Source organism: Paraburkholderia sp. GV068 (genome assembly GCF_003058125.1).
In the GTDB taxonomy this organism is placed as follows: Bacteria; Pseudomonadota; Gammaproteobacteria; order Burkholderiales; family Burkholderiaceae; genus Paraburkholderia; species Paraburkholderia graminis.
Genome location: NZ_QBUB01000015.1, coordinates 1 through 112,851, shown reverse-complemented (window position 1 = coordinate 112,851; position 112,851 = coordinate 1). Strand labels below are relative to the sequence as shown.

Here is a 112,851-nt window from a genome sequence, read left to right as displayed (position 1 = left end):
CTTCGAGCTTGTCGTTGCCGGCCAGCTTGTTGCGCAGATCGGCGAGCTTCGAACGCGCTTCGAGCAGACGCCGCAGCGGGTCGATTTGCGCAACCACTTCGTCCGGACTGAAATCGGCCATCGACTTGAAGCGCAAATCGACTGCGAATTTGCCGCCGGCTTCGCTCAGGCGGTTCTCGACCTGAAACGCCGCGCGCGGCTCGATCGCCTTCATCACGTCGTCGAAATTATCGCGGTCGATACTGACGAACTTGCGATCGCGCAGTTTGGGCTGCTCGACTTCGGACTGCCCCGCCAGATCGGCCACCACGCCGACGACGAACGGCAGCTCCTTCACTTCGATCGCATCGCCGCGCTCCACCTCATAGGTGAGCTGCACGCGGGGCGGCCGCACTTTCTGCAAGCGTTTCTGTATGCTTTCTTTCTTCGCCATCGTCGGCTCCCGAATGCTGATGGTGAGGCGTGAAGATCAGCGCAGCGCGCTGAACGGATCTGACGCGCCGCCGCTTTGCGCGGCCTTGGCGGGCGCTGCGGGCGCCGCAGGTGCGGGAGTGGGAGCGGCAGGAGCAGCCGGCGTGGCGGCAGGGGCCGCGGCGCTGGTGGTTGCTTCCGGCGCTTCCACGGCCTTGCTCTTCGTGACGCGGCGAATCACGCGCTTTTTCTTCTGAGCCTGCTTGTCGTTCGGGTCGGGCGGGAACAGCGTTGCCTCGCCGAGCGTGTCGCGCAACTGCTTGGCGAGCGCCTGCGCGTCCGACTTCGCATCGCCTGCGAGCGACGCGTCCTGACGCAACTCGCCCAGCGATTGCGTGGCGACGCGCAGGCCCGCGACGGCCAGCACGCTCTTTGCCTGACGATCCGTCTGGTCGCGCTGCAACGCTTCTTGCGCGGCGACGATAGCCTGCCCGTAATGACCTTGTGCGAACTGGATCTGCGCAATGCGCGACCACGGTTCTTCGCGCGTCGGATCGGATTTTGAAAGCTGCTGATAAAGCGCGATAGCGCGATCCTGATCGCCGCCTTTCGCCACTGTATCCGCGTCCGCGAGTTGCTTATTAAAAGCCTCCGGTGTGGTTGCCGCGTTGTTGCCCTGTGTCGCGCAACCGGCCATCACGCCGCAAGCCAACACTACCCCAGATAGTTTTACTAACAGACGGTCATTCATCGTTTTTCACCGACGTGCGATTTTTTAATTCAAGGGAGAAACCGGAGTTTTGCTTTGCTTCAAGTGCGCGGGTATAGTACAGGCCAAATTTCGATAATTCAACTTTCATGTGAAGAAGCATTGCACGAAAAAAATACGCGTGGATCTTTAAAACCAGGCGAGCAGAAATTGTTTCCTGGCGCAATAGTAGCAGCTTGGGCCTCGGCAAAAATTTCCACTGGCGGACCGAAAGATGCGCTCGGCATGGGCATTACATGCGCGTTGCATCGAGCGGCAGTAGAGCGGCAGTAGAGCGGCAGTAAACGGCAGAAAGCGGCATTAGTTGCTGAAATCGCGCCGGAATGATTTCGTTATTGATGTTTAGACGGGGGACGGCGGCAGCCGGTCGATGTATATGAATTCGCGTCTTGTTCGCCATGCATCGCTATTGATCACTCACGCCGCCTTATGCGCCCTTCTGGGCGGTTGCGCCGCGGGCGTGACGGTGCTCGGAGCCGCTGCCAACGCGGCTTTGCAGGCAAGCGGCCTCGGTAAGCCGGAATTGCCGGACGCGCAGAAACCGCCGCGCAATGTCGCACTCACGTTATATGCGGCGCCCAATCTGAATGCCGCAAATGACAAACGGCCTTTGGCGCTGGTCGTGCGTCTTTACGCTTTGAAAGATCCGACTTCATTCCAGCAGGCGCCATTCGACGCATTTACCGATGTCGGCAAGGAAAAGACCACTCTCGGCGGCGATCTGCTCAGCGTGCGCGAAGTGACGCTAATCCCCGGCCAACGTTACGTTGTTACCGAAAAGGTGTCGCGTGAAGCGCTGGCATTGGGTATCGTCGCGCTATTCCGCGATCCCGCCATGCAGCGTTGGAAATTCGCCTTCGACCCGGCGAAGTCGGAGAAATCCGGCATAATGGTCGGCCTGCATAACTGTGCAATGACCGTGACCAACGGCACAGTGATCCCGCCGGAACAGGGATTGCCCGCACAGCCGCTGAATATGCTTTCTTCGGTTAGCTGCGGTTAAAGATGCCGGACCATTGCGATTTAACATTTTCTAGAGAATTAACAATGCGACGCCCGAATCGGGTTATTCCGGGCGCGCCGCACGCTGAACCCATATAACAGGTTTGACATGAGTTATTCCGCAAAAGTGCTCTGGGGAGAAGGCCTGTTTCTGAGGCCGCAGCATTTTCAGCGTCAGGACGCCTATCACGAGGCGCGCCTCTTCGAGTCGATCCAGGCCATCCAGCCGTACAACTGGGGCGTGCGCTCCGCGCGCTTCGACCGCGACGCGCTCGGCAGCAACGTGCTGCGCGTGAGCGAACTGTCGCTGGTGTTTCCCGACGGCGCGCTCTACTCCGCGCCGCAAGCGGACGACCTGCCGCCGCCCATCGCGCTCGACACGTTGCCCGACGGCATCAACGAATTCACGTTCTATCTCGCGCTGCATCCGCTGCGCGAGACAGGCGCCAACTATTCGCAGGACAGCAGCGCGGGCTTCGTCGCGCGCTACGTGAGCGAGCAGACGCCCGTCGCCGATCATTTCACCGACGCCGCCGAAGCCGACATCACGTTCCTCAAGACGAGCGTCAAGTTGATCGCTCATAGCGAGCCGCGCGATCAGTTGTTGTCGGTGCCGCTCGTGCGCGTGCGCCGCACGGCGACGTCGGGCTTCGAGATCGACGACAGCTTCGTGCCGCCGTGTCTCGCCATCGACGCGTCGCCGGTTCTGCATCAGCGGCTGCGCCAATTGATCGACGCGTTGCAGGCGAAGGTCAACGCGCTCTATGGTTTTCACCGCGAGCCGACCAAGAACATCATCGAGTTCCGTTCGGGCGACATCGCGTCGTTCTGGCTGCTGCACACGGCGAGCGCGGCGTTCGCTTCGCTTGCGCATCTGTATCAGCATTCGGCGCTGCATCCCGAGCGGCTCTTTCAGGAACTGCTGCGCCTGGCCGGCCAGTTGATGACGTTCTCGAAGGGCTATGCGCTATCCGATCTGCCGGCCTATCGTCACGACGATCCGGGCCCCGGCTTCGCGCGGCTCGACACGATCCTGCGCGATCTGCTCGAAACGGTGATCTCCACGCGCTACTTCGCGATCGCGCTCGAAGAAGTGCGTCCGTCGTTTCATGCGGGCCGGCTCGATTCCGGCAAGATCGACGACAAGACGATGTTCTACATTGCCGTGTCCGCCGACATGCCGACGGCCGAGCTCGTCGAAGCGGTGCCGGCACGCTTCAAGGTCGGCGCTCCCGACGACGTGGACAAGCTCGTGCTCTCGGCCATGCCGGGCGTGCGGCTCGTCTACACGCCGCAAGTGCCGCCCGCCATTCCCGTGCGACCCGGCGCGTGCTACTTCTCGTTCGAGCCGCGCGGCGGACTGTACGAACGCATGCTGCAGGCGCAATCGGCAATGATCTATGCGCCGTCGGGCATCAACGATCTTCAACTTGAACTGATCGCGGTCACATCATGAGCTACGCGCCTTCACTCTTTGGCGGCAGCACGCCTGCCGCGACGCCCGCTCCGGCGGCCGAGCCGAGCTATCAGGTCCGCTCGCTGCTCGACCTGCTGTACGACGGCTTCTTCATGCTGTTTCTTTTGAAGAACGGCCGCGAGCCGGGCGACGCGCATGAGTTTAGTCAACGCATTCAGCAGTTTCTCGGCGACTTTGAGCGTGGCGCGAAGAAGCTGAACGCATCGGCGGAAGATGTGTACGCATCGAAGTTTGCGTTCTGTGCGGCGATCGACGAGTCGGTGCTGTCGTCCAGCTTCAGCATCCGCACCGAATGGGAACGGCGGCCGCTGCAACTGGTGCTGTTCGGCGAGCAGCTCGCGGGCGAGAAGTTCTTCCAGTATCTCGAGGAATGCCGGGCGCAAGGCGCAGCGCGGCTGCAATCGCTGGAAGTGTTCCATATGTGCCTGCTGCTCGGTTTCCAGGGCAAGTATCTGCTCGAAGGACCGGAGAAGCTCGCGTATCTGACGGCGCGCATCGGCGATGAAATCGCGCATATGAAGGGCAAGCGCGCACCGTTCGCGCCGCATTGGCCGCTGCCCGATCAGGTCGCGCATCGTCTGAAGCGTGAAGTGCCGTTGTGGTCGATCGGCGCGGTTTTCGCGCTGGTTGGGTTGCTTGCGTATCTCGGCTTGAATACTTACCTGCGGGATCAGACGTTGCGCACGTTGGCGCCGTATTCGCAGGTGGTCAAGCTCGGGCCGCAATCGGCCACGCTGACGATTTCGCTGCCGTAACGCGGCAACGCGATAACGCGACGCGTCGCGTCGCTGGACAAAAAAATGGCCTGCATCGCGCAGGCCATTTTTCATTGCGCTAAAGAAGCCGGCAATGACAATTGCCGGCCGCTCGCATGTGCTTAACTTACTGCGACTCCTCCGCCCAAACAGCATTCTCACGCGCCATGAGCGCCGTCGACGCAGCCGGCCCGAACGTGCCCGCCGTATAGTTGCGCGGCCGCTCGCCGGACTTCGCCCATCCTTCGAGAATCGGCTCGGCCCAGGCCCACGCGGCTTCGAGTTCGTCGCGGCGCATGAAGTGCGTGAGGCGTCCGCGGATCACGTCGATCAGCAAACGCTCGTAGGCTTCCGCGCGACGCTCGCTGAACGCCTGCTGCAAATCGAGGTTCAGATTCACCGGCAGCATATGCATGCCGCTGCCCGGTTCCTTCGCGAGCACCTGAAGCTGAATCGACTCTTCCGGCTGCAACTGGATCACGAGACGGTTGCCGTAGTTGCGCCCGCCGCTCGGAATGATGGAGAACGGCAAGTCGGAGAATTCGATGACGATCTCCGACACCTTCTTCTGCATGCGTTTGCCGGTGCGCAGGAAAAACGGCACGTTGGCCCAGCGCCAGTTGTTGATATGCGCGCGCAACGCGACGAAGGTCTCGGCGCGGCTGCCGGCCGGCACATTCTCTTCCTGGAGGTAGCCCTTCACCGCCTCGCCGTCGACCGCGCCGGCCGTGTACTGGCCGCGCACGGTATCACGGGCGATGTCCTCGGGCGTCATGGGCCGCAGCGAGCGCAACACCTTGAGCTTTTCGTCGCGGACCGCATCGGGATCGAGCGACACGGGCGGCTCCATTGCAACGATGCACAGCAGTTGCAGCAGGTGGTTCTGCACCATGTCGCGCAGCGCGCCGGTCTTGTCGTAGAAGCCGGCGCGGCTGCCCACGCCGACCGTTTCCGCGACCGTGATCTGCACGCGCTTGATGTACGGCGCCTGCCACAGCGGCCCGAAAATCGGATTGCCGAAGCGCAGCACCATCAGGTTCTGCACCGTTTCCTTGCCGAGATAATGGTCGATCCGGTAGATCTGCGCTTCGTTGAAATGCTTGCCGACCGCGGTGTTGATCTCCTGCGCGGACGCGAGATCGTGACCGAGCGGCTTTTCGAGCACGACACGCGACTGGTCGTCCACGAGTTCCGCAGCCGAGAGGTTCTCGCAAATGTTCATGAACAGATCCGGCGACGTCGCCAGATAAAAGACGCGCCGCACGCCGTCGCGCGATGCTTCCCTCAGGCGCAGATAGTCGTCGGCCGAATCGACGTCCATGCGCACGTACTCGAACAGCGCGAGGAATTTGTCCCACGCGGCGGCATCGAACGCTTTCTTTTCGATGAAGGGCTTGGCCTTCTGCTCCATGAACTCGGCGATGTATTCCTCGCGCGACCAGGGTTTGCGCCCGATCGTGAGAATGCGCGTCTCGGGCGGCAAATTGCAATGCAGATGCGCCATGTACAGCGCGGGCAGCAGCTTGCGAAACGACAGGTCGCCGGTGCCGCCGAAGATGATCATGTCGAGCGGAAGCTCGGGAGTCGCAGAAGCGTGTTGAGTCGTCATAGCGCGGTCGCAGCGTGGTGAGAAGGAAGGCGTCGTCGGATGCCGAAGAACCAGCGACAACCGCTGGCCCTGGGCAAAGGCGGAAGAAGCCGATGCTGGGCCTGACGGCACCCATCGGCAGGTTTTTCCGGCAAACGCCTATGGTGCAACGTTTTGCGATTGTTTGCACGGCAACATGCGCCGCACGTTGGCGCAATATGCCAACGCGGGCGGCAAGGCGCTGTTTTTAAGGCGTTTTTCTGGCGCGAGCCTCTCGCTGTCGCTCGCTTATCCGCGCGACCACGCCTCGCGCGCGACGCGGCAGGCCGCCAGATCCCACGCCGCACAGCCGACGCTTTTGAAAACGATCGGTGTTTGGGCAGGCGCCCGAGCAGACGTGTCCAGCACCGAAGCAATGCCGCGCACGCTGGCCCAATCCACGCCGGCCTGGATGAAATCGCCGGCCTCGTGTTTCGCGCCCGCCTCGTCGTCGACGAAAAGCGCGCTGCCCGCAATGGTGCGCGCGCCGATCTCCACCATCTCGGGCGTGAACGCGCCGACGCCGATCACGAGGCGCCCCGCGCGCGCCGCCTCGTCGTAAACCGGCTGACGGCTCGTGGTCAGCGCAATCACCGTGTCGATCGATTCCGGCAGCGGCGCGTCGGGCTGCGCAAGCGGCTGCAACTCCGACACCTTGCCGCGATGCGCGGCGCAAAACGCCTCGGCGCGCGCCGGCGCACTGCCCTTCACCCAGACGCGCGCCTCGGGATAGAGCTCGCCGATCGCTTGCAGATGATTGAGCGCCTGCGTGCCCGTGCCGATCAGCAGAAACTCGCGCGGCCTGGCCGCGGCAAAGGTGGCGACGCCGAGCATCGACATGGCCGCGGTGCGGCGGCCGGTCACCGTCGGGCCGTCGAGGATGAAAAGCGTCTCGCCGGTGTCGGCGTCGAATGCCATCACCTGGCCGTGGATGGTCGGCAAGCCGCGCGGCCCGTTGCGCGGGCACACGTTGACCAGCTTGTGGATCGCGAGGTCCGGCGCGGTCGCGGGCATCGACAGCAGAACGCCGCCTTCATTGAGCGGCACGACGAGGCGCTCGGGACTCGCTATGCGCCGCTGCGCGTAGTCGATGCTGGCGCGCTTTAACGCGTCGACGAGCGCGGCGTACGGTGTGAGCCGCGCGGTCGCGTCGGCGTCGAAAATCTGCGTGGTCGGACGGGTCATGGGCGGGTAGGTGGTCGCAGTCGGAATAGCCGATTCTACGACGCGGGACGGCGTGCGCAGCGCATCACGGCGTGCCGCGCCGATGCGCGACGCGCTTCCCCGCGCGTCGCGCACGCTGTTTCGCTCAAAGCGGATTTATTGCGCCGCGGTCGACTTCCCGTCGCTGTCGCCGGACTTCTTGCCGCCTTTGAACATCGCGCGGCAAGGCGGACTCAGTTCGTCGACGTGCTGCTTCATGCAGGCCGTGATCTTCGCCTTGTTCGGAATCTCGGACGCGCAAAAGTGCATGGCGTCGCCGCGGCAGGCCTTGGCCTGCTCATCGTGGGTGGCGGCATGCGCCGCGCCGACGGTGCTGAGTGCGACAAGGCTCGCGGCGAGCAGGGCGTGAGTTTTCTTCATGTCGGGTCCTGTATCGCAGATGTCGATACGGACGGTCGAGCAGAAAACGGGCCTGATCGGCAGCGGCTAGCCGCCGCTCAGCGCCCCGGCCAACTGAGCGTCATCCCGCGTTCGGCGTAGAACCGCGTCATCGTCGCGAACGGCAGATAGACGTTCGCCTGCTGCGGCCCGATGCCCGAAGGATTGTGAAACCACACGCCGCCGGCATCGCGTCCGTGCAGCAAAACGAGGTGCCCGCCCTGGCGCTGGTTCGGCTCGTCGGGATAGCGGATCTCCGGGCTCACCGACACGATGGCGAGCGTGCGCGCATCGAGACGCGCGGCGATTTCCTCAATGGACGCCTGCGGCAACACGTCGACGCGTACGCCGAACGCCTCCTGCACCCATGCCGCAAACGGACGATAGATCAGGCCGTCGACGCCGCCGTCATCCCGCATGCGATATACGCCGTGCCGCAACGCTTCGTCGAGCAGCGCGGCGCGCGGCGCGTGTTCGATACGCCAATAGTCGAGCGCCGATTCGAGGCACGTCAGCCCGCAAAGGCGTTTCGCCCAGAAACGGTAGCGCTGCGGGTCCGTGAAGCCGCTCGTCTGCCAGCCGGGATCGTCGCAAGGATCGGCTGCCCGCTCGACGATAGCGCGCACCCAGTCGGGGCTGCCCCACTGGGTGTAGTACGGAACTCCGGCGTGACGCAAAGTCGGTTCGTTCATGCTGACGTGATCGGAAGAATGCGGGCGGAGAAAATCGGCAGGCGCGCTCATAGCATGCTGCGAGGCCGCTGCATCGTGCCGTCGAAGAAACGCTGCAAACGGAACGCGGACAGATCGAGCGACGGCTGCCCGCTGTCGTTGATCTCCGCGAGCAGCTTGCCGACGATCGGGCCCATCGCGAAACCGTGCCCGCAAAAGCCGGTGGCAATGGTCAGACCGCTGACTTGCGGCGGCGCGTCGATAACCGGAATGCCGTCGGGCAGCACGTCGATCAGACCGGCCCACGACTCGACCACCTGCGCGTCCTTCAACGCGGGAAAGAGCGCGCGCAGCTTCGCCAGCGCGCGCGGCGCGTGGCTCGTGTTCGGCTGCGGATGCGGATCGCGCGGATGCAGCAGGCGCTCGCCAGGCGGCACGGCGCCCGGCAGTCGCTCACGCAAGTCGCGCAGACACGCGCCGTTCAGATGAAAGCTGAATTTCTCGCGCTGACTCCACAGCTCCGGCACAAACCATTTGAGCGCACGGAAATGCCCGAGCGTCATGTCGACGTCGACCTGCATGTCATCGGCGAGATTGATCGCCCCGTTCGCGCGCTGCCGCACGCCGAGCCCGTGGCCCCAGAAAGTCGATGCGCTCACATGCGGCAACGGATTCGTGCGCATGCAGGTGCCGCGCACCGCCTGCTGCGGCAGTTCGAGGCCCAGCGTCTTCAGCAGACGCCAACTGCTCGCGCCCGCGGCGCAAATGAAACGCGGCGTGCGGACCGTCCCGCGCTCGGTCACCACGCCTGCAATCGCACCGGCCGCGAGTTCCACGCCCAGTACGCCGCAGCCTTCGAAAAAAAGCGCGCCGGCTTGCGCGGCCCGCGCCGCGAAAGCGGCGGCGGCGCGGCGCGGCTCGGCCTGGCCGTCGCTCGGCGTGTAGAGGCCGCCGAGCGCCGGGCCTTGCATGCCGGTCACCACCGCGTCGATCTGCTTGCGATCGAGCGTGCGCGTGTCGAGCCCGTGCTGCCGCGCCACGTCCATCCATTGCTGGAACGAGGTCCAGTCGTCCTCGTCGGTGGCGACATAGAGGCAACCGCCCTGACGCCACTCCAGATCGAAATCCAGTTCGCGCTCGAGGCTGGTCCACAGCGGAATGCCCGCCATCATCAGCGGAACTTCCGCCGATTCGCGGCCCTGCTGGCGCACGAAACCCCACGCTCGCGACGACTGCTGGCCGGCAATGCGCGACTTGTCGAGCACGACCACCGACAACCCGCGCCGCGTCAGATAGTAGGCCGCCGCGCAACCCATGATGCCGGCGCCGGCGATCACCACGTCGGCGTGGTGCGGAAACGGTTGGTCGGCGGAGGTGAAGCCGGCGTGCAGCGGATAGGTTGTCGTCATCGGGCAAGGAGGTTTTAAGCGCGGACATCATCTTCGCAGGACAGGCGGTTGCCTGCAACGCCGACCTGCGCAAAGCGCTGGAAAGCCCGTCCGCATTGAGTTTGGCGGACGGACGACGGAGCGTGAAAATTATCTGCAGGACGAATAAATGGCAAATATCCGTGTGGCAGATATTTTGCACGCGTATTCGTCTCGCGAATATTTGCCAAATATCCGCGAGACGAATAAAATGCATTTATTCGCCAAACGGATATTTGACATGCTGCATCTCATCGCCACCCCGAATCAGATTGCCCAGTTGCTTGCCGCGAGCAGACGGCAGGCAGGTCTCACTCAGGCGGAAGCCGCCGCGCGGGTGGGCGTGAGCCAAAGCCGCATTTCCACCTGGGAAACCGACGCAGCCGCGCTGACCGTGGCTCAACTGCTCGCGCTATGCGGCGCCTACGGGCTGCAGTTACAAATGCGCGACAAGAACAAGCCGGAGTTTGAGCCGGCGCCGTTGATCGAGTGGTGAGCATGACCCGCCCTACACATTCGCGCGCACTTTCCGTTTGGGCAAACGGCGAGCGCGTCGGCGTCTGGCGGATTCCGGCGCGCGGTCCAATGGAATTTTCCTACGACGCAGCGTGGATCGCCTCGCCTGCCGGCAGGCCGTTGTCGCTCTCGCTGCCTTTCGCGCCCGGCAACCTGGCGCACAAAGGGCCGCGCGTCCTCAATTACTTCGACAACCTGCTGCCCGACAGCGAGGTCATCAGAAAGCGCATCGCGCAGCGCTATCAGACCGAGACGCTCGACGCCTTCGATCTGCTGCAAGCCATCGGCCGCGATTGCGTGGGCGCGGTGCAGTTGCTGCCCGAAGACGACGTGCCGGAGCACGTCGACCGGATCGAAGGTACGCCGCTCTCGGAGGCCGAAATCGAGACCATGCTGACGCGCACGGTGAGCACGCCCACGCTCGGCGCAGCGGACCAAAGCGACGACGATTTCCGCATCTCCCTTGCCGGCGCGCAGGAAAAGACCGCGCTACTGTGGCACGAAGGAGAATGGAAACGGCCGCACGGCGCGACGCCCACCACGCATATCTTCAAGCTGCCGCTCGGACTCGTCGGCAACAAGCTGGCCGATCTCAGCACCTCGGTCGAGAACGAATGGCTGTGCCTGCGCATCCTGCGCGCCTACGGTTTGCCGGTCGCGAACACGGAAGTCGTGACGTTCGGCAAACAGCGCGTGCTGAGCGTCGAGCGCTTCGACCGGCAACTGCATTCGAGCGGGCAATGGCTGTTGCGCCTGCCGCAAGAGGATTTTTGCCAGGTGTACGGCGTGCCGTCGCATCGCAAGTATGAAAATGAAGGCGGTCCCGGCGTGCTCGACCTCGCGCGCGTTTTGCAGCAATCGGTGGCGGCCGCGCAGGACATCGAAACGCTGCTCGCCAGCCAGATTCTCTTCTGGATGCTCGCCGCGCCGGACGGCCACGCGAAGAACTTCAGCATTCGCCTGCTCGCGGGCGGCCAATACCGGCTGACGCCGCTTTACGACGTCATGTCGATCTGGCCCGTCGAAGGCAGCGGGCCGAACCAGTGGTCGTGGTTCAAGGCGCGCCTCGCGATGGGCATGTGGTCGCGCAGCAAGCACGACGCGTTTCGCGACGTGCAGCGGCGCCACTTCAACACGATGGCGCTCAAATGCTCGTACGGCGCGAGCGCCGAACCGCTGATCGAGCGCCTCATCGAACAGACGCCGAACGTGATCGACCAGGTCTCGGCGGATTTGCCGGAACGGTTTCCGGCCAGGGTTGCCGAGCGGATCTTCAAAGGACTGAGGAACTCGGCGGCCAAACTCGCCAAGATGCCGGAGAACTGACGCCGTTCGCAAGAGCCCTGGGTGGATATGGCCCGGTTTCATCGGTAAAATGGGGTTATGCAAAACGCATAACACAAAAAGCCGACCGCGATGTTTTTTGCGGTACATTTGCTGTCCCCCGCGTAGCTGCGTCGCGCCGTGTCCATGATGCATGGCCGCGTTACGCCTGCCGTATCGCCCACCACAGCCCTTTAAGACGGCGGATTCTCACGCAGTATGACCAACGAAACACACTCACCTGACTCCATCGCAGTCGCCGAGCGCGTGCGCGAGTTGATGAGCCGGCACGGAATCGGCAAGCGACAGCAAACCACAGAACTTTGCCGCATCCTCGATCTGAGCTTTTCGCAAGGGCACCGCAAGCTGCGCGGCAATAGCCCGTGGACGCTGTCGCAAATCAAGAAGGTCGCCGAGGTGTACGGCGAGCCCGCCGCGCAGCTCTTCGGCGCGCAGTCGCTCGACCCCGGCATGGTCGGCGCGATCGCGCAGGAAGCCGTGTTCTGCATCGGCGCGATCGAATTGCCGTGCACCGCCTGGGTGGGCGCGGCGCTGGAACCCGGCAGCCGCCCGGACTTCGTCGCCTACTCGAAGCTCGGCCAGTGGCGCGTCGCGCGGCACGACGGCGCGCTGTATCAAAGCGCGTACGAAGTCCACAAGATCGAGATCTATCCGCGCCGCGCCGAGACCGACAAGCCGACCATCGCCGTGGTCGACGACGATCACGCGAGCGCCGACAATCTGCGCGATTACCTCGAGCGCAGCGGCTTTGCCGCCGTGGCGATCTACGGACTCGCGGCCTTTGCCGAGCAACTGCAAACGCAGGTGTTCGACGGCATCGTGATCGACTGGCTGTTCGGTTCGCAAACCTCGGCGGCCGCGATTCGCGCGGTGCGGGCGTCGGAAAATCCTGACGCGCCGATCTTCGTTCTGACAGGCGAATTGCTGACCGGCAAGGCGAGCGAGTCGGAGATCAGCCAGGTGATCCGTAATTACGACGTCGCCTGCTATGAAAAGCCCGCGCGGATGGCGATTCTCGTCGCCGATCTGTCGAAACGGCTGAATCGGCCCTGAGGCAGTAGTCCTGCGCCTGGGCTTGTGCCCAGGCTTGTGGGCGCCCTCTCACGCGGTATGCCGCGAAGCCAGCGCGCGCTGCAATGCGTTGCGCAGATCGCCGTAATGTACTGGCTTTAATAACGCTTCAAAAAACGGCTGCGCGCCGCTTCTCTCTTCCTCCTGTTGTTCGCCGGGCTCCGGCGCATAAGCGCTGACCACGATCACCGGCACGCCTGACGACGGCCCGCCGCGCGCGGCCAGATCCGCGAGCAGCGCGTAGCCGTCGCGCCCCGGCATATGCAGATCGAGCAGCACGACATCGCAGCGGCGCGCGTCGAGCCACGCGAGCGCATCGTCGGCGTTGGCGACGGCGTGCGCGTCGTAGCCCATGTGCGCGACCATCTCGCTGAGCGATTCGCGAATCAGCCGGTTGTCGTCGACGATCAGCACGCCTGGCCGCGCGTCGCCCGGCCCGGTTTGCGCCGCGGCGTCACGCGAAGGCGCGGGCGCGACCGGCGTGACTGGAATCGTCACAGTGAAAGTCGTGCCCTCGCCCACCACGCTCGCGACTTCGACGGTGCCGCCAAAGAGCCGTACGAGTCCCTGCACGATAGTCAGGCCCATGCCCGCGCCTTCGAAGCGGCGCGTACGCGAACCGTCCAGTTGCGTGAACTCCTCGAAAATCAGCGGGATTTGCGCCTGGGGAACGCCCGGCCCCGTGTCGCTGACCACGAAGCTCAATAGCGCCGGCCGCTGCATCAGCTTCACGCGCACCGTGCCGGTTTCCGTATAGCGGATCGCGTTGGTCACCAGGTTGTTGACGATCTGGCGAATGCGGTGCGGGTCGGAATCGACGAGACCCGTCACGCCGCTTGCCTCGCTTTCGAGCTTGAGGCCGCGCGAGGCCGCGGACATCGCATGTTCGTCGACGATCGACGCCAGCAACTCGCGCGGCTCGAAGTGCTCGTGACGCAGTTCGAGCTTGCCGGCGCCGAGCCGTGCGTAATCGGTCAGGTCCTTCATCTGCGCTTCGAGATGCCGCGCCGCGGTTTCGAGCCGCTGAATCACCTTGCGGTCGGCTTCGGAGTGATAGTTGAAGCCGAGCAATTCGATCGACGACACGATCGCATGCAACGGCGTGCGCAGCTCGTGACTGATCATGCCGAGAAACGCGTCTTTCGCGAGACTCGCCTCGCGCGCGGCGCGGCTCGCCTGGTGCTCGGCCTGAAGCGCCGCGTGCTGCTGATGCATGAGACGCGTGCGGCGCCGGCCGTTGACCACGAGCAGCAACGTGGCCGCCGCGGACAGCAGCAGCAGGATCATGCCGCCGGCAAACAGCAGCCGGCGCTTGTCGATGAAGTCGCGGTTCATCGCTTCGCGGTCGGCGACATCGGCGAAACGGCGGCTCAGCGCGAGATCGTTGACTTCGTTCCAGTGCTGGCGCAATTGCGCGACGATGCGGTTGACGCCGCCCCGATCGGTCGGCAGCGCGGCGACGTCAGGCGCGAGACCGGCGAGCATGCGGTCGAGCGCGTGGATTTCATCCAGTTGCCGCTGCACCAGCGCGACCTGCGTGGTGAGCCGGCGCGTGGAGCCTTCCATCACATGCAGCTTGGATTGCAGCAACTGATAGCGCAACGTGAGCCGCGGGTAATCGTCGTCGACGCCGGCCTGATACAACAGCAACTGGTTTTCGAAGCGCGCGTAGGCGATCTGCAACTGCGCCGCGTCCCAGTAGAAGCCGTCGTAAGAGCCCGTCAGCGACTCGGTCGTGTCGGGATTGAGCAGGTTCGCGTAGAGCAGATAGCCGATCGCGCCGGCGGGCGCCGCAAGCGCGGTGAGCCAGATCAGCACATAAAAAAACCGGCGCCCAGGACGGCGCTTTATTTGACGATGAGTGCCTTGATCTGCCATACGAATTTCGAATCGCCCGAGGCGCCCGTGAGTTCATCGGGGAACGCATCGCGCGGGTAGATGAGAAACAGCGGACCGAAGTCGCTGATTTTTAGACGCCGGCCGTTGATGCTGTATGCCAATACGACGCCGTAGCGGTCGCAATCGGATACTGGCACCGTGTACGTATAGTCGTCGAGCGTGTGAATCTCGATCTGCGTGCCGTACGCGCCGACCGTCTTCAGAATATCCGCCAGCAGCGGTCCTGTGAAGCTCGAACGCGGTGTCCAGGTGGTCGAGGTGGTGATCGAACGAGCCGGCAGCGCCAGCAATTGCGCCTCGTCGAAGTGATAGGAACGGTGCGCGGCGTCGTTGGTCTTGCCGATTTTTCCCGTGACGTCGAGCGCAAGCGCCGTCGCGTCCGTCTGCGCCTGCACGCTCCACGCGGTCAGCGCGAGGATCAACCCCATTGCCCAGCGCACGCTCGCAGGCGCGCCGAATCCTCGTTGCACTGTTGCTGTCGCTTTGGTCATTTCTTTTTATCCGTAGCTGTTCTTTTGCGGCGCCGCCGCTCTCGCGGAACGCAGCGCCCCGGCTTGCCGTAACGCGCATCACCCCGACGCGCGATTGCCGAACGGCATGCATAATATGTCAAAATTCTTTGCAGGAAAAAACGAAGGCTCGCCAAAGCGCCCTTCGCTAGCGCGTCGCGCCGCTGGGCGGCCGCCTTCTCACTCGCGTTAAGCGACTCAACGAGCGTTATGAACAAGCCGGTTTTGCCCCTCACGTACGAGCAACTCGATCACTGGATTGAATCGCTGCAGCCCGCGTTGCTCGCCGAAGGTTTTGCGATGGCAATCGGCATTCTGCGCGGCGGTGCGCCGCTCGCGCTGATGGTTTCGCATTCGGCCGGCGCGCCGGTTGCGTTTCTGCGCTACGACCGCGCATCGCGCAAGGTCGCGTGGGACTCGACGCTGCCGATTCCGCCCGCCGGCTCGAAGGTGCTGCTGTGCGAGGACATTGCGGGACGCGGTTTTACGCTCGTCGATTGCATCGCGTTCCTCGAGCAGCATGGCCTTGTGGTAAGGACGCTGACCGGCGCGGTCGACGACCTGAGCCGCACGCAGCCCGACTACGCGATCGACGCACGCGGCTACTTCGCGCTATTTCCGTGGGAGCGCCAGGCCTACACGCAGCGTTATCGCGACGACTGGGCGCGCGTTGAAGCCGGCGAAGCGCCCGCGATGGCGGACGACCATCACTACGCAACCTACGCAATCGATCTCGACGGCATTCTGCTTCCCGACGTGCCGCTCGCGCGCTACGACGAAGACCTCGCTGCCGCACTGCTCGAACGCGACGCGCTGCTGCCCTTCGAGGTGCTGCCTGGCATCGACCTGCAACGCGTTCGCACGATCATCACCGGCCGGCCGGAAACGGACCGCGCGCGTACCGAGGCCTGGCTCGAGCGGCATGGCTTCGACCATATGCAACTGGTGATGCGCGTGCCCGGCACGCACGACGAAAGCCCGGCCGGCGCGGCCGCGCATAAGGCGTCGGCGGCGCTTGCGGGCGGCGTCACGCACTTTGTGGAAAGCGATCCGGTGCAGGCCTTGCTGATCGCGCAACAAGCGCCGCTGTTGCGCGTGATCTGGTGGGACGCGCACACGCGCAGCGGCATGCTGGTCGCCGCGCGCGCGTGGCCCGCGCTTGCCCATGAACTCGCGCAATAGCTAGTGCGCGCGTCAGGCTTCGCGCGTCTCCCGTTCCTTGCCGTCCTTCGCGTCACGCAGATGCAGATGCCGCGCGGCACGCTGCGAAGCGACGATGATCAGCTTCATCGTTGCGCGCGTCGCGCCGACGAACAGCTTGCGCGCGATACGCTCGTCGAATGTATCGAAGTCGACCTCAGTAAGGATCACGCACGGCGCCGCCTGGCCCTTGAAGCGATAGATCGACTCGAACAGAACGTCGCCGTCACGATATTCCGGATTCCCAAACAAATCGTACTTGCCCGTGAAGCTGCGCAGCCGATGCGGGCCGAGATGATCCTGCGCGGTCATCGCGGAGCCCTCGCGTCCGCGAAACGACAGCACCGCAATGTCCTGCTTGCGAAAGCCGAGCGACAGCGCCTGCGTGATGGCGCGCTTGGTCGCCTCAATGGCGCCCTCGGCCGCGTTCGCTTCGTCGTAGACGGACAGCGAGATGTCGGAGCCGTCGAACGGACTGCCTGACGCCAGCGCCGCCGCGCTCGACACCGAGCCGCCGACTACCTCGCGCACGTAATCGAGAATGTCGCGCGGGCTGCGGTAGTTGGTGGTTTCCTTCAGCGTCGTCCAGCCGGGCAAGGCGACCGGTTCGCGCATGTACAGGTTCTGCAGCGGATCTTCGAGCCACCACCAGGCGCCGCCGGGGCTCAGCAGACGTTCTAGCGCAGCGACCCACGGCTCCTGAAAGTCCTGCCCTTCGTCGACGATCAGCACGTCGAATTGCCAGCGCGCGTCGATTGGAGTTTCGGCGAACATCGCTTCGAGCTGATCGAACACCTGGCCCGATTGAAAATCGGGCTGGCGGCCCGCATCGCGCGCGATCCAGTCGCACAGTTGATGATAGTTCGCGACCTTCGCCTCGGGCGGCGCGACGCGCGCGATGTGATCGGCGAGCGGTCGGTTGAAGCACACATACAAAGGACGTTGGCCGCGCGCGACGGCGTCTTTCATCACCTGCACCGCGAGTTGCGTCTTGCCTGAGCCGGCCGTGCCGATCACGCGCAGCCGGAACGGCGAGAACTCGAGCCGCCGCGCCCACGTTGCAAGGCCGCCTGCGAGCCGCGTGACGAGCGTGCCGGCCTGACCGACGAGCGCGCTTGCGTCGGGCGTGAGCGCCAGTTCATCGGCGAGAAAGTGATGGATTTTCGACGCGCACGGAAGACGCGGCTCGTCTGCGGGCAGCGCTTCACGAATCACTGCGGCGAGGCGATCGCGCCGGGTTGCGTCGACGATCCGCGCCGGATTCACGCCCGCGATCGCCGCGTCCTTCACGATATGGTCCGGGCAATACAGCAGTTCCTCGATGAAATAGGTGCCCGCGCCGAATGCCGCGGTAAAGCGCCGGTGCAAGCCTTCGATGGTATGCGCGAGCGCGATCGCCACGTTGCGCTCGGTTTGCAGATAGACCTTGACGAGCCCCTTCGGCGTTTCGCGCAGAAAGCCGGTTTTCTGCTCGACGATCATCACGCGTCCGGCGGGACTGACGACCACGAAATCGGCCTCGCCGAACACCGAGAAGTTCTGGTTCAGACGCGTCCAGTGCACGCCGTGATAGACGGTGTAGTTTTCAGGCAGCGCCTTTTCGAGCAGCGCAAGGGTTTCGCGTTCGCGCGCCGCCGCGCCGGTGGCGGCGAGGCTCTTCCAGTCGTCGGGGACAATGCGGGCCATGCGGTGCCTCGTCGTTTTGCGGTGCGCTCATTGTACGCAACGCATCATGCCGTGCGCGGCGCGCTCGCATGCAAAGCATGCGCATCGTGTATCGTTACTGGTTGAACGCCGCGCGAGGCGCGGCTTGCCAACTGTCGACAAAAAAGGATGACCGGATGATTACGATCTGGGGACGCGCGAATTCAGTCAACGTGCAAAAAGTTTTGTGGTGCTGCGATGAACTGGTGCTGCCGTACGAGCGCATCGACGCGGGCCTGCAGTTCGGGCGCAACAACGAACCCGCCTACCTTTCGATGAACCCGACGGGCAAGATTCCCACGCTGGTCGACGACGACTTCGTGCTGTGGGAATCGAACTCGATTCTGCGCTATCTGGTGCTGCAATACGGCGCGGCGAGCCCGCTCTATCCTGACGAGCCGAAATTGCGCGCGAGCATCGACCGCTGGCTGGACTGGTCGCTGTCCACGCTGCAACCGGCGGAGCGGCCGGTATTCTGGGCGCTTGTGCGCACGCCGGCGGAACAGCGCGACGCCGCGAAGCTCGCCGACGACGTGCGCAACGTCACCGCGCTGTGGCACCTGCTGGACACGCATCTGCAAGGACGCTTTTTCCTCGAGAGCGACAAGTTCACGCTCGCCGACATTGTGATCGGCGCGTACGCGAAGCGGTGGTTCGGGCTCGATGGCGTCGAGCGTCCGCCGCTGCCCAATCTCGAGCGGTGGTATTCGCGCATCGCGACGCGTTCGGGCTTCAAGAAATACGTCGACTTTCCGTTGACGTGAGTTTCGAGCGCGTTGCCTCGGCCGGGTGGGAACGTCCAGGGCCGGACGGCGATGCTATTTGCGCCCCGGCAGCAATAGCGCGTTGGCCTTTATAATCGACGCATGAAGAACGCCAAGCCCGCCGCGAACGCCGCCCATTCCGCCAGTCCCGCGAAAACGGAGAAGCCCGCCGCTTCCGCCGACGCGCATGCTCATACGCACGCGCCGGCGCATACGCATGGCGAGTCACCCGAAGCGGCGCTCGCCCTTGCCGAGGAATATTGTCGCGAACGCGGGGAAAAGCTCACGCCGCTTCGCCGCAAAGTGCTCGAATTGCTGCTCAATTCGGGCCGCGCGACTAAAGCGTATTCGCTGCTCGACGAAATGCGCCAGATTCATCCGGGCTCGGCGCCGCCCACGGTTTATCGCGCGCTGGACTTTTTGCTCTCGGCGGGACTCGTGCATCGCATCGAGTCCATCAACGCATTCACGGTCTGCCACGACCTGACGCAATGCCAGCACGGCATTCTTGTGGTCTGCCAGCAATGCGGCAACGTGACGGAACTGCATCAGCCGAAACTGCGCCAGGCGCTCATCGAGCAGATCGAAGACGCGGGTTACCGCGTCGCCAGCGACGAAATCGAATTGAAGGGATTGTGTTCCGCCTGCCAGGCCGCAGAGGCCGCCGCAGCGGTTTCTTCAAAGGCGGGAGCAACGGCGCCCGTCGCCGCGAAATAACGGCGGTTTGACTGTAACGGCGGCGCAAAGCGGTATCGGCTTCGCGCCGCATTTCGCGGCGTTTGGAGCGCCGCCGGCCAGGGCGGCGTACCAGGGCGGCGTGTTAATTCACCTACTCAACGCGCCGCACGCGCGCCAATCGCATCGTGCAGCAGCGTCACCAGATCTTCCGGCAACGCAGGTTTCGTCATGAAATGCTGGAAACCCTCGCCGATACTTCGCAGACGGTAAGCGTCATCCGTATGGCCCGTCAAGGCAACCGCCACCGACGGCGCATGATCTCCGCGAATCTCGTGATCACGCAGACGCTGGATCAGGTAGAAGCCGTCCATGGCGGGAAGTTCGAGGTCGCATACAACCGCGTCGGGCAGCAGCCGGACGGCCGCTTCGACGCCCTCTTCGGCATCCGCCACTGCAACGACGTTTGCCCCTTCCGCTTCGAGTAGCAGGGTCAGCGACTCCCGGCTGTCCGGGTCGTCTTCTACGAGCACGATCGTGGCCTGATCGAGTCTCAATGCTCCGTTCATCTTCTGTTGTTGCTCTAAAAATCCGGTTAGGCCGTCAGGCTTGGCCAACGTGTCGCCCTGCTGACTATGCTGGTTTTGCTGCTTGCCGCCGTTTTGTGCGGCCGCGATGTTGCTGTTCATGGTTCCGACTCGATTTCAGGTGCCGAGTTGCAGGAAAGCGCACGATTGTAAACAAGGGTCCCTGCAACGCGCGCACCATAACGCGCCAAAATTGCACGCCAATGAAAAAACGGCTCCCGGAGTCCTTGCGAGGACAACCGGTGCCGGCACCCGATTCCCGCGACAGCGCGTGCGATGCTCCGCACGTAGCTCGCCGCCGCGGCTTCTTTTCGTCTTTCCGCAGATTTTTGTGCGACGCCCGCAGCCCCGTTGCGCAGCGTTCGCGTTCATCCCATCGGTAGCACGTTATGTGCCGCGCATCGGTGCAACGTAACGTGCGCGAACCGGTTGCGCGTTATGGTTTTTAACCAGCTCACTGAGCTTTCTTCGGACCAATCCCCTGGGTGAGCAGCGCGACCGCGTGGCGCGCGATTTCGTCACCGCCGACCTGGCGGCGCTTCGGATCGTTGCGCCACAGCTTCGACGTGGCGAGCGGCAGGACCGTCAGCCCGAGCAATGTGACGAACATCAACGACGGTTCAAGCGCCGCATTGAGAAGCCCCTCTTTCTGCCATCGTTCGATGGCGGCAAGCGACATCTTCTGGTTCACGTCGCCGAAACGCTCGTGCATGCGCTGCCGCAACAAACCGCTATCGCTGATGACTTCGCGCACCCATAACGACGGAAACCACGGATGCTCCACCGCCCCCCGCACCATCCGCTGCGCAAGCTGCGTGATGGCCGCGACGGGATCGTCGGCATGCTCCTGGAATGGCACGCCGAGACCCGCGCGCAACGGTCCGATACGTTCGTCGATCAACACGTCGAGCAGTTGCTCACGCGTCTTGAAGTAGTAATGCATCATCGCCGGCGTGAAACCGGCCTCGCGGGCAATCTCGCCGAGCGTCGTATCGACGATGCCCTGGCGCGCGAACAGCTCGAGCGCCGCGTCGAGCAGACGGTCGCGCTGCTGTGCTCCGCGCGCCGCGCCCGAAGGCCGGCCGGGCCGTCGCACGGCAACGTCTTGCGGCGCGGCTGCCGACGCCGCCGTCGCTGCCTTTGCCGCAGCACCGCGCGTAGCACCGCCTGCGGGGCCCGCGCCGCGCGTAGCGCTCTTGCGCACTCTGCCCGCTCCCGCGCTACTCGCGCCCGCCTTCCCACTGCTCATCTTCTTGCCCACCGACGAAGTCCTTTTCATTGCTGTCGTGTTTGACGCGCGACCGGATGTCGCATATATTAATTTCTGCACTAATTAATTTCAATACGCCCCCATGCAAGAGTCCACTATCACCCAACCCGAGCGCGTGCTGAACGCTGAGCCGCACGCCGGTTCGCGGCAAGACAGGCAGGCGAAAAATCAGGCGGATGCGCAAGCCGCCGGCCATCCGCCGATTCGCCTGCTGTTCCCCGCGCTGCTGCTCGTCATGCTGCTTGCGGCGCTCGACCAGACCATCGTGTCGACGGCGTTGCCGACCATCGTCGGCGAATTGGGCGGGCTCAATAATCTGTCGTGGGTCGTGACGGCTTATCTGCTCAGCTCGACTATCGTCGTGCCGCTCTACGGCAAGCTCGGCGATCTGTTCGGCCGCAAGATCGTGCTGCAAACCGCCATCGGACTCTTTCTCGTGGGCTCCGCGTTGTGCGGCATCGCTCAGGACATGACGCAGCTCATCGTGTTGCGCGCGTTGCAAGGACTCGGCGGCGGCGGCCTGCTCGTCGTGACGATGGCCGCTATCGCAGATGTGATTCCGCCGGCCGAGCGCGGCCGCTATCAAGGCGTGTTCGGCGGCGTGTTCGGTCTTGCAACCGTGGTCGGGCCGTTGCTCGGCGGCTTTCTCGTCGAACACCTCACATGGCGCTGGATTTTCTACATCAACCTGCCACTCGGCATTGTCGCGCTCGCGGTGATCGGCGCAGTGTTCAAGCCGCACGTGCGCCACGTCAAGCACACCATCGACTACATGGGCGCCGCGTTTCTCGCGGGCGCGCTGACCTGCATCATCCTTTTCACGAGCGAGGGCGGCACGACGTTGCCGTGGTCGTCGCCGGAACTCTGGTTCACGCTCGGGATGGGGCTCGTCGCGATCTGGGGTTTCATCCACGAGGAGCGCACCGCCGTCGAACCGATCATGCCGCTCGAACTGTTCAGGCAGCGCACGTTCGTCGTGAGCAGTCTGATCGGTTTTATCGTCGGCGTGTCGATGTTCGGCGCCGTCACGTTCCTGCCGCTATATCTGCAAGTGGTGAAGAACTCCACGCCGACAGAAGCCGGCATGCAAATGCTGCCAATGATGGGCGGCCTCTTCGTCATGTCGATGGTGACTGGCCGCACGATCAGCAAAATTGGCCGTTATCGCATGTTCCCGATTGCCGGCACGCTGCTGGTCTCAGTCGCGATGTTGCTGCTCGCGCGCCTGCAGACCGACACGCCGATTCATGTGATGTATCTCGACATGGGCATTCTCGGTTGCGGTCTCGGCATGGTGATGCAGGTGCTGATCCTCGCCGTGCAAAACACGGTCGAATTCAGGCATGTGGGCGTGGCCACATCGGGCGCGACGTTGTTTCGTTCGATCGGCGGCTCGGTCGGAGTCGCCGCGTTCGGCGCCGTGTTTTCGAACGGCCTTCCCGCGCGGCTCGAGAAGCTGATCCCACCGGACACCCAATTGCCTCACGCGCTCGGACCCGCGGCGATTCACCAGTTGCCCGACGCATTGCGCGCCGACTATCTGCAGGCATTCGCAGGCGCGCTGCATATGGTGTATCTGTCAGCGGCGTGCGTGGTGCTGCTTGCGTTCGCATGCGCGTGGCTGCTGAAAGATCATCCGCTGCGCAAGCAGTAAGTAATCGCATTGCGCTTCTTCTCTGTCGGTCGCTTAATGCCAACGTTAGTTGCAAGCGCCCGAAATTCATCTTCGAGCGGCGCGCCAATAGCATAAAAAAAGCGGCGCGCGCTCGTCTTCCTCACATGCACGATCATTCGTCCTACCTGGTAATGTGCGGTAGCGCACATAACATAGGGTCGATCGTCCATTGACGCGCGTCTCGAAACGCCACATATTGAAAACGACGGCATGCAACGTTCTCTTCGTGCATGCCCGGACTCTCTGGCGCATGTAGATCGTGGTTTCCGCGGACGCCAACCCCGCCTCAAAGGCGATCGGGAGCATGCCGTAACGGCATTGTTTTCCACAGGTGGAGCCATAGCATGTCCACTCAAACCTTAGCTGGTCATCAATTTCCGACGCCCTGCAACCGATGTGGCGGCGCCCTCTACCGGCAACTCGAACACTGCCCGTATTGCGGCGCTTTTCATCCGCTTGATGACGACGCGTCTACCCGCAACGCATTGCATGAAAGCAGGCCGAAAACGTTGAATACACTGAACATGTCGACGTTGCACGACAGCTTCACCGTGCCGACATTCAGCGAGCCCGACTTCCCTGGCGGCGCACTACATGCCGGATTGAATTTCGCGCCCGTGGCCAGTCTTCAAACGGCGCCTTCACCGCTCGTCGCGCCGGATACTTCGTTGCTGCCCGTCACCGAAACCGGCGAGGTGGTGCAGCGCGCCGGTCTGCGTGTGCGGCACGTGGTGGTGGCGAGCGTGGCCGTTGTCGCCGCGGGCCTGGCGTATGTCGGCTATGCGCTATTGAGCGAGAGCCGCGACCTGCATGGCAACGGCGACCAGGCTTTGGAATCCGCGCAGGATGCGAGGACAGCGACGGGCACCATCGCACGATACTCGCCGGATCAGGCGGCCAACACGGGTGTTGGCGCCGTGCCTGGCAAACCGATCAGCGCCGGCGCCATACGAAGCACCACGCAGGCGTTGCCGGCCGCCGTGCCGATCGCGATACCTTCAACGAAACCGGCCACGCCGCAATTCCGCGATGCCGGCCAGGCGTTGCAGGCAGCGCGGACCGCATTCGCCGCCAACGATCTCAGCGCGGCGCAAGCCGCTCTCGCCGCGGTGCAATTGCTGCAACCGGACAGCAGCGAGGCGCAGACTCTCGCCGCGCGATTGAAGCCGTTGACGGCGCGCCGCGACGCCGCGTTGCTCGCCGCGCAAATGTGCGCCGATCAGCAGTCGTGGCCCTGCGCGCGCGAGCATTCAGACGAGGCGCTCGCGCTGGACAGCGGCAGCGACGCCGCGAAAACGATCCTCGAGCGCGTGATCCGCGAAACGGGCTGGGCGCCGCTCAACTCGCAGACAACGTCCAGTGCAAAAACCGTCCGTCAGACTACCAACTAATCAAACAGATATTTCGGATGCCGAATCGAACGGACGAGGTTGTGCCAACTGACCGATAGGTGCGAACCATGCTACATAAACTTTTGACGGGATGGCTCGGAGCGGCGTTGCTCCTCGCATCTTCGCTGATCAGTGCCGAACCCGCGCACTACAAGATCGTTACCGGCCCGGAACGGGGCACGTATATCCAGATCGGTCAGGACCTGTCCAAATGGGTCGCGCAACCCGTCGGCATCGACCTCGCCGTGGTCGCGTCCAAGGGCTCGGCCGAGAACGTGCAGCGCATGCGCTATGAACCAGGGGTCAAGCTCGCGCTCGTGCAGTCCGACGTGTATCAGGCGTACATCGACATGGCCAACTCCGGCAATCCCGATGCCGGTACCGCGATTCGTCCGCTGCGTCTCATCATGCCGCTTTATGACGAAGAGATAAACGTCGTGGTGCGCGCGGATTCGCCGCTCAAAACGCTAAGCGACATCAAGGACAAAACCATCAGCGTCGGCCTGCTCGGCAGCGGCACCGCGCAGTCGGCGACCACCCTGTATCGCCTGATGTTCGGCCAGGCGATTCCCGAACAGAACGTCCAGCATCTGAGCAACGAGGACGCGCTCGCCGCGTTGATCGTGAAAAAAGTGGACGTCGCCATCATCGTCGTCGGGCAGCCCGCGAAACTGTTCAACGACATGAACCCGGAACTGTTGCAGCAAATCCGTCTGCTAAAGGCCGATTCCGCCGCGCCGGAAACGACCCGCGCGAAGCAGACCTATTTCCCGGCGACGATCCGCGCAACCAGCTATCCGAACTGGCTGAAGGAAGACGTCCCGACGCTGACGGTCAAGGCTTTCCTCGTCACTTACGACTACGGCTTGCGCGATACCGTCGGCAACCTGAATCACTTTGCCGACTCGCTGTGCGCGAACTTCGATAACCTGCAGGAACACGGGCATCCGAAGTGGAAGCAGGTGAAGCTCGAGTTGCCGACGCTCGTACGCGGCTGGAAGTATTACCCGCCGGTCGAGAAGCATCTGCGTGCGTGCCTCGCCAACAGAACCGCGAGCGTCAACGCGGCGGCCGCCGCCGCGCAGGTCGCGCAAAAACCGCGCAGCACGTGTACGAACCAGGAGCGGTTGCTTTTGCTGTGCAAATGAATTGAATGGCGGGCGGGCAAACACGCATCCTCATGCACCGTCACGCCCGCTCGCGCACACCGCGCGTGGCCGCGCTTTCCATCGCCCGCTGCAAGGTTTCATACACTTTCGGCCGATTGCATTGCGATACGTTAAAGCGCAAATAGCCGCCAGCCGACTGCGAGACGCTAAACACATTGCCCGGCGCGAACACGACATTGGCGCCTAACGCATGACGCGCGACGTCGGCGGCGTCGAGCGAATCGGGCAGACGCGCCCACACGAACATGCCCGCGTGCGGTCGCGTCCACACCTCCAGGCCGGCGTAGCCGAGGCGGCGCATGGTCTCGCCCATCGCATCCGCGAGCTTGGCGCGCATCGACTCGAGATGACGCCGGTACGTCCCATCCACCAGCAATCGATGCACGACGCTCGCCGTAAGCTGCCCGTTGCCGAACGTCGTGGCGAGCTTCAGGTCGATCAGCGGCTCGATCCACTCGCCGCGCGCAGCGATATAACCGCAACGCGCCGCCGCCGAAAGCGTTTTCGAAAAGCTGCCGATCGACACCACGCGCGTGAGCCCGTCGAAGGCCGCGAGACGCGGCGCGGCTTCGTCTTCGAAGTCGGCGAAGATATCGTCCTCCACCACGATCAGATCGTGCTCGCCCGCGAGCTTGAGCAGCCGATGCGCGATCGCCGGCGCGAGCGTGGCGCCGGTCGGATTATGAATCGCGGAATTGGTCACATAAAGCCGCGGACGGTGCGTAATCAGCGCCCTCTCGAAGGCCGCGAGATCCGGCCCGGACGGCGTGTAAGGCACGCCGACGATACGCGCGCGATGCGCCCGCAGCAGCGCCTGAAAGTTGAAATAGCACGGGTCGTCGATCAACACTGTGTCGCCCGGTTCGAGCAAAAAGCGGCACACGAGGTCGAGCGCATGCGTGCCGCCGTCGGTCAGCACGATCTGCTCGGGCGGCGCGTCGACGCCGTGCTGCGCGAGCCGCCACGCGAGTTGCTGACGCAACGCGGGCAGACCGTACGGATTCGCGTAATCGGCGAGCGGCGACTGCGGGTCGCGCGCTATCGCTCGCAACGCGCGGCGCACGCCGTCCTCGGGCAGCCACGACGCCGGCATCCAGCCGCAACCGGGCTTGAGCACCTTTGAGTCCGATTGCAACGACTGGCGCGTGAGCCACAGCGGATCGACCTCGCGATCGAGACGCGGCCCGAGATCGGCGAGCGCGAGCGGCGGCGCGTGGCCCGACACGAAAAATCCCGAGCCGCGCCGCGCGACGATCACGCCTTCGGCAACGAGCCGGTCATAGGCCTCGACCACCGTCGACTTCGACACGCCGAGCGCGTCCGTCATCACGCGGATCGACGGCACGCGTGCGCCTGGCATCAGCGAGCGGCTGGCAATGCGTTCACGCAGATTGTCCATGACGATGCCAACCCGCGTGCCTTGCGGCTTTTCGCCGTCGGCGTTCTGTCCACTATCGCCCATCTGTACGGCTCCTTCGTCGGTACAGTTTGCATGAATTGTACTGATCCGTAGCTTAACGTTTTCATGCCGGGAGCGGATGCTATAGGCTTCATTTCATTGCGCATGGACTTTTCGAATGGACAAGACGACGAACGGCTGGCTGAGCGGGTTCATAGGCGTGTTGATCTTCAGCGGCTCGCTGCCGGCCACGCGCATTGCCGTGCAAGGGCTCGACCCTGTGTTTCTGACGGTCGCGCGCGCAACCATTGCAGGCACGCTCGGTCTCGCGCTGCTGCTCCTCTTTCGCGAGGCGCGTCCCGCGCGCCGCGACGTGATTCCGCTCGTGGTGGTCGCGCTCGGCGTCGTGGTCGGCTTTCCGCTCTTGACCGCGCTCGCGCTGCGCCACGTCAGCTCGGCGCATGCAATCGTATTCGTCGGACTGCTGCCGCTTGCCACCGCGATCTTCGGCGTGCTGCGCGGCGGCGAGCGTCCGCAAGCGGCGTTCTGGCTGTTTTCCGCGCTCGGCAGCGGCGCAGTGGTCGCGTTCGCGATGCGCCACGGCATCGACGCGTCTCCGGTAGGCGATGCGCTGATGCTCGCGGCGATCGTCGCGTGCGGGCTCGGTTATGCGGAAGGCGCGCGGCTATCGCGGCACCTCGGCGGCTGGCAGGTCATTTCGTGGGCGCTGGTGCTGTCGCTTCCGCTGATGCTTCCGCTTGCTTGGTGGACCCGGCCCGCGTCGTTCGAGGGCGTCAGCCATGCGGCGCTGTGGGGCCTCGCGTACGTGTCGCTGTTCAGCATGCTGATCGGCTTCGTGTTCTGGTATCGCGGCCTCGCGCTTGGCGGCATCGCGGGAGTCGGCCAACTGCAATTGCTGCAGCCGTTCTTCGGACTGCTGCTCGCGGGGCTTCTGCTGCATGAACAGGTGCCGCCCTCGATGATCGCCGTGACCGTCGCGGTGGTCGCGTGCGTGGCCGGCGCGCGGCGCTTTTCGAAGGCGCCGCCTGCACGGCGCACGGCGTGAGCCGCGCGGTGTTCGCGTACTACGATTTTTGAACGGCTTTGAATTTGGCGGCGCGGCGGGCATAGTAAAACGTATCGTCGGAAGAACCGGCACGACAGGCCGTAAGCGCTATGCAAGGCCGCTCCTGGAATACGTTATGAGTACAACCCTCCCCGCCTCCGCTTCGGCATCGACCGCCGCCTCGAGCGCCCCATTGATCCGCGACGCGACAGAAGCCGATCTGCCCGCGATTCAGGCCATTTACGCGCACCATGTGTTGACCGGCGTCGCGTCGTTCGAGGAAGTCCCGCCTTCCGTCGACGAGTTGCGCGCGCGTCTCGCGTCCGTGCGCAACCACGGCTTGCCGTACATGGTCGCCGAGATCGACGGCGAAGTTGCGGGCTATTGCTACGCGACGCCGTACCGCCCGCGCGCCGCGTATCGCAACACCATCGAAGATTCGATCTACGTGAGCGACGCCTATCGCGGACGCGGCCTCGGCCGCGTTCTGCTGCAGGCGCTGATCGAACGATGCGAAGCCGGACCGTGGCGCCAGATGGTCGCCGTCATCGCGGACGGCGGCAGCGGCGGCTCGCTGTCGCTGCATCAGCAACTGGGTTTTGAGCTGACCGGCACGTTGAAGGCAGTCGGTTTCAAACATGGCCGCTGGCTCGACAGCACGTTGATGCAAAGGACGTTGGGCGCGGGCGCCACGACGCCACCCGATCAGCAAACGTAGCCGGTTCGCCGTCCGCGCAGCGCGGTAAAATCGCGGGCATGCCAAAACCGCCTCCGTCACCCGCGCCCGACGCCCCGCAACAGCCCGCCAACATGCCCGCGAGTGCCGCGCCGCGCAACGAATACACCGTCGACGAACTCGCGCGCGTGAGCGACACGACCGTGCGCAACGTGCGCGCGTATCAGGACCGCGGGCTTCTCGCGCCGCCTGAGAAGCGCGGCCGGGTCGGCGTGTACGACGACACGCATGTGTCGCGTTTGAAGCTCATCAATCATCTGCTCGCGCGCGGCTACACGCTCGCGAACATTCAGGATCTGATCAAGGCCGTCGACGAAGGACACGATCTTCGCTCGATTCTCGGCCTCGAAACCGCGATCGGCGGACGCTGGTCGCGCGAGCATCCGCGGAAATATTCGTTGATCGAGTTGCTGCAGATGTTCGGCGACAAGGCTTCGCCGGCGGCGCTTGCCAAGGCGGTCGATCTCGGCCTGCTGGAACGCGACGGCCTCTCGTTCGTGTCGGCGAGCCCCACTGCGCTCGCAGCCGGGGCGACGCTCGCGAAAGAAGGCATTCCGCTCGCCGATCTGCTCGAGGCCGTCGGCGCCGCGCGTCCGCATTTCAGCGTGGTCGCGAAGGCGCTGGTGGATCTGGTCGTGCGTCAACTCGACCGCTACGATCCCGACGCGCTTCCGCCGCCCGCCGACGTGCCCGCGCTCGTCGACGCCATCTGGCGCGTGCGGCCGCTCGCGATGGTGCTCGTCGAAAGCGAGATGAACCGCGCGCTGGAAGAAGCGTCAGGCGATTATCTCGGCGATCGCGTCGCCGCGATCATGGCGAAGAAACTCGGCGAATCCGGCGCGAAGCCGAGCATCGCGCGCCCGACGGGCACAAAGAAAACGCGCAAACAATAAGTCAGCCGATGCGCGAGCTTTGCGCCGCAACGACCATCGCGTCATTGCGCCACCGCCGTTTCACCACTTCCTAGAGTCGGGCGTCTAGCCGCCCTCTTGCATCGTCCGTCTCCACATCCTATCGTTACATCACTCAATGTAACAGTTATGAGCGTAAAAGGGAGACGACGGGATGAACGCACGAATGCCCCACGACGCCGCGGCGGACCACGCGTCCGCGCCTGCCGAGACCGACATCGCCATTATCGGGACGGGTTTCGCGGGCCTCGGCATGGCGATCCGCTTGCGGCAATCGGGCTTGACCGATTTTCTCGTCGCCGAAAAAGCCAATTCCGTCGGCGGCACATGGCGCGACAACCACTACCCCGGCTGTGCATGCGACGTGCAATCGCACGTGTACTCCTTTTCGTTCGCGCCGAATCCTCGCTGGTCGCGCATGTTCGCGCGGCAACCGGAAATCCGCGCGTACCTGGACGACTGTGTGCGGCGCTTTGGAGTCGAGCGTCATCTGCGTTTCGGCCATGAACTGACGAGCGCCGTCTACGACGACACGCGCCGCCGCTGGCATCTGCGCTTTGCCAACGGACAGCAGTGGTCGGCGCGCGTGCTGATTTCGGCGATGGGCGGACTTTCGCGCGCGGCCATGCCGAACATTCCCGGCATCGAGACGTTCAAGGGCCGCGCGTTTCACTCGCAGCATTGGGACCACGGCTACCCGCTCGAAGGCAAACGCGTCGCCGTGATCGGCACGGGCGCGAGCGCGATCCAGTTCGTGCCGCAAATCGCGCCGCGCGTCGCGCATCTCGATCTGTTTCAGCGCACGCCGCCGTGGATCATGCCGAAGGCCGACCGCGCCGTGCGGCCCATCGAGCAGTGGCTTTTCAAACATCTGCCGTTCACGCAGAAGGTCATGCGCTCGGCGCTGTACTGCATGCTCGAATCGCGTGCGCTGGGGTTCGCGGTTCATCCGTCGCTGATGAAGACCGCGCAGAAAGTCGCCGAGCGGCATTTGCGCCGCCAGGTGCGCGACCCGCAATTACGCGCGACGCTCACGCCGGATTACACGATGGGCTGCAAGCGCATCCTCATTTCGAACGACTACTTCCCCGCCCTGTCGCGAGCAAATGTGTCGGTGACGACGAGCGCGATTGAGCGCATCGACGAAGACGCCGTCATCACGAGCGACGGCGTGCGTCATCCGGCCGACTGCCTGATCTTCGGCACCGGTTTTCAGGTCGCCGATCCGTTTGCCCGAGGCGTGGTGCGCGGACGCGGCGGCGTCGACATCGTCGATACATGGAGAGACGGCGCGCATGCGTACCTGGGTACGACATTGCCTGGCTATCCGAACTTTTTCATGATCGTGGGTCCGAACACCGGCCTCGGTCACAACTCGATGGTGTTCATGATCGAGTCGCAGGTCGAATACATTCTGCGTGCGTTGAAGGCGATGCAGAGCGAAGGCGCAGCCGCGATCGAAGTGCGTCCGCACGTGGAGCGCGCGTACAACGAACAGATTCAGCAGAAGCTCGGCCGCGCGATCTGGTCGACGGGCGGCTGCAAGAGCTGGTATCTGGACCCGAGAACCGGGAAGAACACGACCCTGTGGCCCGGCTTCGCATACAAATTCCGCAAAGCCACCAGCACGTTCAGCATGGCCGATTACTTCGCCTATTCGCCCGCGCCTAAGAGCGTCAACGTGAACGTGAGCGCACATGCCGCTGCAACGCAAAGCGCGCATGTGCAAGGCAAGGCATCGGCATCGGCGGAAGCGACCTGAAAACACGCAATAACGACAACGCACCTTCAGAGAGGACAGGAGATAAAACCAATGAAGCACTTCACCGACAAGGTCGCCGCGATCACCGGCGCGGGTTCGGGCATGGGCCGCTCGCTTGCGATTCGCCTCGCGCGCGAAGGTTGCCATCTCGCCCTCGCCGACCGCAACGCGACGAGCCTCGAGGAGACCGCTCGACTCGCACAGGCCGCAGCACCGCATATCGTGGGCGCGCCGCTTCTCATCACGACGGCCGTATTCGATGTGTCGGATCGCAACGCGATGTTCGCGTGGGCGGCGCAAACGGCTGCTGAGCATGGGCGCGTCAATCTGGTGTTCAACAACGCGGGCGTCGCGTTGTCGAGCACAATTGAAGGGATGGAGTACGCGGATCTCGAATGGATCGTCGGCATCAACTTCTGGGGTGTCGTGCACGGCACGAAGGCGTTTCTGCCTTATTTAAAGACTTCGGGCGAAGGTCACGTCGTCAATACGTCGAGCGTGTTCGGTCTCTTTTCGCAACCCGGCATGAGCGGCTACAACGCGACCAAGTTCGCGGTGCGTGGCTTCACCGAAGCGCTGCGCCAGGAACTCGACCTGATGAAATGCGGCGTGTCGGCGACGTGTGTGCATCCGGGCGGCATCCGCACCGGCATTGCGCAGTCGAGCCGCATTGCGCCGAATATGATCGGCTTCATGGTGGAAAACGAACAGCAAGGCAAGGACGACTTCGAGAAGTTCTTTATCACCACCGCCGACGAAGCCGCGCGCGTGATTCTGGACGGCGTGCGCAGGAACAAGCGGCGTGTGCTGATCGGCCGCGATGCGCGAGCCGCCGACTGGCTCGCGCGCACGCTGCCCGCCGCCTATCAGGCACTCGTCGTGCTGCAAACGCGGCGCATGAAGCGCATCGCGGAGAAACGCGCACGGCGCGCGGCGGAGCTCGCCGGCAGGCGCGCATGATGCAATGCGCCGCTCGGGAATCGCAAAGCGTCATGAGGAATCACGAGGAATCACACGCATTCAAGGAGAAAAGGCCATGATGCCCGTTCGCCGCGACTTACGCTTCAATCTTCCGCCCGAGCGTGCCTGCGATTGGCATGCACAAGGCTCGCACGTCACGCACTTCTTCAACGCCCTTTCGCTGCTGTTCCCGGCTGGCGAGCGTTTTTTCATGGACAGCGTGCGCCACTATCGCGACGACATCGACGACCCCGTGTTGAAAAAGCAGGTGCTCGGCTTTATCGGCCAGGAAGCCATGCATACGCGCGAGCATGTCGAGTACAACGACCTGTTGCAACAGGCCGGCTTGCCCGCGCATAAACTCGACAAGCGACTGTGGGCGATCCTCAACTTCGGCCGCAAGGTGCTGCCGCATTCGTATCAGTTGGCCGTCACCGTTTGCCTCGAGCATTACACGGCGATGCTTGCGGGTTTGCTGCTCGAGGACGCGACGCGCATCGACGGATCGGTTCAAGGCTACGCGCAGATGTGGACGTGGCATGCGCTCGAAGAGACCGAACACAAATCCGTTTCCTACGACGTATGGAACGCAGTGCTGAAGCCCGGCCTCGGCCGCTATCTGTTGCGCACGGGCGTCATGCTCGCCACGACGATCACGTTCTGGCTGATCGTGTTCGACTACCACGTGCGTCTGATCATCGCCGATCGAAAACGCGGCGGTCATGTGAGCGGCATGTGGCGCGTGCTCAAGTATCTTTATGGGCCACGTCATGGCGTTTTTCCGCGGATTGCCGGCGAATGGCTGAGTTTTTTCCGGCCGGGTTTTCATCCGTGGGACCACGATAATCGCGCGCAACTTGCGCGCATCGACGGCCTCGTCGCAGCAGTCGATGCCGCCAACGCAGCCGCGCCGAATACGCGCCGCTCAGCGCGTCGCGGCATGCAGGCGGCCGCGTGATACGCGACACGTTGTCGGTGGATGCCGGCGACGTGCGGCTCGCCGTCTACGTCAGCGGACCGCGAGAGGCGCCGCCCATTGTGTTCGTGCACGGCTATCCCGACTCGGCCGCGGTGTGGGAACCGGTGCGCGCGCAACTCGACGCGCGCTATCGCATCATCAGCTACGACGTGCGCGGCGCAGGCGCGTCCGGCGCACCGGCCACGCGCGGCGGCTATCGTCTCGAACAGCTTGCTGCCGATCTCGCGGCGGTCGTCGATGCGACCTGCGGTGCGCAGCCGTTTCACCTGGTCGGTCACGACTGGGGCTCGATTCAAAGCTGGGAAGCCGTCACCAGTCCGGAATTCAAAGGACGGATTGCGTCGTATACGTCCATCTCGGGGCCGTGCCTTGATCACGCGTCGGTGGACTTGCGCGGCGCGAACGCTGCTGACGAAAAACATAGGATGACAAAACAATTTCCGCGCGGTCGCATCCGGCAAATGATCAGGTCCTGGTACATCTTCTTCTTTCATCTGCCGTGGCTGCCGGAACTCGTATGGCGCCTTGGCGGCGCACGCATGTGGCCGCTGTGGCTGCGCATGACCGAGCGCGTGCGGGCACCGCGCGACCCCGCGCAACTGCGCAACGCGATTAACGGCCTCGGTCTTTACCGCGCGAATTTCATCGACAAGCTGCTGCATCCGCGCGCGCGCCACGCTCACGCGCCGGTGCAGTTCATCGTGCCGCTACGCGACCGTTATGTCGGGCCGGAATTGTCGCTCGGACAGGAAGCGTGGCTTGGTCCCTATGAGCGCATCGAGATTGACGCAGGCCATTGGGTCGTGTTGCGCGAGCCGCAAGTGGTCGCCGCGCACATCGAACGCTTCGTTGCGCGGCACCTGTATCGACCGGGCGGCTCGGGTACATCGTCGTTCAACGCGCCGCTCAACGCGCCCTTCAACGCTCGCGCGGCAGGCGACTGAATAGCGTCGGATAGTCGATCACGAGCCCGTCGTCATCCACTTTCATATTCGCCGTGAAATCGCGGAAAATGCCTTCATAGCGATACTCGCGATTCAGCTCGATACACGAATACGCCTGCTCGACTCGCGTGACCTGAAGATCCGGCGTCGAAATGTAGGCGACCTGCAAAGGCCGGCGCTCGCCTTGCGCGAGTTGCAGCCGGCGAATCGGCAACGTGTTGGTAAACGGCGTGGCTGCGATGTCGATGTCGACGCATCCTTCGATCGCGCTCAGCACAAGGCCGTGACCATCGCGCCAATGGCCCTCGCCGTCGCCGTGCAACTCCAGTTCTCCCGCGCCGACAATCTTCAGCCAAGCATGACGCGTGCGCCATTGCACATCGCAACGCACTGTGTAGTGCAGCCCATAGCTCTTGCCGTAGCGCTGGCCGACGACAACGCTTTCTACTTCGAAGCCGTCGTCGCGCGCGTCGAACGTCAGATGTTCGATACCGTCGCCCTCTTGCGATGCCCACCGAAGTTCACGCATTGGATCGCCTCCTCGCGATGAAAACCGCGGCACGTGCCGCGTTTCGTATCGTAGCGCGAACGTCTTACTTTCGCCGATGCGCGAATCGCCGCATGATGCGAAGCGTTGCAAATAGCGACTATCAACGCGCCCGCATGCACGCAGCGGCAGCACTGCCCTATGCTCGCGTTTCACCTGTGTCCGCGACGTCGCCGCGATTCCAACGCTCATCGATCCACAACTCATGCACGCCGCCGCGACCGAAGCACACTCCGCAGCACTACGCACGCTGCTGCGCAGTCTTGGCCAGATCGTGCTGCAAGCGAACGCTTTTACGGGCGCATGTCTGCTGGCCGCCTGGCTGCTCTGGGACCCGCGTCTCGCGTGCGCGGCGCTGACCGGCGCGGTCGCGGCCAACGTGAGCGCGGTGCTGGCCGGCTATTCCGACGACGACCTGCACGCAGGACTCTACGGTTTCAACGGCGCGTTGGCCGGACTCGCCGCGTTCAGTTTCATCGCCGACAACGCGACCGCTGCCGCCGTCGCGATTTTCGCCGCAACAGGCACGGCCTGGCTGCTCGCACCGTGGTCGCGATGGCTGCGCTTACGTAGCCTCTGCTATTTCTCGAGCCCGTGTTTGATCGTCACCTGGCTTTGGCTGCCGATGACCGCAAGCGCGCCGTCATCGTCGACGCTCGCAACGGCGCACACGCACGCCGACCTCGCCAGCGGCCTGCTCGCTGGTCTCGCGCAAACCGCGTTCGCTGGCGGCGCATCGGCCGGCGTGTTAGTGCTGATCGGCATCGCCGCGGCATCTCCGCGTCACGCGCTCTGCGTGCTGACGGGCGCGGCTCTCGCGAGCGCCGAACATCTGCTGCTGGGCGCGACGGCAAGCTCGTTTAACGCGGGCCTGCTAGGATTCAACGGCGCGCTCACCGCATTGGCGCTGACCGAATGCGGGCTTGTATGGATGCTCGGCGGCGTGACGCTCGCGGCGCTGCTGCAAGCGGGCGCTGCGTGCGTTGGCTTGCCCGTGCTGACCGCGCCGTTCGTCGCCGCAACGTGGGGCGTGCAATGGCTGAAGCAGCGTCGCGCGCTAATGCTCTACTCGTAGGCACTCCGTTACGCACCATCAGGAGAAACATATGTCGTTCGCTCATGTACCGAAGGGCCGCGTCGCGCAATCCGGGCCACGCTCCGAAGCGGAGCAGCAGACTCGCGTCGACCTCGCCGCCGCTTACCGGCTCGTCGCGCTCAACGGCTGGGACGATCTCATCTACACGCACATCTCCGCGAGCGTGCCGAACGAGCCGGGCCACTTCCTGATCAATCCGTTCGGCCTCGCATTCGATGAAGTGCGTGCGTCGAATCTCGTGAAGATCGACGTCGACGGCAATATCGTCGGTGCAAGCGAATACACGGTGAACGTGACGGGCTTCGCGATTCATGCGGCCGTGCATGCCGCGCGCGCCGACGCTTTCTGCGTGATGCATCTGCACAATACGGCCGGCGTGGCCGTCTCCGCGCAGCCTGCGGGACTGCTGCCCGCGTCGCAACACGCGCTGCGTTTTTATCGCCAGCTTGCGTATCACGACTATGAAGGCCTGGCATTCACACCCGCTGAGAGCGAGCGCCTCGTCGAGCATCTCGCGGACAAGCCGGCCATGCTGCTGCGCAATCACGGCACGCTGACGGTCGGCCGCACGGTCGCCGAAGCGTACGTGCTGATGGCGACGTTGCTCAAGGCTTGCGAGATCCAGTTGCAGGCGCAGGCATGCGGCGCGCCGCTCGTCGTGCCCGACGATGCAATCGCCACTCGCACGGCCGAGCAGCTCTACGATGGCGGCGCAATCGAAGGAATACTTGAATGGCCCGCGCTGCTGCGCAAGCTCGACCGGCTCGATCCGAGCTATCGTGATTAGCGCTTAACGGGTACGCGGCGCAGTACGCCGATCGCTTTATCAACGGAGCCATATACATCATGCCCACGTTTCATATCGAACTGTTTGAAGGCCGCTCACTCGAGCAGAAGCGCCAATTCGTCGAAGCAATCACGAAAGCGACATGCGAGTCGCTCGGCGTCGAACCGAATTCGGTGGACATTATTCTCACCGACGTGAAGCGCGAAAATTGGGCGACGGGAGGACGCTTGTGGTCCGACAGCGAGAGTTGAATTGAACCGCTGCGCGCGCGGTGCGCGCAGCGGTTTTATTGCTCAGCGACGCATGAACAAAATGCGCCGCTGTGGCGGCGTAACAACACGCCGCCGCTACTCCAGAGCCATTAGAAGCGGTGGATGATGCCCACGCCGCCTGCAACCTGGCTGCGCGACGAAGACGGCGCGCTGTTCTGACCGTCGCCGATATCGGCCGTCGCGTTGATGATGCTCACGCCGTTGTTGCCGATCGTCTTGCCGTTCGCACGTTGATACGCTTCCACCGCATACAGACCCGTACGCTTGGAGAGGCTGTAGTACTGCGACAGGTTGAACTGGTGATAGCTGGCTGCGCTCGAAATGCCATTCGATTCCGTCGCACGCGTGTAGCTATAGCCGGCTGCCAAGTCGAGTGCGCCGATCGGCTTGAAGTGCACCACTGCGCCACCCGTGTTGAACGTCGCCTGATGACGGAAACCCGAGTTCACACCCGGAATGTATTGCACGTTCGAGTACGAGAACGACACGTCCCATTGCGAGCTGAACGCGTAGCCGCCGGTAACCGCGAAGCGCTGCTGAGCCTGCGCCGTGCGATAGCCGTTCGTGATGCCGGACAGACCCGGGCCGCTCGTCGCACCGTTATTCGACGTAGTCGACTCGGGGCCCCACAGACCACCGCCAGGTGTCGAGTTGTTGATGCGCTGGAAGCCCGCTGCGATACCGAACGGACCGTTCAGGTACTGCACCGCGGCGCTCCACGTCGAGCCGGCGTTGAAGCTGCCCGGCACGCCGCCCAACGAGTACGAACCGCTCACCGTCACACCGTACATCTTCGGCGACGTGTACACGAGGGAGTTATTCGCGCGATAGATCGTATCCAGCGAATCGAGATCGCCCGGGTGTGCGCCGTAAGCGCCCGTCAGCCACGTAGTCGGGCTATACGGCGACAGCAGCGTGTAGTACGACGTGTACTGACGGCCAGCCGTCAGCGTACCGTACGTGGGGTTCGTCACGCCGATCCAGGCCTGGCGGCTGAAGCCGAGGCCGTTCACGCTCTGCGCGCCGGTTGCGCTGTTAAAGCCCTGCTCCAACTGGAAAATGGCCTTCGTGCCGCCGCCAAGATCCTCGCTACCCTTCAGGCCGAAGCGGCTACCCGCCCAGATGCCGTTGTTCATCTTCACAACCGAGCGGCCGCCCGAATTCGAGCCGAGCGCAGCCGAGCTGCTTTGGTAGCCGATCCCTGTATCGACGATACCGTACAACGTCACGCTGCTCTGAGCGTGTGCGCCAAGGGCGAACAGGCCAAGGGCGGAGGTTGCTAGTGCCTTTTTCATTTATGCTCCTCTTTAAAAAATTGTTCTTGACTACCGGTCATTGTCTGAACCGCGCAACCGGTGAATCGGGATGTCCGGTCAGAAAACCGGGTGTCCATTAATCAGGCTCGGCAACCACGTGGAGAACATCGGGACGTACGTCACAATGTTAATGGCGCTGAAGATAGCGAGGTAATAAGGCCACGCCACCTTGGTAGTTTCCCCAATCGACACATTCCCAATCGCGCAGCCGATGAACTGCACTGAGCCGATCGGCGGATGCACGAGACCCAATGCGCAATTCAGCAGGATCATGATGCCGAACTGCACGGGGCCGACGCCGCTATGCATTGCCATCGGCAGGAACAGCGGCGTGGTGATCAGAATGTGCGCCGCCATATCGACAAACGTGCCGAGGAAGATCTGGATGATGTTGATGTACAGCAGCATCAACCAGGGAATGCTCGTTGCGCCGTCGAGCATGTGCTCGATTGCATCGGGGATCTCCAGATAAGCCATCTGGTAGCGCAGCATGTTCGATACGCCAATCAGAAGCAGCACGACGCCCGTCGTTTTCGCGGCTTTCGACAAGGCGAAAGAGAGCTTCTTCAGCGTCATCGTGCGATACACGACGACTGTCAGCACAAGCGAATAAGCGACTGCAATAGCGGCGGCTTCCGTCGCCGTAGCAATACCCTTTGCCACGCAGACCAGAATGATCGCGATGACCATCAGGCCCGGCAATGCGCCGAGGAACGTGCGCGCGACCGCGAGCCAGCCGGGGAAACGCTGCAGTCCGGTGGAACCGTCGGGACGGCGCGGATAGCCGTAGCGCACGGCTTGCCAGTACGCGGCGATCAGCACGAAGCCCATCACCCACAACACCGGCAAGAGACCCGAGAACAGCAGATCGCCGATCGACACGCCGCTCATCGGCACACCGTTCAGCGTTCCTGTAATGCCCTGCGCGGCGAACGCGTAGATGATCATGTTCGTCGACGTCGGCATCAGCGCGCCCGCCAGCGACGAATGCGTCGTGACGTTGACGGCGTATGCGGCGCTGTAGCCTTCGCGCTTCATCAACGGAATGATGACGCCGCCCATTGCCGATGTGTCCGCCGTGGGCGAACCCGAGACGCCGCCGAACAACGTGCACGCGACCACATTGGCCATGCCGAGGCCGCCGCGGAAATGACCGACGGTGGCTTGCGCAAAACGCAGGATGCGATCGGCAATCCCGCCGTGGAGCATCAGCTCGCCGGAGAAGATGAAGAACGGTACGGCGAGGAATGAAAACGCATTCATCCCCGAGACCATCGACTGCATGGCGGTGGCCGCGGGCAGTCCCTCGTACAGATACGTCAGCACGCACGAGAGTCCCAGCGCGAACGAAACAGGAACGCCGAGTACCAGAAAAACGATGAAACTGATAGAAAGGAGGGCAAGTTCCATGATTGTTCTATTTGTGTTTCTTTGCGAAAAGCGCGAGCAGGTTCTCGATTGAGAACGACGCGATGCAGACGCTGGCAATAACCGGGATCAGATAACGAAGCGCTTCCGGCAAACCCAGAATTGGAATGTGGTCATGCCGCGTGGTCTCCGCCATCTCCAGAGAGCCGAAGAAGATCGCCACGGCAAGCGCGATCAGGCACAAGTGCTGGAACACGTGCGCGATCAGTTGGCCTTTCACCGGCAGGCTCTTCACGAGCGAATCGAGCCCGATATGGCCGCCTTCGCGAACTTTGAGCGCGGCGCCGAACATCGCGATCACGATTACGAGCAATAGCGCGATGGGTTCGACGAAATCGGGCGCGTCGCTAAATACATAGCGCATCACGACGCCATAGATCACCAGCAGACTCAGCGCGGCAAGGCTGACGGAGGCGATGACGGTTAGCGTGCGAAAGAGAAAATCGTTTGGGCGTTTCATGAATCTCTTGATCCCATTCTTGCCTGCCGACATCAGCGGCGACGGCATTCAGCATGCGGCATGCAGCGGGAAAGTCCGCAGCTTCCTGCAAGACTTTCCCGCTGCGTAAAACACCATGCGACTCTTACTTGATTGCCTGGATTTCGTCGACGAGCTGCTTCATTTGCGGGGTCTTTTCATACTTCGCCCACACCGGCTGCATCACCTTGACGAATGCCGCGCGATCGATCTGCGACGGTGCGACGATCTGCGCGCCGCCCTTCGTCACGGTCTTGCTCGCGTCGCTTTCGCGTGCTGTCCAGAGCTTCTGGTAGTACGGCACGGAATCGGCCGCGGCCTTCTTGATGATTTCCTGTTCTTGCGGCGAGAGCGTGTCCCAGATCTTCTTCGAGAAGACGAGAACTTCCGGCGTCATCGAGTGCTGCGTTTCCGAATAGACCGGCGCGACTTCGAAGTGCTTGGTCTCTTCGTACGACGGCAGATTGTTTTCCGCTGCATCGACGAGACCCGTCTTCAGGCCCGTATAGACTTCGGCGAACGGCATCGGCGTCGGCGTGCCGCCCATTGCCCTGATTTCGTCGACCATCAGATCGGACGGTTGCACGCGCACTTTCAGGCCCTTCATGTCGGCGGGCGTGCGAATCGGCTTCTTCGTGTAGATGGAGCGCGCGCCGCTTTCATAGAAAGTCAGTGCGATCATGCCCTTCGCTTTGAACGCGTCGAGAATCTTCTGGCCTTCCGGGCCGTACATCACCTTGCGGAAATGGTCGATGTCACGGAACAGGAACGGCAGCGACGGGATCATCGATTCAGGAACGATCTCGTTGAATGCCGCGCCGTTCGCGCGCGCCATGTCGAGCGCGCCGATGCGCACCTGATCGATCGTATCGTTCTCCGAACCAAGTGCGCTGTTGCCGAATACCTTCACCGAGTCCTTGCCGTCGGTTGCCTTCTTGATCTGCTCGCCCATGTACTTGACGGCCATGTTGGTCGGGTACGTGTCGCCATGCACGTCCGACACGCGGAACACGCGCGCCTGCGCCGACATGGCGCCGAAGGCCAGCACGGAGGCGGCGACAATCAACGAAACACGGGAAGAGGCAAACTTCTTATTCATCGTGACATTCCTCAAAATTAGACATCCAATCGATGCAAAGAGCCGCTTGCAACAGCCGCTCGCGGACAGCCGGTAGCGAACTGCCGTAACGACGGCCAGTCTCGGATGTGACATGGTTTTGCTGCGTCTCCCGGCGCGGCGCCCGCGGTCTCCTGCGGTGGCGAACGCCCTGCCGTGCTGTCCGTGCAACGTCCCCGGCACAAAGATCAGCACTCCTGTCAGACAACTCGACTTCTTTTACTTCTGCTGCGTCGGCATGCCTGGGCGTGAACCATCGCGCACGCCAAAGCCGCCACGTACCGTGCAATGCGCTGCTATCTCGAAAAGTACAGAAAGCAATCTGTTTGCGCTTATACGTTGTACGACGACATACGAAGTCTATAAAACGCAGTTTGAGTTGTACAGACGGTATTTACCCGAGGAAACGGGCATCAGGTAGAGATGACCTGGATGCGCTGTCAGCATGGACAAGCGCGGCAGCGGCGGGATTGGGGATCCACGCGAGCGGAGAATGCCGGAACGCCGATTTTTCGTAAAACGATGACGCAAATCGTCGTATCGACGCCACAATGTTGTATGACGAGTGATGAATTAACGAGCGTGAAACAATAAGCGCCGGTCGCGTTGCCCGCGCCGGCGCTCTTTCCGACTGCTCTCTTTCGCTTACAGATCGCCGGCGAATTCCGGCTCGGGCAAGCCGGTGACCCCCGGACGCACCGCGAACAGATGCCCGTCGTGTTCGGTCGCGCCGGCCGCCGGGCGAATCGACGTGACGAAGAGCGTGTCGAGATCGCGGCCACCGAACGCGCACATCGCGGGTTTGATCGCGGGCACCGCAATCTGCCGGTCGAGCTTGCCTTGCGGCGTGAAGCGCAGCAGCGCGCCCGCGTCGTTCGCGCAGATCCAGTAGCAGCCGTCCGCATCCACCGCCGCGCCGTCGGGCCGCCCCACATAGTGGTTCAGGTCCGCGAACACGCGGCGGTTGCGCGGCTCGCCCGTTTCGACGTCGTAGTCGAAAGCCCATATCTGTCTGCGCAGCGGGTGCGAGTCCGACAGATACATCGTGCTGCCATCGGGCGACCAGCCGAGGCCATTCTGCGTAATGAGTCCGTCCACGATCGGCGCCGACAACACGCCGCCCGCGTCGAATCGGTACAGCGCGCCGGCCGGGTTGGCCGCCGCCATATCCTGCACCATCGTGCCGGCCCAGAAACGGCCTTGCCGGTCGCAGCGGCCGTCGTTGAAACGCATGTCGCCGAACGGGAAGACCGGCGCGGCGAGCTTGCGTCCGCTGACTTTCACGGGCTCGGCTTGCGTCGCAAGAGGCGCCGAAGCGTCGCTCAGCGTGACCGCGAAAAGACCGGTCTCACAGCCCGCGAGCACGTTGCCGCGACGATCGAACGCGATGCACGCGACCTTCTCCGGCAACAGCCATTCAGACCGCTCGCCGCTTTCGAGTCGCAAGCGCACGATTTTTTGCGCCGGAATATCGACCCAGTAAAGCGCCTGTTCGGCCGCGCGCCATACCGGACTCTCGCCCACGGCAGCCGGCGCCGGCCCCGCCGCTTCGACGCGTTCGACGCGTTCGACGCGAGGATTGCCCGCCGCGCTCATCGCTTCGGCTCCATTGGCCCGGCCAGCACGAAGGGACCGCCTTGGAAGCGCTGCGTGGGATCGTCCAGATCGGCGGTCGGCGCGGTGACTGGAAACAGATGCTCGAACTGCACGGAACTGTCCTGCGGACGAAAACCGAGAAACGCCGCTTTGGTGTTATCGACCCACTTGGTGCGGTTATCCGACACGCCGTACACGATCGCGTGCCCGACGCGATTCGTGAACAGCGAACAGCGCACGAGTTCGATGAAGTCGCGATAGCTCAGATACGTGACGAGCATGCGCGGGTTCTTCGGCTGCTCGAACGACGAGCCGATCCGCAGACACACCGTCTCGAGCCCGAAGCGGTCGAAGTAATAGCGCGACAGCGATTCGCCGAAGCATTTCGTCACGCCATACAGGCTGTCGGGGCGCAACGGCGCATCCGTATCAAGCACTTCCGTCACAGGATGAAAACCGACCGCGTGATTCGAGCTTGCGTAGACGATGCGCTTCACGCCCTGCTTCTGCGCGGCCGAATACAGGTTGTAGAGACCGCGAATGTTCGCTTCGAGCAGATCCGCGAACGGCGCTTCGACGGAGATGCCGCCGAGGTGAATCACCGCATCCACGCCTTCGAGCAGCGCGAGGACCGCGGCTTCGTCGGCGAGGTCGACGATCGACGCTTCTTCGTGCGCAGCCAGCTCGCCGAGCGGCGCGATGTCGGTCACGCGCACCACGTCGGCCCACGCGGCCAGCGCGCCGCGCAATTGCTTGCCGAGATTGCCTGCCGCGCCGGTGAGCAGCAGGCGTCGAAACGGTTTTTTCGAGGATGGGTGGTCGGAATTCGAATCAGTCATGTCTTTTCGTTTGAGCCGTCTATGAGGCGAATGAAGCGAATAAGGCAAATGAAGCTAACGAAGCAGTGAAGCCACCACGTAAAACGAGCCGCGAATTTCGCGGCTCGCCAGATGCGGCACTCAGGTCACCGGCGCCGGATTGAACAGCGCCAGCGCATTATGCAGCTTCAGCTTCTCGGCGCAGGTCTTCTTGCGGCCGCTCGCGACGTCGAGCATGAAGCGGAACAGTTCCCAGCCCACCTCTTCGATCGTCGCCGTGCCCGTTGCGATGGTGCCCGCGTTGATGTCCATCAGGTCATGCCAGCGGCGCGCCAGATCGGAACGCGTCGCGACCTTGATGACCGGCACTTCGGCGAGACTGTACGGCGTGCCGCGGCCCGTCGTGAAGACGTGCAGATTGATGCCGGCCGCCAGTTGAAGCGTGCCGCAGATGAAGTCGCTTGCCGGCGTGGCCGCATAAATCAGCCCTTTCTGGCGCACTTTCTCGCCCGGCGACAGCACGCCCGAAATCGCCGAGTTGCCCGACTTGATGATCGAGCCCATCGCCTTTTCGACGATGTTCGACAGCCCGCCCTTCTTGTTGCCTGGCGTGGTGTTCGCGCTGCGGTCCGCGCCGCCGCGCTTCAGATAATCGTCGTACCACTGCATCTCGCGGATGATCGCCTGCGCGACGTCCGCGTTCGCCGCGCGCGCCGTCAGTTGATCGACGCCGTCGCGCACTTCGGTCACTTCGGAGAACATCACGGTCGCGCCCGCGCGCACCAGCAGGTCGGTCGCGAAGCCCACGGCCGGATTCGCGGTGAGGCCGGAAAACGCGTCGCTGCCGCCGCATTGCACGCCGACCACGAGATCCGCGGCGGAACACGTCTCGCGACGCCGGTTGTTGAGCCGCTTCAGATGACCTTCCGCGGTCCTCATGATCGAGTCGATCATCGACTGGAAGCCGACGTGCGATTCGTCCTGCAACACGACGACGTCGCCGTTCTCGTCGGCGCCAAGATCGCCGATGTCCGCGATCTCGCTCGGGTTCTGCGCGGCGGCAATCGGAATCGTGCCGGGCGGCATCAGGCGTTCCGGCTGCAATTTCTCGCAACCGAGGCTCACCATCATCACCTCGCCGCCGAAGTTCGGATTCAGCGCGATGTTGCGCACGGTGCGGATCGGCACCATCGCGTCGGGCGCGTCGATCGCCACGCCGCAGCCGTAGGTGTGGCCGAGGCCGACCACGTCGTCGACATTCGGGTACTTCGGCAACAACTCAGACTTGATGCGCACGACCGCGTGTTCGACCACATCCGCCACGCATTGCACTGTCGTGGTGATCGCCAGAATGTTGCGCGAGCCCACCGAGCCGTCCGCGTTGCGATAGCCCTCGAAGGTGTAGCCCTCGAGCGGCGGCATCTCCGGCGCCTTGATCGTCGCAATGGGCAAGTCTTCGAGTCCCGGCGGACTCGGCATGCGGATCACGTGCTCGTTGATCCAGCTTCCCTTGGGCAGCGCCTTCAGCGCATAGCCGATCACCACGTTATAGCGGATGACCTCGTCGCCCTCGGCCAGATCGGCCAGCGCGACTTTGTGGCCCTGCGGCACGCGCTCGCGCAGCACCAGGCCGTCGGGGAATACGGCGCCCTCACCCAGTCCGCCGTCGTTCACGACGATCGCGACATTGTCATTGGGGTGAACGCGAATGTAGAGCGGTGAAAGTTCCATTGCATCGATCCTTATGGCGATTTACGCCTTCTGCGCCAGCTTATTCATACGTCATCCTACAACATGCGAATCGCGTGGGATGTTCCGTATTTACCCTAACAGCACCATTATGCCGCGAAAACACCGTTGAGTTAGCCGAATTGTTGTTGTACGATGACGTATAAGAAATCTTCATTTCTATTGATCCAACCTACACCGACGCCTGGATACAGACATCATGACGACACCGCAGGAACTCAAGCAGATCGTTTCAGAAGGCCTCCTCTCCTTCCCGGTCACCGACTTCGACGCACAAGGCGAATTCCGCGCCGACACCTTCGCCGAGCGCCTCGAATGGCTCGCTCCGTACGGCGCTTCGGCGCTGTTCGTCGCCGGCGGCACGGGCGAGTTCTTCTCGCTGACGCACAACGACTATTCGAACGTCGTGCGCACCGCAGCCGAAGTCTGCAAGGGCAAGGTGCCGATCCTGGCCGGCGCGGGCGGCCCGACGCGCGTCGCCATCGAGTATGCGAAAGAAGCCGAACGCCACGGCGCAAACGGCATTCTGCTGATGCCGCACTATCTGACGGAAGCCTGCCAGGAAGGCATCGCCGCGCACGCCGAAGAAGTCTGCAAGTCGGTGCCGAACATGGGCGTGATCATTTACAACCGCGCCAATTCGAAGCTTAACGCCGACATGCTCGAGGGTCTCGCCGAGCGCTGCCCGAACCTGATCGGCTTCAAGGACGGCGTGGGCGAGATCGAAAACATGGTGACGATCCGCCGCCGTCTGGGCGACCGCTTCTCGTACCTTGGCGGCCTGCCGACCGCGGAAGTCTACGCCGCGGCCTACAAGGCGCTGGGCGTGCCGGTGTACTCGTCGGCGGTGTTCAACTTCATTCCGAAGACCGCGATGGACTTCTACCGCGCAATCGCCGCGGACGACCACGCGACCGTCGGCAAACTGATCGACGAATTCTTCCTGCCGTACCTGAAGATTCGCAACCGCCGCGCGGGTTACGCGGTGAGCATCGTCAAGGCGGGCGCGAAGCTCGTCGGCCACAGCGCCGGCCCGGTGCGTGCGCCGCTGACCGATCTGACCGAAGAAGAAATGGCGCAACTCGACGCGCTCATCAAGACGCTCGGCCCGCAGTAACGCAGCGCGCGTGGCCGGCGGATCGACTGCCGGCCACGCGGACAACTGCCGCAGATGAGAGCCGCATAGACGGCTGCGCAAGGAGCGCCCGGAGACGACCGCGTCGCCGGGCGTTTTTCGCACATGCGGTCGAGGCCACGAGCCCGCTCTCTTGTACAAGAATTAAGGAGATGACCATGGAAATGAGCCGCACGGCGAGTTCCGCCAACGTCGCAAAGCGCACCAAAGTCCGCTACGCGATCCTGCTTCTTATCTTTGTAATCACCACGTTCAATTACGCAGACCGCGCGACGCTGTCGGTCACCGGCTCGGCGATGCGCGCCGAATTCGGCTTCGACGCGATCCGCATGGGCTACATTTTCTCCGCGTTCAGCTGGGCTTACGTGGCCTCGCAACTGCCGGCCGGCTGGCTGCTGGACCGCTTCGGCGCACGGCGCGTGTACGCCGCGAGCATTTTCTTCTGGTCGCTCTTCACGCTGCTGCAAAGCTCGATCGGCTTGCTCGGCAGCGCGGCCGCCGCGGTGACGGGTCTCTTCGTGTTGCGTTTCGCGATGGGCGCGGCGGAATCGCCGGCCTTTCCGGCCAACGCCAAAGTCGTGGCGAGCTGGTTTCCGACCAAGGAGCGCGGCACCGCATCGGCGATCTTCAACTCGGCGCAATACTTCGCGGCAGTGATCTTCACGCCGCTGATGGCCTGGCTCACGCACGCGTTCGGCTGGCACATGGTGTACGTCGTGATGGGCGTGGCCGGCTTGCTGCTCGCGCTCACCTGGCTTAAGGTGATGAAGCATCCCGCCGACCATCCCGGCGTGTCGGCGTCGGAACTCGAGTACATCGAACAGGGCGGCGGCGTGATCAACGGTCACCAGAAAACCGGTCCCGCCGACGTCGAAAAGGCCGGCGGCTGGTCGCTCGTGCGCCAGTTGCTGACGAACCGGATGCTGGTCGGCGTCTATCTCGCGCAGTACTGCATCAACGTGCTGACGTACTTCTTCCTGACCTGGTTTCCGATCTACCTCGTGCAGGCGCGTCACATGACGATTCTGCAGGCGGGCCTCGTCGCGTCGTTGCCGGCGATCTGCGGATTTTCCGGCGGCGTGCTCGGCGGCATTCTGTCGGACTCGCTGATCCGGCGCGGCCATTCGCTGACCGTCGCGCGCAAGGTGCCGATTGTCGGCGGCATGCTGCTGTCGGTGTCGATCATCGGCTGCAACTACGTTTCCACCGACTGGATCGTCGTCGCGCTGATGTCGCTCGCGTTCTTCGGCAAGGGCATCGGCGCGCTCGGCTGGGCGGTGGTCGCCGATACGTCGCCGAAGGAAGCGCTCGGTTTGTCGGGCGGCATCTTCAACATGTTCGGCAACGTGGCCGGCATCGTCACGCCGATCGTGATCGGCTACCTGGTCGCGCAAAGCGGCTCGTTCAACGGCGCGCTGGTGTTCGTCGGCGCGAACGCGCTGCTGACGGTGTTCAGCTACCTCGTGATCGTGAAGGACATCAAGCGCGTGGAGCTGCGCCCGCGCTAAGCGCGGCGCGAATTGCAGCGCCCGGCTTGGGGCCGCGGCCGCGCGCTGCGGCCCGGCCCTCACCTCCCGCTCAAATTGATCCGGCCTTTCTATAATCAGTCGTCAGACGACGGTATAATGGATCGCAGAAAGTATCTGCAACTATCTGATTCAAGGGGCGTTTTCGATGGCTACACCACTGGCATCCGCGGCACCGCCACGACGCGCTCGTAATCTCGCCGAGCTCGTCGTCAATTACGTCACCGAGCAGATCGCGTCCAACGCGCTGAAACCAGGCGACAAGCTGCCGACCGAATCGCAACTCATGGTCACGCTGAGCGTGAGCCGCACGGTCATTCGCGAGGCGATTTCGCGCCTGCAGGCGGGCAAGGTCATCGAGACGCGGCACGGCATCGGCAGCTTCGTGCTCGAGCCGCAGCGCGAAAAGCTCGGTATCGACATGGTGCCGGCCACCACGCTGCGCGACGTGCTGTGCATCCTCGAATTGCGGATCAGCCTCGAAACGGAATGTGCGGGTCTCGCGGCCCAGCGCGCCAAGCCCGAAGACCTCGCGCGCATGCGCGCCGCGCTCGACGCGATCGAAGCGACGCGCCATAACGGACTCGACAGCGTCGAGGCCGACCTGCAGTTTCATATTTCGGTGGCGCGCGCCACGGGCAACCGCTATTTCGTCGACATCCTCACGCAAATGGGCAGCGCGCTGATTCCGCGCAACCGTCTCGATTCCGCGGGCATTGCGCGCGCCGAGCCGGACGCGTACCTGTCGCTCGTCAATCTGGAGCACGAGAGCATTCTCGAAGCGATCAGCCGCCACGACGCCGACGGCGCGCGCGCGGCCATGCGCATGCATCTGTCGAATAGCCGCGAACGGCTGCGTCGCGCGAACGAAACGTCCGAGGCGAATAGCTGAACGCGCCGGTTTTTCAAGCGCATAGACGTACGACTACGCGCCAACGGTAAAAAGAAAATGGCCGGGGAGTTCACCTCCCCGGCCATTTTTCATTCGATGCCGCCAATCAGGCGCGCTTAGCTGCGCGTGATCTCGCCATCGCGGCGACGCCACAGATTCAGCGGATTGCTGTCAGCCAGCGCCTCGGGCAACAGATCCGCCGGGAAGTCCTGATAGCAGACGGGGCGCAGGAAGCGCTCGATCGCCGTCGTGCCGACCGAGGTCGCGCGGCTGTCGGAGGTCGCCGGGAACGGGCCGCCGTGGACCATCGCGTGGCAGACTTCGACGCCGGTCGGAAAGCCGTTGACCAGCAGACGCCCGGCCTTGCGCTCGAGAATCGGCACGAGCTTCTGGGCCGCGGGCACGTCGGCGGCGTCCATCTGGATCGTGGCCGTCAGTTGGCCGGCGAAGTGCTCGGCAACTTGCAGCAGCTCGGCTTCGTCCTTGCAACGCACGATCGTCGATGCCGGACCGAACACCTCGTCCTCCAGCGCCGGCGTGGCGACGAACGTCTGCGCGTCGGTCACGAACAGTGCGGCGCGCGCCTGGTTCGGGCCCGTTACGTCGGCGCCGCGCGCCACCGTTTCGACGCCGGCGGTCTTGGCCAGCTTGCCCTCGCCTTCCGTGTAGGCGGAGTGGATGCCCGAAGTCAGCATGGTCTGCGCCGGCTTGGCGGCCAGGGCTTCAGAGGCGGTGGCGACGAAGATCTTCAGCGCATCGCTGTCGACGGCAATCGCGAGGCCCGGGTTCGTGCAGAACTGGCCGGCGCCGAGTGCGAGCGAATCGACGAAACCGCGCGCGATGTTCTCGGTGCGCTGCTTGAGCGCGTTCGACAGCAGAAACACCGGGTTGATGCTGCTCATTTCCGCGTAGACCGGAATCGGCTCGGGGCGCGCCGCCGCGACGCGCATCAGCGACAAGCCGCCCGCGCGCGAACCGGTGAAGCCGACTGCCTTGATCGCCGGATGCGCGACGAGCGCCTCGCCGACCGAATTGCCTGCGCCGACGATCAGCGAGAACACGCCTTCCGGCAGGTCCATTTCCGCTGCGACGCGCTGGATCACACGGCCGACCATCTCCGAGGTCCCGAGGTGCGCGCGATGCGCCTTCACCACGACCGGACAGCCGGCTGCGAGCGCCGCGGCCGTGTCGCCGCCGGCCACCGAGAACGCGAGCGGGAAATTGCTGGCGCCGAACACGGCGACCGGTCCCACCGGAATCCTTTGCATGCGCAGATCGGAACGCGGCAGCGGCTTGCGGTCCGGCAGCGGCGAATCGAGCGTCGCGGTAAGCCACTGGCCCGAGCGCACTACTTGCGCAAACAGCTTGAGCTGGCCGGTCGTGCGGCCGCGCTCGCCTTCCAGACGCGCCTTCGGCAAGCCGGATTCCTGCTGCGCGCGCTCGACGAGCGCATCGCCCAACGCCGTGATGCCGTCCGCGATACGTTCGAGGAACTCGGCGCGCACGCTGAGCGGCAGTTGCCGGTACGGATCGAATGCCTTGCCCGCCAGTTCGCAGGCGAGGTTGACGTCGCTAGCCGTGCCGCTGCCGAAAACCGGCTCGGCGATGTCCGTGCCGGTGGTGGGATTGAACGCGTGCAGCGCCTGTTCGGCGCCGCGCACGGCCTTGCGGCCGATCAGCATTTCGCCGGTGATCTGACCGGTGACTTCGCTGGAATGGGACATGTCTCTTTTCCTTGTATTAGAGCGCTAGATATAAGTCATCCTACAACATACGGGTGTGCCGATGCAACCGGAACCGCCTACTCGCACATGGGCTTTCAGCGTCATTCCGGGTTAACGTGACCGTTACAACGGCCGAATCGGGTGCTAATCTGGATAAGATATACGACGACCTATAACGTGCGGTTCAGCCATCGTCGGAACTTAACCCGATCCATTTGCCGTTCGAGGAATACGTTCATGCCAGCCGCGCCCTGCCAGCCTTATCAGTCTCTTCCCAACAGCTTCCGCCACGCCGTGCGCAGCGGTGAAACGCTGGTCGGCTGCTGGGCCTCGCTCGCGAGCCCGATTGTCGCCGAACTGCTCGGCGTGATCGGCTTCGACTGGCTGCTGCTGGACGCCGAACACGCGCCCAACGACGTCCTCACGCTGATCCCGCAACTGATGGCGCTCAAGGACAGCCGCAGCGCGCCGGTCGTGCGCCCGCCGGCCAACGAGAGCGTCGTCATCAAGCGGCTGCTGGACAGCGGCTTTTCCAACTTCCTCGTGCCGTTCGTCGATAACGCCGACGACGCGGCGCGCGCGGTCGCCGCCACGCGCTATCCGCCGCAAGGCGTTCGCGGCGTCTCGGTGGGCCACCGCGGCAACCGCTACGCGACGGTACCCGACTATTTTGACATTGCCAACGACAACGTCTGCGTCATCGTGCAGATAGAGAGCCGTCAGGCCGTGAACTCGATCGACGCGATTCTTGCCGTCGACGGCGTCGATGCGGTATTCGTCGGCCCATCCGACCTCGCGGCCGCGTACGGACATCTCGGCAACGCCGCGCATCCCGACGTGCAGCAGGCGATCGCCCATGTGTTCGAACGCGCGCAGGCCGCGGGCAAACCGAGCGGCATTCTTGCGCCGGTGCAAGCCGACGCCGAACGCTATCTGGCGATGGGCTGCCGCGTCATCGCCGTGTGCGCCGACCTCGGGCTGTTGCGAAACGCCGCGCAGGCCGTCCATCAACACTTCATCAAGAAACCGGCTGGCCAGAGCTAAGCCACGCGCAGCGCAGGCACAAACCAGGCCGCCATGACATCTCTGGAGCATTCCATGCAAAAAGCAGGCTTTATCGGACTCGGCATCATGGGCAAGCCCATGGCCGCGAATCTTCTCAAGAACGGCGTCACGCTCGCCGCCTTCACGCGCAGCGGCGTGCCCGACGATCTCACCAAGGCCGGCGCACAGGCATGCGACAGCCCCGCCGCCGTCGCGGCGCAGGCCGACATCATCTTCATCATGGTGCCGGACACACCGGACGTCGAGCGCGTGCTGTTCGGCGAGAACGGACTGGCGAGCGCGTTGCATGCGGGTCAAACGGTGGTCGACATGAGTTCGATCTCGCCGATGGCCACGCGCGAGTTCGCCGCTCGCGTGCGCGAAACGGGCGCGGATTATCTCGATGCGCCGGTATCGGGCGGCGAAGTCGGCGCGAAGGCCGGGTCGCTCACCATCATGGTCGGCGGCGAGCAGGCCACCTTCGACAGCGTGAAGCCGCTGTTCGACATGATGGGCAAGAACGTCACGCTGATCGGCGCGGTCGGCGCGGGCCAGGTGTGCAAGGTCGCCAATCAGGTGATCGTCGCGGCCACGATCGAGGCGGTCGGCGAAGCGCTGCTGCTCGCGTCGAAAGCGGGCGTGGACCCGGCGCGCGTGCGCGAAGCGTTGATGGGCGGCTTCGCGTCGTCGCGCGTTCTCGAAGTGCACGGCGAACGGATGACGAAGCGCACGTTCGACCCGGGCTTTCGCATCGAACTGCATCAGAAGGATTTGAATCTCGCGCTGTCGACCGCGCAGACGCTCGGCGTTTCGTTGCCGAATACCGCCACCTGTCAGGCACTGTTCAATGCGTGCGTCGCGCACGGCGGCAAGGCATGGGATCACTCGGCGATGGTGCGTGCGCTCGAAGTGCTCGCCAATCACGAGATCGGCCAGCAAACAACCTGATCCATCACGCGCGTTCCGCCGCGCCGCTTCGCCCGTTCGACGTCGATGAATGGGTAAAGCGGCGCGTGTTGCGTTCTGGGCGCGCGCAAACCGACAAATTCCCTTCGTTTCTTTCAATTATTAAGGATGACTGACTTAACAAAAGCAATCGCAATGAACGCCGTACTTTCGAGCATCGACGATTATTTACAACGCCCTGAAGGGCAAGGAGACATTCGTGGCGAGTCACTATAAAAACAGCGGCAAGCGGGCAGCATCGGCGAACGCGGCTCATGCCGAACCTTATTCACCTGGACGCCGGGCGTTCATGGTGTTCGCCGGCACCTCCGCGGGCGCGACGCTGCTCGGCGGTCTGTCCGCGTGCGGCGGCTCGGGCAGTTCGGGCCTCACACCCGAAGATCCGATCTGGGGCAGCTACGGCGCCGCGACGCAGATCGTCGCTTCGCTCGCCGGCATCAAACAGTCGATGTTCCCGTCGCGCGACTTCGTCGTTACGCAATACGGCGCGCAGCCGTGCGCGGTGGTCGCGGCAACCAATCCGTACACAGGCTTGTCGTCGCCCGCGAGCCCCGGCTCCAACCAGACCAACGCGGCGTCTTCATTCGACTCGCGCCCGGCGTTCCTCGCCGCGATTCAGGCAGCCAACGCGGCGGGCGGCGGCCGCGTCGTGGTGCCGTCCGGCAACTGGTATTGCGCGGGTCCGATCGTGCTGCTCAGCAACGTCAATTTTCATTTGAGCGCCAATTGCACGATCTATTTCAGCCCGAATCCCGCCGACTACGCGAAGGACGGACCGGTCAACTGCGGCGCGAATGGCAACCTCTTTTACAGCCGCTGGCAGGCGAATGATTGCCTGAACTTCGGCTCGCCCGTCTACGCGCGCAATCAGTCGAACATCGCGCTGACCGGCGAAGACGCGACCTCGGTGCTGAACGGTCAGGCGATGACGCCGTTCGCCGGCTCGGGCAACACCGCGACGTGCTGGTGGACCTTCAAGGGATCGAATGGGGCCTACGGTTGCGTGAGTTCGTCGACGCCCTCGCAGGTCTACAAGAATCCGAGCAACGTGGATCTGCGAACTGTTGCGCCCGGCATTTCCGACGCGCTCTACACACAGTTGACGAGTCCGACGACGCCCTGGCAAGAGGACCAGAACTACTTGCCCGCGCTCTCGGAAGCGGGCGTGCCGATTGCGAAGCGCATCTTCGGCCTCGGTCACTATCTGCGCCCATGCATGGTCGAGTTCATCGGCTGCACGAATGTGCTGATGGAAAACTACGCCACGAACAACACGCCGTTCTGGCAGCATCATCCGACCGATTGCAAGAACGTCGTGATTCGCGGCGTGACGACCAACAGCATCGGTCCGAATAACGACGGCTTCGATCCCGACGCGTGCGACAACGTGCTGTGCGACGGCGTGACCTTCAACACGGGCGACGACTGCATCGCGATCAAGTCGGGCAAGGATCTCGATACGCAATACGGTCCCGCGCAAAATCACGTGATCCAGAACTGCACGATGAATAGCGGCCACGGCGGCATTACGCTCGGCAGCGAAATGGGCGGCGGCGTGCAGAACATTTACGCGCGCAATCTCCAGATGCTGAATCAGAACTGGGCGACCAATCCGCTCAATATCGCGATCCGCATCAAGACCAATATGAATCGCGGCGGCTTCGTGAAGAACTTCTACGTGGACAAGGTCACGTTGCCGAATGGCGTCGCGCTGAAAGGCGGCGGCTACGGCAGCGCGCTGCTCGCCGGCAGCCCGATCAACGGCACGGTGCCGCTTGGCGTGGTGACTGCGACTGCGGCCAATCCGTCCGCGGCTCAGGGCGGCCTGATTACATTCGACTGCGATTATCAGCCGGCCAACGACGCAATCAGAACGCGGCCGGCAGTGGTGCAGAACGTCAACATCTCGAACGTGCAGGCGAGCAACGTCACGCTCAACGGCGTCACGGCTTCGTGTTTTCAGGCGATCGTCGCGCAAGGCCCCGTCGCATTCGACTACAACGGACCGACGCCCGCGCCGACCGTTCCGCCGATCACCGGCGTGACGATCTCGAACTGCAATCTCGGCACTGCCGTTTGCGCGGGACCGGCCAACGCCACCACGCCGGGGCCGATCTATGCGTACAACGTCAACGGCATTGCGTTGAAGAACGTCGTGATCGGAGGGACGACGTACAACACGAACGTGGTCGATCAGCGGTAAGCAGCGAACACGGCGGAGTTGCTGCTGCGCCGCGTTGTGAAAAAAAACCGCTCGGGAGAGCGGTTTTTCTACGGTTTTTATTGCTAACAGCGCATGACGCGCTGAGCAAAAATCAATCTTCCAGCAACGACAGATCGCGCACCGCGCCCTTGTCGGCCGACATCACCAGCTTCGCGTAAGCCTTGAGCGCCGCCGACACCCGGCGCGGACGCGCCTTCGCCGGCTTCCATCCCTTCGCGTTCTGCTCCTCGCGGCGGCTTGCCAGCTCCGCGTCGGACAGCAGCACGTCGATCGTGCGGTTCGGAATGTCGATGCGGATCTTGTCGCCGTCGCGCACGAGGCCGATCGCGCCGCCCGCCGCCGCTTCCGGCGAACAGTGGCCGATCGACAGCCCCGACGTGCCGCCCGAGAAGCGGCCGTCCGTCAGCAGCGCGCAGGCTTTGCCGAGACCTTGCGACTTGATGTAGCTCGTCGGGTAAAGCATTTCCTGCATGCCCGGCCCGCCCTTCGGACCTTCGTAACGGACGATCACCACGTCGCCCGCCTTCACCTTGCCCGCGAGAATGTTCTCGACCGCTTCGTCCTGCGATTCGGTGACGTGCGCGGTGCCTTCGAACACCAGAATGCTTTCGTCGACGCCGGCGGTTTTCACCACGCAGCCGTCGAGCGCGATGTTGCCGGTCAGCACCGCAAGGCCGCCTTCCTTCGAGAACGCGTGCTCGTACGAACGGATGCAGCCTTCGGCGCGATCCAGATCGAGACTCGGCCAGCGGGTGTTCTGGCTGAACGCCACCTGCGTCGGCACGCCTGCGGGACCGGCCATGTAGAAAGTCCGGACCGCTTCGTCGTCAGTGCGAACGATGTCCCACTGATCGAGCGCGTCTTTCAGCGTCGGCGCGTGGACCGTGGGCACGTCGGTGTGCAGCTTGCCCGCGCGATCCAGCTCGCCGAGGATCGCCATGATGCCGCCCGCGCGATGCACGTCTTCGATGTGGTACTTGTTGGTGTTGGGCGCCACCTTGCACAGTTGCGGAACGACGCGCGACAGGCGGTCGATGTCGGTCATCGTGAAGTCGATCTCGGCTTCACGCGCGATGGCCAGCAAATGCAGAATCGTGTTGGTCGAGCCGCCCATCGCGATGTCGAGCGTCATCGCGTTTTCGAACGCCTTGAAGCCGACCGCGCGCGGCAGCACGCTCGCCTTTTCCTCTTCGTAATACTCGCGGGCCAGTCCGACGATGCGACGGCCCGCGCGCTTGAAGAGCTGCTCGCGGTCCGCGTGCGTGGCGACCACCGTGCCGTTGCCCGGCAGGGAAAGACCGAGCGCCTCGGTGAGGCAGTTCATCGAATTGGCCGTGAACATGCCCGAGCACGAGCCGCACGTCGGACATGCGGAACGCTCGACTTCGGCGACGTCGGCGTCGGAATACGCCTTGTCGGCGGCGATCACCATTGCATCCACGAGATCGAGCTTCTTGAATTCGATGGTGCCGGTCTTCGGATTGGCGAGGCGCGTCTTGCCCGCTTCCATCGGGCCGCCCGACACGAAGATCACCGGAATGTTCAGGCGCATCGCGGCCATCAGCATGCCAGGCGTGATCTTGTCGCAGTTGGAGATGCACACCATCGCGTCGGCGCAGTGCGCGTTGACCATGTATTCCACCGAATCCGCGATGATGTCGCGGCTCGGCAGCGAATACAGCATGCCGTCGTGGCCCATCGCGATGCCGTCGTCGACGGCGATGGTGTTGAATTCCTTGGCGACGCCGCCGGCGGCCTCGATCTCGCGCGCGACGAGCTGACCGAGATCTTTCAGGTGCACATGGCCGGGCACGAACTGCGTGAACGAATTGACGACCGCGATGATCGGCTTCGAGAAGTCTTCGTCTTTCATGCCGGTGGCGCGCCACAGCGAGCGCGCGCCCGCCATGTTGCGGCCGGCGGTGGATGTTTTGGAACGGTATGCGGGCATCGTGGTTGTTGAATGAATATCGCTTGAAAGAAGCGGGCCAAGGGAGTGACGGCCCCTCGAGCGCCCGTGCGAACAACCTCGTGAGCCGCGCCGCGGGCAAAACGCGCAATTATCCCACAGGGTCCGGCGGTGTGCGGGTCGCAAGTGCGGCTGGGCGGCGTTCGCGGCGAGGCTTGCGGCGGTGTGCAACGGACTGACCCGTGAACGAAAACGGCGCCCGCAGGCGCCGCTTTCGCTGGACGTCAGCGCCGCGTGATGCCGGCGCGCACGCTTCGTCGAATGTGTTCGTCGAATCTTCGTCGAATATCTGCGTCGATTACTTGGCCGGCACCGCGCCATTCGCCTGCGACCAGCGCGGCTCAGGCGTCTTGTCCGCGCTCTTCGCGAGCAGGCACACCACGCCGGCCGCGATGATGTCGAACACCGCGAGCACCACGAAGAGCGGGCTGTAGCCGACCTGCGTCACGAGCACGCCGAACAGCGCCGTGAAAGCCGCCGCGCCGAGATAGCCGGCCATGCCGCCCATGCCGGTGGCCGTCGCGACTTCGTTCTTGCCGAACATATCCGACGTGATCGCGTACAACGCGCCCGACAGCGTCTGGTGCGCAAAGCCGCCCACGCACAACAGCGCAACGGCCACATACGGACTCGCAACGAGGCCCACGCACGCCGGCCCGATCATGCACAGCGCGCCGACCACGAACACCATCTTGCGCGACGTGAACAGCGAAACCTTCGCGTACTTGTGAAACAGCGGGCTCAGATAACCGCCGAGCACGCAGCCGATATCCGCGGCGAGGAACGGCATCCACGCATACAGCGCGATTTCCTTCAGGTTCATGTGACGCTCGGTCATCATGTAAAGCGGAATCCACGCGTTGAAGGTCTGCCATGCCGGCTCGGACAAAATGCGCGGAATGCCGATCGCCCAGAAGTCGCGGCTTTTCATCATCGCGAACCAGTTGCGCTTGGGCGCGCCATCGTCGCTATGCTTCGCTTCCTGACCGCTCAGGATGTAGTCGCGCTCCGCGTCGCCGAGCAGCTTCTGCTTGCGCGGATGCTTGTACAGCACCATCCACACGGCGCTCCACACAATCCCCGCCACGCCGACGATCACGAACGCCAGTTGCCACTGCCCATGCAACAGCGCCCAGACCACGAGCGGCGGCGCGAGCAGTGCACCGATCGACGAACCGATGTTGAACCAGCCGATCGCCACCGAACGCTCCTTGGCCGGAAACCATTCGCTCGTGGCTTTCACGCCGGCCGGAATGCCCGCCGCCTCGGCAATGCCGAGCAGGCCGCGGAAGAAAGCGAGGCTGCGCCATCCCGTCGACCACGCTGCCGCCGCACAGGCGAGCGACCAGGCCAGCGCGAACGCCGCGAAGCCGATCTTGGTGCCGACCGTATCGAGCAGAAAGCCCGCGACCGGCTGCATGAACGCATAGCAAAGCTGCCATGCGACCACGACGTGAGCATATTGCTCAGTCGTGATGTGCAGGTCTTTCATCAGCGTCGGCGCGGCCACCGACAACGTATTGCGCGCCAGATAATTGATGATGAGCCCGGCTGCGACCAGACTGACCATCCACCAGCGGATGCCCTTGATCTTCATTGCTGCGTCTCCTGGTAATGCTTTAACTTGCTTCAGGCCGGCCGCGCCGCCGAAGCGCTGCCCGCGCCCGTGCCGGCGCCCTCTTCCTCACGCCGCGAATAATCGATGCCGACAAAGCCGCCGCCCTGGAAGCGCTGGCCCAGCGCATCGAGCGGATTCGGACGGGCCAGGATTTCGTCGGCGTAGTCTTCGGCGTTCTGCTTCGGCGTGTAGCCGAGGCGCGCTGCGCCGCTGTTGTCCCACCAGCTACGCGTATTGGCCGACACGCCCCACACGGTGATGAAGCCGAGATCGTCGGCTTCGATGCAGCGGTCGAGGAAATGCATCAGGTCCGCGTGGCCGAACCAGGTGCTGAGATGGCGCGGCTCGGTCGGACGCTCGAGGCAACTGCCGATGCGCACACACACGCTCTCGATGCCGTGCTTGTCCCAGTACATGCGGGCGAGCGCTTCGCCCCAGACCTTGCTGAGGCCATAAAAACCGTCGGGACGCAGTTCGCAATCGAGGCTCAGCCGATCCGTCACCGGATACATGCCGATCGCGTGATTCGAGCTGGCGAACACGATGCGCTTCACGCCGTGACGCCGCGCGCCCTCGTACACCTCCACGAGACCGCGCAAATTGTTTTCGATGATCTCGGGCAGCGGACGCTCGACGCTCGTGCCGGCGAAATGGATCAGTACATCGACGCCTTCCAGCAGCCGGTCGACGACCGCCGGATCGCGCAGGTCGCCGTGCATCACATCCTCGCCGTCGATGAGCGGCGTGAGCGGCTTCGAGCCGGCCGCCGAACGCAGCGGCGTGCCGCGCGCAATGAACGCGGCGCGCACGACCGAGCCAAGCTGGCCACCGGCGCCACTAAGGGCAATCTTCTTCATAGGGGTTCCTTTACTGCACCGGCTCGTGCGCGGGCTAGTTGTACGATAACGTACTATCAACGATGCGGAATCGGATTTCAACTAGGCATTTACCCGAGGTCGCGGCGTGCCTTTCGATGCTTTCAGGCACTGAACGACAAGCCGCAGGCTCAATTTATGGTGCGATGTCGTATGACATTGAAAACAAACCCACCGCATTCCACACTCACCGACGCCATTGGCCACCGCCGCAAACCGCATCGCTTTCGACAAGCAGCCTTCGCCACAACCCAACTCCCGCGCCCACCGTTTGCTGCGACGCGGTCGATTGCCGCACTCACGCCCGTCTGGCGCAAAACGCGTCCTCGCAAGCAATAAGAAAAAGCTGATACAGATCAGTCGTTTGCCACGCGCGAACGGCAAAACCGCACAAAACAACGCGGTTCTTTGACGCACGTCGCGCCGCAGCATAATTCGCCGCGTTGGCCTAATCTTCGGCCATCTGCGAAACGCAGTGCGCACCGACACCGGTCGACGCGCGTAGTCCGCAACGAGCGGCATCACGCCTTCACGATCATGAACTCCGCAATATCGGCATTCGACCTCGCCCGCATCCAGTTTGCGTTCACCGTTTCGTTTCACATCGTTTTTCCGGCACTGAGCATCGGCCTCGCGAGTTTCATCGCCGTGCTCGAATGGCGCTGGCTCAAAACCGGCAAGACCTACTACAAGGACTTGTGCCTCTTCTGGTCGAAGATCTTCGCCGTCGCCTTCGGCATGGGCGTCGTCTCCGGCGTCGTGATGAGCTATCAGTTCGGCACCAACTGGTCCGGCTTCTCGAGTTTCGCCGGACCCGTCACCGGACCTTTGCTGATGTACGAGGTCATGACCGCGTTCTTTCTCGAAGCCGGCTTCCTCGGCATCATGCTGTTCGGCTGGCAGCGCGTGAGCCCGCGCGCGCATTTCGGCGCGACGCTGATGGTCGCGATCGGCACGCTCATCTCGACCTTCTGGATTCTCGCGTCGAATAGCTGGATGCAGACACCGCAAGGCTTCGAGGTGGTGAACGGCCAGGTCGTGCCGCTCGACTGGTTCAAGATCATCTTCAACCCGTCGTTCCCGTACCGGCTCGCGCATATGGCGCTCGCGGCGTTCATCGTCGCGGGGCTCGTGGTCGCCGCGGTCGGCGCGTGGCATCTGCTGCGCGGACGGCGCGATCCGGCCGTCAAGAAGATGTTCTCGATGGCGCTCTGGCTGCTGCTGATTCTCACGCCGATCCAGGCGGTCGTCGGCGATCAGCATGGTTTGAACACGCGCGAATATCAGCCGGCGAAGATCGCGGCAATCGAAGGTTTGTGGGAAACCGAGAAAGGCGGCACCGCGCTCAACCTGTTCGGCATCCCCGACATGCAGGCGGAAACCACGCGCTATGCGGTGTCGATTCCACACCTGGGCAGCCTGATCCTCACGCATAGCTGGGACGGCGAAATTCGCGGCCTCAAGGAATTCCCGCCGCAAGACCGGCCGAATTCGACGGTGGTGTTCTGGAGCTTTCGCATCATGGCCGGGCTCGGCATGCTGATGATCGCGATGTCGATTGCCGCATGGGTGCTGCGCCGCCGCGGCACGCTGTTCGAGTCGAAGTGGTTCCAGCGCGTCGCGGTAGCGATGGGTCCGAGCGGTTTCATCTCGCTGCTGGCCGGCTGGGTGACCACTGAAGTTGGCCGTCAGCCGTGGGTCGTGTACGGCGTGATGCGCACGTCGCAGGCCGTGTCGCCGCTTACCGCGCAGCAGGTCGGCATTTCGCTGATGGCCTTCGTGGTCGTGTATTTCCTCGTGTTCGGCACGGGCATCTACTACATGCTCAAGCTGATGCGCTCCGGCCCGGCGCTGCCCGGACAGACGCCGCACGACGCGCCTGCCCACACGCCGGACCAGACCGCGCGCCGCCCTTTCTCCGCCGCCGATCAGGCGATCGACGCCGCGTAACCCGATCTCTTCTCTTAGCCGAGTCACAAAATGGACGTAACCGTAGTGTGGGCCGCGATCATCGCGCTAGGCCTTTTCATGTATGTGGTGCTGGACGGCTTCGACCTCGGCATCGGCATCGTGTTTCCGTTTTTCCCCGACGAGAAAGAACGCGACCTGATGATGAACACCGTCGCGCCCGTTTGGGACGGCAACGAAACCTGGCTGGTGCTGGGCGGCGCCGCCCTCTTCGCCGTCTTTCCGATGGTGTATTCGACCGTGCTGTCCGCGCTTTATCTGCCGCTCGTCTTCATGCTCGTGTGCCTGATCTTTCGCGGCGTGTCATTCGAGATTCGCGCGAAGGCGAATCGAACGAAGCACCTGTGGGATCTCGCGTTCATCGGCGGCTCGGCGGGCGCGGCGTTTTTCCAGGGCGTCGCGCTGGGCGCGTTTCTGCAAGGCATTCCGGTGATCGACGGCGCGTATGCCGGCGACGCCTTCGGCTGGCTTACGCCGTTCAGCCTGCTGGCGGGCCTCGGACTCGTCGTTACTTACGCGCTGCTCGGCTGCTGCTGGCTCGTCGCGAAGACGGAAGGCGATCTGCAGCGCCGCCTGCATCGCATGGTGTGGCCGCTGACGGTCGTGCTGCTCGGCTTCATCGCGATGGTGAGCCTGTGGACGCCGCTGCAGGACGCGAACATCGCGCAACGCTGGTTCGACGACGGCCTGTTCTACCGGCTGCTGCCCGTGCCGTTCATGGTCGCGGTCTGCGCGTTCTTCATGCGCCGCGCGGTGCGCGAGCGGCATGACAACATGCCGTTCGTGCTCGCGCTCCTGCTCGTGCTGCTCGGTTACGGCGGGCTGCTGGTGAGCTTGTGGCCGTACGCGATTCCGTCGAGCGTGACGCTGTGGGAAGCAGCCGCGCCGCGCTCGAGCCAGACCTTCACGCTGGTCGGCGCAGCCGTGATTCTGCCGATCATCGTCGCCTATACGACGATGGGTTACTGGGTTTTCCGCGGAAAGGTGCGTCATGGCGACCAACATCACTATCACTAGAATCAGATCGGCGCGCAGGCTGCCAGGCTGGCTCTGGTTCATCGCGCTCTGGTGCTTCGGCGTGGGCTCGGCGATGTCGCTCGGTTACGCGTTCAAGCTTCTGATGAATGCGACGCTGTTTGCCGTGAAATAGCCGCTCGCCGCGTGCGCGCGCGGGCAATTCGATCCATGCCGCATAAGCTCTTGCGTCCGGCTGGCGGCGCTTAAAAAACGGCGCGCGCGGCTCGTCTACCTAGCAAGCCGGGGCCGATGCGCGAGAGAGACCTCCCGCACAGGGCACACAAAAAAACGTGGCGCCGGCGATGCCACAAGCAGAGAATGACCGGCGCGGCGAGCCGCAAGGCCGCCGCGTCAACCGATCGGCTTAGATCACGGGGTAGCCGGCAATGATGCGATTCACGACAATAGAAGTAAAACGGGGCCTGGCAACAGCGGTAGTCCACAACACGCAAGCTCGACTCGTGGAGACATCATGAAGTTTCTTGTGGCGGACGACCATGAACTGATCCGGCAAGGCGTCAAGGGAATGCTGCGCGGGCTGGATGCCGACGCCCAATTCGACGAAGCCGATACCTGGGAAACCCTCGCCGCAGCCGCGCGGCCCGACGCGGATCACGATCTCGCGATCGTCGATCTGCATATGCCGGGCATGAGCGGAGCGTCGTCGCTGGAAATGCTGTTGAAGGCGAATCCGGCGCTGCCGGTGGTCGTCCTTTCCGCCGAGGAGTCGCCAGACGAGATGCGCGCAGTGCTGGCCGCCGGCGCGCTCGGCTTCGTGCCGAAGCGGCAGCCCGCGAGCGTGATGCTGAAGGCGATCGAACTCGTGCTGTCCGGCGGCGCTTATGTGCCGATGGAAGCGCTGAGCCTGCTCGGCTCGCGCGATGCGCAACCGGCGCAGGCATGCGCGGAGCGCGCCGCCGCTTCGCCTCAACCGGTGGCGAGCACCGCAGCGGGCCAAAACCCAGGCACCGCGACGCTCACCGAGCCCATCGTGCAACTTCAGCCGTTGCAGCCGCATCAGCAACACTTGCTGGAAAACCTGTCGCCGCGTCAGCAGGACATCATGCGGCTCGTGCATCGCGGCTGGACCAACAAGATGATCGCGCGCGAACTCGGCGTGGCCGAGGGCACGGTGAAGGTGCATCTGTCGGTGATCTTCCGGGCGCTCGGCGTGCACAACCGGTCGACGGCAATCGCCGTGATCAACGGCTGGCTTGAAGCGGGGAGAACGCTGTAGCGGGCGGCGGCGTTGGTCCTTTATCGATCTCCGCCTGCTGCCACAGCATGTCGAGCGTGCGCCGCAAGCGCGCCGCCGCCACCGGCTTGTGCAACACCGGAATGCCTTGTGCGGCGAGCGCCGCCAGTTCCGCCGACGCCATATCGCCCGTAATCAGCAGCATCACCACACCTTCGTGGCCCGAGCGCGCCAGTTCGCTGCGCACCGCCGTCAGCGCCTGCGCGCCCGTGCGGTGATTGGCCAACTGGTAATCGCAAAGCACCGCGTCGGGGACGAAACCGTCCTCGAGCATGGCCAATGCGGCGGTTTCGTCGCGTACGCCCTGCACGATGCAGCCCCAGCGGCCGAGCAGGCTCGAAAGACCTTCGAGAATCGACGGCTCGTCGTCGATGCACAGCACGCGGCGCCCTTGCGCCGTCGGTCCGCCCGTCACCGCCTCGTTCAGACTTGCGACGATGCCGCTCGCGTCGCCCGCCTGCACCGGAAAGCGGAACACCGAGCCGCGGCCCGGTGCCGAGCGCAACTGCAATTCGCCGCCCAGCATGCCGACGAGGCGCTTCACCGTCGGCAGGCCGAGGCCGTGCCCCTGGCGCGCGTCGCGCTGCGGATTCGCGACCTGATAGAACTCCTCGAAAATACGCTCGTGCTCCTGCGCCGGAATGCCGATGCCCGAATCGCGCACTTCGATATAGCCGCCATTGGTTCGCCCCGCGCGCCGGAAGCCGAGCCAGATCGCGCCTTCCTCGGTATAGCGGACCGCGTTCGACAGCAGATTGCTCAGCACGCGTTCGAGCAGCACGGGATCGTCGTGGACCACCATCGACGTCGGCGCGATCCGCAGCGCGAGCCCCTTCGCCGCCGCTTGCGGACGATACTGGCTGCCGACGCGCTCGAACAGTTCGGAGAGCCGGAAATGCAAGCGGATCACCTGCGTGACGCCGCTTTCGAGCCGCGCGAGATCGAGCACCTGGTTGAACAACTGGTTCAGCGCCTCGACGTTATGGACGATGTGCTCGGCGGTCTTCGCGTGCTGCGCGGGCGTCGCGGCGGAATCGTTGAGCGACGCCGCCAGCAGCCCGATTGCGTGCAACGGCTGGCGCAAATCATGGCTCGCCGCCGCGAAAAAGCGCGTTTTCGCGAGACTCGCCTCTTCGGCGACATGCTTTTGCGCCGCCAGCGATTCCGCCAGGTACTGCTGATCGACGCGCGCCTGCACGACCTGCTGGAACAGTTTGCGGTAACTGAGCGCATACACGTTGATCGCGCAGAAGAAGAACGCGAGCACGATGGCAAGAATCGTGCGATCGAACGTATGCATGCCGAAATGCAGCACGATCGACGGAAACAGCAGAAAGGGAATCGCCGTGGCGAAGTTCAGCAGGTCGAAGCCGTTCGACATGAACACGCCCGCTGCGAGCGTGACGAGCATCACCGTATGCAGCAGCGGCAAGTCGCTCTGCGGACTCTGGAACGCAAACCAGATCGCGATGCCCGGTGCGCTGTACAGCAGCACGCCGCGCACCGCGTGCACGTTGATCCAGCCGCGCGGCGACAGCAGATGCGGATAGCGCCGATTGGAGATCCATAGCGCGAGACCCGCGCAGTTGGCGGCCGCATAGAAGCCGAAGCAGGCGATGAAAAGCGGCGGCGACGGTATCGCGGGCCAGTAAATGGCCACCAGCACCGCGATCGAAAACCAGTGCGAGAAGAAAGCGATCGGGTCTTGTGCGTACAGCACGCGCACCAGGTCTTCGTCGATTGCACGCTGGATCGGGTCAGCCCGCATCGCGCGGTCTCCTTGTCGGGCACGGCAAATTCGGTGAGGGGGCGCGAGAGCCTGGCGCTTGCACGGAGCGCGCTGCGGCGTGTTTGCGCAAGAGCTTGCACGGTTCTACTGCAATGCAGCGGCGCGCGGCCGCCGCTTTCTTATCAGACGAATCAGGGGCGTGCTGCCGGATGGTTTACCCGGCAGTTTACCCATCAGCTAACACTTAATCCATATAGGCGAAGCCGCCGCCGACGACCATACTGGCCTCACTACCTGGCGCGGCCGCAACGATTCTTCCTTCCGCCTTTCGCCTGCATTCCGGGCTCGCCGCGCTTCTCGCCTTACCCTCGCCTAACCCTAATGGAGGCTTTCATGGGCGCAGTTCCGAGCCACGAGTTCGTCCGCAATCTCGACGACGCGATCCTGCCCGATCTGTGGCGCCGCCGCACGCAGTTGTCCGCCGACGAAATGGTGTCGATGGTCGAACTCGTCAAGCGGGCGTTGCGGACTTACCATCCGCTGGAACTGCAGGCACTCGGCGAAGATAAGGAAGAACTGGTTGCGCAGTTCATTTATTCCAAGGTTCTGCGCCTCGCGCCCGGCCACACCGAAACGCATGCGTGCGCCGACAGCGCGCCGTCCAATGGCTACGCACTGTGCGCGTATTTCCGCCGCTATCTGATCGACTGCCTGCGCAGCGCGGGGCATCAACGCAATGTGTCGATGGAAACCGACGGCATGGCGCAGGAAATCGATCTGCACGCCCAGGCATTGGAAGACCCCGTGCAAAGCGTGCTGCTGCAATACGGGCTCGACGAACAACGGGTACGGCACGCGGCGCGCGCTTTTATCGAAAGTCTCGACGAGCCCGAACGGATCGTGCTGGCCGGCAGCCTCGGCTGGTGCTCGGAAGGCAAAGGCGGACTGTCGGCGGTTGCGGCTTCGCATCGGGTGCCCTCGTATCACTATCGCGCCGTCAAACTCGGCGTCACCATGAAAAAGACGGCCACTGCCGACGATTTTTCCAATACGAAGATCGGCCGCTGGCTCACGGACGTGCTCGGGATCGAGATCGACATCGACAATCGCAGTGCGATTCTGCTGGCGCTGAATCTGCTCGCGGCCGAGTCGATCGATAGCGAAATGAATGAAGCGGCCGCATGACAGGCTGCAGCATCGACACAAAAAGAACACGTAAAAAGCCGCATGAGCGGACTCAACAACAACGGGCTCAACAATAGTAATGGGGAAATCACAGAGGCACAGGGGACTCCTTTGGGCGCATCGCACAGATGCGCCTTTTTTTGTCGGCGCGCACCGCCTACGATAAAAAAGCCGCGGCAGCGCGCCGTCTTTCTTCCGACGCCCGGTTCCCTTCCCTGCACCGATTCCTGACGAGGTGGTCGCGTATGAACCGCTTATCGAGCGCCGTGACGGCGATGAAGTCGCATTACGAAGTGGTCGTGATCGGTTCCGGTTATGGCGGTGCGATCGCGGCGAGCCGCATGGCGCGCGCGGGCCGCAGCGTCTGCGTGCTCGAACGCGGACGCGAATTCATGGCCGGCGAATACCCGCGCACGCCGTTTCAGGGCGCGGAGCAGATCCAGTACAACACGCCGCTCGCGCAGATCGGCTCGCCGCTCGCGCTGCTCGAAGTGCATGTGAACGACGACGTCAACGCGGTGGTCGGCTGCGGGCTCGGCGGCACGTCGCTGATCAACGCGAACGTCGCGCTGAAAATCGATTCGCGCCTGTGGGACGACACACGCTGGCCCGCTGCGCTGCGCGGCGATCAGACCGGACGCGACAAGGGCTATCAACGCGCGTGGGACATGTTGCAACCTGCGCCGGTGCCGAGCCGCTTTCGCGAGTTGCCGAAGCTGCTCGCGCTCGCCAAATCCGCCGAGGCGCTCGGCATGGGCGACCGCTTCAGCACGCCGCCGATAACCGTCACCTTCGAGGATCGCACGAACGCGGCCGGCGTCGCGCAAAAAGCCTGCACCGGATGCGGCGACTGCAACTCCGGCTGCAACTACGACGCGAAGAACTCGACGCACATGAATTATCTGCCCGACGCCGTCGCTCACGGCGCGCAGATTTTTACGGGCGCCGCGGTTCATTCGGTTGTGCGCAACGTCGATACGCAGAAGTGGCAGGTCGGCTATCAGCTCGTGCGCTTGGGGCGCGAAAGCTACGACGCGCCGGATCTCTTCGTCAGTGCGGACATCGTGATCGTGTCGGCGGGAACGATCGGCTCGACCGCGTTGCTATTGCGTTCGCGCAATGAAGGCTTGAGCGTGTCGGACATGCTCGGTCAGCACTTCACCGGCAATGGCGACGTGCTCGCGTTCGCGTACAACACCAATGACACGATCAACGGCGTCGGCTGGGGCGCGCATGTGGACCGCGATATTCCGCCGGTCGGTCCGACCATCACGGGCCTGATCGATCATCGCAATACCGCGGACGTCAGGGACGGTTTCGTGATCGAGGAAGGCTCGCTCGCCGGACCTGTGGGCGCCGCGCTCGTCGGCATGCTCGGTGCGGCCGCGCCGCTCGCGGGCGTGGATGTTTCGGGGCCGCGCACCGTGGACCAGCAACTCGAATACGACGCGCGCGTGGTCGAAGGCTTCCTGCACGGTCCGTATCGCGGCGCGCTCAATCACACGCAAAGCTATCTCGTGATGGCGCACGACGACGAGAGCGGGCAGATCAGCGTGAACGACAAAGGCCGGCCGCGCATCGCGTGGGAAAACGCCGGCAAGCAGCCGATTTACGAAACCGTCGAGCAGACGCTGAAGCAGGCGACAGCGCCGCTCGGCGGCAAATACCTGCGCGATCCGATTTCAAACGACATCTTCGGCAATCGAACGGTGACAGTGCATCCGCTCGGCGGCTGCGGGATGGGCGAGGATGCGGAGCATGGCGTGGTCGATCACCTGGGCCGCGTTTTCAGCGGCACGACCGGCACCGGCGTGCATGACGGCCTCTACGTGATGGACGGCGCCGTCATGCCCATGTCGCTCGGCGTCAATCCGTTGTGGACGATCTCCGCGCTCGCCGAGCGCAATTGCGCGCTGCTTGCGGCGTCGCACGGCTGGAGCATCGACTACGATTCGAAAGGCACCGCCGACACACCGCCCGCGCAAAAGATCGGCTTGCGCTTTACCGAAACGATGGTCGGCCATTACACGCCGACCGGCGCGAGCAAGGACGCCGCGAGCCCGATGGCGTTCACGCTGACCGTTGAATCCGACGACCTCGCGACAATGCTTAGCGATCCCAACCATATGGCAAAGACCGCCGGAACGCTAACCTGCCCCGCCCTTTCCTCGCAGCCGATGACGATCACGGACGGCACCTTCAATCTGTTCGTGGCCGACCCGCAGGACGTGGACGAGCGCAACATGAATTATCGAATGACGCTCAACTCGGCGGAAGGCAAAACGTATTATCTGAGCGGGCAGAAGATCATCACGCGCACGTCGCCTCTCGAACTGTGGGAGCAAACGAACACGCTATACGCGCAGATTTTCGCCGCGCCCCAAGCCGACGCGCCGGCGATCGGCAGCGCGACGCTCATCATCACACCGGAAAATTTCCTCAAGCAGCAGCGCACGCTCGAAGTCACCAACGCACCCGATCTGAAGACACGTCTCGAATGGACGCTGAAGTTCGGCAAGTTCTTCGCGGGCGTGCTGTTCAGCGAATACGGCGGCGTGGCCGCGCCTTTGCAGTATCACGATCCCGCCGCGGAGCCGCGTATGAAGCGTGCGTTGCGCGCGCCCGCGCCGCAAATGTTCTTCTTCGATACGCCGGACGGTACGCGCTTGCGCCTCACGCGCTATGTCGATCCTGCGCGCAAGAACGCGCGCCCCGTGCTGCTGATTCACGGCTCGGGCGTGTCGAGCCGCATCTATTCGACGGATCTGATCGGCACCAATCTCGTCGAATATCTGTGCGCCGCGAACTACGACGTGTGGCTCGTCGATCTGCGCGTGAGCATCGAAATGCCGAGCGTGCTCGTGCCGACCAACGTCGATAAAGTCGCGCTCGAGGATATTCCCGCAGCCGTCGCAAAGATTCGCGAGGTGACGGGCGCGAGCGGCATCCAGGCGCTCGGTCACTGCATGGGCGGCCTCGCGTTGAGCATGTCGCTGATGGCGGGACTCGAAGGGGTGCGTTCAGCGGTGATTTCGCAGGTCGCCGTGCATCCGGTGCCCGGCACGCTCGCCAGAATCAAGGCGGGTCTGCACATTCCGGACATCATGCAGCATCTCGGCGTGACCGATCTGACCGCCTATACGAAGGACAAAAGGTGGCCGCACAATCTCTACGACGAAGCGCTGCGGCTCTATCCCGTCGATCATGACGAGGGTTGCGGCAACCCGATCTGCCATCGCGCGACCTTCATGTACGGTCTGCTATACGAGCACGCGCAGGTGAGCGAGACGCTTCATTCGAATCTGCAGGAACTGCTCGGCGTGCATGACGTCGGCGTGTTCAAGCATCTGGCCGCGATGGTGCGCGCCGGCAAGGTCGTCGACGCCGACGGCGACGACGTCTATCTGCGCGGCGCGCGCGGCATGAAGGGGCTTGCGGGCATGCGCATTCCGATCGGTTTCATTCATGGCGACTGCAATGAAACCTATGTGCCGCAAAGCACCGCGCTCACCTATGAGATGTTGGTCAACGCGTTTCCCGAGCAACCTTATGAGCGGCATCTGATTGCGGGCTATGGACACATCGACTGCATCTTCGGCAAGAACGCCGCGCGCGATGTTTATCCGACTATCGCGCGCTATCTGAACGCGCACTGAGTTCGCGCTCGCTAGAACAGCTTGCCCGGATTCAGGATGCCGTGCGGATCGAGCGCATGCTTGATCGCCCGCATCGCCGCGAGTTCGGCGGGCGAGCGCGAGATCGGCAGGAACTCGCGCTTGAGCAGACCAATGCCGTGTTCCGCCGACACAGAACCGTGCAGCGGCCCGAGCATTTCATAAACGAACGCGTACACCGCGTGATGATCGACGCCGGGAATCGAATGGCCGTCCACGGTGACGTGCAGGTTCGAATCGCCGATATGGCCGAAGAAATAGGATTCGTTGCCGGGCCAGCGTTCGTCGAGCGCCGCGCGGCAACGCTCGACAAAGTCGCCGATCACGCTGATCGGCAGGCTCACATCGAAGTTGATCGCGTCGAGCCGCACGGGAAATTCGGCCGTGCATTCGCGGATCGCCCACAACGCGCGCGCGTCGGCCACCGACTGCGCGATCACCGCGTCGCGGATCGCGCCTTCTTCGAGTGCGCCGGTCAGCGCTTCAGCAAAGCGCTCGCCGTCGTCGCTCGAATCGAAGCTGGCGTGTTCGATCAGCGCGTAGAGCGGATACGCGCCGTCGAACGGCGAACGCGTGCCCGTCAGCTTGACGCCAAAATCGTAGAAGTCCGGCCACATGATTTCGAATGCGCCGATGTCGTTGCCGAAGCGCGTCGACAAACGGCGCAGCAGATTCACCGCCGCATCGTAGCCGTCGAGCGCGACGAGCGCCGTATGACGCGCGGCGCGTTGCGGATGAAGCCGCAACACCGCGCGCGTGATCACGCCAAGCGTGCCCTCCGAACCGATGAACCAGTGTTTCAGGTCGTAGCCGGTATTGTTCTTGACCATCTTGCCGAGCGAACTCAGCACGTCGCCATTGGCGAGCACGACTTCGAGACCGAGCACCTGGTCACGCGCGGTGCCCGACTGAATCACGCGATTGCCGCCCGCGTTAGTCGCGAGATTGCCGCCGATCTGACACGAGCCGCGCGCGCCGAGATCGAGCGCGAGTTCGAAGCCCGCTTCGGCAGCGGCTTCCTGCGCGCTCTGCAATGTCGTTCCGGCGCGCACGGTCAGCGTGGCCGAAGCCGCATCGATTTCCTCGACGCCGCTCAGTCGTTCCAGCGACAACGCGATGTCCGTCGCGCGTGCAATCGCGCCGCCCGCAAGCCCCGTCATGCCGCCTTGCGGCACCACAGGTTGATGCGCCGCGTGGCAAATGGCGAGCGCGCGCGAGACTTCGTCTGTGGTGCGCGGCAGCAGCAACGCTGCGGGACGCGTCGGATCGTGGCGCGTCCAGTCGGTCATCGCGCGTTCGCCGATCTGTTCGCCGACGCGCACCGCATCGTCGCCGAGCGCGGCACGCAGCACGTCGAGCGTGGCGGCAAGCGGCGCCGTGCAGGGTTGCGGCTGCGTGTCGTGATTCATGTCGTGACGCGCGTTATCGCTTTGTGTCATGCAGCGTTTCCTGGTTTTGCTTCTTCCGATAACCCATCGAATCGTTGATGCGCCCGAGAATGTAATCGCCCGCGGCCACCGGCTGATATTTGACGTCGTCCGCACTCGCGCCCAGTTCGCGCGGATCGACCATCGCGCCGTACGTCGGATCGTAGAACGTCGCGATCGAATAACGCTCGCGTCCCGAAGTATTGATCACGCGATGCAGCGTCGAACGAAAACGGTCGTTGGTCCAGCGCGCGAGCAGATCGCCGACGTTCACCACAAAGCTGCCTTCCACAGGAGGCGCATCGATCCAGGTATCGTTGGCAATTTCACGCACCTGCAATCCGCCCACCTGATCCTGCCATAGCAATGTGATGCAGCCGTAATCGGTATGCGGCGCGACGCCGAATTGATCTTCATCGGACTGTGGTGGCTGCGGCGGATAGTAGACCATTTGCGTGCGCTGCATCCGCTTCGTATAACGCGGCGCAAAAAAATGTTCGTCGACGCCGAGGCTCACCGCGACCGCACGCAGCAGATCGGCGCCGCATGCGCCCACTGCTTCATAGTAGCCGTACAGCGCGGGACGCAACTCGGGCATGAAGTCGGGCCAATTGTTCGGGCCGCGCAGCGCCTGGCCCGCGAGCACATCGGGATCGTCCTCGGGCAACTCGAGTCCGATGCTGAAAAACTCCTTGTAATCGGGGCGTTTCGCCTGATACATGGTCGCGTCGCCAAGCGCATTGAAACCGCGATGCCGATGATTGACCGCCGCGCGCCGCTTCGTCTCCACCGGAAACGCGAAGAAGGTTCGCGCGGCCTGTGCGGCGGCGTCGATGGTCGCTTGCGGCACGCCGTGATTGACGATGTAGAAGAAGCCGATGGTCGTGCACGCGTCGCGGATTTCGCGCGCCACGCTTTGCAACGCATGCGGGTCGCCCGCGCGAACGCCGGCAAAGTCGACGAGCGGAATGCGGGTCACAGGCATCGCGTTACTCCGTGAGAAGGTCCGACGAATTGCGGGGGCGCCATAGCCGGGGGCGCCTTAGCCGGGGGCGCCTTAGCCGGGGGCGCCATCGCCATTGCAGTGGTATATACCGCCAAAAGCGCACCCGCAAGTGAACTCGCGGCGCTGCGCGTAAGGGCTTTTCTCTACTCGCGCGTTTATTTATTTTGCGCGAAAACTGCGGTATATACTGCCTCGCATGACTTGCGCCGCGCCGATCTTCTGCGGCGCGTTTCGCGTCGCTCGTACGACCCGCGCTGTGCCCACTGGAGAATCTCATGAGCATCCTTGCAGGCTGGAAGTGTCGTCTGGTCATGTTGGCGTTGTGCGCGGCAAGCGTCAGCGCTTATGCGGAAGACCAGCTCGCCAAAGTGAAGAAAGCCGGCGAGCTCGTGGTCGGCACGGAGATGCAGTTCGCGCCTTTCGACTTCCTCGAAAACGGTCAGCAAGCGGGCTTTAACAAGGATCTCTTTGCCGAGGTCGGCAAGGAACTCGGCGTGAAGGTGCGTTTCATCGACCTGCCGTGGCCGAGCGTGTTGCCCGGTCTCGAAGCAGGCAAGTTCGATATGGTCGGCGGTCCGATCACCGTGACCAAGGCACGCATGGAGCGCTACACGTACACGCTGCCCATCGCGGACGCCACCGACGCGCTGCTCAAGCGCGCGAACGATTCGGCGCTCAAGCAATCGTCGGATATTGCGGGTAAAACCGTGGGCGCGGGCAAGGGCTCGGCGCAACTCGACCAGTTGAAGGCGTACGTCGCCACCTTGCCGAAACCGCCTGAAATCCGCGAGTACGTCGACAACAATCAGGCTTATGCGGACCTCGCCGCCGGCCGCATTGCGGCGGTCGCAAACTCGATGACCAACATCGCGTATGTGGCGAAGCAGCGCCCCGAAACGTTCGCGGTGGTGCAACCGCCGTTCGGCGCGAAAGTGTACTTCGCGTACTGCCTGCGCAAGGACGCGGACAGCAAGCCGCTCGCCGACGCCTTCAACGCCGCACTCGTGAAGATGCACGGCGACGGACGCCTCGCCGCGTTGCAGAAGAAATGGTTCGGCGTGGCGATGGACGCACCGACCACGATGCCGACGCCAAATTATTGACGCGTGCTCGACAGGCGCGTTTAAACGCACATTGACCGCACATCAGCGAGGGCGACGCTCATGTTCAGCACGACCGTCTTCGTTCAGGGCATGCCGCTGTTGTTGCATGCGGCGCTCGCGACCATCGGCGTTTCGCTGACGGGGCTTTTCATCGGCTTCTTCGTCGCGGTCGGCGTGTGCGCGGCGCGGCTCTCGCCGAATCGCGCCGCGCGCCGCTTCGGCGGTGCGTACGTGTTCTTCTTTCGCGGCGTGCCGATGCTCGTGCAACTGCTGCTCGTGTACTACCTGCTGCCGTTCGCGGGCATCAACGTATCGCCGCTCGTGGCCGCGATCAGCGCCGTGTCGCTGTGCTCGGCGTCGTATATCGCTGAAATTCTGCGCGGCGGTTTTCTCAGCATTCCGCCAGGTCATATCGAGGCCGCGCGCATGCTCGGCCTTTCGCCGTTCGACACACTACGGCGCATTCTCGTGCCGCAGGCATTCCGTCTGACGTTGCCTTCGCTCGTCAACGAAATGGTGCTGCTGATCAAGGCTTCGTCGCTGATCTCGGTGGTCGGCGTCGCGGAGTTGACGCGCACCGCGCAGAACCTCGCGGCGAGCACCTACAGACCGCTCGAAGCGTACGTCGCCGCCGGCCTCATTTACTTCGTGATTTGCGGCGCGCTCGCACTCGTTGCGCATGCCGCCGAGTATCGGCTGAAGCACGCCTGATCGACCGGAGCCCATGCGATGCAACAGTTCGATCCCACCGTCATCACGCACAATCTTCAGCCGATTGCCGCGGGTCTCGCGACGACGCTCGGCACATGGGCCGCGGGCGTCGTTATCGGCATGCTGATCGGCTTCGTGATCGCGGTGCTGCAACTCTTTTGCGGACGCTGGGTGCGCGCGCTGTTGCGTGTGTATATCGAGCTATTTCGCGGTACGCCGTTTCTCGTGCAACTGTTTCTGCTGTACTACGGCGGCCCGTCGTTCGGCCTCACGCTCGAACCGATGACAGCCGGCGTGCTCGGACTCGGCCTCTATGGCAGCGCCTATTTCGCGGAAGCGTTTCGTTCGGGATTCGAATCGGTGCCGCCGGGTCATTTGGAGGCCGCCTCGTGTCTCGGCTTGACGCGCATGCAAGCGGTGCTGCGCATCCAGATGCCGCAAATGCTGGTGCTGATCGTGCCCGCGCTCACGAATCTCATCATCGTGTTGAGCAAGGAGACCGCGGTGCTCTCGATCGTCACAGTGCCCGAGCTGACATTCGTGCTGACGGGCATCGGCTCGGCGACCTTTGCTTTCGTCGAAACGCTGCTGATGCTCTGCGTGTGCTATCTCGCGCTCGTCGAACTGACTTCGCGCGCGGGCATGTGGGCCGAAGCCCGCATCGCCCGTTTCATGGCATAAAGGAAACGGACCACATCATGAACGCCATCGCCGACATGCCCTCTTCTGCGTCTACTGTCGCGCAGTCTCAACGCGGCGCACCGTTGATCGAGGTGCGCGATCTGCGCAAACGCTTCGGCGAGGTCGAAGTGCTGCGCGGTGTCGATCTCGAGATTGCGCGCTCGGAAGTGGTGTGCATCATCGGTCCTTCGGGCTCTGGAAAAAGCACGCTGCTGCGCTGCCTCGCCGCGCTCGAAACCTACGATCACTGCGACGTGCGTATCGAAGGCGAACTGCTCGGCTACAGCGAGCGCAACGGCAAGCGTGTGCGCGCGTCGCAAGCGGACATCAACCGCGTGCGGCGCAACGTCGGCATGGTGTTTCAGCAGTTCAACCTGTGGCCGCACATGACGGCGCTCGGCAACGTGATGGAAGCGCTTTTGCGAGTGCAGCGCCTGTCGCACAACGAAGCGCGCCGCCGCGCGAATACGATGCTGGAAACCGTGGGCCTTTCGCACAAAGGCGACGCGTATCCGGCGAAGCTTTCGGGCGGTCAGCAGCAGCGCGTGGCAATCGCACGCGCGCTCGCGATGGAGCCGCACATCATGCTCTTCGACGAGCCCACGTCCGCGCTCGATCCCGAACTGGTCGGCGAGGTACTGCAAGTGATGAAGCAACTCGCGCGCGACGGCATGACGATGGCGGTCGTCACACACGAAATGGGTTTTGCCGCGCAGGTCGCGGACAAAGTCGTGTTCATCGACGAAGGACGCATCGCCGTGCAGGGCAAACCGCGCGAGGTCTTTCACGACGCCGGGCAACCGCGCTTGCGGCAGTTCCTGCAAAACTACTTCGACCGCAACGCTTTCTGGGCGCGCGGCCCCGACGACGCCGACGCTGAAGCGCTATGAGCGCGCGCACTGCGCCAAGCGCATTGCGCGAACCGTGAAAAGGGGCCGCCGATGTCCGCCATGCTTCGCAGCAAGCGTCACCATGCCGATGAGCGGCCGCTAGCCGACGCGGCTAAAAATGCGCGCGCCGCCGAACATGCGCCGGCTGCGCGCTACGAACAGGTCAAGCATCACATTCGCGGCATCATCGAATCGGGCGCGCGTCAGGCCGGCGAACGTCTTCCTTCCGAACTCGATCTCGTCGCGACGCTCGGCGTGTCGCGCATGACGGTGAATCGCGCGCTGCGCGAACTCGCGCACGAAGGGCTCGTCACGCGCGTATCGGGCGTGGGCACCTTCGTCGCACAAGCGAGGCCGCAATCCACGCTGCTGATGATCGCGCATATCGGCGACGAAATTCGTTCACGCGGACACGAATACAGCTACCGTACCGTGCTTTTGCAACGCGAGACCGCATCCGCCGTGGTATCGAATGCGTTAGGCCTCGCGCCTGGCGCTTCGGTGTTTCATGTGATTTGCGTGCATCGCGAGAACGGTCTGCCGGTGCAGTTGGAGGATCGCTACGTGAACCCGATCATCGCGCCGGATTTTCTGCAACAGGATTTCTCGGCGATCAGGCCGTCGGAATATCTGTACGAAACGGTGCCCGCGCACGACGTCGAACATATTGTCGACGCCGGGCTGCCCACTCCCGCGGAAGCGGAACTGCTCGACATTCGCGCGGAAGAACCGTGCCTCACGCTCGTGCGCCGCACATGGACGAGCGGCGTGGCCGTCACCTTCGCGCGATTCGTGCACCCTGGATCGCGTTACCGGCTCGGCTGCCGCTTCTCGCCGGATATGTCGCAACGGCAAGGCTGACGCGATGCAGCTTATAGCGCCGCTTGCCGGCTAGACATTCCCCGCCAGATGAAAACGCGACGCCGGATGCCATAGCTGCACGGACGTCGCGACATCGTCGCCGACCCACGTACGACGCCACAGCAGCAGACACGGCTCGCCGATTTCCATCGACAGATGACGCCGCACATACGCGTCCGGCTTTTGCGCGTAGATGCGGAATTCCGCGCGCTGAATCGGCGCGAGCCGCACCATGTAGTGATTGGGCGTCTCGACGCTGAAGTCCTGTTGCAGATACTCGGGGAACACCTTCGGATTGACGTAGCGGTCCTCGTACTGGATCGGCTCGCTCTCCTCGCTATGGACGATGCACGAGTGAAACGCCGGGCCGCTCGTAAGGCCGAGCGCTTCGAGCGCGTGCGGATCGTCGCTCGGTTCGAGCGTCAGCACGCGCGCCGCATGACGATGACCGCGCGCGGCGATTTCGTCGGCGATGTTGCGGATTTCCAGCACGGTCGATTCGTACCGCTGCGGCGCGACGAACGTGCCTGAACCTTGCACGCGCGTCAGCACGCGTTCGGCGGTCAGCTCGCGCAGCGCGCGCGACACGGTCATACGCGCGACGCCAAACTCCTTCACCAGTTCGGTTTCCGAAGGGATCAACCCGCCCGGCTTCCAGTCGCCCTCGCTGATGCGCCGGATCACATAACGCTTGATCTGTTCGTAGGCGGGCATCGCTTTCGCCGGGGTCTCCTTGCAAGCGGCACGCTGAGAAGTGCCGCCGCTGTGCGCGCCTGGCTGCGCCGGCTGCCGGCCTTCTTTCTGATTATTCGTGACTGTGTTCACTCCGACCTCGTGAGTGGGTTGGGGGTCGTAGCCGTCGTACCGCTTGTACGTCCGCACGACGTCTGTGGCTCGCCGGCGGGTAAGCCCGCGCGCCAGCGGTTTTTATTTCAGGCGACGCGTGCTGCGTTCAGTGGGCTGTTCATGCTGTTTATGTTGCTCCCGCTGTTCGCTGCCGCGGGAAATGTCGCCGCCGCGGCGAGGCTCGCAATCGATGCGCCCGCAACGAACTCCGCGCCCCCACCAGGTGTTATATGGCGCGGCCTCATCTTACCCGGACTCGGCAACGGCGGCGGCGCCTCGCCGGCGATCATGCGGAATGCGACGCTCATGTCGTCGGCGAGAGGACGGTCGTCGCGATACGTCGGCACGATCTGCCGCACGCGTTGCCACAGCGCTTCCGTATGCGGCGCACGCGGCGCGTCGGTGGCTTGCAGATCGTAGGCTTGCGCGGCGGCCAGCAATTCGATGGCGACGATGCGCCCCGCGTTATCGACGATCTCCAGCGCCTTCAGCGCAGCGGGCGTTGCGTGGCACAGGTGGTCTTCCTGCAAGCCCGACGTGATGCCGCCGTCGAGACTCGCGGGCAACGCAAGGCGCCGGTTCTGCGCGACCAGCGAGGCCGCCGTGTACTGCGCGATCATGAAGCCTGAACACGTGCCGCCAGGCTCCGCGAGGAACGCGGGCAAGCCGCTCACGAGCGGATTGACGAGGCGATCGAGCCGCCGTTCCGCCATCGCGGCGACCTGGGCGATCGCGGTGGCGAGGCTGTCCATCGCGAGCGCAATGGATGCGCCCACCGCATGCGCCTGCGAATACACGCGCGGCGCTTCGGGCGTGCCGGCGACGATCGGGTTGTCGGTGATCGACGCGAGTTCGCGATTGACCACGTCGGCGGTCGCGGTCAGCACGTCGCGCGCCGCGCCGTGCACGTGAGGAATGGTGCGCATCGAAAGCGGGTCTTGCGTGCGCTGCCCGACCACCGCCGCCAGAATGCCGCTGTCGGCGAGCGCCGTGCGCATGCGTTCGCCCACCAGATTCAGACCGGGCGACACGCGCAACGCAAGCGAGTCTTCGTCGAATGCAACGAGCTGGCCGCGCAGATTCTCGAAGCTCATTGCCGCGACCACATCCGTCCAATCGAGCAGCCGCACCGCGCGTGCGAGCGCCAGCGCCGCCAGCCCCGTCACGCAAGGCGTACCGTTGACGAGGCTAAGCCCCTCTTTCGCTTCGAGCACGAGCGGCTCGCGGCCGAGCAGACGCAGCGCGTCGCGGCCCGTCAGACGCTCGCCGCGATAGCGCACATAACCCTCGCCGATGCACACCAGCGCGATATGCGCCATATGACTCAGATAACCGACCGAGCCGAACGCGGGCACTTCGGGCAAGCAATCGGCGTTGAGCAAGGTCACGAGTTGATCGGCCACTTCAAGGCGAATGCCCGAGTGTCCATGCGCGAAGTTGTTGACCGCGGCGGCCATGATCGCGCGCGTTTCAGCCACGCCGAGCGGCGCGCCGACGCCGACCGCGTGGCTCATCAGAATGTTGCGCGACAGCGTGCGCTGCTCGCTTGGCGACACGATCACGTCGCACAGCGCGCCGACTCCGGTGTTCACGCCATACGCGCGAATGCCGCGCTCGACGATCTGCTCGACGAGCATGCGCGCCGCCGCGATGCGCGCGCGGGCGTCGGCGGAAAGTTCGAGCGGTTCGCCGGCGGCGACCGCCGCCACCTGGGTCCAGTCGAGAGGACGATCGGAACGGATCACGGCCATGATGTTGCCTTGCGCGATAACTTACGTGTGTGATGCGGATGCCGATGCAGCGACGTGCCGACGATGCGCCGCTCAGTTCGTCGTGCGGTCGTGGTGACTCGACACGAATTGCCGGAAGCGCTCGGACTTGCAGTCGACGAATACTTCGTCGGGCGTACCGTCCGCTTCCACTTGCCCTTGATGCAGGAACATCACGCGGTTCGATACGTGACGCGCAAAACCCATTTCATGCGTGACGACCAGCATCGTGCGGCCTTCCTCGGCAAGCGAGCGCATCACGCGCAATACTTCGCCGACGAGTTCGGGATCGAGCGCCGAAGTCGGCTCGTCGAACAGCATGACTTTCGGATGCATGGCGAGCGCGCGCGCAATCGCCACGCGTTGCTGCTGGCCACCCGACAGATGCGCCGGATAGTGGCCGCGCTTTTCCGCGAGACCGACTTTCGCAAGGAGCGCCTCGGCTTCTTCGACGGACTCCGCGCGGCTGCGTTTGAGTACGCGCATCGGTCCTTCGATCAGGTTTTCGAGCACCGTCATATGCGACCAGAGATTGAAGTTCTGGAACACCATGCCGAGTTGCGAGCGCACGCGATCCACCTGGCGGCGGTCGCTCGGTTGCAGCTTGCCGTCGCCGCGGCGTTTCATTTTCAGTTCTTCGCCGGCGAGCGCGACTGAGCCGTCGTCCGGTGTTTCGAGCAGGTTCAGGCAGCGCAGAAACGTGCTTTTGCCCGAGCCGCTCGCGCCGAGAATCGAAATCACGTCGCCTTGATGAGCGTCGAGCGAAATGCCTTTGAGCACATGATGATCGCCGAACGATTTATGAATGTTCTTGACCGACAGTGCAACGGGTGCCGTAGCGTTCATGGAATTCTCCAGGTTCATCCGGAATGGCGGCGCTTAAGGCGCGGCGCGGCGTGCTTCGGTGGTGGCAGACACGGGGCGGCTCGGCGCGGCAGACTTCGGCGCCGCGCGCAGATGCCGCGACAGACGCGTCTCAAGCATGCTGAGCGCGCGCACGATGACGAAGTTCAGGAACAGATAGATCAGCGCGGCGCAGATGAACACTTCCGTCGTGCGATACGTTTGCTGAATGATCTGCTGCGCGACGCCCGTCACTTCCCACACGGTGACGAGGCTCGCGAGCGCGGTCGATTTGACGAGCAGCACCGCTTCCGTCGAATACGCCGGCAAACACTGGCGTAATGCAATCGGGCCGATCACGCGGCGCAGCAGTGCGAAACCCGACAGGCCAATCGAATAGCCGGCTTCGATCTGCCCGACGGGAACGGCCATCAGGCCGCCGCGAATGATCTCAGCGGTATAGCCCGCCGTGCACAGCGCAAGCGACAACACCGCGCACATATACGGCTCGCGCAGCACCGGCCACAGAAAGCTCTCGCGAATTACGCCGAACTGACCCATGCCGTAGTACACGAGGAACATCTGGATCAGGAGCGGCGAGCCGCGGAACACGAGAATATAAGCGCGTGCAAAACGATTCGGCAGCCAGTGCGGCGACACGCGCATCGTGACGATCACGAGCGAGAGCAGTCCGCCGAGAACCAGCGAGCAGAAGAAAAGCCCGAGCGTGGTCGGCACGGCCGCGAGCAATTGCCGGATCGTGTCGAGCAGGAAGTCGAAGTCGAAATTCATGATGCGGCCGCCGTCAGTTGCGCGCGAAGTTGCGCTTGAAGGACCGGCCCACGCGCGCCTCGGCGCGGTTGAAGACCCGGTTCGAGATGCTGGTCATCAGCAGATACAGCGCGCCGCCCACCACGAAGAACGTGAAGTATTGATGCGTGGAGCCGGCCGCCACCTGACTCGTGCGCAGCAGTTCGGCGAGACCCGTCACCGAGATCAGCGCGGAGTCCTTCAGGCTCAGTTGCCACACATTGCCGATGCCCGGCAACGCGAAACGCAGCACTTGCGGAATGAGGATGCGGCGCGCCATGGTCAGCGTCGGCATGCCGATGGAACGCGCCGCTTCGAGTTCGCCGCGCGACACCGCGAGCACCGCCGAGCGATACACCTCGGCCTGATACGCGCCGGAAATCATGCCGACAGCAAGCGCGCCGATGACAAACGGCGGCACGCCGACAAAGCCCTCGGCGCCGAACCACTGGCCGACCGTGGTCACGAGCGTCGAGCCGCCGAAATAGAACAGATAGATGACGAGCAGTTCGGGCACGCCGCGAAACACCGTCGTATAGGTTTCGCCGATCACGCGCAACACGCGAAGACGCGACAGCTTGGCCGCCGCGATCAACGCACCGAACACGGCGCCGACCGCGAGCGCGGCCAGCGTGAGCGCGACGGTCATCAACGCCGCGAGCAGCAATACGCCGCCCCAGCCTTCCGGCCCGAAGCCGAGCATCTGTATCAGAGCCATTGCCTACCTCTCATTCATGACGGCCGATGCAACAGCCGCACGAAACAGCCGCACGCACGAGCTCGCGCCCGCACGTGCCGCATTCGTTCGACGCCTCGTGAATCAGGGCGTCACGTCGGTCTTGAACCACTTGGCGGAGAGCTTCTTGACCGTGCCGTCGGCGAGCGCCGCGCTGATCGCGGTGTCGAATTTCGCCTTCAGGTCGGCGTCCTGCTTGCGGAACGCGAGGCCTTCGCCCGGGCCCCAGATCGGGCCGCCGATCTTCGGACCGGCCATCGAAATCGACGCGGTTTCTTTCTTGTCGACGTTCGCCGCGTAATACGTGACGTCGTCGAACGATGCGTCGATGCGGCCGTTCGCCAGATCGAGATCGCGCTCCGGCGAGGTCTTGTACACGCGGATCGTGGCGATGTCCTTGAAGCCTTCGTTGATGAACTTCGTGTAGACGGTGCCGGACTGGATGCCAATCGTCTTGCCCTTCAACTGCTTGCGCAGCGCGTCGACAGTCGGCTGATCGGCTTTAGCATCGCCCGAGAGTTTGACGACGGCGGCGCCAGGCGGGGCCTTTGGCAGCACTTTGGTATCAGCGACGGCGAAGGTTGCGGGCGTGGCCGCATACGGCTTCGAGAACGCGATGATCTTCTCGCGCTCCGGCGTGATCGAGATGGCGTCCATCAGCACGTCGAACTTGCCTGCTTGCAGGCCCGGAATCATGCCGTCCCAGTCTTGCGCGACCAGGTTGCATTGCAGCTTGATGCGCTCGCAAAGATTGGCGACGAGTTCCGGTTCGAAGCCGCCGAGCTTGCCGCCGGGCAACGTCAGGTTCCACGGTGCGTAGCCGCCTTCGAGCGCGATCGTCACCGTCTTCCAGTCTTTGGCTTGCGCCGGTGCCGCGAAAATTGCCGCGGCGCCGAACACGGCGCCGATCAATGCTTTTGCTGCCGTCGTGCGTTTCACTTTCACGTCGAAACTCCTTGATGGGGGGAACCGTCGAGCCGAATGTTTACTGCCGCTGAATTTGTATAGACAAGTCTGCCCGAGTCAAAAAGCAGTCGCAAGGGGATTCATGCGAAATCGCGCGAATCATCGGGTAAGCCCCTAGGCGCCCTGACAGGACGGGGCTTCCACAGACATGATCGAAGAACGGCGAGCGCGCGGCGAGATTAATTCATGCTCGCGTGTGGTGCGTTTTGTCTAGACAGGTTCACGCATGCGCCGCAAATGTGCGGCGGCTTTGCGCGTCTACCAGATGAGAGGAACGAAGCGAAAACGCACGCGCGTCATGTACTCCGTATAGCCGTCGAGTTGTTCGGCGAGCACACGCTCTTCGCGCACCGCGCGCCAGCCGAGCCCGATCGTCATGAGAGGAACGAACGCGAGACCCCACCATGAGCCGAGCAGCAACGGCGTGCCGACGAACAACAGCAGCGCCGCCGAATACATCGGATGACGCACGCGCGCGTAGGGACCGCTGTCGATCACCTTGTGACCGCGGCTCGACTGGATCTTCACGACGGGCGCCGCATAGCTGTTCGCTTCGAACACGAAGCGGCACATGAAAATGCAAAGCGCCACGCAAAGCGAGCCGAGGCTCACCAGCGCGACGGGCAGCGGCGCGGACCAGTGAAAGCGCATCGCGTCGAGTCCTATCACGATCAGCCAGCCGCACCACACGCACGCCACGCCGATCATGAAGAGCCGGTCCCAGCGGCTTTGCTGTTGCTGCACGAACGGCGCGAGGCGCTCGGCGAGCAGGCCGGGATCATGGCCTGCGAGCCACACGCCGATCCACAAGCTCAATACGCCGAGTTCGATCAGATACCACCACGCCGCCGGCCACGCGAGCGTGCCGGCCGCGCCAAACAGCAGCACGCCCATGCCCGCGAGCCACAGCACGGTCTGGACGACGAGGCGCGCAATCATGGCATGGCCTTGTGCCGCGCTCACGCCGAATCGGCCCGAGTGCGCACGCGCTCGAAAATATCTGCGATGTCGATGTCCCCCGTGTTCAGACCGAAGCGCTCGCGCAAACAGGCCGCGAGTTCGTCCGCGCTCGCAAGGCGCTGCTCGCCGATGAGGCTGCCGTCTGCCGCGCGTTCGTTCACCTGGTCGTTGAGCAGCGTGAGCCGCGTCCCGGACAACACGCGGCATACGATCAGATTGCTCGCGAAGATCGCTTCCGGCGACGTCGACGTGTACCAGTTCGAGGTTTCGTAATCGATCCACTCGACCGGATGCAAGTCGAAGCGATACGCGCGCGACCAGCTTTCATCGCGTGCCTGCACTTCGAGGTAGAGCGCGTCGCGCGACGCGTCCGCGAGCCGGAAGATGCCGAGGTCCGTGCGCTGCGCGAGACCTGGAGACAGCCGCAGCGGCGACGTCAGCGTGACGCTGCCGAGACCCACGTCCGCGATCCATGCTTCGTTATCCAGATCGATACGCAGCACCATGTGCGTGCGCGGCGTCACCGCGTCGGGCTCGCGGCCCCACAGCACGCGCCCTATCAGCGGCGTCACGCGAAAGCCCAACTCCTGCAGCACATTCGCGAGCAGCGTGTTCTGTTCGAAGCAATAGCCGCCGCGATGATCGTCGACGAGTTTTGTTTCGACGGATTCGAGGTCGAGCTTCACCGCGCGGCGCGTGAGCGGATTCAGGTTTTCAAACGGAATGGCCCGTGGATGCAGACGGTGAATGGCCTGCAGCACCTCGAGCGTCGGCGCGCGTGGGCCCGCATAGCCGATGCGCGCGAAGTAGTTGTCGAGATTCAATGTGTGTGACATTGGTGATCCGTTCGTGGCTTATGGGGTGTTACTGCGCGCCTCACTGCGCGCTCATTGCCCGCCGAGCGCCGACCTCGCGATCGACGGCACGCTGATTCCCTGGCTCGACGCAAACTGTACCGCGGAACTGAGCGTGGACATCAGCGATTGCAATTGCCCCGGCGCCGACTGCGCGATATACGACGCGCTTTGCATCGTCTGCGGATTCATCCCGGCCTGCAACAGCGACGAAGGGTTCATCTGCCCGATGCTGCCGAGCCCCGACTGCATGCTCGAATACTGGCTAACGCCTTTGGCGAGCGACGACAACCCGTCGGTGAACGCCTGCTTGTTCACCGGCGTTTGCGATGCGCCGCTCGCACCGCCTGCGCGGCTCGCGAAAGCCTGCGTGAGCGTTTGCGACAGCGACTGCTGCGTGCTGCCGACCTGCGTCAACTGACTGACCGACGGCGTGCCCCCACTGCTTAGCAAGCCGGCTGCCTGCTGCGCCTGGCCGGCCGCGCCGCTCAGACCCATCGCGGACGCAAGCGTGGACTGTCCGCTCAGCACTTGCTGATTCGCGCCCACGTAGGTCTGCAACAACTGCGAGAGCCCGCCGGGAGATGCGGCGGCGCCGGCATCCGCGGAGCTGTCTCCGCCGCCAATGCCGAACTGCTTCAGATTCAGTTGTGCGTTCGCGGCGCCGCTTGCGAAAAGGCCAGCACTCGCCAGCAACGAAATCAGGAGGGTGCGCTTCTTCATCATGTAAGTCCTTGTAAGTGGGCTGCGGAAATCTCGTGCGGTTCGACAAACGCCGTCTCCGCGCGTTCGCGCGAATTCATCAATTTGTCAGCTTGCCGTGCGTCGGCCCGTCTCGTTGACGCCCCCAGGCTGCGTCGGTACGATCACGCCCATTCCGCAAGTCGCGCGAACCGATGCGTCGACGCACGCGTTAAACAGCCATTTAACCGCGCAAAAATGCCCGGCAGTCGATAACAACATTAAAGGCTTTCGATGAAGCTCGCATCCTCCCTTCGACGCGTTGCGCTGCTGCGTGCAGGCCGTGAGTTCGCACGGTCGAGCGGCGCGACCGGCCGGCGCCCGCGCCTTTTTTCGCTGCGCCACGCGGCGTTGTATGTGGCGCTCGCGTGGGCTTCCGTTTGCGGCGCGGCAATGGCGCAAACCAGTTCCGACGCCACGCGCGACGCAAGCGAAGCGAGCGGCGCGGATGCGAACAAAACGCCGGCCAACGAAACCGGTCTCTGGAACCGCGACCAGCTATTCGGCGACATGGGCGGCTTGCGTCCGTGGCTCGGCCAATACGGCGTGACGTTCGCGCTCACGGAAACGAGCGAACTGCTCGGCAACCTGCGCGGCGGACTGGCGCGCGGCGTCGCGTACGACGGCCTGACGACCGCGACCTTGCAACTCGACACCGAAAAAGCCTTCGGCCTGCGAGGCGGCCAGTTCAACGTCAGCGCATTGCAGATTCACGGCCGCAATCTCAGCACCGACAAGCTGGGCACTTTGAACACCGCGAGCGGCATCGAAGCGGATGCCAGCACGCGCCTGTGGGAGCTGTGGTATCAGCAGTCGTTCCTGAACAAACGCGTCGACGTGAAAATCGGTCAGCAGAGTATCGATCAGGAATTCATCTCCAGCACGTACTCGGCGCTATTCATCAACACGATGTTCGGGTGGCCCGCACTGCCCTCGTACGACATGCCGTCCGGCGGCCCCGCGTATCCGCTGTCTGCGCTCGGCGTGCGCGTGCGCGGACAGATCACGCCTTCGTTGACGGCGCTCGCCGGCGTGTTCGACGGCGATCCGCTCGGCAACAACCCGAACAACCGCAGCGGCACGAACTTCAATCTGCATAACGGGACGCTGTTCATCGGCGAGCTGCAGTATGCGATCAATCAACCGGCCGATAGCGACGCCGCCGCGGCGCCAGGCGCAGCGCCAGGCGCAACCCGAGGCGGCCTGCCGGGCACCTACAAGATCGGGCTCTGGTACAACAACGGCCCCTTCGCGGACCCGCGCTACGACAGCAACGGAGTGTCGCTCGCGAGTCCTGCGTCCACCGGGGTTGCGGCGAACCATCGCGGCGATTACAGCTTCTATGCGGTGGCCGATCAGACCATCTGGCGGCCGAATCCCGGCGAGGCACGCAGCCTCGGCATATTCGCGCGTGTCATGGGTGCGCCGGGCGACCGCAATCTCGTGAGCCTCGCGGCGAATCTCGGCGTCGTGCTGAAAGCGCCGTTCGCGGGCCGCGACAACGATAGCGCGGGCCTTGCGCTGACGTATATCAAGATCGGCAGCCACACGCGCGGAATCGATCAGGATAACCTGGCATTTAGCGGCGGCCCGTACGGCGTGCGCACCAGCGAAACCGCGCTCGAAGCGACCTACCAGTATCAGATCGCTCCCTGGTGGATGCTGCAGGCGGATGCGCAATACACGTTCAACGCGGGCGCCGGGCAAAATCCGAACGATCCGACGAAGCCGCTGCGCAACACGTTCGTCGTGGGTGTGCGGACGAATATCGCGTTCTGATGTTTTTGATGTTGCCCGCGCCGCCGTTGTCCGCGCCGCCGCGCGTGAACGGCGCTGCGCCGTGTCACGAAGCCGCCGCCGCTTACGCGCGCGGCTGTGCGCGCAGCGACAGATCCTGCACCATCTGCGCCGCCAGATAATCGCAAGTCGGCCGGTCGGACTTCGCGCTGCGCGCCACCACGATTTCGAGCGGCTCGATGTGCGGCAAGCCTTGCGCTTCGCCGAGAATGGCGAGCCGCGACGGCACGCTGCAGCGCGTCAGCGCAACCACCGACAAACCCGCGTCCACGGTGGCGACCAGGCCCATCAGGCTCGCGCTGCTGAAGGCCGCGCGGTAGCGAATCCGCGCGCCGTCAAGCGCGGCCAGCGTATGCTGACGCGCCACGCAGCCTGGCTCGTATAAGCCGACCGGCAATGGCGACGCCGCCAGCACCGGGGTATCGACGGAAGCGCCCACCCACACCATCGGCTCGCTGCGCACGAATTCGCCGCGCAGCTTGCGGTCGCGCGTGACGAAGGCAAGGTCGATCTTGTTGTCCGCCAGCATCGGCGCGAGCGACGTGCTCTGCGCGCAGACAATTTCAATTTCGACGTGCGGGTACAGGTTCGAAAAGCGCCGTAATACCGGCGACAGCAGCGACGACACGTAATCGTCCGGCGCACCGAGCACCACGCGGCCGGTCACCTCGGGCCGCACGATCGCGGACCACGCTTCTTCATGCAACGCGAGCACGCGCCTCGCATATTCGAGCAGCGTATTGCCGGGCCGCGTCAGCGAAAGATTGCGCGTGTTGCGCGCGAAAAGCGTCGTGCCGAGCATGGTTTCGAGCCGCTTGATCTGCATGCTGACGGCGGCCTGCGAGCGATGCACGGTTGCCGATGCCTTCGTGAAGCTGCCGGTATCCACGACCGCAACGAAGGTGCGCAGCAAATCGACGTCGAATTCCGGGTGCATGATTTATCAATGGCGCTTATGGAATTTCTCAATTTAATTCGTTTGTGCGTGGCCCGCAAGCGGCGCAATACTTCAATGCATCACCCAACGGAGATCTAACGGAGACGCGGCGCATGTCCCTCACCCAACGTCAACAAGGCGCGATCACACTGGCCGGCGGCGGGCTGCTGATGGGCACGCTCGGCGTGTTCGTCGAGGAAGCGCGGCTCGGCGCGCTGACACTGGTGTTTTTCCGCTGCCTGTTCGGCTTTCTGTCGCTGGCTGCATATTGCGCGTGGAAAGGCTACTTCACGCGCGCGCATTTCACGCGACGCACGCTCACGCTCGCGCTCATCTCCGGCGTATTGATGGTCACACAGTGGGTCGGCTTTTTCGATGCGATCCATCGCACCAGCATTGCCGTCGCCACCGTGGTGTTTCATGTGCAGCCGTTCTGGGTCGTGCTGATCGGCGCGGCGCTCTTCAACGAACGGCTCGGCGCGGACCGGCTCGGCTGGATCGCGGCGGCCTTCGGCGGGCTCGTGCTCGCGTCGGGCGTGGCGGCCACGGAAAATCTGCAGGGCCATGCAAGCTACCTGATCGGCATCGGCGAGGCATTGGCCGGCTCGGTGCTCTATGCCAGCGTCACGTTGATCGCCAAAGGGCTCGGCAATTTGCGCCCGCACCTGCTGACGCTGATGCAATGTGCGGTGGGCGTGGTGTGCCTGCCGTTCATCGCGCCGCTCGTTGCACCTTTCGACGCCACGCATATCGAGCCGATGCAATGGTTCTGGATTGTCGGCATGGGCGTGCTGCACACGGGGCTTTCGTACGTGCTGATCTACGGCGCGCTGCCGAAACTGACCACGCCGATCATCGCGGTGCTGCTGTTCGTCTATCCGCTCACCGCTATTGCCGTCGATGCAATCGTGTACGGCCGCGCGCTTTCATTGGCGCAGTGGGCGGGCATGGCGCTGATCGTGATCGCGAGCCTCGGCGTGAATCTCGGCTGGCCGCTCTTTTCGTTGCTGGGTTCGGGCGGGCGCGCGCGGCGACAGGCCGAGTGAGCGGCGCGCGCGGGGTTGGGCATGCCGCTGGTCGCTGGTCGCGCAGTGGTCGCTCAGTACTCGCTCGGTGGTCGCTCGGTACTCGCTCACTGGTCATAGTGAAACCGGCATGCGATCACATAGATCTTTCCATCTTTCGGCAGATACACGAGCCGATCGGCAAACGTGATGCGGCGCGACCAGAAACCGCTCAGGCTGCCGACGAGCGGCTCCGGTTTTCCCGTGCCGATAAACGGATCGCGCCGGCACTCCTCCAGCAACGCATTGATCTTGCGGACGACCTTGCGATCGGTCTCCTGCCAATACACGTAGTCGTCCCAGGCGTCGTCGGTAAACATAAAGATGCTGTCAGCCTTTGCGGCGTGTTCGTTGCGGCTTTTGTGTCGGTTCATCGGTCAGCAGTTCGCGCGGGGCCGCACCGCCGGCATTCAACTGGGCAATGGATCGCGCGAGCCGCTGGGCATTCTTCGACGAACTCAGCAGATACAAGGTCTCCTGCATCGCGTTGAAGTCTTCCAGCGACACCATCACCACGTTTTCGCCACTTTGTCTCGTAATGAGCATCGGTGCGTGGTCGCGGCAGACTTCATCCATTGCCTGCTTAAAGCCGGCTCGGGCCTCGCTGTAAGTAAGGACGTTCATGGGTTATCCGGCCTGCGAGGTTGCCCTCCGGCCACTCCTGTCAAAAGTTAGAAAACGCTTCCGCCGCCGTGCGGTTTGCCTGCCCTTGCGGTTGCGGGTCGGGCTGGCGATTTGCGGCTGCCGGTCGAAGCGTGGCGCAAAAGAAAAGACTTGGGGCCACTGCGACCATTGTACAGACCACTGTACAGCGCGGCAAACATCGGACTGCGGACGAACGCACCTTCTAACGAACAGCAGCATGCCTCTCCACGACCGCCTGCGCCAGTCGGCCGAATGGCCAGGGGCCACGCCGAGCGGCCCTTTCGCCTTGCTGGACGGTGCTTTGCGCTTGTCTGTGGCGCGAACGAAATCACAAGCAAACGAGCGACTAGCGCGAGCGCTGTCAGAGCGAGCGGCAAGCCCATCGCATGCACGCGAAAAGACGCCGCGACAATCAGAAAATTCACGCACTCACCGCTGAGCGGTCCGAACGATGCCGCCCACGAAACGCCCGCGCCGCCCACGCAAAAAATCTCCGGGTTTGCCCGCGTTTAAATACCTCATTTTTGTATATAATATTTGAACCATGAGCGACACAACCACCGACCTTCTTCCCTTGGACACGCCCGCGCGCGCCCCGCTGCTGCGGGCGGCCGCACCGCGCGAAAGCACATCACGCGTGATCGCCGACGCGTTGCGCGAAGCGATTATCGACGGCACGCTGGCGCCCGGCGCGCCGCTGCGTCAGGACGCGATCGCGCGGCACTTCTCGGTCAGCGCAATTCCGGTGCGCGAGGCTTTGCGCCTGCTCGAAACCGAAGGCTGGGCGAAGGTCGCGGTGCACAAAGGCGCGACGGTCGCGCCGTTGTCGGCGGATGAAGCGCGCGAAATCTACGAGATCCGTTCGGCGCTCGAGAGCCTTGCAATCGGACTCGCCATTCCGAAGCACACGGCCGCCACGTTGCGCGAATGCGCCGCGCTCGGCCGGGCGGCGGAGCGCGAGGCAGACCCGTCGCTCTACGTCGCGCGCAACGCGGCGTTTCACATGAGCCTGTATGCGCCGGCCGCGCGTCCGCAGCTCGAAGACCTGATTCGCGTACTGCATCGGCGGGGCGAGCGTTACTTGCGCCTGAAGTTCGGCTTGCCGTCCTACAAGGGCGAATCCGACGATGAACACACCGAATTGCTCGACGCCGTGCGGCGCCGCGACGTGCCGGCCGCCCAGGCGCTCGTCGTCGCACATCTGCTCGGCACGGGCGAACTGCTGCACCGTTTCCTGACCGAACGCGCGCAGGCGGAAGCCGCGCTCGCAAGCCAACCCAAGCCGCGCGGCCGTCCGCCGCGCGCTACTACCGGGAGTTGATTGAGCCGATGAACGCACCCGCCGAAGCACCATCCGCCGCACGTTCGTGGACCACGCGCCGCGACGAAAAAAAGCGCCGCCTCGCGGCCATCGCGCCGTGGCTCGAAGACGGCGTGCTGCCGTCCACGCGCATCGTCGATGCGCTCGAGACGCTGATCCAGCCCGGCGACCGCGTCGCGCTCGAAGGCGACAACCAGAAGCAGGCCGACTTCCTGTCGCGCTCGCTGGCCAAGGTCGATCCGCAGAAGCTTCACGATCTGCATCTGCTCATCTCGAGCATCAGTCGTCCTGAGCATCTGACGCTGTTCGAGCGCGGCATCGCGCATAAAGTGGATTTTGCGTTTGCCGGCCCGCAAAGCCTGCGCGTCGCGCAACTGCTCGAAGACGGGCAACTGGAGATCGGCGCGATTTATACGTACGTCGAACTGTATGCGCGCATGTTCGTCGACCTCACGCCACATGTCGCGCTGCTGTGCGCGGAAAAAGCCGACCGTCACGGCAATCTCTACACCGGTCCGAATACCGAGGACACGCCCACCATCGCCGAGGCCGCAGCGTTTCGTCATGGCATCGTGATCGTGCAGGTCAATGAGATCGTCGATGAACTGCCGCGCGTCGATATTCCCGGCTCGTGGGTCGACGTGGTCGTGGAGGCGGACCGCCCCTTTGCCGTCGAACCGCTGTTCACGCGCGATCCGCGCCATATCGGCGACCTCCAGGTGCTGACCGCGATGATGGTGATACGCGGCATCTACGCGCCGTACGGCGTGACGTCGCTGAACCACGGCATCGGCTTCGACACCGCGGCCATCGAACTGCTGCTGCCCACTTACGGCGAGTCGCTCGGCCTGAAGGGCAAGATCTGCCGCAACTGGACGCTTAATCCGCATCCCACGATGATTCCCGCGATCGAATCGGGCTGGGTCGACAGCATCCATTGCTTCGGCAGCGAGGTCGGCATGGAGGCGTATATCGAGGCGCGCCCCGACGTGTTCTTCACCGGCAGCGACGGCACGCTGCGCTCGAACCGCGTGCTGTGCCAACTGGCCGGGCAATATGGCGTGGATCTCTTCATCGGCTCGACGCTGCAGATCGACGCGGACGCCAATTCGTCGACGGTCACGCGCGGCCGTCTTGCCGGCTTTGGCGGTGCGCCGAACATGGGTCACGATCCACGCGGCCGGCGTCATTCGAGCGAAGCGTGGCTCAAGCTGCTGAAAGATCAGGGGCCCGTGTCGCGCGGTCAGAAGCTCGTCGTGCAACTGGCCGAGACGTACAAGAAAGGCGGCGAACCGACTTTCGTCGATGAACTCGACGCGGTCGCGGTCGGCGCGAAAAACGGCATGCCGATCGCGCCCGTCATGATCTACGGTGACGACGTGAGCCACGTCGTCACTGAGGAAGGCATCGCGCATCTGCACAAGGCCGAGGGCATCGACGAACGGCGCGCGGCGATTGCCGCGGTCGCCGGCGTGACGCCGATCGGCCTGCGCGCGAAGCCGGAAAAGACGGCGGAGTTGCGCCGGCGCGGCATCGTCGCGTATCCGGAAGATCTCGGCATTCGGCGCGGCGAAGCGAAGCGTTCGCTGCTCGCGGCACGCAGCATCGACGATCTCGTCACCTGGTCGGGCGGTTTGTACGCGCCGCCGGCGCGCTTCAGGAGCTGGTGATGAGAGCCGCTGCTTTGTTGGAGCGTGAAGATGTGTCATGCGCGTCCGCGATAGAGATGCCCGAGCCGCTCGCGCGAGCGTGTGCCTGGACCGAGCGCGGGGACGCGCCGTATGGCCGGGCCACGCAAGCTCTGCATCCGGTCACGACAGCGGCCGCTGCTTCTGACGAACGTGTCGCGAAGCGCGCACAAGACTCATGCCCTGACTCGCAACTTGCCCATTACGCCGTGACCGCGCTGATCGACGAAGCCGAACTCACGCCGAAGCCCGCGCTCGTCGACCGGCGCGGCAGCGGCGCGCATCGCGATCTCGACCTCGCCATCATGCGACGCTCGGCGCACGCGCTCGAGCCGACCTTCGCCGCGCTCGCGCGCACGGCGCGGCGGCGCGGCAAGCCGTCGGCGCTATTGCGCACCGAACTCGCGCAAATCGGCCGCGCGGGCGAGCAGGACATGCTGCGCGCGACCGGCGGCAGCAACGCGCATCGCGGCGCGATCTGGATCGTCGGGCTGCTGGTCGCGGGCGCGTCGTTCGCGGATGCCGCGCTCCGGCTCGACCCCTCGGCGATCTGCCGGCGAGCCGCGCAGATCGCCTGCTTCCCCGATCGCTTCGCAGCCGCCACCGACAGTCACGGCGAACGCGCGCGTCAACGCTATCAGGTCGGCGGCGCGCGCCGCGAGGCGCAGGAAGGCTTCCCGCATGTGATCGCCGTCGGCTTGCCGGCGCTGATCGCGGCACGCGAGCGCGGCATTGCCGAAGATGCCGCGCGCGTCGACGCCCTGCTCTCCATCATGGCCTCGCTCGACGACACCTGCCTGCTGCATCGCGCGGGTCTCGCAGGCTTGCATGCAGGCCAGCACGGCGCGCGGCGCGTGCTGCAAGCCGGCGGCAGTTCGACACGCGCAGGCCGTGACGCACTCGCCGCGCTCGAACGCGACTTGCTGTCGCTCAACGCATCGCCCGGCGGCGCAGCCGATCTGCTCGCCGCCACCCTTTTCCTCGACATGCTGGCGCATCACGACGTCAGCGGGAGCTGAGCCTCATGGAACATCTGACCTTCGACTATCCGGCGCAACGCGCCGTCACGGCCCGCGCGCACGTCGGCGTGGTGGGTTCGGGCGATCTGGAAGTGTTGCTCTCGCCCACCGATAATCCGAACGCGCTCGCTGCACATGTCGTCGTGCGCACGAGCGTCGACGGCTACAGCCATATCTGGAAAAGCGTGCTGGACCGCTTTTTCACCCGCTACGACGGCGCCGCGCAAATCGAAATCAACGACTTCGGCGCGACGCCGGGTGTGGTCGCATTGCGGCTCGCGGAAGCGGTCGAGGCCGCGGAACAGGGAGACGACGCATGAGCACGCCCGCGACTGTGCATGCCGCGCCGCTGCTGCGCGAGAGCTTCATCGAGTTGCCCGCGCGTGAGCGCGCCCGCGCGCTGCTCGACCCGGGCAGCTTCCGCGAACTGCTCGGCCCGTTCGACAGGATCGAATCGCCGTGGCTGCCGCTGCAAGGCGTCGTGTGCCAGGCCGATGACGGCTGCGTGATCGCGCGCGGCACGATCGACGGCGAGCCCGCCGTGATTGCCGCGATCGAGTCCGCGTTCCAGGGCGGCAGCATCGGCGAAGTGTCGGGCAGCAAGATCGCCGCCGCGCTCGAGATGGCGTTGCGCGATTGCGAGCGCGGCAAGATCGTACGGCCGGTCGTGCTGTTCGAAACCGGCGGCGTGCGGCTTCAGGAAGCCAATCTGGGCCTCGCCGTGATCGCCGAGATGCAGGCGGCCATCGTCGCGCTGCGCCGGCATGTGCCGGTGGTCGGCGTGATCGCGGGCATGGTGGGCTGCTTCGGCGGCATGTCGCTGGCCGCGGCGTTGTGCTCGTATCTGGTCGTGACGAAGCAGGGACGGCTCGGCATGAACGGGCCCGAAGTGATCGAGCAGGAAGCGGGCATCGACGAACTGGATGCGTCCGACCGGCGCCGCGTGTGGCAGTTGATCGGCGGCGAGCAGCGCGTGGCGAGTTCGCTCGCGGACCGGCTCGTGGACGACGACGCCGCGGACGTGCGCGCCGCCGTGCATGCCGCGTTCGTGCAAGGCGTGCCGGCCGCGCATCGCAGCGAACAGGTCGACACGTTCTTGCAGCGGCTCGCGCGGATCGATCCGGCGAGCGTCACGCCGGAGAGCATGCGCGAGGTCTATGCAGCCGAAGCGACCCAAGCGCCACAATCCCAGTCACGCAAGGAGCAAGCATGAGCGACACCTCACTGAGCCGCGGCGCGCGCTGGTTCCATGCGCTCGCCGGCGAATCCCGCAACGCGGCGCCCGTGTGGAGCGCCGACGCGCCGCTCGGCGGCGAAACCGCCCGCTTCATCACCGTCGTGCCCGACGCCGCTAACCGCTTTCCGCGCGCGACCGACAACGTCGTCGGACTCGAACAGGGCTGGCTGCTCGCGCGAGCCGTTCGCGAAGTGATCGCCGACGATGCGGCAAGCGCCACGCGTCGTCCGATCGTCGCGATCGTCGATGTGAAGAGCCAGGCGTACGGCTATCGCGAGGAAATGCTCGGCATTCATCTCGCGTGCGCCGCAGCGGTCGACGCGTATGCGTCCGCTCGCGATGCGGGGCATCCGGTGATTGCGCTGATCGTCGGACCGGCGATGTCGGGCGCGTTCCTCGCGCACGGTTATCAGGCCAATCGCATCGTCGCGCTCGACGCGCCCGGCACGATGGTTCACGCGATGGGCAAGGAAGCCGCCGCGCGCGTCACGCGCCGCACGGTCGAGGCGCTCGACGCGCTCGGCGAGACGATCGTGCCGATGTCTTACTCGATGGCCTCGTTCGCGAAGCTCGGTCTGCTCGATCAATTGATCGAAGGTATCGACGCCGACGCGCCGGACGCCGCGCAGATCGCGCGCGTGCAGCAGGTGTTGTGCGAACAGATCGGCAGTGCGCGCGCCGGCAGCCGCACGCTTGCGCGTCGGCTCGAATCCGCGGCGGCGCAGAAGAACCGCGCGGCGTCCATCGAAGTGCGGCGGCGTCTCGCCGAGCAATGGGATGCCGTGTAATGCCGATCTGCGCCGCGCCGCCGTTTGCAAGCGAGGCCGCTGCGTCGTGCGACGAACGCTGGCGCGCGCATGACTTGCTGCGCTTGCGGCGCCTCGCTGCATTCGACGGCGAACCCGACTGGGTGCGCGATGCGTTCGAGCGCGCGCCGTATGCGGTCGTGCGGCGCGCGCTCGCCGCGCCCGGCTTCGTTGCGATTGGCTTGCGCGGCGCGCAGCGATCTCAGCGGTACGGCACGTGGGCGGCATCGACGGATATTGTCGAAGCCGTTTCGCCCGAGGCGTTGGTGCGAAACGAGCCCGATGCAACGCGCGCCGCGTTGCCCGCGTTCGTCGCGTTCGCCCGGTTGCAACGGGATGCACAAAGCGCACTCAACGCGCTTGTCTGGGGCCCGACCGGCAGCGTTGGTTTCGAACTCGCCACGCAAACGGCAGCAGTCACGCAATCGAGCGATCTCGATCTATTGATTCGGACACCGGAACGATTGTCGCGTGAATGCGCGGTGGACTTGCTAAGCAATCTGGAAACGCTCGCGCGCGAAACCGGCATTCGCATCGACGCGCAACTCGAGACACCAGCAGGCGGCGTCGCGCTCGCCGAGTGGGCCGCCGGCAAGCCACGCGTGATGGCGCGTCATGCAAGCGGCCCGCAATTGCTTGCCGATCCGTGGGTCTGCGTTCATCGGACGGAACTCTGATGCTCGCGCTGATCTTCCCAGGCCAGGGCGCGCAGAGCGACGGCTTTCTGCATCGGCTGCCGTCGCATCCCGCCGTGCGCGCAACATTCGATGAAGCGTCCAGCGTGCTAGGCGCCGACGTGCTCACACTCGACACGCCCGATGCGTTGCGCTCGACCGTTGCCGTGCAATGCGGACTGACCGTCGCAGGCGTGGCGATCGCGCGTGCCCTCGCGGATGAAGGACTGACGCCGGACCTGAGCGCCGGTTTGTCGGTGGGCGCGTACCCGGCGGCGGTGAGCTGCGGCGCGCTCCCTTTCCCCGACGCTTTGAAGATGGTCCGCCGCCGCGCGGAACTGATGGAAGCGGCGTATCCATCGGGCTACGGTCTCGCGGCTGTTTCCGGCTTGACGGAGCATGAACTCGCCGCGCTCGCCGCACGGCACATCGACGAAGGCGAGCCGCCCGTCTACATCGGCAACGTGAACGCGCCGCGTCAGATCGTGATGGCAGGGGCGAACACCACGCTCGACAGTTTCATCCACCGCGCTCTGCATGCGGGCGCGCGCAAGGCCACGCGTCTTGCGGTCAGCGTTCCTTCGCATTGCGAACTGCTCGCGCAAGCAAGCGACGAACTGAGCGCGTATGCGCGCACGATTCCGTTTCACGCGCCGCAAAGCGTGTACATCGGCAATCGCGGCGGCCGTCCGCTGTATACCGCCGATGCGATTCGCGACGATCTCGCGACCAACATGCGCTACACGGTGCGCTGGTTCGACGCGCTCACCGTGATGCAGGAAATGGGCGCGCGCGTCACGATCGAGGCGCCGCCTGGCCAGGTGTTGACCGACATCACGCGCGAGCATTATCCGGAGATGGCCGCGCTTGCAGCGAGCACGCTTCCGTTCGAACGGCTCGCCGCGACGGCGCGGCGGCGCCTCGAACGCGAGTAGCGAGCCGCGCTTCATGCAGCGCTTGATCTAGCGCTTTTCGATCAACTGCCGCCCCATCGCTTTCGCATACTGATCGCACGCATTGCGTGCGACGCGCGCGGCCGCCAGCACGCCGACGTCCGCGTCGTCGCGGTAGTACATCGCTACATTGATCGGCGGCGGCAGCGGGCGCACCTGCAAGTGCCCCAGTTCTCCGCTCCCGAGAAACGGCTCGACGAAAAGCGCGGGCACCGCCGCGATGCCATAGCCGTCGCGCAACAGCTTCACGATGACCGCAACGGAAGGCATGCACGTTACCTGCGTGTCCGCAAACGGCACGCCGGCGCGCCGCGCAAGCGTCTGCACGATAGCCTCGACGGCGATTTGCGGCGCGGTGCCGCGGCCGAACGTCAGCACCGGTTTACTCAACAGCGTGTCGGCATGCTTCGCGCGAGTCGCGGGGATGAGGTCGCTGCGCGCGATCCAGCGCACCGGATAACTCGCGAGTAGCGCGGATACGATCGACGTCTCCAACTCTCCCACTTCTTCCACCTGAATCACGAGATCGAGTTCGCCCGCGCGCAGACGAGGGCCGAGCACCGCGCTTGAATCCACGGTCAAGTCCACGACGATGCGGTGGTACTCGAGGTTCAGCATGCGAATGTAGTCGGGCAGCCAGCTATGCACGACCGTTTCGATCACACCGAGGCGCAGACGCGTCGCCAATTGCGTTTCGTCCTGCGCGGCGAGTTGCAGCGAGCGCGTGGCCTGCACGACCGAGCGCGCATGCGTGAGCAGACGCTCGCCGTTTGCCGTGAGCTTGAACTCAGGCGCGTCGCGCTCGATCAATTCGACGCCAAGCTCGGATTCCAGCGTTTTAATACGCAACGAAATCGCGGCGGGCGTGGCGTGCATCGCGGTCGCCGTCGCGCGAAAACTGCCGAGCCGCGCGAGCGTGAGAAACGTTTCGACGAAGCGGGTATTCATTGCATGAGATCTCGCGATAACGAATGAGGCGCGAATGAGGCCCACGATCATCGCCGGAAAACGGGTCGCGCCGCCGTTAAGTTTAATTTAACGAAACGCAAGAAAAACTCGCTGGATCGATATTTTTGACGTTACTAATCTGGAACGCATCAGAAGGCCAGTCCCGTCAACGTCAGTCGAGCAGTTCATGCCCTACACGCCATCCGAGTTTCGTCAGCAAGTGCGCAGCGGTCGCCTGTCCGGTCCCACCGCGGGTTATTGCGGCGACTATGCGCAAGCCAATCTCGCCATTCTTCCGCAGCAATACGCTGGCGATTTCCTGCGTTTTTGCACGCTCAACCCGAAGGCGTGTCCGTTGCTCGGCATCGGCGAACCGGGCGCGTGGAGCGTGCCCGCAGTCGGCGCGGCTCTCGACATTCGCAACGACGTGCCGGCGTTCTATGTGTATCGCCACGGCGAACGCGCGGAGGAAGTGCGCAGCCTCGATGAACTGTGGCGCGACGACCTCGTCGTGTTCGCGATCGGCTGCTCGTTTTCCTTCGAGGAAATGCTGCGACGCGAAGGCATCGGTCTGCGTCATATCGAACAGCAGGTCAATGTGCCGATGTATCGAACGCGCGAGCCCAATGTGCGCGCCGGCGTGTTCGGCGGCAATCGCGTTGTTTCCATGCGTCCGATGAAAGCCGCCGACGCCATCCGCGCGATTCAGATCACGAGCCGCTTTCCTGCTGTGCACGGCGCGCCGGTGCATATCGGCGATGCGTCGTTGATCGGCATTCGCGATCTGTCGCGGCCCGATTTTGGCGATGCGGTCGAGATCCACGACGACGAACTGCCGGTGTTCTGGGCCTGCGGCGTCACACCGCAAGCCGCGATAGAAAGCGCGCGCCTGCCATTTGCGATCGCGCACAAGCCGGGGCACATGCTCGTCACCGACATCCTCAACACCACGCTCGCCGTGATCTAGCGCGGCGCCATTTCATCCGCAAGCCGCGCGCGAAGACGCGGTCCATCACGACGACCGGAGTTCAAGCATGGAAACCAAAGCGCAGTTGACCGCGGACGCCGAGCGCTACGGCGCGTCCGACGCGGGGAAAGGCCCGTTCGCATGGTATCGGCGGATCTCCGCGGCCGAGAAGCGTGCGTTCTGGAGTTGCAAGATCGGCTACGTGCTCGACGCAATGGACACGCAGTTCCTGAGCTTCGTAATTCCGACACTGATCGCGACGTGGGGCATCACGCGCGGCGACGCGGGACTGATCGGCACCGTCACGCTGCTGAGTTCAGCGGTGGGCGGATGGGCAGCGGGCGTACTGTCCGATCGCGTCGGACGAGTGAAGACCTTGCAGATCACGATCCTCTGGTTCGCCGTTTTCACGCTGGCGTGCGCGCTCGCGCAGAACTTCTCGCAGTTGCTGTGGGCGCGAGGATTGATGGGACTCGGCTTCGGCGGCGAATGGACGGCGGGCGCCGTGCTGATCGGCGAAGTGATTCGCGCACGCGACCGAGGCAAGGCGGTGGGGCTCGTGCAGGCGGGATGGGCGATTGGCTGGGGCGTGTCGACGTTGCTCTTCATGGCCGTCTTCTCGCTCGTTCCCGCCGACTACGCGTGGCGCGTGCTGTTCGCGATCGGCATCGCGCCGGCGCCGTTCGTGATCTGGATTCGCCGCTTCGTCGAAGAACCGGAGGTGCATCGGCGGCAGAAAGAGGCGCAGCATGCGGCGCAGGCGCGTCCTTCGCTGTTTGATATTTTCCGCGGCGACATCGTCTGGACGACATTGCGCGCGTCCATTCTCGCGACGGGTGTGCAAGGCGGCTACTACGCGGTGACGACGTGGCTGCCGACGTATCTGAAGACGGAGCGGCACCTGAGCGTGATCGGCACCGGCAGCTATCTTGGCGTCGTGATCGTCGGATCGTATTGCGGGTATCTGACGGGTGCGTATGTGAGCGACCGTATTGGCCGCAAGCGCGCGTTCATTGCGTTCGCTCTCGCTTCGTGCGCGATTGCATCGATCTACACGCAGCTTCCGCTAGATAACTTCTCGATGCTGATGCTCGGCTTCCCGCTCGGGTTCTGCGCGTCCGGTATTTTTTCAGGCATGGGTGCGTTCCTGACCGAACTGTTTCCTACGCGCATTCGCGGTTCGGGCCAGGGCTTTTGCTACGACTTCGGCCGCGCTGTCGGTGCGACCTTCCCGTTCCTGATCGGCTACGTGTCGCAAACGATGACGCTCGGCCACGCAATCGGCGCATTCGCGGCGGCGGCCTATGGAATCGTGATTCTCGCCGCGCTTACGCTGCCGGAAACGCGAGGCCGGGCGCTCGACGACTAAAAAAGCGCGCCCCTGCCAGCCTCTTTAGTGCGAGGCTCAAGCCTGTTCGGGCGCGCGGCCTATCACATGCGAGTCGGTCGCTGCCGACGTTTCTCCATGCGCGCGTTCGCGTCCAGACGTGACGACCGCGCCGGTGCCGCCGGGACGCCGCACCGACTTCGCATGCCGTTCGATCAGCCGCTGCAGCAGGCAGAAAGCGCACAGCAGCGCGCCGATCACGATGCGGGTCCACCAGGAACTGAGCGTGCCGTCGAACGTAATCAGCGTCTGGATGGTGCCCAGAATGCCGACGCCGAACAGCGATCCGACCACATAGCCGACGCCGCCCGTCAGCAGCGTTCCGCCGATCACGGTCGCGGCAATCGCGTCGAGTTCCATGCCCTGCCCTTGCAAGCCGTAGCCGGACAGCACATAGAACGTGAACACCGCGCCACCGAGCGCCGAGCAGAAGCCGCTCAGCGCATACACGCCGATGCGCGTGTGCGCGACCGGCAAGCCCATCAATAGCGCGGAGCGGGCATTGCCGCCCACCGCGTACACGTTGCGGCCAAAGCGCGTGAAGTGCGCGATGAAAATCGCGCCGACGAGCGCGACGAACGCGATCAGCACGTTCGCGGTCACCGAGCCGATGCCGATGTCCAGACGGAATGCGGAGATCGCGTGGAAAGTCGGATCGGTGATCGTGATCGACTGCGTGGTGATCAGGAAACACAAGCCGCGCGCGAAGAACATGCCGGCGAGCGTCACGATAAACGCCTGCAAACGAAAGAAGTGAATCAGCGCGCCCTGCACGGCGCCGAACACGGTGCCCATCAGAAGAACGATCGGCAGAATGATCCATACCGACAGATGCAGCCGCTCGGACAATACCGCTTCTACAATCGTAGTGAGCGCAACGACGGAACCGACGGACAGATCGATCCCGCCCGACACGATCACGAACGTCATGCCGATGGCGACAATCAGCAGGAACGCGTTGTCGACCAGCAGATCGAGCAGCACCTGCCACGAGAAAAAGCCGGTGTACATGACCGAGCCGAAACCGAACAGCGCACAGAACAGCAGGATCGTAACCGCGATGGGCAAGGTGCGCGGATCGACGATATGCGCCCACGCTGCGAACAATCGTCTCATCGTGCCACCCCGCGTTGCTTGATGATCTGCATCCCGAACGAAACCGCGAGCGCTCGCGCAGCCGGCGACTGAATCACGCTCACCGCCAGCACGACTGCTGCCTTGACGACGAGCGTCGCTTCTGGCGGCACGCCGATCGAATACGTCGTGTACGTTAGCGTCTGAATGATCAGCGCCCCGAGCACCGTGCCTGCGAGACTAAAGCGGCCGCCGAGCAGCGACGTGCCGCCGAGCGTCACCGCGAGAATCGCGTCGAGTTCGAGGAGCAGGCCGGCGTTGTTGCCGTCGGCGCTGCGCACGTTCGAGCTGATGAGAATGCCCGCCATTGCCGCCGTCAATCCCGAGAATCCATACACCGCAAAAACCAGCGCTTTCGAGCGCAAGCCAACAAGGCGAGTCGCCACCGGATTCACACCGATGGCGCGGATAAAGAGCCCCAGCGCCGTTCCCTCGACGAGCGCCGCGGTGGCCAGCACAGCGAGCGTCGCAATCCACACCGAGCATGGCACGCCCAGCCAGTATCCGCCGCCGACAAACAGATAGCCCGGCGCGCCGATCGGAATGATTTGCCCCGCCGTCAGTAGTTGCGCGATGCCGCGTCCCGCGACCATCAGAATCAACGTTGCGATGATCGGCTGCATCCCGACAAACGACACGAGCACGCCGTTCCACATGCCGCTCAGCACGCCGACGATCAACGCCGCGAGCAACGCCTGAGCGATCAGGCCGCCCGTCGGCACGGGTTGCGTGGCGAGGATCGTCGCGGCCGCCGCGCCCGCGATAGCCACCACTGCGCCGACCGAAATGTCGATGCCGCGCGTCGCGATGACGAGCGTCATGCCCGTTGCGACGAGCACGAGCGGAGCCGCACGATTCAGCACGTCGATTGGCGCGCCGAACAGATGGCCGTCGAGCATGCGCAATGACAGAAAGTGCGGATTGACCCAGAGATTGAGCGCACACAACAACGCCAACGTCACGCATGGCCAGATCAACGGACGCTCGACGCCGTCACGCGCAAGCCAGTTCGATAGCTTCATTCGCCGCTCCCCGCGATGAGTCGGTAGATATTGTCTTCGTTCGATGCCGTGCCTTTGACTTCCGCAATTTTGCGGCGGTCGCGCAGCACGGCTACCCGATGACTGACGCGCAGCACTTCGCTGATCTCCGACGAAATGAACAGAATGCTCAGGCCGTTCCCACACAGTGCGAGCAGGCGATCCATGATGTCGAATTTCGCGGCGACGTCGATGCCGCGTGTGGGCTCATCCAGAATCAGCAGCTTCGGATCGGTCGCAAGCCAGCGCGCAAGCAGCGCTTTTTGCTGGTTGCCGCCGGACAGCAGACCGATAGGCTGCTCCGCGTCCGAAGCCTTGATGCCGAGCCGCTCGATCCACAGATCGGCCAGCTCGCGCGCGCGCTGACGGTTGATCTTGCGCCACCAGCCACGCCTCGCCTGCAACGCGAGAAGGATGTTCTCGCGGATCGACAGGTCGGCGACGATGCCCTCTTTCTTGCGATCTTCGGCGCAGTACGCAATGCCGTGGCGCACCGCATCGTGCGGGGATCGCAGGCGCACCGGCTTGCCGTCGACGAGCATCGTGCCGCTGTCGGCACGGTCTGCGCCGAACAGCAGCCGCGCGGTTTCCGTACGCCCGGAGCCGAGCAGCCCGGCGAGTCCGAGTATCTGACCGCGCTGCACGTCGAGGTCGATTGGCTGCAAAGTGCCGCGTTTGCCGAGGCCGCGTAGTTCGATAAACGGCGGCGCGCTGTGATCGTCTTGCGTGTCGTCGCTGGGGTCGCATGCTTCGTGAGCGGCTTCGCGCAGACGCTCGCTCATGCGCTCGTGACCGACCATCTTCGAGACGAGCAGATCGGCGGGCAAATCGCGCGCGAGATATTCCCCCTCGCGTTCGCCGTTGCGCATGACCGTGATGCGGTCGGAAATGGCATACGTCTGCTCGATGAAGTGCGTGACGAACAGTATGGCAATACCCGATTGCTTAAGATGCCGAAGTATTTTGAAGAGTTGCGCGACCTCACTGTCGTCGAGGCTCGACGTCGGCTCATCGAGGATCAGCACGCGGGCATCGACGGAAAGCGCTCTGGCGATCGCCACCATCTGCTGGACCGCGATCGGATAAGCGTCGAGCGAGCGTGTGACGTCGAGCGTGATGTCGAGGCGCGCAAGCGCGGCTTGTGCGCGGCGCTTGATGTCGGGCCAGTCGATCGCGCCGAAGCGCCGCGGCTGCCGGCCCGCAAAAACGTTTTCCGCGACCGACAGGTTCGGGCACAGATTCACTTCCTGATAAAGCGTGCGCACGCCTGCCGCTTCGGCTTCCTGCGGCGACGCGAAGGCCACGACTTCGCCTGCGAGACGGATCGTGCCGGAGTCGGGCGCGAGGACGCCTGTCAGCACATTGATCAGCGTCGATTTGCCGGCGCCGTTCTGTCCCATCAACGTATGGACTTCGCCGGGGAAAAGCCGGAAATCGACGCCCTGCAGCGCCTTCACGCCAGGGAATGTCTTCGTGACGCCGGTTGTTTCGAGAATCGGCTCGTGCGCGTCGCCGTGGTCGGCGGACGCAGCGGCGGCGGACCTTGTCGTGCTCGTGGCCGGCGGTTTGGGTTCGGAAGCGGGATGCGTCATAGACCTCGCTCGAGCGGCGGTGCGTGGGTGGCTGGTGCCTGCGTGCCGTGGTGCCTGTGTGCCGTGGTGGCTTCATGAGGCACGTTTCGACATCGGGTGAAAAGAGACCGTCCGCTGCCCAAGCAATCGGACGGTCAGGCACCGCTGGAGAAACGTTACGTGCTGGTTTGGCTGTGTGCGTTTGCTGGTTGCGTTTGCTGGTTGCGTTTGCTTGTTTCGCTTGCTTGTTTCGCTTGCTGCTTGTTGCTTGTTGCTGCGTTATTGCCCGCTGACGCAGCTTGCAAGCAAGTGTGTTTGCAAGGATGCCTAACTACTTTTTCCTAGTACTTTCGCGTCGGCAAGGTCTGCGCTGCGACGCTCATCGGGAACACAGTCTCTTCCGTCAGGATGCGCTTCGGCAAAGGCTTGCCGGCTACCACGTCCTTGACCGCCGACATCAGTTGCGGTCCGAGCAGCGGGCTGCACTCCACGTCGACATTCATCTTGCCTGCGGCCATGGCCTGGAAGCCACCCTTGGTCGCATCGAACGAAACGACCACGACGTCCTTGCCCGGATGCATGCCCGCCTCTTCCATCGCCTGGATTGCGCCGAGCGCCATGTCGTCGTTATGCGCATAAACCACGTTGATCTTGTTGCCGTAGCTCTTGATAAACGCTTCCATCACCTGCTTGCCGCCGGCCAAGGTGAAGTCGCCGCTTTGCGACGCAATGATCTTGAACTTCGGATCGCTCTTGATGACTTCGATCAGGCCGGCGTGCCGGTCATTCGCCGGCGCGGAGCCGACCGTTCCCTGCAATTCGGCGATGTTGACGGGACCTTGTGCGTCCTTATAGTGATCGGCGAGCCATTTGCCGCCGCGGCGTCCCTCTTCCAGGAAGTCGGAGCCGATCATCGTCACGTACAGCGAGGTATCTTTGACGTCGATGTTGCGGTCCGTCAGGATCACCGGAATCTTCGCGGCCTTCGCCTCACGCAGCACCGGTTCCCAGCCGGACTCGACGACCGGCGAGAAAGCGATCACATCGACTTTTTGCGCGATATACGAGCGGATCGCCTTGATCTGGTTTTCCTGCTTTTGTTGCGCGTCGGAGAATTTGAGTTTGATCTTGGCGTCGGTCGCCGCGGATTTCACCGACTCGGTATTGGCGGTCCGCCATGCGCTTTCCGCGCCGACCTGCGCGAAACCCAGCGTGATCTGTTTGTCCTGCGCGTGCGCGCCGGGGGTTGCCAGCGTCAGCGCGCCGACACCCGCGCACAGCGCGAGCGCACCCAACGCACGACATGCGGCGCGTCGTGTATTCGCCATGACTGTCTCCTGATCGTTGTTGTGTAGGCGATCCATCGAATCCGACCGGCCGTTGCGGCTGCCGCGAAGCGTGGATCGTGATGTAGCGTAGTGTGCCGGGCGTTAACAGTCCAATCATATGATTCGCGGGAGCAATATCAATTTTGGTATAGACGGGGGTTGGGGCTGTGCGGGTGTGTGCGGGTGTGTGCGGTAGTTGACGTGGTGGTTACGGCTTGGGGGTCGGCTGGTCGTTGATGGTTTTTATGCGCTTACATTGGCGAGTCGAGCCGTGCGTCGCCTGGTTGGCAGGTCGCAGGGTGAAGTTGAGATGGATGGTCCGGGTGCTTCCAGTGCATCGGGTGCATCGGGTGCATCGGGTGCATCGGGTGCATCGGGTGCGGTCTGCGTTGGGTCGGGTTGCCGTGGGGTCTGCCGTGGGGTCTGCCGTGGGGTCTGCCGTGGGGTCTGCCGTGGGGTCTGCCGTGGGGTCTGCCGTGGGGTCTGCCGGTGGGTCTGCCGTGAGTCTGCCGGCGGCGGGTCCGGTCCCGGCGAAGAACTTTGCAGGCGCACATCGCCGCCGGATTTAGCCGCGCGACGGTCCGCCGGCCCGCGTATGAGGCGCAACCCACCGGAAAGTCAAATTAATGCGTTCGCCGACAACCCGTGGCTCTTTCGGCACCCGATGCCGCCATTCCGCCTGTGTCTTGCCCTTCATGACCAGCAAGCTGCCGCCTTTGAGCGAGAACGACTGGACGGCGCCGGTCTTGTTGTGCCGCAAGTCGAATGTGCGTGCCGCGCCCAAGCTCACCGATGCAATTACCGGTTCCGGTCCCAGTTCCGGCTCGCGGTCGGCATGCCAGCCCATGCTGTCCGCGCCGCTTCGGTAGCGGTTGAGCAGGACGCTGTTGAATCGGGCTCCGCAAGCCGCCTCAGCTTCGGCCTTCAGTTCGGCGACGGCTGCTGTCCACGGCTGCGGTTCGTTACGGATACCGGAATAGACATACACAGCGTCGGCGTCGCCCTGCCATGCCGTCAGCCGCGGCAGCGCGACGCGACCGCCGGGCGTGCCCATGGTGTCCTGCCGCCATTCCACTTCGACGATGAGTCGCGCGAGGAACTGCTCGGCCGTTTCGGGCGCCAGCCAGTCGGGATACCAGTCGACGTCGGGAGCCGGAAGATCATCGAAAAGATCCGTCATGTTTGTGTGTGCGAGCGCAGCGCGGCGCGGCGGTAGAACGTTGGCTATTATGGCTGCAATGGCCGTTAGGAGTTTCGCGGCATCGTGGCGGCTTCACGGCAGTCTTGCCGCGGCTTTACTGCGGCTTCGTTGTGGTCTCTTGCCACTTCACCGTAGCTTCGTTGAGGCTTCGTCGCGCTACTGTCGCTGCTCGACTGCGGCCGCCTGCGGCTTCGGTTCCCGCCTGCTGGCGCTATTTAGTGCGCGTTGCGGATGCGTCTATGGCGCCGCCTGCCGAAGTTTTCATTCCGCAGACTTCTTCCCGCCAACGCGCTTCCAGTATCGGTTCCTTGAGTGGACAACCATCATGACTCTTTCGGATCAAGCACTCGACCAACTGTTCCGCCAAGCGCGCACGCACAACGCCTGGCAGCCGAAACCCGTCGATGACGCGCTGCTCGGTCAACTTCTCGAACTCACGCTGCTCGGCCCCACATCGGCCAACTCGAGCCCGGGCCGTTTCGTCTTTGTGAAAAGCGCGGCGGCCAAGGAGAAGCTGCGGCCGGCATTGTCGGCCGGCAATGTCGATAAAACAATGGCGGCACCGGTTACGGCGATTGTCGCAATGGACATGGCGTTCTATGAGTATCTGCCTAAGCTTTTTCCGCACGCCGACGCTCGGAGCTGGTTCGCTGGTAACGACAAGGCGATCGCCGAGACCGCATTTCGCAACTCGACGCTGCAGGGCGGCTACCTGATTCTGGCGGCCCGCGCGCTCGGCCTCGACACTGGCCCAATGTCAGGCTTTGACGCGGCGAAAGTGGACGAGGCGTTTTTCGCGGGCACGACAGTGAGGTCGAACTTCCTGGTCAACCTCGGCTACGGCGATGCGTCGACTCTGTTTCCGCGCAGCCCGCGCTTCAGCTTTGACGAAGCCGCGCGGATAGAGTGAAGCGCCGCTTTAGCTGAAGATCGCGATGTAGAACACCACGACGCCGATCACTGCGCCGACAAAGCAGAAATTCTCTTCTGTGCCGTCGCCATTCGAACGCAGCCACGCGCCGACCACGCCGAAAAACCCCGCGATACCCAGCGCGACGCATAGCATGACGATGTAGAAGAGCGCGCTCTTGCCTAGTTCGGAGAAGTCGACATTGCGCACGCCGAGATACAAACCCAACGCCATCAACGATATGCCAACGAGAGGGAGCATGACATGGCTGCCCTCATATCCAACGTGATGCGCGCGGTGCGCAGAGTCCCCGTGATGAAAACGATGGCCTGATCCGAGCAGTTTCATGATCGCCTCCCGCCTCGCCGTTTGCAGGCGATAACAACAATCGAGCCGGGCCGCTGTTTGGTCAGTCGATTTGGCAGCGGCTCTTGATGCCGACCGGCTCACTTCCAGAATACTCCACCCGCATCGGCAATTCAAAGCCCATTTAATTAGGGTTATCCGGGAACTTGCGGACCTTTTCGACCCGCTGGGACCGTGGATTGAGCACGCCCGTTGCATGTCTCAACAGCACTGCTGCGCAGCAATACAAGCTGGCGTCGCTTTGCACGCTCAGTGTTTTTGCGGCCGTCTGCGCACGAGCGCGCATGCCGGTAGAATGGCCTTCGCCCTAGCCTTGGTCGCTCGCCGCGTCACTACGGCAACTGGCCGCCGCCGTTCAGCTCATGCCCTCCGGCTCTTACCCGCCCTCACCTTCCCTATGCGCCGCTCATCGTTTCTTGTACGCCTCATCTTCATTGGCATTCTGCTGCACATCTATGTGGGCTTCCGCCTGATCCCCGACATGCCGGTGAGCATCACTGTCCGCTGGCTATCGGGGTTGTGGCTTGTGCTGTCCGTCTTTGTGATTCCGCTGGGCATGCTCGCGCGCACCATCAAACAGCAGCCGCTGGGCGATCGGCTCGCGTGGGTCGGCTTGCTGGCGATGGGTTTCTTCTCCTCGCTGCTCGTGCTGACGTTTGTGCGCGACCTGACTCTCGCCTCACTCATGACCGTGGACGCGATGCGGCCTGGCACGATCCCTCTCGAACGTTGGCGAACCGGCACTGCGGCGGCTGTGCCATTGCTTGCATTACTGTCGACGCTGATCGGCCTCTTTAACGCTCGCCGTCGCGCAAGAGTCGTGACAATCGAGGTCCCGATCGACGACTTGCCCGCTGCCCTCGACGGCTTCACCATCGTTCAGATCAGCGACATTCATGTGGGCCCAACCATCAAACGGCGCTATGTCGACGCTATTGTCGACGCAGTGAATCGTCTGAAGCCTGACCTCATAGCCGTAACGGGCGATGTCGTAGACGGCAGCGTGCCGCAGTTGACTCACCACACGCAGCCGCTCTCGCGGTTGGCTGCGCGTCACGGCGCATACCTTGTTACAGGCAACCACGAGTACTACGCGGGAGCCAATGCATGGATCGACGAGTTCCGTCGGCTCGGACTCCACGTGCTACTGAACGAGCATGTGGTGGTCGAGCACGACGGCGCCCGCGCCATAATTGCCGGCGTGACCGACTATTCAGCCGGCCATCATGATCCCCTTCACCGCAGTGACCCAATGGCCGCAATCGCGGACGCACCAGGCGACGTGCTGATCAAGGTACTTCTCGCCCACCAGCCACGGTCCGCCGAAGCAGCCGCTGAAGCGGGCTTTACACTGCAGCTCTCAGGTCATACACACGGTGGTCAGTTCTTCCCGTGGAATTTTTTTGTGCGGTTTCAGCAACCCTTCACCGCCGGCCTCGCTCGCCTGAACGGGCTGTGGGTGTACACGAGTCGCGGCACCGGCTATTGGGGACCGCCAAAACGGCTCGGCGCACCATCAGAAATCACACGATTGCGCCTTGTGCCCGGCCAGCCAGACTAAGGCAGGAATCTAGCGAAGGCGACTGTGACGCTGAAAGGACTACGCCTTTTTTTGCTGGGACGCCAGTCAATCGCTATGGACGCAACATGAATATGCGCTTTACTGCACGGGCGCCACGGCGACACTGACTTGCGGCGCGAACGCGACCAACACCTGCATCCCCGGCGTTACATTGACGAGTTTTGCCGGGTCGCGGCCCTGAATGTGGAACACGGCTCCGTTCGGCCCTTTCAATGCCATGACACCCGACGCGTGGTCAATCGCCTGGACTTCTGCACTGACATTCTGTTCCGGCTTCGCTTGCCCGATCGGCGCCGCAACGGCAGCGGCCGCACCCTGTCCATCAGCACCGCGCGTAACGCTGATCACGGCATTGCGCATCATGCGGATATGGACTTTGCCGCCTTGAGCTATTCGCGCAAGATCTCGCGTATCCGTAATGTCGAACGACGCCTCGCCACCCTGCGGGTCGCGCACAGTCACTGAATGCCTTGCGTGGTCGACGGATTTCACCACGCCCTCGGCCTGCAACGTGCTGCTCCCTTCAAACGGCGCGGGCAGCCCTGCAGCGAACGACGCAAAGGAAGCTGCGGCGACGAACGCACCAGCAACGATCCCAAGAGCTTTACGTTTCATACATTCCTCATTGACGTGAACGGACTCGAACCGGCGCCGTGGTGCCAACCGGTATCGTGCGCCGAGGCTTAGAACGTTACCGCGCGCGCAGATACGGGTGTTTCGGATAGTGTGTTTTTAATGATGGCGGACGTCAACGTTTGGACTCCGTATCGTCTTGTCGATTGGTCTGCATCGACCATGGAAATTTCCCAGAGACGCCGGTACACGTTTGGTCTACAGCTGGCTTACAAGACATTGAGACAATGTTAATTCTGTATCCTGAATATGGACTGCCCAGGAAGCTTCGACTAAGCTCTGTCACCGCGCATTGTTCACTTAACTATGGAGTCTCGATTATGGAACACAGCATCATTGCATGGCTTATCATCGGCGCGATCGCAGGCTGGCTTGCTGGCGTGCTCGTTAAAGGTGGTGGGTTCGGGCTTATCGTCGACATCATCGTCGGGATCGTTGGCGCGTTCGTCGGCGGTTGGCTCGCCCGCGTGCTGCACATCTCGCTCGGGAGCGGCTGGATCGGTTCGATCATCACCGCAGTAATCGGCGCAGTCATTCTGCTGTTTATCATCCGGCTCGTCCGACGAGGCAGCTGAGTTCAGCGTGAGCCTCTCCGGCGTCAGCGGCAATGCCGCTGGCGTCGGTCTCGCGCTCTTTTCACCGGCCTTGCGCTTTTTGTAGCGGTCTCGAGCTTGCACCGCTTTGCGGCCGGTTACACCTTCCCTTCGCTGCGTCGGCAACATTGATTACTGCTTGCCGCAGCCGCCTATGCCAGCGTAAAGCAAGTTGCAGCCGATGCGGGTGGTCCTCCGCTCTCTGCGCATCTTGCAGCACTAACGACATATCTTCCGATATTGCTGATGCGCTCTGTCTTGAATATCGGGCATGACGCGTCTGCGCGGCGCGAGGTTTCGCAGTCGTCGTTGCGATTGAGTCGACGTCGCGTTAGTCATGTCGACGATGCAGAGCCTCCAGCACTAAGTTCAGAATGCGACTGCGTTCGCAAATGACTTCGTCGCAAACATGACGCGTCCCTTATTGCCTTAAAGATCGCGTCGCCCGTGTGGCTTCCGTCCGGTTCTATTGCGACCGGACAAAAGCCACTGAATGACTTGCGGACGGTTGTTGAGCTTGTGTGGCGTAGCATGAACCGACGGCAGTGACGCTCGAGTTCGCTCAACACTAACGCGTAAAACGCAGCCGAGAAAAGTCTATCGACTCCAAATGGCGAGCGTGAGCTTGCCGGTATGCTTGAATTCAACCTCAAACGCGCGCCACACTTGTTCAATAGTTTTCGATGGCGCAAAGACGCACATAGACGATGCGCCCGTACTATATCCACAATCGTACTGATCCCCGCTTGGAATCGCTGCAAACGTCGAATGGAATTGCGCGAACGTGCAGTCCTGAATTTGTCACTTACGGCACCGTACCACCGCTTTTGTGAAGCCTCGTCGAGGCGGCAATGCTTTGGGACTATCTGGCCGGGGCCGGCGATTCGCCTTCCCATAGTACCGCTATGCAGCTCGATCCGCTGATGGACGACCAGGAACTGGACTCGCGGCAGTCGACCGGCGCGGTGTACTGGGAAGGCGCGGCGCGGGTGAGCCGCGATGGCGCGGAGCTCGGGCGGGCGTATCTGGAACTGACCGGCTATGCGGGCGCTCTGCGCATGGGCGCGCCGCATTCTCCCGCCCTTTATTCCGCCGTGTAAACGCAGAAACCCCACCTTTGCGGGGTGGGGTTTCTGACACTGCTGGGGAGCCTGACGATTACCTACTTTCACACGGGTAATCCGCACTATCATCGGCGTGGAGTCGTTTCACGGTCCTGTTCGGGATGGGAAGGGGTGGGACCGACTCGCTATGGTCATCAGGCTTTGACGGGTTGCTGTAGCGCTCAGGGAGCAGTACAGCCAATCGGGAAGAAGTAGCTGAGAGGATGCCTCTCGTTTTGCACGTTTATGCGTGCGGGCTGTGCTGTTTCTGGCACAACATCGATCACTCAACCGTGTGTGGTCTGCATAAGACCCTGCGCGTGGCGCAGGGTGGGGCATCCATAAGTGCTGAAGCACTAACGGCTGCCGACACACACCTGTTATAGGATCAAGCCTTACGGGCAATTAGTATCAGTTAGCTGAACGCATTACTGCGCTTACACACCTGACCTATCAACGTCCTGGT

103 protein-coding genes and 2 rRNA genes (1 of these 105 only partly in view) are annotated in these 112,851 nt (G+C 63.6%); 55 read left to right on the top strand and 50 right to left on the bottom strand.

Annotated features, from left to right (window positions below; genetic code table 11):
• Positions 1–433: the 5' portion of a type VI secretion system contractile sheath small subunit gene (gene tssB, locus C8K18_RS26460; RefSeq protein ID WP_006052925.1), read on the bottom strand. It extends 116 nt beyond the left edge of the window; 433 of the gene's 549 nt are visible here — the first part of the coding sequence; it begins with the start codon at positions 431–433; its stop codon lies off the left edge, out of view.
• A 36-nt stretch (positions 434–469) separates the two neighbouring features.
• Positions 470–1,162, bottom strand: coding sequence for a M48 family metallopeptidase (locus C8K18_RS26455; RefSeq protein ID WP_006052926.1), 693 nt, complete (start codon positions 1,160–1,162; stop codon positions 470–472).
• 394 nt (positions 1,163–1,556) lie between these two features.
• Here C8K18_RS26455 and tssJ point away from each other — a divergent pair, with 394 nt between their 5' ends.
• From tssJ to icmH, 3 genes are all read left to right on the top strand, one after another.
• Positions 1,557–2,183 carry a type VI secretion system lipoprotein TssJ gene (gene tssJ / locus C8K18_RS26450; RefSeq protein WP_107710426.1) on the top strand — a complete coding sequence of 209 codons (627 nt, stop codon included), beginning with the start codon at positions 1,557–1,559 and terminating at the stop codon, positions 2,181–2,183.
• Positions 2,184–2,291: 108 nt separating this feature from the next.
• Positions 2,292–3,638 carry a type VI secretion system baseplate subunit TssK gene (tssK, locus tag C8K18_RS26445; RefSeq protein WP_029968702.1) on the top strand — a complete coding sequence of 449 codons (1,347 nt, stop codon included), beginning with the start codon at positions 2,292–2,294 and terminating at the stop codon, positions 3,636–3,638.
• Positions 3,635–4,414 (top strand): type IVB secretion system protein IcmH/DotU, encoded by a 780-nt coding sequence (gene icmH / locus C8K18_RS26440; protein WP_029968700.1) that lies wholly within the window; start codon positions 3,635–3,637, stop codon positions 4,412–4,414. Before tssK ends, icmH begins: the two co-directional genes overlap by 4 nt.
• A 127-nt stretch (positions 4,415–4,541) precedes the next feature.
• Here icmH and zwf read toward each other — a convergent pair whose 3' ends face one another.
• From zwf to C8K18_RS26415, 5 genes are all read right to left on the bottom strand, one after another.
• Positions 4,542–6,023: a glucose-6-phosphate dehydrogenase gene (gene zwf, locus C8K18_RS26435; RefSeq protein ID WP_029968698.1), complete on the bottom strand. Its 1,482-nt coding sequence runs from the start codon at positions 6,021–6,023 to the stop codon at positions 4,542–4,544.
• Between the two features lie 267 nt (positions 6,024–6,290).
• Positions 6,291–7,226, bottom strand: coding sequence for a bifunctional Delta(1)-pyrroline-2-carboxylate/Delta(1)-piperideine-2-carboxylate reductase (gene lhpI, locus C8K18_RS26430; RefSeq protein ID WP_053860854.1), 936 nt, complete (start codon positions 7,224–7,226; stop codon positions 6,291–6,293).
• Between the two features lie 135 nt (positions 7,227–7,361).
• Positions 7,362–7,625 (bottom strand): hypothetical protein, encoded by a 264-nt coding sequence (locus C8K18_RS26425; protein WP_029968694.1) that lies wholly within the window; start codon positions 7,623–7,625, stop codon positions 7,362–7,364.
• Positions 7,626–7,702: 77 nt separating this feature from the next.
• On the bottom strand, positions 7,703–8,335 hold the full coding sequence (locus tag C8K18_RS26420; protein ID WP_107710427.1) for a C39 family peptidase: 633 nt from the start codon (positions 8,333–8,335) through the stop codon (positions 7,703–7,705).
• Positions 8,336–8,382: 47 nt separating this feature from the next.
• Positions 8,383–9,723 (bottom strand): FAD-binding oxidoreductase, encoded by a 1,341-nt coding sequence (locus C8K18_RS26415; protein WP_107710360.1) that lies wholly within the window; start codon positions 9,721–9,723, stop codon positions 8,383–8,385.
• 259 nt (positions 9,724–9,982) lie between these two features.
• On the opposite strand from C8K18_RS26415, the gene C8K18_RS26410 reads away from it, so the two are divergent.
• The 3 genes from C8K18_RS26410 (at position 9,983) to C8K18_RS26400 (ending at position 12,654) form a co-directional block, all read left to right on the top strand.
• Positions 9,983–10,237 (top strand): helix-turn-helix domain-containing protein, encoded by a 255-nt coding sequence (locus tag C8K18_RS26410; RefSeq protein ID WP_029968691.1) that lies wholly within the window; start codon positions 9,983–9,985, stop codon positions 10,235–10,237.
• 2 nt (positions 10,238–10,239) lie between these two features.
• Positions 10,240–11,583 carry a type II toxin-antitoxin system HipA family toxin gene (locus tag C8K18_RS26405; RefSeq protein WP_107710362.1) on the top strand — a complete coding sequence of 448 codons (1,344 nt, stop codon included), beginning with the start codon at positions 10,240–10,242 and terminating at the stop codon, positions 11,581–11,583.
• 216 nt (positions 11,584–11,799) lie between these two features.
• Positions 11,800–12,654 carry a helix-turn-helix domain-containing protein gene (locus C8K18_RS26400; RefSeq protein ID WP_006053220.1) on the top strand — a complete coding sequence of 285 codons (855 nt, stop codon included), beginning with the start codon at positions 11,800–11,802 and terminating at the stop codon, positions 12,652–12,654.
• Between the two features lie 48 nt (positions 12,655–12,702).
• Here the strand turns inward: C8K18_RS26400 and C8K18_RS26395 are convergent, their stop codons facing one another.
• Positions 12,703–14,550 carry an ATP-binding protein gene (locus C8K18_RS26395; RefSeq protein WP_006053221.1) on the bottom strand — a complete coding sequence of 616 codons (1,848 nt, stop codon included), beginning with the start codon at positions 14,548–14,550 and terminating at the stop codon, positions 12,703–12,705.
• Positions 14,520–15,062, bottom strand: a complete 543-nt coding sequence (locus tag C8K18_RS26390) for a molybdopterin-dependent oxidoreductase (RefSeq protein WP_053860261.1) — start codon at positions 15,060–15,062, stop codon at positions 14,520–14,522. Before C8K18_RS26390 ends, C8K18_RS26395 begins: the two co-directional genes overlap by 31 nt.
• A gap of 228 nt (positions 15,063–15,290) precedes the next feature.
• Between C8K18_RS26390 and C8K18_RS26385 the strand changes: the two genes are divergently transcribed.
• On the top strand, positions 15,291–16,262 hold the full coding sequence (locus tag C8K18_RS26385; RefSeq protein WP_053860260.1) for a phosphoribosyltransferase: 972 nt from the start codon (positions 15,291–15,293) through the stop codon (positions 16,260–16,262).
• Between the two features lie 12 nt (positions 16,263–16,274).
• Here C8K18_RS26385 and C8K18_RS26380 read toward each other — a convergent pair whose 3' ends face one another.
• Positions 16,275–17,966 carry an ATP-dependent helicase gene (locus C8K18_RS26380; protein ID WP_029968686.1) on the bottom strand — a complete coding sequence of 564 codons (1,692 nt, stop codon included), beginning with the start codon at positions 17,964–17,966 and terminating at the stop codon, positions 16,275–16,277.
• A gap of 155 nt (positions 17,967–18,121) precedes the next feature.
• On the opposite strand from C8K18_RS26380, the gene C8K18_RS26375 reads away from it, so the two are divergent.
• Positions 18,122–18,748 carry a glutathione S-transferase family protein gene (locus C8K18_RS26375; protein WP_107710428.1) on the top strand — a complete coding sequence of 209 codons (627 nt, stop codon included), beginning with the start codon at positions 18,122–18,124 and terminating at the stop codon, positions 18,746–18,748.
• Positions 18,749–18,850: 102 nt separating this feature from the next.
• Positions 18,851–19,465 (top strand): Fur family transcriptional regulator, encoded by a 615-nt coding sequence (locus tag C8K18_RS26370; protein WP_006053227.1) that lies wholly within the window; start codon positions 18,851–18,853, stop codon positions 19,463–19,465.
• 116 nt (positions 19,466–19,581) lie between these two features.
• Here C8K18_RS26370 and C8K18_RS26365 read toward each other — a convergent pair whose 3' ends face one another.
• Together C8K18_RS26365 and C8K18_RS26360 are read right to left on the bottom strand one after the other, a co-directional pair.
• Entirely contained in the window at positions 19,582–20,112 is a 531-nt protein-coding gene (locus C8K18_RS26365) for a response regulator (protein WP_029968684.1), read from the bottom strand.
• A gap of 352 nt (positions 20,113–20,464) precedes the next feature.
• Positions 20,465–21,289 carry a TetR/AcrR family transcriptional regulator gene (locus C8K18_RS26360; protein ID WP_165919862.1) on the bottom strand — a complete coding sequence of 275 codons (825 nt, stop codon included), beginning with the start codon at positions 21,287–21,289 and terminating at the stop codon, positions 20,465–20,467.
• A 73-nt stretch (positions 21,290–21,362) separates the two neighbouring features.
• On the opposite strand from C8K18_RS26360, the gene C8K18_RS26355 reads away from it, so the two are divergent.
• From C8K18_RS26355 to C8K18_RS26345, 3 genes are all read left to right on the top strand, one after another.
• Positions 21,363–22,934: an MDR family MFS transporter gene (locus tag C8K18_RS26355; protein ID WP_181324948.1), complete on the top strand. Its 1,572-nt coding sequence runs from the start codon at positions 21,363–21,365 to the stop codon at positions 22,932–22,934.
• A 530-nt stretch (positions 22,935–23,464) separates the two neighbouring features.
• Positions 23,465–24,346 carry a hypothetical protein gene (locus C8K18_RS26350; RefSeq protein WP_258196200.1) on the top strand — a complete coding sequence of 294 codons (882 nt, stop codon included), beginning with the start codon at positions 23,465–23,467 and terminating at the stop codon, positions 24,344–24,346.
• Positions 24,347–24,414: 68 nt separating this feature from the next.
• On the top strand, positions 24,415–25,494 hold the full coding sequence (locus C8K18_RS26345) for a TAXI family TRAP transporter solute-binding subunit (protein WP_006052318.1): 1,080 nt from the start codon (positions 24,415–24,417) through the stop codon (positions 25,492–25,494).
• Between the two features lie 40 nt (positions 25,495–25,534).
• Here the strand turns inward: C8K18_RS26345 and C8K18_RS26340 are convergent, their stop codons facing one another.
• Complete coding sequence (locus C8K18_RS26340; protein ID WP_107710369.1) at positions 25,535–26,977, bottom strand: PLP-dependent aminotransferase family protein; 1,443 nt, start codon at positions 26,975–26,977, stop codon at positions 25,535–25,537.
• Between the two features lie 115 nt (positions 26,978–27,092).
• Between C8K18_RS26340 and C8K18_RS26335 the strand changes: the two genes are divergently transcribed.
• The 7 genes from C8K18_RS26335 to C8K18_RS26305 all read left to right on the top strand — a co-directional run bounded on the left by C8K18_RS26335 (position 27,093) and on the right by C8K18_RS26305 (position 34,272).
• Positions 27,093–27,980, top strand: a complete 888-nt coding sequence (locus C8K18_RS26335; protein ID WP_029968674.1) for a DMT family transporter — start codon at positions 27,093–27,095, stop codon at positions 27,978–27,980.
• A 136-nt stretch (positions 27,981–28,116) separates the two neighbouring features.
• A complete protein-coding gene (locus C8K18_RS26330) occupies positions 28,117–28,698 on the top strand; it encodes a GNAT family N-acetyltransferase (protein ID WP_107710371.1) in 582 nt (193 codons plus the stop codon).
• Between the two features lie 38 nt (positions 28,699–28,736).
• On the top strand, positions 28,737–29,609 hold the full coding sequence (locus C8K18_RS26325; RefSeq protein ID WP_006052322.1) for a MerR family transcriptional regulator: 873 nt from the start codon (positions 28,737–28,739) through the stop codon (positions 29,607–29,609).
• A gap of 172 nt (positions 29,610–29,781) precedes the next feature.
• Positions 29,782–31,389, top strand: a complete 1,608-nt coding sequence (locus C8K18_RS26320) for an NAD(P)/FAD-dependent oxidoreductase (protein ID WP_107710374.1) — start codon at positions 29,782–29,784, stop codon at positions 31,387–31,389.
• A 51-nt stretch (positions 31,390–31,440) separates the two neighbouring features.
• A complete protein-coding gene (locus C8K18_RS26315) occupies positions 31,441–32,349 on the top strand; it encodes an SDR family oxidoreductase (RefSeq protein ID WP_107710376.1) in 909 nt (302 codons plus the stop codon).
• Positions 32,350–32,425: 76 nt separating this feature from the next.
• Positions 32,426–33,307 carry a metal-dependent hydrolase gene (locus C8K18_RS26310; protein ID WP_029968668.1) on the top strand — a complete coding sequence of 294 codons (882 nt, stop codon included), beginning with the start codon at positions 32,426–32,428 and terminating at the stop codon, positions 33,305–33,307.
• Positions 33,304–34,272: an alpha/beta fold hydrolase gene (locus C8K18_RS26305; protein WP_107710378.1), complete on the top strand. Its 969-nt coding sequence runs from the start codon at positions 33,304–33,306 to the stop codon at positions 34,270–34,272. Before C8K18_RS26310 ends, C8K18_RS26305 begins: the two co-directional genes overlap by 4 nt.
• On the opposite strand, the gene C8K18_RS26300 is transcribed toward C8K18_RS26305, so the two are convergent.
• Positions 34,247–34,801, bottom strand: a complete 555-nt coding sequence (locus C8K18_RS26300; protein ID WP_107710430.1) for a putative glycolipid-binding domain-containing protein — start codon at positions 34,799–34,801, stop codon at positions 34,247–34,249. The two genes, C8K18_RS26305 and C8K18_RS26300, sit on opposite strands and share 26 nt — an antisense overlap.
• A 223-nt stretch (positions 34,802–35,024) precedes the next feature.
• Between C8K18_RS26300 and C8K18_RS26295 the strand changes: the two genes are divergently transcribed.
• The 3 genes from C8K18_RS26295 to C8K18_RS26285 are packed head-to-tail and all read left to right on the top strand — an operon-like array spanning position 35,025 to position 36,953.
• Positions 35,025–35,894: an urea transporter gene (locus C8K18_RS26295; protein ID WP_107710379.1), complete on the top strand. Its 870-nt coding sequence runs from the start codon at positions 35,025–35,027 to the stop codon at positions 35,892–35,894.
• A 31-nt stretch (positions 35,895–35,925) separates the two neighbouring features.
• Positions 35,926–36,702: a class II aldolase/adducin family protein gene (locus C8K18_RS26290; RefSeq protein WP_029968665.1), complete on the top strand. Its 777-nt coding sequence runs from the start codon at positions 35,926–35,928 to the stop codon at positions 36,700–36,702.
• 59 nt (positions 36,703–36,761) lie between these two features.
• A complete protein-coding gene (locus tag C8K18_RS26285; RefSeq protein WP_006052330.1) occupies positions 36,762–36,953 on the top strand; it encodes a 4-oxalocrotonate tautomerase in 192 nt (63 codons plus the stop codon).
• A gap of 110 nt (positions 36,954–37,063) precedes the next feature.
• On the opposite strand, the gene C8K18_RS26280 is transcribed toward C8K18_RS26285, so the two are convergent.
• The 7 genes from C8K18_RS26280 to garD form a co-directional block, all read right to left on the bottom strand.
• Complete coding sequence (locus C8K18_RS26280; protein ID WP_006052331.1) at positions 37,064–38,269, bottom strand: porin; 1,206 nt, start codon at positions 38,267–38,269, stop codon at positions 37,064–37,066.
• Positions 38,270–38,347: 78 nt separating this feature from the next.
• Positions 38,348–39,700, bottom strand: coding sequence for a TRAP transporter large permease (locus C8K18_RS26275; protein WP_006052332.1), 1,353 nt, complete (start codon positions 39,698–39,700; stop codon positions 38,348–38,350).
• Positions 39,701–39,707: 7 nt separating this feature from the next.
• Complete coding sequence (locus tag C8K18_RS26270) at positions 39,708–40,226, bottom strand: TRAP transporter small permease (RefSeq protein WP_051153951.1); 519 nt, start codon at positions 40,224–40,226, stop codon at positions 39,708–39,710.
• Positions 40,227–40,302: 76 nt separating this feature from the next.
• Entirely contained in the window at positions 40,303–41,295 is a 993-nt protein-coding gene (locus C8K18_RS26265; protein WP_006052334.1) for a TRAP transporter substrate-binding protein, read from the bottom strand.
• 663 nt (positions 41,296–41,958) lie between these two features.
• Positions 41,959–42,909, bottom strand: a complete 951-nt coding sequence (locus C8K18_RS26260; RefSeq protein ID WP_107710382.1) for an SMP-30/gluconolactonase/LRE family protein — start codon at positions 42,907–42,909, stop codon at positions 41,959–41,961.
• A complete protein-coding gene (locus C8K18_RS26255) occupies positions 42,906–43,748 on the bottom strand; it encodes an NAD(P)-dependent oxidoreductase (protein ID WP_107710384.1) in 843 nt (280 codons plus the stop codon). The genes C8K18_RS26260 and C8K18_RS26255 overlap by 4 nt, the downstream gene beginning before the upstream one ends.
• 120 nt (positions 43,749–43,868) lie before the next feature.
• A complete protein-coding gene (gene garD / locus C8K18_RS26250; protein ID WP_053860243.1) occupies positions 43,869–45,458 on the bottom strand; it encodes a galactarate dehydratase in 1,590 nt (529 codons plus the stop codon).
• 217 nt (positions 45,459–45,675) lie between these two features.
• Here garD and kdgD point away from each other — a divergent pair, with 217 nt between their 5' ends.
• The 3 genes from kdgD to C8K18_RS26235 all read left to right on the top strand — a co-directional run bounded on the left by kdgD (position 45,676) and on the right by C8K18_RS26235 (position 49,029).
• Positions 45,676–46,593 carry a 5-dehydro-4-deoxyglucarate dehydratase gene (gene kdgD, locus C8K18_RS26245; protein WP_006052338.1) on the top strand — a complete coding sequence of 306 codons (918 nt, stop codon included), beginning with the start codon at positions 45,676–45,678 and terminating at the stop codon, positions 46,591–46,593.
• A gap of 176 nt (positions 46,594–46,769) precedes the next feature.
• Complete coding sequence (locus C8K18_RS26240; protein WP_006052339.1) at positions 46,770–48,119, top strand: MFS transporter; 1,350 nt, start codon at positions 46,770–46,772, stop codon at positions 48,117–48,119.
• Positions 48,120–48,285: 166 nt separating this feature from the next.
• The gene (locus C8K18_RS26235) at positions 48,286–49,029 is read left to right on the top strand and encodes a FadR/GntR family transcriptional regulator (RefSeq protein ID WP_006052340.1); all 744 of its coding nucleotides are present in this window, start codon (positions 48,286–48,288) and stop codon (positions 49,027–49,029) included.
• Between the two features lie 116 nt (positions 49,030–49,145).
• Here the strand turns inward: C8K18_RS26235 and C8K18_RS26230 are convergent, their stop codons facing one another.
• The gene (locus C8K18_RS26230) at positions 49,146–50,753 is read right to left on the bottom strand and encodes an aldehyde dehydrogenase (NADP(+)) (protein WP_107710386.1); all 1,608 of its coding nucleotides are present in this window, start codon (positions 50,751–50,753) and stop codon (positions 49,146–49,148) included.
• 237 nt (positions 50,754–50,990) lie between these two features.
• On the opposite strand from C8K18_RS26230, the gene garL reads away from it, so the two are divergent.
• The 3 genes from garL (at position 50,991) to C8K18_RS26215 (ending at position 54,966) form a co-directional block, all read left to right on the top strand.
• Entirely contained in the window at positions 50,991–51,797 is an 807-nt protein-coding gene (gene garL, locus C8K18_RS26225; protein WP_107710388.1) for a 2-dehydro-3-deoxyglucarate aldolase, read from the top strand.
• Positions 51,798–51,830: 33 nt separating this feature from the next.
• Entirely contained in the window at positions 51,831–52,745 is a 915-nt protein-coding gene (locus tag C8K18_RS26220) for a 2-hydroxy-3-oxopropionate reductase (RefSeq protein ID WP_107710391.1), read from the top strand.
• A gap of 307 nt (positions 52,746–53,052) precedes the next feature.
• On the top strand, positions 53,053–54,966 hold the full coding sequence (locus C8K18_RS26215; protein ID WP_258196201.1) for a glycoside hydrolase family 28 protein: 1,914 nt from the start codon (positions 53,053–53,055) through the stop codon (positions 54,964–54,966).
• Positions 54,967–55,078: 112 nt separating this feature from the next.
• On the opposite strand, the gene ilvD is transcribed toward C8K18_RS26215, so the two are convergent.
• The 3 genes from ilvD to C8K18_RS26200 all read right to left on the bottom strand — a co-directional run bounded on the left by ilvD (position 55,079) and on the right by C8K18_RS26200 (position 59,431).
• On the bottom strand, positions 55,079–56,938 hold the full coding sequence (ilvD, locus tag C8K18_RS26210) for a dihydroxy-acid dehydratase (RefSeq protein WP_029971773.1): 1,860 nt from the start codon (positions 56,936–56,938) through the stop codon (positions 55,079–55,081).
• A gap of 316 nt (positions 56,939–57,254) precedes the next feature.
• The gene (locus tag C8K18_RS26205) at positions 57,255–58,553 is read right to left on the bottom strand and encodes an MFS transporter (protein WP_053860241.1); all 1,299 of its coding nucleotides are present in this window, start codon (positions 58,551–58,553) and stop codon (positions 57,255–57,257) included.
• A gap of 32 nt (positions 58,554–58,585) precedes the next feature.
• Entirely contained in the window at positions 58,586–59,431 is an 846-nt protein-coding gene (locus C8K18_RS26200; RefSeq protein WP_107710395.1) for an NAD(P)-dependent oxidoreductase, read from the bottom strand.
• Between the two features lie 555 nt (positions 59,432–59,986).
• Between C8K18_RS26200 and C8K18_RS26195 the strand changes: the two genes are divergently transcribed.
• The 4 genes from C8K18_RS26195 (at position 59,987) to C8K18_RS26185 (ending at position 63,671) form a co-directional block, all read left to right on the top strand.
• Positions 59,987–61,399, top strand: a complete 1,413-nt coding sequence (locus C8K18_RS26195) for a cytochrome ubiquinol oxidase subunit I (RefSeq protein WP_006052348.1) — start codon at positions 59,987–59,989, stop codon at positions 61,397–61,399.
• Positions 61,400–61,429: 30 nt separating this feature from the next.
• The gene (gene cydB / locus C8K18_RS26190) at positions 61,430–62,434 is read left to right on the top strand and encodes a cytochrome d ubiquinol oxidase subunit II (protein ID WP_053860239.1); all 1,005 of its coding nucleotides are present in this window, start codon (positions 61,430–61,432) and stop codon (positions 62,432–62,434) included.
• Complete coding sequence (locus C8K18_RS33405; protein ID WP_006052350.1) at positions 62,409–62,567, top strand: hypothetical protein; 159 nt, start codon at positions 62,409–62,411, stop codon at positions 62,565–62,567. The genes cydB and C8K18_RS33405 overlap by 26 nt, the downstream gene beginning before the upstream one ends.
• Before the next feature lie 339 nt (positions 62,568–62,906).
• Entirely contained in the window at positions 62,907–63,671 is a 765-nt protein-coding gene (locus C8K18_RS26185) for a response regulator transcription factor (RefSeq protein ID WP_107710397.1), read from the top strand.
• On the opposite strand, the gene C8K18_RS26180 is transcribed toward C8K18_RS26185, so the two are convergent.
• Entirely contained in the window at positions 63,637–65,457 is a 1,821-nt protein-coding gene (locus C8K18_RS26180) for a hybrid sensor histidine kinase/response regulator (protein WP_107710399.1), read from the bottom strand. The two genes, C8K18_RS26185 and C8K18_RS26180, sit on opposite strands and share 35 nt — an antisense overlap.
• Before the next feature lie 354 nt (positions 65,458–65,811).
• On the opposite strand from C8K18_RS26180, the gene C8K18_RS26175 reads away from it, so the two are divergent.
• Together C8K18_RS26175 and C8K18_RS26170 are read left to right on the top strand one after the other, a co-directional pair.
• Positions 65,812–66,603 carry a hypothetical protein gene (locus tag C8K18_RS26175; RefSeq protein ID WP_029971779.1) on the top strand — a complete coding sequence of 264 codons (792 nt, stop codon included), beginning with the start codon at positions 65,812–65,814 and terminating at the stop codon, positions 66,601–66,603.
• 245 nt (positions 66,604–66,848) lie between these two features.
• Positions 66,849–70,259, top strand: a complete 3,411-nt coding sequence (locus tag C8K18_RS26170; protein ID WP_107710401.1) for an alpha/beta fold hydrolase — start codon at positions 66,849–66,851, stop codon at positions 70,257–70,259.
• A gap of 11 nt (positions 70,260–70,270) precedes the next feature.
• Here C8K18_RS26170 and C8K18_RS26165 read toward each other — a convergent pair whose 3' ends face one another.
• The gene (locus C8K18_RS26165) at positions 70,271–71,686 is read right to left on the bottom strand and encodes an FAD-binding oxidoreductase (RefSeq protein ID WP_107710431.1); all 1,416 of its coding nucleotides are present in this window, start codon (positions 71,684–71,686) and stop codon (positions 70,271–70,273) included.
• 13 nt (positions 71,687–71,699) lie between these two features.
• Positions 71,700–72,689 carry an isopenicillin N synthase family oxygenase gene (locus C8K18_RS26160; RefSeq protein ID WP_107710403.1) on the bottom strand — a complete coding sequence of 330 codons (990 nt, stop codon included), beginning with the start codon at positions 72,687–72,689 and terminating at the stop codon, positions 71,700–71,702.
• A 296-nt stretch (positions 72,690–72,985) separates the two neighbouring features.
• Here C8K18_RS26160 and C8K18_RS26155 point away from each other — a divergent pair, with 296 nt between their 5' ends.
• The 5 genes from C8K18_RS26155 to hutC (C8K18_RS26135) are packed head-to-tail and all read left to right on the top strand — an operon-like array spanning position 72,986 to position 76,956.
• Positions 72,986–73,813, top strand: a complete 828-nt coding sequence (locus tag C8K18_RS26155; protein WP_006052358.1) for a transporter substrate-binding domain-containing protein — start codon at positions 72,986–72,988, stop codon at positions 73,811–73,813.
• A 60-nt stretch (positions 73,814–73,873) separates the two neighbouring features.
• Positions 73,874–74,524 (top strand): amino acid ABC transporter permease, encoded by a 651-nt coding sequence (locus tag C8K18_RS26150; RefSeq protein WP_006052359.1) that lies wholly within the window; start codon positions 73,874–73,876, stop codon positions 74,522–74,524.
• 18 nt (positions 74,525–74,542) lie between these two features.
• Positions 74,543–75,205: an amino acid ABC transporter permease gene (locus tag C8K18_RS26145; RefSeq protein WP_006052360.1), complete on the top strand. Its 663-nt coding sequence runs from the start codon at positions 74,543–74,545 to the stop codon at positions 75,203–75,205.
• A gap of 17 nt (positions 75,206–75,222) precedes the next feature.
• Entirely contained in the window at positions 75,223–76,095 is an 873-nt protein-coding gene (locus tag C8K18_RS26140) for an amino acid ABC transporter ATP-binding protein (protein ID WP_107710405.1), read from the top strand.
• A 51-nt stretch (positions 76,096–76,146) separates the two neighbouring features.
• A complete protein-coding gene (gene hutC, locus C8K18_RS26135) occupies positions 76,147–76,956 on the top strand; it encodes a histidine utilization repressor (protein WP_107710407.1) in 810 nt (269 codons plus the stop codon).
• A gap of 30 nt (positions 76,957–76,986) precedes the next feature.
• Here the strand turns inward: hutC (C8K18_RS26135) and hutC (C8K18_RS26130) are convergent, their stop codons facing one another.
• The 9 genes from hutC (C8K18_RS26130) to C8K18_RS26090 all read right to left on the bottom strand — a co-directional run bounded on the left by hutC (C8K18_RS26130) (position 76,987) and on the right by C8K18_RS26090 (position 85,463).
• A complete protein-coding gene (gene hutC, locus C8K18_RS26130; protein ID WP_107710432.1) occupies positions 76,987–77,670 on the bottom strand; it encodes a histidine utilization repressor in 684 nt (227 codons plus the stop codon).
• Between the two features lie 218 nt (positions 77,671–77,888).
• A complete protein-coding gene (hutH, locus tag C8K18_RS26125; protein WP_107710408.1) occupies positions 77,889–79,553 on the bottom strand; it encodes a histidine ammonia-lyase in 1,665 nt (554 codons plus the stop codon).
• A 72-nt stretch (positions 79,554–79,625) separates the two neighbouring features.
• Positions 79,626–80,417: an ABC transporter ATP-binding protein gene (locus tag C8K18_RS26120; RefSeq protein ID WP_006052365.1), complete on the bottom strand. Its 792-nt coding sequence runs from the start codon at positions 80,415–80,417 to the stop codon at positions 79,626–79,628.
• A gap of 33 nt (positions 80,418–80,450) precedes the next feature.
• The gene (locus C8K18_RS26115; RefSeq protein ID WP_006052366.1) at positions 80,451–81,206 is read right to left on the bottom strand and encodes an ABC transporter permease; all 756 of its coding nucleotides are present in this window, start codon (positions 81,204–81,206) and stop codon (positions 80,451–80,453) included.
• Positions 81,207–81,219: 13 nt separating this feature from the next.
• Entirely contained in the window at positions 81,220–81,942 is a 723-nt protein-coding gene (locus C8K18_RS26110) for an ABC transporter permease (protein ID WP_006052367.1), read from the bottom strand.
• Between the two features lie 102 nt (positions 81,943–82,044).
• Positions 82,045–82,905 carry a transporter substrate-binding domain-containing protein gene (locus tag C8K18_RS26105; protein ID WP_006052368.1) on the bottom strand — a complete coding sequence of 287 codons (861 nt, stop codon included), beginning with the start codon at positions 82,903–82,905 and terminating at the stop codon, positions 82,045–82,047.
• Positions 82,906–83,184: 279 nt separating this feature from the next.
• The gene (locus C8K18_RS26100) at positions 83,185–83,865 is read right to left on the bottom strand and encodes an isoprenylcysteine carboxylmethyltransferase family protein (RefSeq protein ID WP_107710433.1); all 681 of its coding nucleotides are present in this window, start codon (positions 83,863–83,865) and stop codon (positions 83,185–83,187) included.
• 20 nt (positions 83,866–83,885) lie between these two features.
• On the bottom strand, positions 83,886–84,722 hold the full coding sequence (locus tag C8K18_RS26095) for an arylamine N-acetyltransferase (RefSeq protein WP_107710409.1): 837 nt from the start codon (positions 84,720–84,722) through the stop codon (positions 83,886–83,888).
• Positions 84,723–84,773: 51 nt separating this feature from the next.
• Positions 84,774–85,463, bottom strand: a complete 690-nt coding sequence (locus C8K18_RS26090; protein WP_107710434.1) for a hypothetical protein — start codon at positions 85,461–85,463, stop codon at positions 84,774–84,776.
• 252 nt (positions 85,464–85,715) lie between these two features.
• Between C8K18_RS26090 and C8K18_RS26085 the strand changes: the two genes are divergently transcribed.
• Positions 85,716–87,260 (top strand): carbohydrate porin, encoded by a 1,545-nt coding sequence (locus tag C8K18_RS26085; protein WP_107710410.1) that lies wholly within the window; start codon positions 85,716–85,718, stop codon positions 87,258–87,260.
• Between the two features lie 82 nt (positions 87,261–87,342).
• Here the strand turns inward: C8K18_RS26085 and C8K18_RS26080 are convergent, their stop codons facing one another.
• On the bottom strand, positions 87,343–88,215 hold the full coding sequence (locus C8K18_RS26080) for a LysR substrate-binding domain-containing protein (protein ID WP_029971801.1): 873 nt from the start codon (positions 88,213–88,215) through the stop codon (positions 87,343–87,345).
• Between the two features lie 113 nt (positions 88,216–88,328).
• Here C8K18_RS26080 and C8K18_RS26075 point away from each other — a divergent pair, with 113 nt between their 5' ends.
• Positions 88,329–89,261 (top strand): DMT family transporter, encoded by a 933-nt coding sequence (locus C8K18_RS26075; protein WP_053860228.1) that lies wholly within the window; start codon positions 88,329–88,331, stop codon positions 89,259–89,261.
• 86 nt (positions 89,262–89,347) lie between these two features.
• Here the strand turns inward: C8K18_RS26075 and C8K18_RS26070 are convergent, their stop codons facing one another.
• Positions 89,348–89,599, bottom strand: coding sequence for a Txe/YoeB family addiction module toxin (locus C8K18_RS26070; RefSeq protein WP_006052375.1), 252 nt, complete (start codon positions 89,597–89,599; stop codon positions 89,348–89,350).
• A gap of 10 nt (positions 89,600–89,609) precedes the next feature.
• A complete protein-coding gene (locus tag C8K18_RS26065; RefSeq protein ID WP_029971804.1) occupies positions 89,610–89,903 on the bottom strand; it encodes a type II toxin-antitoxin system Phd/YefM family antitoxin in 294 nt (97 codons plus the stop codon).
• A gap of 565 nt (positions 89,904–90,468) precedes the next feature.
• On the opposite strand from C8K18_RS26065, the gene C8K18_RS26060 reads away from it, so the two are divergent.
• Genes C8K18_RS26060 through mdcH form a run of 8 tightly spaced genes read left to right on the top strand, consistent with a single transcriptional unit; the run spans position 90,469 to position 97,604 of the window.
• The gene (locus C8K18_RS26060) at positions 90,469–91,245 is read left to right on the top strand and encodes a GntR family transcriptional regulator (protein WP_006052377.1); all 777 of its coding nucleotides are present in this window, start codon (positions 90,469–90,471) and stop codon (positions 91,243–91,245) included.
• An 8-nt stretch (positions 91,246–91,253) separates the two neighbouring features.
• Positions 91,254–92,915, top strand: coding sequence for a malonate decarboxylase subunit alpha (mdcA, locus tag C8K18_RS26055; protein ID WP_006052378.1), 1,662 nt, complete (start codon positions 91,254–91,256; stop codon positions 92,913–92,915).
• Positions 92,915–93,952 (top strand): triphosphoribosyl-dephospho-CoA synthase, encoded by a 1,038-nt coding sequence (locus C8K18_RS26050; protein WP_107710411.1) that lies wholly within the window; start codon positions 92,915–92,917, stop codon positions 93,950–93,952. The genes mdcA and C8K18_RS26050 overlap by 1 nt, the downstream gene beginning before the upstream one ends.
• A gap of 5 nt (positions 93,953–93,957) precedes the next feature.
• The gene (locus C8K18_RS26045) at positions 93,958–94,272 is read left to right on the top strand and encodes a malonate decarboxylase subunit delta (protein ID WP_006052380.1); all 315 of its coding nucleotides are present in this window, start codon (positions 93,958–93,960) and stop codon (positions 94,270–94,272) included.
• Positions 94,269–95,165 carry a biotin-independent malonate decarboxylase subunit beta gene (locus C8K18_RS26040; protein ID WP_107710412.1) on the top strand — a complete coding sequence of 299 codons (897 nt, stop codon included), beginning with the start codon at positions 94,269–94,271 and terminating at the stop codon, positions 95,163–95,165. Before C8K18_RS26045 ends, C8K18_RS26040 begins: the two co-directional genes overlap by 4 nt.
• Positions 95,162–95,977: a biotin-independent malonate decarboxylase subunit gamma gene (gene mdcE / locus C8K18_RS26035; protein ID WP_107710413.1), complete on the top strand. Its 816-nt coding sequence runs from the start codon at positions 95,162–95,164 to the stop codon at positions 95,975–95,977. The genes C8K18_RS26040 and mdcE overlap by 4 nt, the downstream gene beginning before the upstream one ends.
• On the top strand, positions 95,977–96,672 hold the full coding sequence (locus C8K18_RS26030) for a malonate decarboxylase holo-ACP synthase (RefSeq protein WP_107710414.1): 696 nt from the start codon (positions 95,977–95,979) through the stop codon (positions 96,670–96,672). The genes mdcE and C8K18_RS26030 overlap by 1 nt, the downstream gene beginning before the upstream one ends.
• The gene (gene mdcH, locus C8K18_RS26025) at positions 96,672–97,604 is read left to right on the top strand and encodes a malonate decarboxylase subunit epsilon (RefSeq protein ID WP_107710415.1); all 933 of its coding nucleotides are present in this window, start codon (positions 96,672–96,674) and stop codon (positions 97,602–97,604) included. Before C8K18_RS26030 ends, mdcH begins: the two co-directional genes overlap by 1 nt.
• 27 nt (positions 97,605–97,631) lie before the next feature.
• Here mdcH and C8K18_RS26020 read toward each other — a convergent pair whose 3' ends face one another.
• Positions 97,632–98,570, bottom strand: coding sequence for a LysR family transcriptional regulator (locus C8K18_RS26020; RefSeq protein WP_107710416.1), 939 nt, complete (start codon positions 98,568–98,570; stop codon positions 97,632–97,634).
• 187 nt (positions 98,571–98,757) lie between these two features.
• Between C8K18_RS26020 and C8K18_RS26015 the strand changes: the two genes are divergently transcribed.
• Both C8K18_RS26015 and C8K18_RS26010 read left to right on the top strand, forming a co-directional pair.
• Complete coding sequence (locus C8K18_RS26015; RefSeq protein ID WP_107710417.1) at positions 98,758–99,537, top strand: putative hydro-lyase; 780 nt, start codon at positions 98,758–98,760, stop codon at positions 99,535–99,537.
• 67 nt (positions 99,538–99,604) lie between these two features.
• On the top strand, positions 99,605–100,906 hold the full coding sequence (locus C8K18_RS26010) for an MFS transporter (RefSeq protein ID WP_107710418.1): 1,302 nt from the start codon (positions 99,605–99,607) through the stop codon (positions 100,904–100,906).
• Positions 100,907–100,942: 36 nt separating this feature from the next.
• Here the strand turns inward: C8K18_RS26010 and yjfF are convergent, their stop codons facing one another.
• From yjfF to C8K18_RS25985, 5 genes are all read right to left on the bottom strand, one after another.
• Complete coding sequence (gene yjfF, locus C8K18_RS26005) at positions 100,943–102,040, bottom strand: galactofuranose ABC transporter, permease protein YjfF (protein ID WP_029971815.1); 1,098 nt, start codon at positions 102,038–102,040, stop codon at positions 100,943–100,945.
• Positions 102,037–103,080: an ABC transporter permease gene (locus C8K18_RS26000; protein ID WP_029971816.1), complete on the bottom strand. Its 1,044-nt coding sequence runs from the start codon at positions 103,078–103,080 to the stop codon at positions 102,037–102,039. The genes yjfF and C8K18_RS26000 overlap by 4 nt, the downstream gene beginning before the upstream one ends.
• Positions 103,077–104,690, bottom strand: a complete 1,614-nt coding sequence (locus tag C8K18_RS25995; RefSeq protein WP_107710419.1) for a sugar ABC transporter ATP-binding protein — start codon at positions 104,688–104,690, stop codon at positions 103,077–103,079. Before C8K18_RS25995 ends, C8K18_RS26000 begins: the two co-directional genes overlap by 4 nt.
• 320 nt (positions 104,691–105,010) lie before the next feature.
• A complete protein-coding gene (locus tag C8K18_RS25990) occupies positions 105,011–105,997 on the bottom strand; it encodes an ABC transporter substrate-binding protein (RefSeq protein ID WP_006053251.1) in 987 nt (328 codons plus the stop codon).
• 565 nt (positions 105,998–106,562) lie between these two features.
• On the bottom strand, positions 106,563–107,177 hold the full coding sequence (locus C8K18_RS25985; protein ID WP_107710420.1) for an alpha-ketoglutarate-dependent dioxygenase AlkB: 615 nt from the start codon (positions 107,175–107,177) through the stop codon (positions 106,563–106,565).
• Positions 107,178–107,523: 346 nt separating this feature from the next.
• Between C8K18_RS25985 and C8K18_RS25980 the strand changes: the two genes are divergently transcribed.
• Complete coding sequence (locus C8K18_RS25980; RefSeq protein ID WP_006053254.1) at positions 107,524–108,108, top strand: malonic semialdehyde reductase; 585 nt, start codon at positions 107,524–107,526, stop codon at positions 108,106–108,108.
• 9 nt (positions 108,109–108,117) lie between these two features.
• Here C8K18_RS25980 and C8K18_RS25975 read toward each other — a convergent pair whose 3' ends face one another.
• Positions 108,118–108,456, bottom strand: coding sequence for a hypothetical protein (locus C8K18_RS25975; protein ID WP_029971820.1), 339 nt, complete (start codon positions 108,454–108,456; stop codon positions 108,118–108,120).
• A gap of 415 nt (positions 108,457–108,871) precedes the next feature.
• Here C8K18_RS25975 and C8K18_RS25970 point away from each other — a divergent pair, with 415 nt between their 5' ends.
• The gene (locus tag C8K18_RS25970) at positions 108,872–110,035 is read left to right on the top strand and encodes a metallophosphoesterase (protein ID WP_107710435.1); all 1,164 of its coding nucleotides are present in this window, start codon (positions 108,872–108,874) and stop codon (positions 110,033–110,035) included.
• Between the two features lie 99 nt (positions 110,036–110,134).
• Here the strand turns inward: C8K18_RS25970 and C8K18_RS25965 are convergent, their stop codons facing one another.
• A complete protein-coding gene (locus C8K18_RS25965; protein ID WP_107710421.1) occupies positions 110,135–110,671 on the bottom strand; it encodes a hypothetical protein in 537 nt (178 codons plus the stop codon).
• 338 nt (positions 110,672–111,009) lie between these two features.
• On the opposite strand from C8K18_RS25965, the gene C8K18_RS25960 reads away from it, so the two are divergent.
• Together C8K18_RS25960 and C8K18_RS25955 are read left to right on the top strand one after the other, a co-directional pair.
• On the top strand, positions 111,010–111,264 hold the full coding sequence (locus C8K18_RS25960) for a GlsB/YeaQ/YmgE family stress response membrane protein (protein ID WP_006053258.1): 255 nt from the start codon (positions 111,010–111,012) through the stop codon (positions 111,262–111,264).
• Positions 111,265–112,148: 884 nt separating this feature from the next.
• Entirely contained in the window at positions 112,149–112,382 is a 234-nt protein-coding gene (locus C8K18_RS25955) for a lipocalin family protein (RefSeq protein ID WP_258196203.1), read from the top strand.
• A gap of 49 nt (positions 112,383–112,431) precedes the next feature.
• Here C8K18_RS25955 and rrf read toward each other — a convergent pair.
• Positions 112,432–112,545, bottom strand: a 5S ribosomal RNA gene (gene rrf, locus C8K18_RS25950).
• Between the two features lie 224 nt (positions 112,546–112,769).
• Positions 112,770–112,851, bottom strand: a 23S ribosomal RNA gene (locus C8K18_RS25945); the annotation flags it as partial.

Bases quoted from the DNA above. Each gene is read 5' to 3' on its own strand.
- C8K18_RS26455 (WP_006052926.1), bottom strand. From the start codon at position 1,162: ATGAATGACCGTCTGTTAGTAAAACTATCTGGGGTAGTGTTGGCTTGC.
- tssJ (WP_107710426.1), top strand. From the start codon at position 1,557: ATGAATTCGCGTCTTGTTCGCCATGCATCGCTATTGATCACTCACGCC.
- tssK (WP_029968702.1), top strand. From the start codon at position 2,292: ATGAGTTATTCCGCAAAAGTGCTCTGGGGAGAAGGCCTGTTTCTGAGG.
- icmH (WP_029968700.1), top strand. From the start codon at position 3,635: ATGAGCTACGCGCCTTCACTCTTTGGCGGCAGCACGCCTGCCGCGACG.
- zwf (WP_029968698.1), bottom strand. From the start codon at position 6,023: ATGACGACTCAACACGCTTCTGCGACTCCCGAGCTTCCGCTCGACATG.
- lhpI (WP_053860854.1), bottom strand. From the start codon at position 7,226: ATGACCCGTCCGACCACGCAGATTTTCGACGCCGACGCGACCGCGCGG.
- C8K18_RS26425 (WP_029968694.1), bottom strand. From the start codon at position 7,625: ATGAAGAAAACTCACGCCCTGCTCGCCGCGAGCCTTGTCGCACTCAGC.
- C8K18_RS26420 (WP_107710427.1), bottom strand. From the start codon at position 8,335: ATGAACGAACCGACTTTGCGTCACGCCGGAGTTCCGTACTACACCCAG.
- C8K18_RS26415 (WP_107710360.1), bottom strand. From the start codon at position 9,723: ATGACGACAACCTATCCGCTGCACGCCGGCTTCACCTCCGCCGACCAA.
- C8K18_RS26410 (WP_029968691.1), top strand. From the start codon at position 9,983: ATGCTGCATCTCATCGCCACCCCGAATCAGATTGCCCAGTTGCTTGCC.
- C8K18_RS26405 (WP_107710362.1), top strand. From the start codon at position 10,240: ATGACCCGCCCTACACATTCGCGCGCACTTTCCGTTTGGGCAAACGGC.
- C8K18_RS26400 (WP_006053220.1), top strand. From the start codon at position 11,800: ATGACCAACGAAACACACTCACCTGACTCCATCGCAGTCGCCGAGCGC.
- C8K18_RS26395 (WP_006053221.1), bottom strand. From the start codon at position 14,550: ATGGCAGATCAAGGCACTCATCGTCAAATAAAGCGCCGTCCTGGGCGC.
- C8K18_RS26390 (WP_053860261.1), bottom strand. From the start codon at position 15,062: ATGACCAAAGCGACAGCAACAGTGCAACGAGGATTCGGCGCGCCTGCG.
- C8K18_RS26385 (WP_053860260.1), top strand. From the start codon at position 15,291: ATGAACAAGCCGGTTTTGCCCCTCACGTACGAGCAACTCGATCACTGG.
- C8K18_RS26380 (WP_029968686.1), bottom strand. From the start codon at position 17,966: ATGGCCCGCATTGTCCCCGACGACTGGAAGAGCCTCGCCGCCACCGGC.
- C8K18_RS26375 (WP_107710428.1), top strand. From the start codon at position 18,122: ATGATTACGATCTGGGGACGCGCGAATTCAGTCAACGTGCAAAAAGTT.
- C8K18_RS26370 (WP_006053227.1), top strand. From the start codon at position 18,851: ATGAAGAACGCCAAGCCCGCCGCGAACGCCGCCCATTCCGCCAGTCCC.
- C8K18_RS26365 (WP_029968684.1), bottom strand. From the start codon at position 20,112: ATGAACAGCAACATCGCGGCCGCACAAAACGGCGGCAAGCAGCAAAAC.
- C8K18_RS26360 (WP_165919862.1), bottom strand. From the start codon at position 21,289: ATGAAAAGGACTTCGTCGGTGGGCAAGAAGATGAGCAGTGGGAAGGCG.
- C8K18_RS26355 (WP_181324948.1), top strand. From the start codon at position 21,363: ATGCAAGAGTCCACTATCACCCAACCCGAGCGCGTGCTGAACGCTGAG.
- C8K18_RS26345 (WP_006052318.1), top strand. From the start codon at position 24,415: ATGCTACATAAACTTTTGACGGGATGGCTCGGAGCGGCGTTGCTCCTC.
- C8K18_RS26340 (WP_107710369.1), bottom strand. From the start codon at position 26,977: ATGGGCGATAGTGGACAGAACGCCGACGGCGAAAAGCCGCAAGGCACG.
- C8K18_RS26335 (WP_029968674.1), top strand. From the start codon at position 27,093: ATGGACAAGACGACGAACGGCTGGCTGAGCGGGTTCATAGGCGTGTTG.
- C8K18_RS26330 (WP_107710371.1), top strand. From the start codon at position 28,117: ATGAGTACAACCCTCCCCGCCTCCGCTTCGGCATCGACCGCCGCCTCG.
- C8K18_RS26325 (WP_006052322.1), top strand. From the start codon at position 28,737: ATGCCAAAACCGCCTCCGTCACCCGCGCCCGACGCCCCGCAACAGCCC.
- C8K18_RS26320 (WP_107710374.1), top strand. From the start codon at position 29,782: ATGAACGCACGAATGCCCCACGACGCCGCGGCGGACCACGCGTCCGCG.
- C8K18_RS26315 (WP_107710376.1), top strand. From the start codon at position 31,441: ATGAAGCACTTCACCGACAAGGTCGCCGCGATCACCGGCGCGGGTTCG.
- C8K18_RS26310 (WP_029968668.1), top strand. From the start codon at position 32,426: ATGATGCCCGTTCGCCGCGACTTACGCTTCAATCTTCCGCCCGAGCGT.
- C8K18_RS26300 (WP_107710430.1), bottom strand. From the start codon at position 34,801: ATGCGTGAACTTCGGTGGGCATCGCAAGAGGGCGACGGTATCGAACAT.
- C8K18_RS26295 (WP_107710379.1), top strand. From the start codon at position 35,025: ATGCACGCCGCCGCGACCGAAGCACACTCCGCAGCACTACGCACGCTG.
- C8K18_RS26290 (WP_029968665.1), top strand. From the start codon at position 35,926: ATGTCGTTCGCTCATGTACCGAAGGGCCGCGTCGCGCAATCCGGGCCA.
- C8K18_RS26285 (WP_006052330.1), top strand. From the start codon at position 36,762: ATGCCCACGTTTCATATCGAACTGTTTGAAGGCCGCTCACTCGAGCAG.
- C8K18_RS26280 (WP_006052331.1), bottom strand. From the start codon at position 38,269: ATGAAAAAGGCACTAGCAACCTCCGCCCTTGGCCTGTTCGCCCTTGGC.
- C8K18_RS26275 (WP_006052332.1), bottom strand. From the start codon at position 39,700: ATGGAACTTGCCCTCCTTTCTATCAGTTTCATCGTTTTTCTGGTACTC.
- C8K18_RS26270 (WP_051153951.1), bottom strand. From the start codon at position 40,226: ATGCCGTCGCCGCTGATGTCGGCAGGCAAGAATGGGATCAAGAGATTC.
- C8K18_RS26265 (WP_006052334.1), bottom strand. From the start codon at position 41,295: ATGAATAAGAAGTTTGCCTCTTCCCGTGTTTCGTTGATTGTCGCCGCC.
- C8K18_RS26260 (WP_107710382.1), bottom strand. From the start codon at position 42,909: ATGAGCGCGGCGGGCAATCCTCGCGTCGAACGCGTCGAACGCGTCGAA.
- C8K18_RS26255 (WP_107710384.1), bottom strand. From the start codon at position 43,748: ATGACTGATTCGAATTCCGACCACCCATCCTCGAAAAAACCGTTTCGA.
- garD (WP_053860243.1), bottom strand. From the start codon at position 45,458: ATGGAACTTTCACCGCTCTACATTCGCGTTCACCCCAATGACAATGTC.
- kdgD (WP_006052338.1), top strand. From the start codon at position 45,676: ATGACGACACCGCAGGAACTCAAGCAGATCGTTTCAGAAGGCCTCCTC.
- C8K18_RS26240 (WP_006052339.1), top strand. From the start codon at position 46,770: ATGGAAATGAGCCGCACGGCGAGTTCCGCCAACGTCGCAAAGCGCACC.
- C8K18_RS26235 (WP_006052340.1), top strand. From the start codon at position 48,286: ATGGCTACACCACTGGCATCCGCGGCACCGCCACGACGCGCTCGTAAT.
- C8K18_RS26230 (WP_107710386.1), bottom strand. From the start codon at position 50,753: ATGTCCCATTCCAGCGAAGTCACCGGTCAGATCACCGGCGAAATGCTG.
- garL (WP_107710388.1), top strand. From the start codon at position 50,991: ATGCCAGCCGCGCCCTGCCAGCCTTATCAGTCTCTTCCCAACAGCTTC.
- C8K18_RS26220 (WP_107710391.1), top strand. From the start codon at position 51,831: ATGACATCTCTGGAGCATTCCATGCAAAAAGCAGGCTTTATCGGACTC.
- C8K18_RS26215 (WP_258196201.1), top strand. From the start codon at position 53,053: ATGGTGTTCGCCGGCACCTCCGCGGGCGCGACGCTGCTCGGCGGTCTG.
- ilvD (WP_029971773.1), bottom strand. From the start codon at position 56,938: ATGCCCGCATACCGTTCCAAAACATCCACCGCCGGCCGCAACATGGCG.
- C8K18_RS26205 (WP_053860241.1), bottom strand. From the start codon at position 58,553: ATGAAGATCAAGGGCATCCGCTGGTGGATGGTCAGTCTGGTCGCAGCC.
- C8K18_RS26200 (WP_107710395.1), bottom strand. From the start codon at position 59,431: ATGAAGAAGATTGCCCTTAGTGGCGCCGGTGGCCAGCTTGGCTCGGTC.
- C8K18_RS26195 (WP_006052348.1), top strand. From the start codon at position 59,987: ATGAACTCCGCAATATCGGCATTCGACCTCGCCCGCATCCAGTTTGCG.
- cydB (WP_053860239.1), top strand. From the start codon at position 61,430: ATGGACGTAACCGTAGTGTGGGCCGCGATCATCGCGCTAGGCCTTTTC.
- C8K18_RS33405 (WP_006052350.1), top strand. From the start codon at position 62,409: ATGGCGACCAACATCACTATCACTAGAATCAGATCGGCGCGCAGGCTG.
- C8K18_RS26185 (WP_107710397.1), top strand. From the start codon at position 62,907: ATGAAGTTTCTTGTGGCGGACGACCATGAACTGATCCGGCAAGGCGTC.
- C8K18_RS26180 (WP_107710399.1), bottom strand. From the start codon at position 65,457: ATGCGGGCTGACCCGATCCAGCGTGCAATCGACGAAGACCTGGTGCGC.
- C8K18_RS26175 (WP_029971779.1), top strand. From the start codon at position 65,812: ATGGGCGCAGTTCCGAGCCACGAGTTCGTCCGCAATCTCGACGACGCG.
- C8K18_RS26170 (WP_107710401.1), top strand. From the start codon at position 66,849: ATGAACCGCTTATCGAGCGCCGTGACGGCGATGAAGTCGCATTACGAA.
- C8K18_RS26165 (WP_107710431.1), bottom strand. From the start codon at position 71,686: ATGAATCACGACACGCAGCCGCAACCCTGCACGGCGCCGCTTGCCGCC.
- C8K18_RS26160 (WP_107710403.1), bottom strand. From the start codon at position 72,689: ATGCCTGTGACCCGCATTCCGCTCGTCGACTTTGCCGGCGTTCGCGCG.
- C8K18_RS26155 (WP_006052358.1), top strand. From the start codon at position 72,986: ATGAGCATCCTTGCAGGCTGGAAGTGTCGTCTGGTCATGTTGGCGTTG.
- C8K18_RS26150 (WP_006052359.1), top strand. From the start codon at position 73,874: ATGTTCAGCACGACCGTCTTCGTTCAGGGCATGCCGCTGTTGTTGCAT.
- C8K18_RS26145 (WP_006052360.1), top strand. From the start codon at position 74,543: ATGCAACAGTTCGATCCCACCGTCATCACGCACAATCTTCAGCCGATT.
- C8K18_RS26140 (WP_107710405.1), top strand. From the start codon at position 75,223: ATGAACGCCATCGCCGACATGCCCTCTTCTGCGTCTACTGTCGCGCAG.
- hutC (WP_107710407.1), top strand. From the start codon at position 76,147: ATGTCCGCCATGCTTCGCAGCAAGCGTCACCATGCCGATGAGCGGCCG.
- hutC (WP_107710432.1), bottom strand. From the start codon at position 77,670: ATGCCCGCCTACGAACAGATCAAGCGTTATGTGATCCGGCGCATCAGC.
- hutH (WP_107710408.1), bottom strand. From the start codon at position 79,553: ATGGCCGTGATCCGTTCCGATCGTCCTCTCGACTGGACCCAGGTGGCG.
- C8K18_RS26120 (WP_006052365.1), bottom strand. From the start codon at position 80,417: ATGAACGCTACGGCACCCGTTGCACTGTCGGTCAAGAACATTCATAAA.
- C8K18_RS26115 (WP_006052366.1), bottom strand. From the start codon at position 81,206: ATGAATTTCGACTTCGACTTCCTGCTCGACACGATCCGGCAATTGCTC.
- C8K18_RS26110 (WP_006052367.1), bottom strand. From the start codon at position 81,942: ATGGCTCTGATACAGATGCTCGGCTTCGGGCCGGAAGGCTGGGGCGGC.
- C8K18_RS26100 (WP_107710433.1), bottom strand. From the start codon at position 83,865: ATGATTGCGCGCCTCGTCGTCCAGACCGTGCTGTGGCTCGCGGGCATG.
- C8K18_RS26095 (WP_107710409.1), bottom strand. From the start codon at position 84,722: ATGTCACACACATTGAATCTCGACAACTACTTCGCGCGCATCGGCTAT.
- C8K18_RS26090 (WP_107710434.1), bottom strand. From the start codon at position 85,463: ATGAAGAAGCGCACCCTCCTGATTTCGTTGCTGGCGAGTGCTGGCCTT.
- C8K18_RS26085 (WP_107710410.1), top strand. From the start codon at position 85,716: ATGAAGCTCGCATCCTCCCTTCGACGCGTTGCGCTGCTGCGTGCAGGC.
- C8K18_RS26080 (WP_029971801.1), bottom strand. From the start codon at position 88,215: ATGCACCCGGAATTCGACGTCGATTTGCTGCGCACCTTCGTTGCGGTC.
- C8K18_RS26075 (WP_053860228.1), top strand. From the start codon at position 88,329: ATGTCCCTCACCCAACGTCAACAAGGCGCGATCACACTGGCCGGCGGC.
- C8K18_RS26070 (WP_006052375.1), bottom strand. From the start codon at position 89,599: ATGTTTACCGACGACGCCTGGGACGACTACGTGTATTGGCAGGAGACC.
- C8K18_RS26065 (WP_029971804.1), bottom strand. From the start codon at position 89,903: ATGAACGTCCTTACTTACAGCGAGGCCCGAGCCGGCTTTAAGCAGGCA.
- C8K18_RS26060 (WP_006052377.1), top strand. From the start codon at position 90,469: ATGAGCGACACAACCACCGACCTTCTTCCCTTGGACACGCCCGCGCGC.
- mdcA (WP_006052378.1), top strand. From the start codon at position 91,254: ATGAACGCACCCGCCGAAGCACCATCCGCCGCACGTTCGTGGACCACG.
- C8K18_RS26050 (WP_107710411.1), top strand. From the start codon at position 92,915: ATGAGAGCCGCTGCTTTGTTGGAGCGTGAAGATGTGTCATGCGCGTCC.
- C8K18_RS26045 (WP_006052380.1), top strand. From the start codon at position 93,958: ATGGAACATCTGACCTTCGACTATCCGGCGCAACGCGCCGTCACGGCC.
- C8K18_RS26040 (WP_107710412.1), top strand. From the start codon at position 94,269: ATGAGCACGCCCGCGACTGTGCATGCCGCGCCGCTGCTGCGCGAGAGC.
- mdcE (WP_107710413.1), top strand. From the start codon at position 95,162: ATGAGCGACACCTCACTGAGCCGCGGCGCGCGCTGGTTCCATGCGCTC.
- C8K18_RS26030 (WP_107710414.1), top strand. From the start codon at position 95,977: ATGCCGATCTGCGCCGCGCCGCCGTTTGCAAGCGAGGCCGCTGCGTCG.
- mdcH (WP_107710415.1), top strand. From the start codon at position 96,672: ATGCTCGCGCTGATCTTCCCAGGCCAGGGCGCGCAGAGCGACGGCTTT.
- C8K18_RS26020 (WP_107710416.1), bottom strand. From the start codon at position 98,570: ATGAATACCCGCTTCGTCGAAACGTTTCTCACGCTCGCGCGGCTCGGC.
- C8K18_RS26015 (WP_107710417.1), top strand. From the start codon at position 98,758: ATGCCCTACACGCCATCCGAGTTTCGTCAGCAAGTGCGCAGCGGTCGC.
- C8K18_RS26010 (WP_107710418.1), top strand. From the start codon at position 99,605: ATGGAAACCAAAGCGCAGTTGACCGCGGACGCCGAGCGCTACGGCGCG.
- yjfF (WP_029971815.1), bottom strand. From the start codon at position 102,040: ATGAGACGATTGTTCGCAGCGTGGGCGCATATCGTCGATCCGCGCACC.
- C8K18_RS26000 (WP_029971816.1), bottom strand. From the start codon at position 103,080: ATGAAGCTATCGAACTGGCTTGCGCGTGACGGCGTCGAGCGTCCGTTG.
- C8K18_RS25995 (WP_107710419.1), bottom strand. From the start codon at position 104,690: ATGACGCATCCCGCTTCCGAACCCAAACCGCCGGCCACGAGCACGACA.
- C8K18_RS25990 (WP_006053251.1), bottom strand. From the start codon at position 105,997: ATGGCGAATACACGACGCGCCGCATGTCGTGCGTTGGGTGCGCTCGCG.
- C8K18_RS25985 (WP_107710420.1), bottom strand. From the start codon at position 107,177: ATGACGGATCTTTTCGATGATCTTCCGGCTCCCGACGTCGACTGGTAT.
- C8K18_RS25980 (WP_006053254.1), top strand. From the start codon at position 107,524: ATGACTCTTTCGGATCAAGCACTCGACCAACTGTTCCGCCAAGCGCGC.
- C8K18_RS25975 (WP_029971820.1), bottom strand. From the start codon at position 108,456: ATGAAACTGCTCGGATCAGGCCATCGTTTTCATCACGGGGACTCTGCG.
- C8K18_RS25970 (WP_107710435.1), top strand. From the start codon at position 108,872: ATGCGCCGCTCATCGTTTCTTGTACGCCTCATCTTCATTGGCATTCTG.
- C8K18_RS25965 (WP_107710421.1), bottom strand. From the start codon at position 110,671: ATGAAACGTAAAGCTCTTGGGATCGTTGCTGGTGCGTTCGTCGCCGCA.
- C8K18_RS25960 (WP_006053258.1), top strand. From the start codon at position 111,010: ATGGAACACAGCATCATTGCATGGCTTATCATCGGCGCGATCGCAGGC.